Below are 115,343 nucleotides of genomic sequence, written 5' to 3' on the forward strand. Positions count from 1 at the left end.
TCCAGTTTATTGAAAATAACTTCAGCCATGATAAATCCTCTATTAACCTTTAATTCCGCTGCTGGTCACGCCTTGTACGAAGTAACGCTGTGCCAGGAAGAAAACAATAATGGATGGCAGAATGGAGATGCTGGACATTGCCAGGATTTCATTCCACGGAGCGCCTTCAGTAACGTCGATAGACATTTTCAGCGCCAGCGCAATCGGATATTTATCCACGCTATAGACATAAATCAGCGGACCGATGAAGTCGTTCATTGACCACATGAACTGGAACAGCGCAACAGAGATGATGGCTGGTTTCAAAATCGGCACGACCACATACCACAGAACCTGGAAGGAGTTACAGCCATCGATCTGGGCGGCTTCTTCCATATCACGTGGTACACCACGCAGGAACTGGATCAGCATGAACACAAAGAACCCTTGTGTTGCAAACGCCATCGGCAAGTACAGTGGCAGATAGCTGTTCAGCATGCCCATTTCACGGAACATGATGTACTGCGGAATCAGCAACACGGTGCTTGGTAACAGCATGGTGGTGATCAGCGTCCCGAACCAGAAGCCCTTCCATGGAATCTCGAAACGGGCAAAGCCGTAAGCGACAATGGTGGAAGAGATAATGGTCAGTAGCACTTTCGGAATCACGAACTTGAGCGTATTGATCATGTAGTGACCGAAATTGTATTCCGTACCGGTTTTCCAACCGTTAACGAAACCGTCCCATGTGGCGTGTTCCGGCCACAGGCCCAGTGTCGTGAAGATCTCTTGGTTCGGTTTGAACGACGCTGAGAACATCCACGCTAGTGGGTAAAGCATCAGTAAGCCAACGAACAGCAGTATCACGTAACGGATGGAGGCACTGAGTTTCTCTTTACGCAGCGTGCGGCGTACTTCTGCAGCAGCAATTTCTTGTGCTGTAGTCAGGTTTGAATGCATGTCAGCCATTTTTTCCTCCTTTATCAGCGGAGTAGAACACCCAGTATTTCGACGACTTAAAGGAGATTGCCGCAAATACCGCAACAACCAGGAACAGAACCCATGCCAGCGCAGCACCATAGCCCATATCGAAATACTTGAACGCGGTATCATAGATATAGAGCGAGAACAGATAGGTGTAGTGCGTTGGACCGCCGCCAGTGATGACGTAAGGTGCCGTAAACTCCTGGAATGCCTGAGTGGTCTGCATGATAAAGTTAAAGAAAATAACCGGCGTAATCAGTGGAACCGTTACTTTCAGGAACATTTGCCATTTGGATGCACCGTCGATCATGGCTGCTTCATACTGTGATTGCGGGACGTTCTGCAATGCAGCAAGGAAGATAACCATGGCGGAACCAAACTGCCATACGCGCAGCAGGGTTACCGACATCAGTGCCAGCGAAGGTTCGCCCAGCCAGTTGATGGCATCAAAGCCAAATACGCCGAGGAAGCTGTTCAGCAAGCCATCGATGGCGAATAGGGCACGCCACAGAACGGCAATGGCCACGCTGCTGCCCAGAATAGAAGGCACATAGTAAGCAGTACGGAAGAAACCGATACCACGTAATTTGAAATTAAGTACAAACGCAATTAACAGTGCGAAGATTAATTTCAATGGAATGGTCAGAAATACATAGGCAAAGGTGACGCCCATTGATTTCCAAAAAAGATCATCCTCCATGAACATACGGTGATAGTTCTCAAGACCCGTAAACTCAGGCGGACTCATCAAATCATACTCAGTAAAACTGAGGATAAATGACGAAATAAAGGGGAAAGCGGTAAAAACTATCAGCCCTATAATATAGGGGGAGATATAGGCTAACCCCAGCATTCTGTTTTCATTCATAATGCTTACCTATTGATTAATTGTGAATCATTAAAAAAAACATAAAATTAAGCTGTTAATAACTCTGGATAAATTAATTCCACGTCATAAACAATTCTATTTTCCCCGTTAACGTGAAAATCGCCGTGAACATATCCACCTTGTGTCAGATACGGCGGGATATCGTTTAATTTGTTGCGACAGGCGGCAACGAAAGTCAGTAAAGCCAGCGGATAGGTATCATCCAGACGAACATAACGATGCTGTGCAGAGCGAACAAACAAACCACGATGGAAATGTTGTTCAAACATAACGCCCGCCAGTTGTGCGGCGTAATGTGCCCAGGATTCTGATTGCTTGTGATCGGCCAGTTCGATAACGGTCAACAAAAGTAGCGGACTGGCGATGTGCTGAATATCTTCTTTATTCAGCCGTGTCAGCATGGTGTTAACCAGTGCGTACAGGTCTTCATCACCGCTCAGACGATAAGCACGAACCAGAGGTAATAAATAATCACCTTCTAATGCGAACGGTTTTAATTCCGTTCCCGCTTTGCCGTAATAGCCATCGCGTTTAAAACGGTAGCCTGTCATGTCCTGCCCGTTGTTCCACATCGGGCGCAACGTATTGCTGGTGACATCGTAGGCGTACTGGTAATAATTTTTTAATCCAGAGATTACCCAATTCAGCATTTCTGCATCAGGCTGTGTGCGGAGGATATCCAGCATTGCCAGCGGGTTATCAATCAGCAGTGGACGCATATCGCGGAACAGCACATTGGCTTCACGTGCGATTTCACCGAACTCTGGGCCAAACTGGCGTTGAGCGCGATCGCCAAACCAGGACTGCGTCTGGTTATCGTCTTCCGGCACTGGCTGGCGCTGCTGTGGTGAACTGAATTGATACACCGGCATACCGGTTTCTGGGTTGCGAGCCAGAACGTATTGGCGATAAAGGTGTTTACCCCATGCCGCGGCATGGCTATCGCCCGTATATTCTGCATATTTGAATGCGGCGTAAATCAGATCCGTGCCGGCATTAACAAACGTCAGGCCTTTCGTTAATGGCAGAACGGGCCACTGTGCCGGATCGACGACATCATGACGGTTATGCAGGAAAACATCAGGATCGCGTTTTTTGCTGTAATCGCCATGACGACCCAGATCCAGTGAATTCCAATCTTCAACGTGTGCGTTCCAGAACCCCTGAAAGAAGTTCAGCGTCTTTTCCGCGTTAACACGATGTAACAGCGCGTAATAGGGCAGGTGGTGCTTTAATTCATGCACCTGAGCTTTGGATTCTGGCCCTTCGCCTTCCAGCGTATCCAGATTAATAAAGCGATGGCCGCCCCAGTAGAACAGGCCGCTATTATCATCAACGAAATGATCCAGGAAATATTCGCTTTGTGCGATAGCGTGCTGTTGGTAACTATCATTACCCGTAACGACGCTCATGGCGCACAGCGTTCTTAGCCAATTCTGCTGGCTGGCAAAATTAGAAATAGGCGCGCTGTGCCCATCCGGAAATTGCCATACCGCAGGCGCATAATTTTCCACATCAAAACCATCGGCCAGTAATAGCGTCGGTTGGCTTTGGCTGCGGCCTTTTTCCTGAACGCAGGATATGTGGCTATCAAGTGCAGCAACCCATTCGTCGAGCTGCGATTTCCTGCTGGTGTATAAGTTTTCAAAAATACTCATGGAGTACCTTCTTATGGAACTGCGTGAACAGTTCCTTATAAATAGAAACACTGTTTTGATTGATTATATTGCGCTATTAACCTTGTCGTCATGCACGCAATATCGAAAGTGTGATCAAAGTCGGAACGTTGTTTTGATTTTTTTTTAAGAAAGGATTTAGGCAGAAAAGAGAATTATAAAAAACGAAATAACAACTTGAAAAATAAATAAAAAGCACAACCTAAATTGTGCTTTTTATCGTGGATTAGCGAAATGCCGCTAAGAAAAATTACACTTAGCGAGCCAGCCAGCCACCATCAACGGCAATCGTGTAGCCATTGATGTAATCAGATGCGCTGGATGCCAGGAAGACGGATGGGCCCATCAGATCCTGTGGTAAACCCCAACGGCCAGCCGGGATACGGTCCAGAATCTCTTTGCTGCGGTCTTCATCGGCGCGCAGTTGCTGAGTATTGTTGGTTGCCATGTACCCTGGAGCAATGGCGTTAACGTTGATGCCGTGTTTTGCCCACTCGTTAGCCAGCAGACGGGTTACACCCATAACGGCGCTTTTTGACGCAGTGTAAGAAGGCACGCGGATACCGCCTTGGAAGGACAGCATAGAGGCGATGTTGATGATCTTGCCGCCTTTACCTTGTTTGATAAACTGGCGTGCAACAGCCTGAGACATAAAGAAAACGCTCTTAATGTTCAGATTCATGACGTCGTCCCAGTTTTTCTCGCTGAACTCGATAGCATCTTCACGACGGATGATACCGGCGTTGTTGACCAGAATGTCAACGTGACCAAATTCAGCAACGGCTTTCTCTACCAGCTCGGCATGACCCGCTACGTTGCTCATGTCAGCGGTCAGGCTGAGGAAACGGCGTCCCAGTGCGGTAACTTTTTCGATGGTATCTTTTGGTTCAACGATGTTGACGCCAACGATATCACAGCCAGCTTGTGCCAGACCGATAGCCATACCCTGACCTAAACCCGTATCACAACCCGTGATAAGAGCAACTTTACCTTGCAAATCAAAAGAATTTAAAATCATATCAATAATCTCTCTATAAGCGACAATACTTAGTCGTTAGCTGTTACTGTAGGGAACACCGGTAATTCCGGTTGAAAGCGATTAACGTAACTCGCTAACCTTGACGTGATCCATGTCACCGAAAACTTGATTCTCGCCAACCATGCCCCAGATAAAGGTGTAGCGTCTGGTGCCAACACCGGAATGAATCGACCAGCTCGGTGAAATCACCGCCTGCTCGTTTTTAATAACTATGTGACGGGTTTCCTGCGGTTGCCCCATCATGTGGAAAACGGCCGTTTCCTCATCCATATCAAAATAGAAATAGACTTCCATCCGGCGCTCATGCGTATGACAAGGCATGGTGTTCCACAGGCTGCCTTCAGCTAACTTGGTTAATCCCATGGTGAGCTGGCAGGTTGGCAATACATCGGGAACAATGTATTTGTTAATTGTGCGACGATTACAGCTTGCATCTTCTCCCACGGTTTGTGGTGAAGCGTCAGCTTGGGTAATCTTGCGGGTAGGATATGTCGTATGTGCAGGCGCGCTGTTGTAGTAGAACTTGGCCGGGTTAGTGGCATCAGTGCTGGTAAACTGCACGTCTTTCACGCCCATGCCAACATAAATTGCTTCTTCATTACCCACGTCATAGCGCTCGCCATCGACAGTAACGGTACCCGCGCCGCCAATGTTGATGGCTCCGAGTTCGCGACGCTCAAGGAAATAGCTAACGCCGAGTTGTTTACCCACTTCACCGCCAATCGTTACGGCGCTGTGTACGGGCATGATGCCACCGACGATGATTCGGTCGATGTGGCTATAGGTCATAGTGTAGGCATCGGCAGAAAAAATCTGTTCGATCAGGAATTCACGACGCAGGCCTGCTGTATCTAGCTGCTTCGCGTGATCGCTGTGAATGCTTTGACGAACTTGCATTTCTTAGCCTCTCTTTCAGAGAAAAACAAAAATCAGGCGCCGTTCCAAGAAGAGGAATCGTTCCTGGCGAAAGCGCCGGGCGAAACAGATGATGTTGCGTGGCAGTGACAACGTCACCTGTTCCTCAACATGCCCGGTTCTTTCTTGTTATGCGGGATGATAGTTTGGATGAGATGCGAATTCAATAAAAATGAAATAATGTTTTATTTATTTCTTGAGGGCCGTCATGGTTTTGCTTATTTTATGTTTCTTCTGGTACTGATGTGGCTAAAATGTCGCAATCCATAGCCATGCATTCGTTGTCGTACACGGTTTGTTGACGCAATAGAAGGTATGGGCAAAAAGAGCGTTAGAGGAGAGAGATGATGAGAAGATACTTTATTGATGATGAAACGCCATGGGAAGAGCTGGGCGGTGGCATTAAACGTAAAATCATGACATGGAGCGATGAGCTGATGATGGTTTACGTGCACTTTGATAAAGGTGCGATTGGTACGCCGCACTTCCATGAGATTCACGACCAGATTGCTTATGTTGCCGCTGGCAGCTTTGAAGTCGTGATCGAAGGTGAAAAACGCACCCTGAAAACGGGCGACGCCTATCTGGCGGTGAAACACGAGATGCACGGCGTGGTTTCGCTGGAAGACGGTAGCGTACTGATCGATGCTTTCTCGCCTAAGCGAGCTGATTTCCTGTAATTCCTCAAAGCGTGGCCGGTATAGTCGTCGGCCACGCTTTCGTCATATCCTGCAACTTCTGCTTTTTTCTATTCTTCTACTTCTTTATTCCTACACCAAATGTTCAGCGGTCAGCTGATTCAGAGAATCCAACTTATAGTCGGCTAGCGCCCAGCGTGCGTCAGCGAGAAATTCAGCCTGTGGAATAACGATAGAGCGCATGCGCGCTGCTTTGGTTGCGATCATACCATTCACCGAATCTTCCAACGTAACGCACTGCGCAGGAGAAACGCCGAGTCCGTTTGCTGCATTCAAATACACTTCTGGATGAGGTTTACTGTACGGCAGCGTCTCGGCTGACATCAGGACATCAAAGTAGTGATCCAGATTAAACATACGCAGCACCTGCTGCTGCATGTGGAGCGGTGAAGCTGAAGCAAGTCCGATCTTGAGATTCTGTTCACGACATAGTTGCAGCGCATGTTCGACGCCAGGCAGAAGAGGGCGCTGTTCGGCAACGAGTTCGATGGCACGCTTGATAATACGGCGGACAACCTCATCCCGGCTTGGGGTAGCCCAGGGAGAGTGCTGATACCAAAGCTCGACAACCATATCGATGCGTAAACCCAGGGTATCTTTCATTGCGTGTCGTAGCGAAATATCTACGCCCAGTGAGGCGATCACCTCCAGCTCGGCCTTATCCCACAATGGTTCTGAGTCGATCAGCAGCCCATCCATATCGAAAATAGCCGCTCGTATAGAGGAATCAAAGGACATACCACTGTCTCCGTCAGCAAAGAAAAAGAAAATTTAATGGTAAACTATACCCTAAATAAGTCGAGTTGCTGGACAAAACGCTAGCGTTTTGAACAACTCGGAGCGTTGGCTCGTCAGAGCGACGCTATGAAGGACTACGTAACGCGTGGCTTGAAGTATGACGGGTATAACGTTGCTATTGTGGCTTATCAGGCGGTGCGGGAGATAAAGTGTTGACTGCACGTAAACTTACAGTAGGCTACCCGTCGTACTAAAACGATACATTACCAATGTTGCGTCGCTAAGAAGGGGTTCTCATGACGTATCAACAGGCTGGCCGTATTGCCGTAGTTAAACGTATTGCCGGATGGATCCTTTTTATTCCTGCGCTGCTTTCGACTTTCGTCTCGCTGGCTAACTATCTCTACGCTTACACCCAGAAGAAACAGGGTATTGACGCGGTTCTTCTGGATTTTTTGCATCTAATGGTCGACATGGTGCGCTTTAATACGTCTTTCCTGAACATTTTTTGGTACAACTCGCCAGTACCGGATTTTACGCGTTTTTTCAGTGCGGCGACGCTGATGTTTTGGCTGATCTACATCCTGATTTTCATTGGCCTGGCGTTGCAGGTTTCGGGCGCTCGGATGTCTCGTCAGGCGAAGGCAATTCGGGAAGGTATTGAAGATCAAATGATTTTGGAAAAAATGAAAGGTGAAACAGGAAACACACGTGAGACCTTGGAGTCACGGGTCGTTGTTCCCGGACACACGATTTTTGTGCAATTCTTTCCGCTTTACATCCTGCCAGTGATTATCGCTGGTGCTGGCTACATGGTATTACGCCTACTAGGATTGCCAGTCTGAATGACGGTCTGGCGCAACTTTTGCGCCAGACGCTAAAACTCCCTACCTGCCTTACATCAAACATCTCACATTAGCTTAAAAGCTGTCGCTCGATGAGCTGTTGCGCCTCAACAATATTCTTGCCGCCGAAAAGATTGGCACGGTTAAGCAGATAGTAAATCTGGTAAATGGGTTGGCGATCGATAAAGTCTTTATCCAGCGGCCATACGCTCTGGTAACCATCATAAATCTGTGCGGGTAGGGCCGGATAGCGTGGCAGCATTGCCAAATCGCACTCTCTGTCTCCCCAATAGCAGGCCGGGTCGAACAGATACCCTCCATCCTGACTATTCGCACAATTATCCGGCCACAGGTCACCGTGCAAGAGCGACGGCTGAGGCTGATGCCCGGCGAGACGTTCATCGACGCGTGCGATCAGTGTTTCAATGTGGCCAAAATGCATCCCTTTTTCTGCCGCTAGCTGCAATTGCCACCCGATTCGCTGTTCGGCAAAAAAGGTCGCCCAGCGTCGCTGCCAGCTGTTTGGCTGCGGCGTTGTCGAGAGATCGTTATCGAAATCTAGCCCAAACTGTGGCTGATCGCTCCACTGATGTAGACGTGCTAATTGTTCGCCCAAACACCAGGCACTGTGGGCATCTAACGGTTTGACGGGCAGATATTGCAGAAGCAGGAAGCTATAATCACGTGAACTACCGACACCATACACCTTAGGCACACGAACCGCATTACTGCGGCTCAGTAGGTGAAGCTGATCGGCTTCAGCTGTGAATTTAGCCAGCATTTCACGACTATCGCATTTTACGAAGACGTCATGCTCACCGTAGCGGACGTACCAGGCTGGGTGTATTTCACCGCCGGGTAATTCGCGGTGTTCCTGAATATCCGCAGTACCGTGATGCTCTTCCAAAAGTCGGCTGATAGCTTGCCACATAAGGTCATCCTCCCGTTGATGTTGCCCGATACAATGCTGTTCACTGGGGTGATTCGTTTACGGTAACTCATTGAGCGCAATAAAAATGGAATCTATACCTCAAATAATTCGAGTTGCAGGAAGGCGGCAAGAGAAAGAATCCCGATGAGCTTACTCATGTAAGTGATTCGGGTGAGTGAACGCAGCCAACGCACATGCAGCTTGAAGTATTACAGGTATACAGCACAGTGATACCGATAGGTTGAGATAGCGAGAAACAAGTATAGTCGGAATTAACAATAGCGGAGTTAGGATGACGCTCAATCCGGCAGATAAGGCAGTGAAATAAAGCATTTAATGACGTAACCGACGGCTATTTCCGGTTACGTCATGCTAAAAGGCTGAGGATATTACAGCGCGTCGGTGACAGCCTGAGATGCCGCCTGACGACGCTGTTTAAGCTGGTGGTAAGTCAACGCCAGCGTGAAGAACAGCGCCTGAACGATGACGATGCAAGGGCCGGTTGCGCCATCAATATAGAAACTGATCAGGGTGCCAGCAATACAAGAAATGACGGAAACCAGCGTGGCGACAAGCACCATGCGCTCGAAACGTTTACAGATCATGAAGGCAATAATGCCCGGTGCAATCAGCATCGCGATCACTAAAATAACGCCGACGGCCTGTAAGGACGCGACGATGGTCATCGCCAGCAGGCTCAGCAACCCGTAGTGCAGCAGCTTAACGGGCAGACCAATGACGCGGGCATGATTGGGATCGAAGCAGTACAGCATGAAGTCTCGACGTTTTAACAAGATTATAGCCAGCGTCACCCCTGCAATCAGTAATATTTGCGTCAGTTCTTGCTGAGTGATGCCCAGCACGTTGCCAAACAGAATGTGGTTCAGATGCTGATCGGTATCGATGCGCGCAAACATAACGAGCCCCAGCGCAAACATGCCGGAAAAGATAATTCCCATTACGGTATCTTCTTTGACCCGACTGTGTTCTTTCACGTACCCCGTTGCTACCGCACAAAAAATACCGGAAACGAAAGCCCCTATAACCAGAGGGATCCCCAGCAAGAACGCAACAACGATACCAGGCAAGACGGCATGAGAGATGGCATCGCCCATTAGCGACCAGCCTTTCAGCACCAGATAACAGGACAGGACTGCACAAACGGTTCCGGTTACCACCGCGGCGAGTAGCGCACGCTGCATGAACGGATAGGATAGGGGATCAATTAGCCAGCTAATGAGCGTCATAATGCATCTCCTGATTGATCGCGTAACCGCAGGCGGCGCGATGCGAGTAACCCATGCTTGGGTGCAAAGACAAACGCCAACAGAAATACGACGGTTTGCAATGTGACAATCACGCCGCCGGTTGCACCATCAAGGAAGAAGCTCAGATACGCGCCTACCGCGCTGGTGATCGCGCCGAGTGCAATAGAAATCACAACCAGACGACCAAAGCGGTCGGTGAGCAGATAAGCCGTAGCACCCGGCGTAATCACCATCGCGATGACCAAAATTGCCCCGACGGTTTGCAGCGCCGCAACAGTACAGGCACTCAGCAGCGTAAAAAACAGAATTTTTAGCTTCAGAGGGGAAAGACCAATCGAGCGGGCATGGTTCTCATCAAAGAACACAGCCAGCAAATCCTTCCACAGCAGGCAGAGAATCACGAACGTCACGCCGATAATGATTTCAACCTGCAGGACATCTTCGTCGGCGATGCCCAAAATATTGCCGAAAATGATGGACTGCACGTTAACCGATGTCGGATTGAGCGAAATAATCAGCAGACCGACGGCGAAAAACGTTGAGAAAATAAAGCCGATAATCGCATCTTCGCGTAATCGGGTAATGTGACGGATTAGGGTCATTGCCAGTGCAGCGAGCATACCGGTAAAAAATGCACCAGCCGCGTAGGGCAGGCCCAAGGCATAGGCACCGGCAACGCCGGGGACGACGGAGTGGGAGAGCGCATCACCCATCAACGACCAGCCTTTCAGCATCAGGTAGGCAGAAAGAAACGCGCACACGCCGCCGACTATCGCGCTGACCCAGATCGCTTTGACCATGTAGTTATAGCTGAATGGCTGCAACAGGATATCGATCATCAGGGCTTTTTCTCCTCCGGTATCACGCGTGATGCAGGAGGATCGCTCTTAGTCGAACCATAGAACACAGCCGGACGCTCATCATCTGTCAACACCGTCACCGAGCGGACATCGTCGTCATCATGAAGATGAGATCCCCCGAGGTTGATGTGCCGTAGAACGCCGCCGAACGTTTTCTCCAAATTGCTTTGGGTAAAGGTACTGTGCGTCGGTCCTGCGGCTAAAACGGTGCGATTGACCAAAATAACGTTGTCGCAAAACTCGGGAACGCTGCCGAGGTTATGCGTTGCCACCAGAATCAAATGCCCTTCGTCGCGCAAGGTGCGAAGCAGATCGATAATCGCATTCTCTGTTTTGACGTCTACACCGGTAAAGGGCTCATCCAGCAGCAAAACACTGCCTTGCTGAGCCAGTGCTCGCGCCAGGAAAACGCGCTTTTTCTGCCCACCAGACAGTTCACCGATCTGACGATGTTGTAGCGATGAAAGCCCAACACGCTCCAGCGATTCCGCCACAATCGCGCGGTCTTGTTTACTGGGGATGCGCAGGAAATTCATTCTTCCATAACGTCCCATCATGACCACGTCGGAGACCAAAACGGGGAAATTCCAGTCCACGTCTTCTGTTTGTGGAACATAGGCAACCAGATTCTGTTTCAGCGCCTGGTAGATCGGTTGCTGATTGAGCAGTACCTGCCCTGAGGTTGGCTTGACCAACCCCATGATGCTTTTGAACAACGTCGATTTTCCGCTACCGTTTACGCCAACCAAGGCGCAGATCGTACCGCCAGCCAGAGAAAATGAGGCGTGGCGAATGGCCTGATGCCCGTTGCTGTAAGTAACCGAAACATCATTGACTTCTAATGACTGTACTGCTCGATCACTACTCATTGATTAAATCCTTTAGCGATAGTTTCCACCGTCACTTGTAACAGGTCGATATAGGTCGGCACTGGGCCTTTTTCTGTAGACAGCGAATCAACATACAGCACGCCGCCATATCTCGCCCCCGTTTCTTTGCTGACCTGTTTCGCTGGTTTATCGGAAATAGTGCTCTCGCTGAATACCACAGGGATAGCCTTTTCACGCACGGTGTCAATCACTCGGCGCACCTGCTGCGGCGAACCTTGCTCATCGGCATTGATTGGCCAGAGGTAAACTTCATTGAACTGATAATCCTTCGCCAGATAGCTAAATGCGCCTTCACTGGTGACTAACCAACGCTGCTGTTCTGGGATGCGGGCGAGACGTTCACGCAACGGTGCGTCGAGAGCCTTAATCTTTTCAGCATAGGCTTTCGCGTTACGGTTGTATGTCTCTGCATTGGCCGGATCGGCTTGAATCAGACCTTTGCGGATATTTTCAATATAAATTAATGCATTGGAGGGAGACATCCAGGCATGCGGGTTCGGGTTGCCATTATAGGCACCTTCACGAATAGGAAGCGGTGTGATGCCTTCCGTTACCACAACGGCGGGTACATTTTTCACATTCTCGAAAAAGCGCGTAAACCAGCGTTCGAGATTCATACCGTTCCACAGCACCAGCTGTGCAGACTGTGTCTTCACGATATCACGTGGTGTCGGTTGATAATCGTGAATTTCTGCCCCGGGTTTGGTGATGGATTCAACTGTCGCGGCATCACCTGCAATATTCTGTGCGATATCCTGAATGATGGTAAAGGTGGTGATGACTTTAAGCTTTTCAGCCGCCTGAGCGGATGTGTTGGCTAAAAGCAGCAATGCGCACGGCAGCGCGACACGGCGAAATAGGGCAGGCAAAGGGATGTGAAAGCCAATCATGCGGATATCCTTACAAACCGTGAAAATGTCATTTGAGAATAATTATCAATATCATTTAAGTCAAGCGGCAGAGAAAAGCGGGGAGTTAATCTTGGAGGGTGTCTCATGACACAAAAAATCACTGTTCGCAGGCACGTAGCACGCGCTTGCGTGAATAAGGAACGCATCATGCTCCTTTGGTAACAGAAATACTGCTTCAATTTAATGAATCGTACTTAAGGTTACAACAAAAGTCTAACGGTAACGGTGGTGAACTGTCTTGCAGCTATACATAGCTATGTACATGGTGAAATTTACGCCAAAAAACGAGAGAAATCCTCTGTAACCTTAAGAAAGTTCCGATGTTTGCCGATAAACCATAAAGAATGTGAGAGATGTCTCTATTTTATACAAAAGGATTGTCAGTGATATGAGCACAAAATCGGAACGACGTTGGAAGTTGGCAAGTTTGGCCTTATTGACTTTTTTGATGGCACTAATAGTGCTGCTGGTTCAAACAAGTTAATTTCCAGCGTAATGAAAGGTTAGGCTATAAATAATTTCTATTATGTAATGTATTAATGCAAAAGATATAGATAGCATAAAAATGACAATCGTTTTTAAACATTGATATAAGCGTGGCCGATATCTGGCACGCTTTTCGTTAATGGTCAATCTCTCTTCATATAAGAACGCGAATTATAGCTTTTTGTTATGATTACATGCGTGTTTTTGCTTGAATTGCGACAGCTATCGCGTATTTTTTTACATAATAGAATCTGATATCTGCTTATTGCTTAGCGTCAGACGGTGCTTGTGAATATAGGTGTCAGACTGCGTTATCGTGTATTAATGAACCAGTGGTGATGTGAATTTGTGCGGCACATCCATGACTGATAAAAAAGCCCTTGCCATCGTTTTCATAGTGTGTAATAACCCTTCTGGGTAAAACGAGGTACAGTTCTGTATATGAATGGCATTTTCAGTAAAGAAGACTTAAGTACAACCTTTAGCGTTGCATGTTGCTTCTCTGCCGATCCTTATCTTAGTGCCTCAAGCAGTAACGACTTTGGTTTGTCTGTATAACGCCTTTTTGGCGGTTTAAACAATTAAAGGAAATATTTGAAATGGCAAAGATTAAAGGTCAGGTTAAGTGGTTCAACGAGTCTAAAGGCTTTGGTTTCATCACTCCTGCTGACGGCAGCAAAGATGTATTCGTACATTTCTCTGCAATTCAAGGCAACGGCTTCAAAACTCTGGCTGAAGGCCAGAACGTAGAATTCGAAATTCAGGATGGCCAGAAAGGTCCTTCCGCAGTAAACGTCACTGCGCTGTAATTTTACAGCTCTGTTGCAAAACCCGCCATGGTGCGGGTTTTTTGTTGTCTGCGTTTATCTGCATCCGTGATGCAATAAAGACGTTTTTAATGAGGAAAATGTGCCGATGAGTTATCAGTGTCCGCTATGCCAGTTACCTCTGGAGCGACACCCGCGGCAATGGACGTGTGGTAAACATAGTTTTGACTGTGCGAAAGAAGGGTACGTCAACCTGTTGCCAGTGCAGTTTAAACGTTCGAAACAACCCGGCGATAGTGCGGAAATGATGCAAGCCCGGCGCAGCTTTCTTGAGGCTGGTCATTATCAACCGCTACGCGATGCTGTTGCTCAACAGCTTGATAATATTGTGGCGGATGACGCCGCAGCGTTGCTGGATATTGGCTGTGGGGAAGGGTATTACACCGCAGAGCTTGCACATCGTCTTACATCGCGCAGGGCGATGACGATATATGGGTTGGATGTGTCTAAAGCGGCGATTCAACGTGCGGCAAAGCGGTATGACAACGTTGAGTTCTGTGTTGCTTCCAGCCAGAGGTTACCTTTTCGCGATCAATCCCTTGATGCTGTGGTAAAGATTTATGCGCCGTGTAATGACGCGGAGTTACAGCGTACTATTAAGATTGGCGGCTGGGTGGTGACGGTGTCTCCGGGGCCTCGACATCTTTATCAGCTGAAGTCGGAAGTTTACGATGAGGTGTTATTGCACCCGAGCAAAGATGAAGTGCTCGCAGGTTTTCAGCTTATGGATCGGCAGACACTCGCGTATCCCATGCAGTTATCTGGAAGTGAGGCTGCTGCGCTATTGCAAATGACGCCTTTCGCCTGGCGAGCAACGCCAGAAGTCAGCCAGCGGTTACAGACAACCACTCAGTTTAGTTGTGAAACGGATTTTATTATCCGCCTCCATCAGCGTGTTGATAGTGATGCTGGCGTGTGATCGGCAAGAATAAAAACGGGCAGCACGATAGTGGACTGCCCGTTGCTTTTATACCCTAAATAATTCGCGTTGCGTGAAGGCGGCAACTGCGCGAATCCCCAGGAGCTTACATAAGTAAGTGACTGGGGTGAGTAAGGGCTGCCAACGCACAAGCAACGTGAAGTATGACGGGTATATCTGGCCGCCTAGCCGAGATGTTCGTACAGGATATTACAGCCGATACCAATCAGAACCAGCCCACCTATAATTTCTGCTTTTTTACCGAGAATCGGACCGATGTAGCGGCCAATCATCATCCCAAGCGTAACCATAATCATTGTGGCACAACCAATAACCATTGCAGTATGGAAAATATTGACCTGAAGGAAAGCCAAACCAACGCCAATAGCCATTGCATCCAGGCTGGTGGCAATGGCTGTGCAGACCAACAGCGCCAGACTATGATTTTTGACTTTTTCACAGCGGCAGTCGGGAGAGTCTTTAAGCCCTTCAATGACCATGCGGCCACCGAGAATCAATAGCAGCGTAAATGCAACCCAATGATCCCATTCGAGAATATATTGACTGGCAAAAAAACCAAGCGCCCAGCCGATGAGCGGGGTGATCGCTTCGATAACGCCAAAAATGAGACCAGTACGGATCGCATCACGGAAACGGGGATTATGCAGGACGGCACCTTTACCGATTGACGCGGCGAAGGCATCCATTGACATAGCAAATGCTAGGATAAGTGTTGCTGACATATTCATTGTAAACTATAGCCTCGGCTGGACGATTAACCATATACACGCAGATCATCCCCAACCCGAATGATGATGCTACGTGTCTATGGTCTCGCCTGCCAATCACGCTTGGCCGCCCGCACCACGCTTTATGCTCCGATAATATGGAGATAGAACGAGTATGTTGATACGAGCATTTCTGACGAGTTACTATGAATAGTAATTAATCAGAAATCGGCTACTCCCCAATGACGGCGCAACCTTACCATATTATTTATGATGCAAACAACACTAAAAGTTTTAGGTGTTAACAATGCAATTGATAATTATTTTCATTTGGCGGATGGTAACGAAAAATTGTATAAAATAACGTCAAGGTTATTGAGGTTAAAATACCATCAAAACATGAGGGGCATATTTCAGGCTATTTAAATGATTTTAACGAAAACTTACCTTATTGATTATCAATCATAAATTTATATATTTTTTCTAAATCATCGAGCTGAGTAACCTGTATCAATAAACGGCGTTTCTCAAGGTCGATAACTAATATCCCATCCTCAGATAAATTCATATTTTTAATTCTGCTATAAGGAATGAATATATTCGCATAAAAGAAACCGGTTGATTTAAACAGCAGTTTGGGGCGGCGAATATAGGCCAGATAGCACGCCATGAAGGCCAGGGAAATCAAAAGATAGGTTGTGATGATGGCACCATTACTCATCACATTCTGATAAATAAGAATGCCCACTAAACCGATGAAAATCAGCGTATCGAGCCGGTTCATTCTCTTTAAAGGCACGAGGAGCCGTGTTTTTCCTTTGAGTTTATCCATGATGAACTCGTCATAGATGGCATAAGCCAGTGCTAAAGCAATCAACACCACCAGCGCGATATCTGTCATCGTCATCCGTATTTTCCTTGTCCGTTAGGTGTCCGTGAATAAAAAAACAGCCGGACGCGTTTACGCCCGGCTATTGAGTATTACACGCCGAGCAGGCCGATCCAGTATCCGAAGATACCAATGGCGAAGAAACCCATAATCAGCCACAGCGCATTCACCTTGCGCCGTAACAGCCACATACAGCCGAACGTCAGCAGTAGGGGAACGAGCCCCGGCATGAGCTGGTCAAGGATGGATTGAACCGTGGTTACCGTGGTTTCCCCGTTTTGGTTTGTCACCGTCGACACCACCATCGGAATGTTGACGTGCGTCCATTTATTAACCAATGCCCCCATAACGAACAAACCGAGGATAGAGGCCGCTTCGGTCATTTTTTGCAGGAAGCCGCCGCCCATATCACTAACGATATCGATCCCTTTGCGGTAGCCGTAGGCGACGCCATAGTAACGTACCAGCAGGCGAATCAGGTTAAACAGGACAAAGAAGAGGACCGGTCCTAGCAGGCTGCCGCTCATGGCAATCCCCGCGCCTAGCGCAGCGAATACCGGACGTGCGGTGCCCCAGAATATCGGGTCGCCGACGCCAGCCAATGGCCCCATCAGACCGACTTTTAGGCCGTTTATCGCTGCGTCATCAATGGGGGCACCGTTAGCTCGTTGCTCTTCCATTGCCATGGTTACGCCGAGTATCGGAGCGGCAACAAAAGGCTGTGTATTGAAGAATTCCAGATGGCGCTTTATCGCTTGCTTACGCTCTTCTGAATTTTCAGGATAAAGACGACGAATCACTGGCACCATGGAAAAACAGAAACCGAGTGCCTGCATACGCTCAAAGTTCCAGGAACCTTGAAACAGGTTGGAACGGATAAACACCGCGCGGATATCGCCGTCAGTGAGTTTTTTGACATTCGTATTTTCGACCATTTTTCTCACTCCTGTTAATCCAGTTCGTTATCAAGACCGTTATTGCCTGATGTAACAGACTGGCCTTGAACCTTGTTATATTTCGGGCTGAGTTGGATATACAGCACCGCCATCACAATACCGATTACGCCCAGAGCGACCAGATTGAACTCAGTGAACGCGGCGGTAACGAAGCCAAGATAGAAGAACGGCATCAGGTAGCCCGCCCGCATCATGTTGATGACCATCGCGTAACCGACGACAACAATCATCCCACCGGCGATATTCAAACCGTTGGTGACGACGTCTGGGATGGAGTTCAGCAGGGCGTGAACGGCGTCAGTACCAACAGAGACTGCGACAATAACGGCAGGAATCGCGATACGCATCGCTTGAAGCAGCAGGGCGGAAACGTGAATCCAACTGATGGCCGTCAGGTTACCTCGCTCTGCCGCACTGTCTGCTGCATGCTGGAACGCAACCGTGATGGTACGAACAATGATGGTTAATACTTGCCCCGCAGCGGCGAGTGGAATCGCCAGAGCAATCCCGGCGCCGATCCCTTGGCCACCAGCAATAACCAGAATGGTTGAGATAATGGAAGCCAGCGCCGCATCCGGTGCGACTGCCGCACCGATGTTCATCCAGCCTAGCGCGATCATTTCTAGCGTACCGCCAATAATGATCCCGGTTTTTAAATCACCTAATACTGCGCCAATCAGCGTACAAGCGACGAGTGGACGGTGGAACTGGAATTCATCGAGAATCGAACCCATCCCCGAAACACACGCGACGATAAATATCAGCACAATTTGAAGTGTGGTAATCTCCATCGTACTTCTCCTATAAAATGCGTCTGAGTAAAAATAAATCGCCATCCCTATTGATTTTCTATGTCGACATAAAGCTTTTCAATACCGACATAAATGCATACTTTGAAAATCGTCAGGTCTATAAAACTATTATTGATGGTGATGTTAGCGTTAATAACCTTCGTATCGCGACAGGCATCAACGCGGCATTTTGTTAATCAAGTCCATCATTTTAATCCGAGAATCGGTTGATACTTTCCGAACCTCCAATTCAATACCGCGTTTATCTAATTCACGGAATGCCACAATATCCTTCTCATCGATAGAGACGGCATTATTTACCTGCGTTTTCCCCTGTTTGAATGCCATCCCACCAATATTGACCGAGGTGATTTTTACGCCATTTTCGATCAACGTTAATACATCCGTCGGATTGGTGAATAGTAGCATCACGCGATCGGCAGCATATTTTGGGTTGTCATAAACACGAACGGCTTTTGCCACATCCACCACGTGCGCGGTAACGCCCGGTGGCGCAACCTGAGTCAGCAACGTTTTACGCACGTGATCGGCAGCGACTTCATCGCTGATAACAATAATGCGCGAAACATTGGTTTCTTTCGTCCAGCGGGTGGCGACCTGGCCATGAATAAGACGGTCGTCGATACGTGCCAACCCAATCTTCATATGTTCGCCGGGACCTGCCGGTATAGGTACAGCGTTGGATTTGGGGGGCGGTGGGGGAAAAAGAGGAGCTGCTTTGAGTTTTTCCTGATGCTTCAGGGCTTTTACGCCATCTCTGCCGGCTTCCAGTGCGATAGAAACCAGATCGGAGAAGGACGGATTATCATCCCGAGCCATAAAGGTTTCCGCTAGCATGGGGATATTCACACCGGCGATAACATCATGGTTTTCTTTGTCAGTGACGAGGCGACTGGCGGCGTTAAACGGGCTGCCGCCCCAGGTATCAACGAGAAACAGCACGCCTTGCGATGTGTCTAAGTGCGTGAGTTTTTCCTGATATTTTTCTATCAATGTTTCGGCGTTTTCTCCGGGAACGAAATCGATCCAGGCGACATTACTTTGTTCGCCAAGAATCATTTCTGCTGTCTTTAACAGCGGTCCCGCAGTGGCGCCGTGAGTGCATAACATGATTGCAATACTCACTTGCTACCTCCTCACGTTCACGATCAAAAGAGTCAATGTGTCAGGAAACAGGGTTAACGCTGAGCTACTGAATGTTAACCGTCGCGGTATTAGTATGGCTGCAAGAAAAAATTTTACCGTGGATTCATGACATTCACTGTGTTCCTCCAGGTTGTCAGGCGAGAAATCGTGACTGACGGATTTATTTTACTTATCGAAAAAATAAATAGTGTGATGATGCTCTAATGCTGACCAGTTAAGCAGGGGGCTAAAATGGGGCGAAATAGGAAAATTTGAACGCGTTATCAATGCGAAGCTGGTCTACGAAATTCTTTGTGAAAAATGGTAACAACCTGTTAGAGTAAACATCCCATAAATTGCTTAGGAGCACCGGGCATCAGCCCTTCCCATGGACTGTCACCGACAAACTGTTCTCTGTTTTCCCGCTAATGCTGGCGGTTTTCTGTACACAGCTGGTCACTCAGACCACATTCAGAATCTCTCTGATTCACATCAACTCTTTTTATTACCATTCAATGCGGTTCATGCATTGATGTCATCTGCTCGTTCATTTTCTGGAGTCTGACATGGAATTTTTGCTAGATCCTTCAATCTGGGCAGGCCTATTGACGCTGGTGGTACTTGAAATTGTTCTGGGTATCGACAATTTGGTGTTTATCGCCATTTTGGCGGATAAATTACCCCCCAAGCAGCGAGATAAAGCCCGCATTATCGGTTTAAGCCTGGCGTTGTTCATGCGTCTGGGCCTGTTGTCTTTGATTTCCTGGATGGTCACACTGACGCGTCCATTGTTTAGCGTTGGCGATTTCAGTTTCTCGGGTCGTGACCTGATTCTGCTGTTCGGCGGGGTATTCCTGCTGTTTAAAGCCACAGTGGAGTTGCATGAACGGCTAGAGAATAAAACGCACGATGGCAACGGCAATCGCGCTCATGCCAGTTTCTGGGCGGTGGTTGCGCAGATCGTCGTGCTGGATGCCGTATTCTCGCTGGATGCCGTCATTACCGCGGTGGGGATGGTCGATCACTTGGGCGTCATGATGACGGCGGTGATCATTGCAATGGGCGTCATGCTGATTGCTTCTAAGCCACTGACCAATTTCGTCAACGAGCACCCAACGGTGGTTGTCCTGTGTCTCAGCTTCTTGCTGATGATTGGTCTGAGCCTGATGGCGGAAGGTTTCGGTTTCCACATTCCGAAAGGTTATCTGTATGCAGCGATTGGTTTCTCTATCTTGATCGAACTGTTTAACCAAATTGCCCGTCATAACTTTATGAAACATCAGTCGCACCGACCTTTGCGTGAACGTACCGCCGAGGCCATTCTGCGCCTGATGGGCGCACGTAAAAACACGGACGACGTAGATGCGGATGAACCGCAGAAGAAACTCACGACAGAGGAATTCGCCGAAGAAGAGCGCAATATGATCAGCGGTGTGCTGACATTAGCCTCGCGTTCGCTGCGTAGCGTGATGACGCCGCGTACTGAAATTTCCTGGGTGGATAGTGGCAGTTCTGTCGAACAGATCCGGATGCAATTGCTGGACACGCCTCACAGCCTGTTCCCAATATGTCGCGGCTCTCTGGATGAAATTATCGGTGTCGTCCGTGCTAAAGATCTGCTGGTGGCGTTGGAAACACAGACCGATGTGGAAAGCTATGCCGCCGCCAATCCGCCAATTGTGGTGCCGGAAACGCTGGATGTGATAAACCTGCTGCCCGTTCTGCGTCGTGCGAAAGGTAGTCTGGTTATCATCGCCAACGAGTTTGGTGTGGTGCAAGGGTTGGTGACGCCGTTGGACGTGCTGGAAGCGATTGCGGGTGAATTCCCGGATGAAGACGAAACGTTGGATATCATCCCAGACGGCGAAGGTTGGTTGGTGAAAGGCGGAACGGACCTCCACGCTTTACAACAGGTAGTGGATAGCAGCGTTCTGGTTGATCCGAAGGAAGAGTATGCTTCACTGGCGGGGATGCTGCTGGCACATAGCGATGAGTTCCCGAAAGTCGGTGCCATCATCGAGTTGTACAACCTGCGCTTCCATATCATTGAGGTTTCCGAATACCGTATTGAACTGGTGCGTGTAGAACGTATCGTCGATCGGGAAGAGGATGAATCCGCGTAATTAGCGCTTTGCGAGTCATAAATAATCTGGAATCAGGTCTCTGATTCCAGATGAACGAAGTGATATGACACCCTGTGAGCGGTGCGCTGACAGGGTGTTTACTTGTTTGGTTCGGATGTATATTACTTCACCACTTTGAACGGGTCTGGAACGGTATGTTGGTTAGCATTGTTCCAATAGTTCTGTAATACCCAGCCATATTCTGGCAATCCATTAATAAATGGTGGAAGCATCGCGTCAGCGGTTGGGTTTTTCCAGTCTGCCTGTAACTCAGCACCCAGCGCAAACACACTTTCAAGCTCAGCGCCTGCTGCGGTCATTCTCTGCATCGCGGCATCTGCTTCGTATTTGCTCCATGCACCAGATGCATCAACAACAGGATATACTTGGTACCCATCATTGATCATTGCTAACGTCGGTAAGGTTACACACGTTCCCAATGTGACACCGGAAATGATAATGTGCCGACGCCCAGTTTTAGCCACTAAATCTTCTAAAGCTTTACGGAACGTCGGATCTTCATAAGCATTGATAATACCCGTACGACGGTAAATCGGCTGATCTTTGAATATTTCTTTCAATTCCGGCAGTGTATCGCCATTTTGCCATTGTGCATTGGAACTTGTAATTAATACGGGAATATTCAATGCCTTCGCCATCTGCGCCAAGGCAATAACATTATTTTTATAGCCTGATGCCTGTTGAAAGTCTCGAACACTTGCCATCAAACCCACTTGGTGATCGACAAACAGCATAATGCTGTTTTCAGGCGTTGGCTTATCATAAGCTACGCGACCCGCTTTACGTGCTTCTGAAGGACTCGCCTTATATGGCAAAACTTTGTTCGTAATAGGACTAACAATATCTGTTGATTTCTGTTCCGCAAAAGAAAATGAAGAAACACAAAGTATGGTTAAAGCGAGAGAGAGTTGAGTCAATTTTGTACGTGGCATAGTTATCTCGAAAAAATAATAAATAGTGATTTAAATACGACTAATCCAAGTCGGCGCAATTTGAGTGCCTTTATTTGCTCCGTACCCAAAATAAATATTGAGTCCGCCAAGCGGCTCCAGATAACGTGAATTTTTTAGGCCACCCGAATATATTGGAGAGAACCCTATACTTTCGATTAATTCACGGACAGATTCTTTTGCGGATTCGCTATCTGTGGCATAAAAAGCAGGGACAGTGGCATTTTGGGCGAATTTTGCTCCTTCTGACAAAACTTGAGCAAAAATGGTGTTAAATGCTTTAACAACAATAGCCTCCGGAACCATTTTTGCGATTTCTTCTCCCGCTGAGGTGCTATGCCCAAGGGTTAGTCCCATGTAGTCGGCTGTGAGTGGGTTGGTTATATCAACAATCACTTTCCCTTTTAGATCGCCAAGCGAGCGTAATGCGGAGTGCGCATCGTTGTAACCTACCGCCAAAATCGCTATGTCTGAATCCTGCAACGCGCCACCAGACTCGACTGCCACAGCCCCCGGATATTGAGCGGCAAGCGCTCTGGCTTTTGTGAGATCGCGAGCGGTTACACGTACTTCATGCCCAGCTAACGTAAGTTGCTTGACGAACCCTTGTCCCATATTTCCAGTACCTATAACGGCAATTCTCATTGTGTAATCCTCGTGTAATAAAAGTATCAACGACACTTTATTAGTAATGCTGATAATGATAAATAAGGGGTAAATAGATATATTGTCTCTTTGGAGGAGACTATGGATAAATTGCAGGCGATGACGACCTTTGTTGCGGTAGTTAAGGCAGGAAGTTTTGTCAAAGCGATGGAAAGTACCGGGTTTTCTAAACCGGCAGTGTCACGACAAGTTATTGAACTTGAAAAGTTTTTGGGTGTGAGGTTACTCCACCGCACCACTCGACGCATTTCTTTGACGAGTGAAGGCGAGACTTATTACCAGCGCTGTAAAGAGGTGTTATCGGTTATCGAGGAGGCTGAAAATCAAGTTTGTGCACGCGCCAATCAAGCTCATGGGCGTTTGCGAATCGGTGTACCGCAGGATTTCGGTGTACTTCAATTGACTCCACTATGGGCACAGTTTATGGATAGAAACCCGAAAGTTGAGTTTGATATTGTTCTTTCTGATCGTAACGTCGATCCAGTGGAAGAAGGCTACGATTTAGTGGTTCGCATCGGCAATTTACCTGATTCAACGCTGGTATCCTCTCTGTTGGCAACAACGCGTCTGATATTGTGCGCCTCACCCGAATACCTTCGCTTACGGGGGACACCAACACACCCGACAGACTTAGATAAACATGTAGTCATTGCTTATAGTTATAACGCCAGTGGCAACGAATGGTTATTCTGCAAGGAAAAAAGAGAACAGGTAAAGGTTAGCACCCATCCGCGTCTCAATGTTAATAGCGGCGCAACATGCCGACTTCTCGCGATTGAAAGCCAAGGGATAATCTTGCAACCAGATTTTCTGGTACACAGTGATATTATAAAAGGGAAATTAGTCGAAATTATCCCAGAATGGCAAGCGCAAACACTGGAAATACATGCCCTTTACCCCACACGCATCCTATTGCCCCTTAAAGTGCAACTTTTACGTGACTTTCTATCTGATTCTTTACGTCCCAAGCCATGGTTATCGCCCGCTTATGACCCGTGGGAAAAATTGTTAACAGGAAACTGAATGTTTAATCATTGAATATCTGCCTATTACGACAAATAGCGCTTAGCTCTTTAAGATTAAGACGGCTTTATTAAATAAATTGAATTTTCAGAGATAGCCAGAAGATGTGGGAAAGGATGGCGGGGATACCCCGCCTCCTGTTCGATCGCCGAGTACTTTTAATCACACTGCACTTTGATCGCCAATCCGCCCCGTGAGGTTTCACGGTATTTGGCATTCATGTCTTTACCTGTCTCATACATGGTTTCAATCACCTTATCCAGCGATACGCGTGCTTCACTGGTACGGCGGATGGCCATCCTAGCAGCATTAATTGCCTTAACGGAAGCAATCGCGTTACGTTCAATACACGGAACCTGTACTTGACCCGCAACCGGATCGCAGGTTAAGCCCAGATTGTGTTCCATACCGATCTCGGCGGCGACGCAAACTTGTTCCGGGCTAGCACCCATTAGCTCTGCCAGTCCCGCTGCTGCCATGGAGCAGGCTACGCCCACTTCACCCTGACAGCCCACTTCGGCACCGGAGATGGAGGCGTTCATTTTATACAGAATGCCCACTGCGCCCGCGGCGAGGAAATAACGAATATAAATGGTCGGACTAACCGGCTCGATGAAGTGATCATAATAGGCGAGGACAGCTGGGACGATGCCGCACGCGCCGTTTGTTGGTGCCGTCACCACTCGGCCCCCAGCGGCGTTTTCTTCATTTACCGCTAGCGCGAACATATTAACCCAGTCCACTACGTTCATCGGGTCGTTGGACAGCTTATCGGAAGACACCAGTATACGACGCAGCGCAGAGGCACGGCGTGGAACGCGCAGCGGGCCGGGCAAAACGCCTTCGGTATTTATACCGCGATCGATACAGGCACGCATCGTCTGCCAGATATCAGCAAAATAGGCGTCAATATCCTGACGACTGTGTAGCGCCAGCTCGTTCCGCATGACCATCCCGGAAAGTGACAGACCACTCTGCTTGCAGTGATCCAATATCTCTTTGGCGGAATTGAATGTATAGGGAACGGAGACATCGGTAGTGGCATCTTTGCCAAAATTCTCTGCATCAACGATGAAGCCACCGCCGATGGAGTAATAGGTTTTACTATAAATTTCTTTATTGCTGGCAAAGGCGGTGATCGTCATGCCGTTTTCGTGCAGTGGCAGATTCTCGCTGCGGAAAACCATGCCGCCTTCGCGTGGGAAATCGACCTCATGCTGCCCGTTAGCCAGCAGCAGGCGTTGGCGTTGCTCAACATCACGGATAAATCCGGGAATCGCATCAATATCAACGGTATCCGGCATGTTGCCCGCCAGACCCATGATGATAGCGATATCCGTATGGTGGCCTTTACCCGTCAGCGACAGAGAGCCATAAACATCGACGGCAATACGCGTGGTCGCAGTCAGTAAATTCTGATTGATCAATTCATCGACAAATTGCTTACCGGCTTTCATCGGTCCAACCGTATGAGAGCTAGAGGGGCCAATACCGATCTTAAACATGTCGAAAACGCTTATCACGCGAAACTCCTCAAAGACTCAGGATCGTACCCACTACTCTCTGGCTGCCTGCTTCCAGCGTCTTCATCACCATCAGATAGTTATACTCGTCGCACTTCAAGATGAGCCTCGCCCTAAAGAGCCAACGCTAACGTATTGCCCTGAAACTCGAATTATGTAGAGTCATTGCTGCAAACTACCTGGCGATTCTGATTCTGGCGAGACATGGCCTGAATTGTAGTGGGTATATACCCAAAGATTAGAATAAAACTCGTCAAATCGCGCTATTTTAGTGTGGAATATGTTGTAAGACTTTCTTTTTCGCATGAAATAAACTTATGCCAATGCATAATTTAACTTATCTCAAATATGACCTAAGTCATTGTAAATTATCTATCTGAATGGTTTTTGTTCGGCAAGGCTGCATTGAAGGTGATGATAATTAGTGAGAGAAAAGAAGTGCCGAGCAAAAGCCGCAGAGTGCGGCTTTGTACTTAGGGCCTGTCGGAAATCTGTAAAGCAAGCTGGTGGATGATGGCGGCAGTCAGTCCCCAGACAAACTGCTGCTGATACCAGGAGAGATAAACCCGGTGCCGTTGCTGTTTACGCTCAATATCCAGCGGATAATAGCGCGTCAATGCGAAAGCCTCATCCAGCGGCATTTCAAACAGTTCGGCGACTTCATCTTCATTGGGGTGAAAGCGTGTCTGTGCGGCGATCAGCCCGACGACGGGCGTGACTTGAAAGCCGCTAACGCTATCCAACGGCGGTAGCACGCCCAACACCTGTACATTCTCCGGTGGGATAGCCACTTCCTCCTGCGCTTCACGCAGCGCCGTTTCTATGATTGAACGATCCGTTTTGTCTGCCGCGCCGCCGGGGAACGCGACTTGTCCGGCATGCTTACGGAGATCGGCAGAACGTCGGGTCAATAATAGCGTGGGCGTAGGATGACAAATAATCGGCACCAGAACCGCAGCCTGACGTTGTTGATGAACCGGCCGTAGCGACGGTGGAAGCTGTAACTGAAAGCGCGTAATAAAGTCGTTCAGCGCAAACGCCGTTGGCGGCAAGGCGATCTCACTCATTTACTCGGTACCTGAGTTATTTGGGAATCCTCCAGTAGGGGGAGAATGCGGCCCACTTTATCAAACGTTTCCTGATATTCAGCCTGTTCCTGGCTATCGGCGACGATGCCGCCACCCGCCCAGCAGTAAATTCTGCCGTGTTCGGTTAATAACGTCCTGATGGTGATGTTAGTGTCCATGGTTCCACACAGGCTAATGTAACCGAGGCTGCCGCAGTAAGCATTGCGGCGCTGAGGCTCTAGTTCTTCAATAATCTGCATAGCACGGATTTTTGGTGCGCCGGTAATCGATCCTCCGGGGAAACAGGCGCGTAGCAGTGTGGTGGCAGGGCAATCTTCCGGTAGCTGTGCTTCAATCGTACTGACTAGATGATGTACCGCGGGAAAAGGTTCGACGACGAACAACTCAGGTACACGAACGCTGCCCGGAACCGCGACGCGGCCAATATCGTTGCGCAGTAGATCGACAATCATCAGGTTTTCAGAGCGATCTTTCTCGGAACTTGCGAGCCGTACTGCCTGCTGTTTATCAGCATCCGGGTCTGCGAGGCGCGGTAATGTCCCTTTAATCGGGCGCGTTTGAATGTGATTGTTTTCCAGCCAGAGAAAGCGTTCCGGCGACACGCTGATTACCGTATTTTCCGGCAGGCGCAGGAAGGCAGAAAAGGGCGCTTTATTTCCTGCGGACAGTTGTACAAACGCCTGCCATTCATCGCCCGCATAAGCGGCAGAAAAACGCTGCGCCAGATTGACCTGATAGCAATCGCCCGCCAGAAGATAGTCCTGTATTTTGCAGAATTTTTCACCGTATGCGTCGCGTGACATATTCGGTTGCCAGTCGCTGGTGAGGTTGAAACCGACTTTCGTCGTGTTAACGGGCGGGTTGGCTAACCAGTCAAGTCGCGCCTGAAGAGAATGATGTACGATCAGCGTTAGTGTTTGCCGGTGATGATCGGCAATCAGCGCCCAGTCGTATAATCCAATCGCCATGTCTGGCAGGTCGATATCCTGTTCTGCCTGTGTGGGCAACGTTTCAATCTGACGCCCCAAATCGTAGCCGAACAGGCCAAGTGCGCCCCCCTGAAAAGGGAAATCAAGGTGGGTTTCGGTGGGTAGCGCCAATGCATCCAACTGTTGCTGCAGCAGAGTAAATGGATCGCTCTCTACTGTATTCGTTACGCCGTCACTTGTGATTTCCGTCTTGCCCCCCCGCGTGCATAGCGTGACTCGCGGGTCAGCGACCATGACATCGAAGCGATTGTGCGGATGATCGGCAAACCCCGAATGCAGCAACATAGCCCACGGCTGTTGAGAAAAGGGCGCAAAGCGATCGAGCAATACGTTCGGGTAGTAAGGCAGCGCGTGATAGAGAACGGCGGAGCCTGTCGCGGTGGCCGAATCGTTTGCAGAATCTCTTGTATGAGTGACGTGAGTCGTATTGGCGGCAGTCATGTTTTTCGTGTTGTGTCTACTATGGCAGCAATTTTACTGACCACAGCGTACCACAAAGCAGAAATGCTGGTGTATGCCGAAGCGGGCATGCGATGATACGGCGAATTGATCAAACAGGAAATTATCATGATTGCAGGTATGCCCGCGCTGACACACAAACAGCAGCAAGATGCCGTAGAGCGCATTCAGGAGTTGATGTCTGAGGGCATGAGCAGTGGACAGGCTATCGCGCTCGTCGCGGCGGAAATTCGCGAAAACCATACGGGTGGCAACGTCGCGATGATGTTTGACGATGACGACATGATTAATGACAGCGATGATGAATATCATTTTGACGATGGTGAGGAAGAGGAAGAGCAGTAAGCGCGCTTCCTCTATACCTGTGTAACTTCAAGTTGCATGGGCGTTGGTCGCACTTAAATGCTCGCCCTAACGGGCCAACGCTTTGCGTTGTTCAAGCCGTTAACGTTTTGTCCTGAAACTCGAATTATTTAGGGCATAGGCAGGTATATGTACATAAGGGGTTATGGTTTATACCGCCGCTATTGCTTTTATTTCGACTTTAAATTTCGGATGCATCAACTTCGCCTGCACGGTACAGCGTACGGGCGCGCTGCCAGCCACGACCCAAGCATCCCACGCGGCGTTCATCGCAGCAAAATCATCGGCGTCGGCGAGAAAAATCGTCACGTCCAGCAGCGTGCTCTTATCCGTTCCCGCCTGTTTTAGGACTGCATCTATCGTGCTCAGCGCGTTTTCCGTCTGCGATTGAGCGTCGTCATCCAAATTCTCCGGCACGCTGGTGTAATAGAGCGTGTTGTTGTGGATGACAGCGTCTGACCAGCGTGCTTCAGGATTAATGCGTGTGATCGCCATGGGTGAAATTTCTCCTAACGTAATAAAAGCGAATCGCCAAGCCTAACACAGTAGCTGTCGGCACGGGTTCCTGATTTAGGGTGGTAGCGGCGAGTGACTCTTGGCATAATCAGCGCGATATTTTTGCCGCGGCCTGAAACGGCTAGAGGCTTATAGATTTACTCTAAATAATTCCTTTGATAAAGAGAGCTGGCGTGACGAACGATCGGGTAATCGATGATTTTGCTAATGACGGCGCGCTGGCGAAAGCGATCACGGGCTTCAAGCCTCGTGAACCACAGCGGCAGATGGCGCAGGCCGTCATGCGGGCCATTGACGACAAAACGGCGCTGGTGGTGGAAGCAGGAACCGGAACGGGTAAAACCTATGCTTACCTTGCGCCTGCTTTGCGTTCAGATAAAAAAGTCATCATTTCAACTGGGTCGAAAGCGCTACAGGATCAGCTCTATAGTCGTGACTTACCGACGATTGCGCAGGCGTTGAAGTACAAAGGCAAATTAGCGCTGTTGAAAGGCCGCTCGAACTATCTCTGTCTGGAACGGCTTGAACAGCAGTCGCTAGGAGGCGGTGATTTGCCCGGTGAAACGCTGAGCGAACTGGTCAGGCTGCGCGGCTGGTCGTCGGAAACAACGGAAGGCGATGTCACGACCTGTGCAGGCGTGGCCGAAGATAGCGCGATCTGGCCATTAGTGACCAGCACCAACGATAACTGTCTGGGCAGCGACTGTCCGCATTATAAAGAATGCTTCGTAGTGAAGGCGCGGCGCAAAGCGATGGATGCCGATATCGTGGTGGTCAATCATCATCTTTATCTGGCGGACATGGTGGTGAAGGAGACGGGGTTCGCCGAGCTGATCCCGGAAAGTGATGTCGTTATTTTCGATGAAGCCCACCAGATTCCCGATATCGCCAGCCAATATTTTGGCCAACAGCTTTCCAGCCGCCAACTGCTGGATTTGGCAAAAGATATCATCATTGCCTACCGCACCGAAGTACGTGATGCCTCTCAACTACAAAAAAGTGCCGATCGTCTGACGCAGAGTACGCAGGACTTCCGGCTGGCGCTGGGCGACCCGGGGTTTCGCGGCAATCTCCGCGATGTGCTTGAACAGCCGTCGCTTCAACGTGCGCTGCTGCTGCTGGATGATGCTCTGGAGCTGTGTTACGACGTCGCGAAACTGTCACTCGGCCGTTCTGCGCTGCTGGATATTGCCTTTGAACGTGCAACACTTTATCGCAACCGGCTGAAACGACTGAAAGAGGTTCAACAGCCGGGCTACAGCTACTGGTACGAATGCAATTCGCGTCATTTCGTATTGGCACTGACGCCATTGTCCGTCGCCGATCGCTTTCGCGAACTGATCAAGGAGAAGCCCGCGGCCTGGGTGTTTACCTCCGCAACGCTGTCTGTTAACGATCAACTCTTCCACTTCACCGATAGGCTGGGGTTGGATAACGCAAAGACGCTCCTCTTGCCGAGCCCGTTTGACTATGCCAATCAGGCACTGCTCTGCGTCCCTCGTAACCTGCCGGAAACTAATCGTCCCGGTGCGGCGAAAAAGCTGGCGGCGATGCTGCGACCGTTGATTGAAGCGAATCAGGGACGCTGTTTTATGCTGTGTACCTCGAATCAGATGATGCGCGATTTAGCTGCAGAGTTCCGCGCCACGCTGACGCTACCGGTGCTGTTACAAGGGGAAACCGGCAAGGCGCAACTGTTGTCACAGTTTGTCTCGGCGGGTAATGCCTTGCTGGTGGCGACCAGCAGCTTCTGGGAAGGCGTGGATGTGCGCGGTGATACGCTCTCCTGCGTCATTATCGATAAACTGCCGTTTACCTCACCGGACGATCCGCTGCTGAAGGCACGCATTGAGGATTGTCGTCTGCGCGGCGGTGAGCCGTTCGACGATGTGCAGGTTCCCGATGCGGTGATTACCCTGAAACAAGGCGTGGGTCGCCTCATTCGTGATGTCGACGATCGCGGTGTGATTGTGATTTGCGATAATCGACTGGTGATGCGTCCGTACGGTGCCGTGTTCCTTAACAGCTTGCCGCCGACACCGCGTACCCGCGATATTCAGCAAGCGATTACTTTCCTGACGCGTAACACCTAATCTCCGTTGACGATTGCCGTATGGCCTAACCGATGGTGGGAAGGGCTGCGGCACGACAGGGGCTTATGCTATGATACGGGTTATTAAGATTTATTTATCCTGCCTGAGGTTGGCATGTCTACGCGAATTCTAGCGCTTGATACCGCAACGGAAGCCTGTTCCGTTGCACTCTGGAATGAAGGTGAAATTCATTCTCTGTTCGAAATTTGTCCCCGTGAACACACGCAACGTATCCTGCCGATGGTTCAGCAGGTGCTGGCCGACAGCGGCCTGACGCTCAAGGATCTTGATGCGTTGGCCTTTGGTCAGGGGCCAGGAAGTTTTACCGGTGTGCGGATTGGTATTGGTATTGCGCAAGGGCTGGCGCTGGGTGCGGATCTACCGCTACTCGGCGTATCGTCACTGGCGACCATGGCGCAGGGCGCTTTCCGCCTGATGCAGGCGACGCAAGTGCTGGCTGCCATTGATGCGCGGATGGGAGAAGTGTACTGGGGTTGTTATCAGCGTGATGCTAACGGCGGCTGGCAGGGGGAATCCGAAGAAGCCGTATTGAAACCTGAACAGGTGCAGGCGTTAACTGCCGCGCTGTCAGGCGAATGGGCCACGGTAGGAACCGGGTGGGAAACCTACCCTGAACTGGTCAATCATTCCTCCCTGATTTTAGCGAAGGGGGGCGTGCTGTTGCCACAGGCGCAGGACATGTTACCGCTGGCCTGTCAGCTATGGCAGGCAGGGAAAGCGGTCAGCGTCGAGAATGCGCAACCGCGTTATCTGCGTAATGAAGTGACCTGGAAAAAACTGCCCGGCCGCGAATAGGTAAAACGCACATTTTGCGTGATGTATACCGGTAATACTTCAAGCTGCATGTGCGTTGGCTGCGTTTACTCACCCGAATCACTTACCTGAGTAAGCTCATCGGGATTCCCTCTCTTGCCGCCTTCCTGCAACTCGAATTATTTGGGGTATATAACGGCAATAAACAGCAACTTATTCGATACTGAGCAGTCTAACGATCAGATATCTGAAGAGGGGGGTGTGCCATGCTTGTACAGATAAAAAGCGTACAGATGAAAAGTATGCACATGAAAAATCTGAGACAGAAAAAAGCCCGCCTCTGTATGGTGGCTGCGACAGTGCTGCTACTTTCAGGCTGTGTCACGGTGCCGGATGCCATCAAAGGCACATCGCCAATGCCGCAGGACGATCTCGTTCGTGTAATGAATGCGCCGCAAATTTATGTCGGTCAGGAATCCCGCTTTGGCGGACGGGTGGTTAGCATCCGTAATGAAGCGAATAAAACGCGCCTTGAGATAGCCAGCATGCCGCTGGATAGCGGTGCGAAACCGCGGCTGGATATGCCGTCAGAAGGGCGCTTTATTGCCTATGTAAATCGCTTTCTGGAACCTGTCGATTTTAAAGACCAACTGGTGACGGTTGTAGGGCCCATTGTCGGCACTGAACAGGGTGCTATTGGTGATAAACCTTATCGCTATGTCGTGATCGACGCACAAGGCTACAAACGCTGGAATGTCGTGCAGCGTCTGATGGTGCCGCCCGGTGGTTATGGCTATGGTCCGTGGGGATGGCGCGCGGGTTACGGTTACGGCTGGGGCCCTGGATGGGGATTTGACGGCGGTTGGCCTAGTCCTGCACGGATTGAGAATATCGTGACAGAATAAGAATAGGGCTATTTTACTTGTCATTTTGAACTAGGGCAGTGCTCAAACAAACGCAATTGCGTTTGAACGCCACTTGGGGCGGCCCGCAGGGTGAGCGTAGCGAATAATCCTCACGTACTACGTGTACGCTCCGGTTTTTCCGCGCTGTCCGTGTCCAAACTGACTGCGCCAATAACGCCCTATGGGGTAGGCTCTAAAATTATTTTGTTCGACATAAAGAGATCAGGCGACGCAGGTCGCCTGATTTTTTTTGAATAAAGAATAAATTAGTGATCGTTCTCGCAACCTTCACATTGTTTGTTAGCTAACTGGTAAGCTGAGTTAAAATAATGTTAATAACAATATGCCTTTGAGGGCGACGACGATGCCACTAAAAAAATATCTCGGGAGTGACGTCTTGGAAAAAATTTGGTTATCTCGCTATCCGGCGGACGTACCGGCGGAAATTGACCCGGATCGCTATTCGTCGTTGATTGACATGTTTGAAAATAACGTAAAGCGTTACGCCGATCGACCTGCATTCATCAACATGGGTGAGGTGATGACGTTTCGCAAGTTGGAAGAGCGGAGCCGGGCGTTTGCGGCCTATTTGCAAAATCAGCTTAAATTGCAGAAAGGCGATCGCGTGGCGCTGATGATGCCCAATCTGCTGCAATACCCTGTTGCGCTGTTTGGTGTGCTGCGTGCGGGTATGGTGGTCGTCAACGTTAACCCGCTGTATACGCCACGGGAACTGGAACACCAGCTAAAAGATAGCGGAGCCAGCACCATTGTTATTGTGTCTAACTTTGCACATACGCTGGAAAAAGTCGTTCATAACACGGCGGTGGAGCACGTTATCTTGACCCGCATGGGCGACCAGCTATCCACGGCAAAAGGCACTCTGGTTAACTTCGTCGTGAAATACATTAAGCGACTGGTGCCCAAATATCATTTGCCTGATGCAATCTCGTTTCGTCGCGTGTTACAGGAAGGGCGACGTCAGCAGTACGTTCGGCCTGATATCATCAATAGCGATCTCGCCTTTCTGCAATATACCGGCGGCACGACGGGCGTGGCGAAAGGCGCCATGCTCACGCACCGCAATATGCAGGCGAATGTGGCACAGTGTCTTGCGGCTTATGGCCCGGTGTTGAAGGAAGGGAATGAATGGGTGGTAACGGCGTTGCCGCTGTACCATATTTTTGCTTTGACGGCTAACTGTCTGCTGTTCTTTGAACTGGGCGGGCAGAATCTGTTGATCACCAATCCTCGAGATATTCCTGCGGTGGTAAAAGAACTGAAACAGTATCCTTTTACTGCGATTACGGGCGTCAATACGCTGTTTAATGCGTTGTTAAATAATAAAGAATTCCATGAGCTTGATTTCTCGACACTGCGATTATCCGTTGGCGGAGGCGCGTCGGTGCAACGGGCAGTCGCGGAACGTTGGGAGAAGCTAACGGGTAAACATCTGCTTGAGGGATACGGGTTAACAGAAAGCTCCCCCTTGGTGGCCGTGAATCCCTACGATCTCAAACATTACAGCGGCAGTATCGGGCTGCCAGTGGCCTCAACGGATGTCAGAATCATTGACGATAACGGCAACGACGTTGGGCCGGGCGAATCCGGTGAACTGTGGGTACGCGGACCGCAGGTGATGTTAGGGTACTGGCAGCAGCCTGCCGCCACGGATGACGTGTTAAAAGACGGTTGGTTGGCGACAGGTGACATTGTCACGGCTGATGATGAAGGATTCCTGCGAGTGATCGACCGTAAGAAAGATATGATTCTGGTTTCCGGTTTTAACGTCTACCCGACGGAGATTGAAGACGTGATCAGCCGTCATCCCAAGGTATCCGAGTCGGCGGTGATTGGGGTCGAAAATGAGGTTTCCGGTGAGGCGGTAAAAGCCTTTGTGGTCAGGCGTGATAACTCGTTAACAAAAGAGGAACTCATTACGCACTGTCGTCGTAATCTTACGGGCTATAAAGTGCCGAAAGAGATCGAATTCTGTGAGGATCTGCCAAAATCCAACGTCGGAAAAATTCTGCGTCGTGAATTACGTGACGATAAGAAGGCAAAGAAAGACGCTGCTGCCTGACGATTTTCCGCGAAAAACGACTGCCAGAGAGAGGCAGGACGCGATATGATGTTTTCACGCCGGTTTATCCGGCGTTCTTTTTTATAGCGATACGGATTTTACTCAGAACCGTAAAGTAAAAACAACCAAGAGAATGACGTTTTGAATTATCAGTTGATCACTTCCGACATCGGGTTACAACAGGTTTGCTCTCAGGCGCGACGCTTTCCGCAGGTGGCATTGGACACGGAGTTCGTCAGAACCCGTACTTATTACCCGCAATTAGGGTTGATTCAATTGTATGACGGCGAACAGCTTTCACTTATCGACCCGTTAACGATTACAGATTGGGCACCTTTTCAGGCGTTACTGCGTGACGAAGAGGTCACTAAATTCCTGCATGCAGGCAGCGAAGATCTGGAAGTGTTTCTCAATACGTTTGGAACATTGCCGACGCCTTTCATTGACACACAGATTCTGGCCGCATTTTTAGGCAAACCGCTTTCTTATGGTTTCGCTGCGCTGGTGGCCGACTACATGGGCGTGTCGCTGGATAAAAGCGAGTCGAGAACGGACTGGCTTGCCCGACCGCTAAGCGAAAAGCAGTGTGACTACGCGGCCGCCGATGTGTTCTACCTGCTGCCGATGGCCATTCAACTGGTGGCGGATACGGAAACCGCAGGGTGGATGAACGCCGCGCTGGACGAATGTCTCCTGCTTTGTCAGCGTAAACAGGATATTTTAGCACCGGCGCTGGCCTATCGTGAATTTGGCAATGCCTGGCAGCTACGTGGCCGAAATCTGGCTTGTCTTCAGCGCCTGGCTGAGTGGCGCTTGCGCAAAGCGCGTGAGCGGGACAGTGCGGTGAATTTTGTCGTACGTGAAGAGAACCTCTTGCAGGTAGCGCGCTGTCTGCCTTCTTCGCTGGGAGAACTGGGTTCACTGGGGCTGAGTGGCCCGGAGATCCGCTATCACGGCAAAACGCTGCTGGACTGTGTTGCACAGACGGACGGTATTACTGACGCAGATTGCCCACCGCCAGTGATTAATTTGATCGACCATCCGGGCTATAAGAAAGCGTTTAAAGACATCAAAGCGCTGGTACAGCGTGCGAGTGAACAGAGTGGATTATCCGCCGAGTTATTGGCATCTCGTCGCCAAATTAATCGCCTGCTGAACTGGCACTGGAAATTAAGCAGGCAAGATGCTGGTATGCCGGAAATGTTGTCCGGCTGGCGCGGCCAGTTATATGGCGACGAACTGCGTGAAATTGTGCAGGGCTATTAATCACCGGTAAACGAGTGCTCTCCATTCACCTTATTTGTTGCGATGATTCAATTATAAAAGCAGCAAATAGGGTGACGAGAATACGGCGAAAAAACAAAGCAAGAAAAAATAACTGGCTAAATATACAGTTATATTGTGAAGTGAAACGCACGCAATTTGAAGTATGACGAATATACCCTAAATAATTCGAGTTTCAGGAAGGCGGCAAGAGAAGGAATCCCGATGAGCTTACACAAGTAAGTGATTCGGGTGAGTGAACGCAGCCAACGCACATGCAACTTGAAGTATGACGGGAATAGATATCCCCTGCGTAAAAGCAGGGGATACTAAAGCAGAAAAATCATTTAGGCGTTTCTTCCGCTTCCGGTAATGTAACGTTCAACTCAAGCACGGAAATATCATCTCCTTTTTGCTCAAGTTGAACCGTTACCATCTCAGGATCAATCTGTACATATCTACAGATAACCTCAAGAATGTCTCGCTTTAATTGCGGCAGATAATGGGGTTCGTTATCACCCCGGCGTCGCTCCGCGACAATAATTTGCAGCCGTTCCTTGGCAATATTGGCTGTCGTTTTTTTGCGGGACAGAAAGAAGTCCAGTAAAGCCATAATTTATCCCCCAAAAAGTCGTTTAAGGAAACCCTTCTTCTCTTCTTCAATAAAACGGAAAGGACGCTCTTCGCCAAGCAAGCGTTCAACGGTATCCGAGTAGGCTTTACCCGCGTCGGCTTCAGCATCCAGAATCACTGGTTCGCCTTGGTTAGAGGCGCGGAGTACGGATTGATCTTCAGGAATAACGCCAATCAGCGGGATCCGCAGGATCTCAAGAACGTCTTCCATACTCAGCATGTCGCCACGGTTCACCCTGCCTGGGTTGTAACGCGTCAACAGCAAATGCTCTTTGATTGGATCTTCAGAACGCTCCGCGCGACGTGATTTTGAGGACAAAATGCCCAGAATACGGTCGGAGTCGCGAACGGAAGAGACTTCCGGGTTGGTGGTGATAATCGCTTCGTCAGCAAAATAGAGCGCCATCAACGCACCCGTTTCAATCCCGGCTGGTGAATCACACACGATAAAATCGAAGTTCATATCGCCCAGGTCGTTGAGTATTTTTTCAACGCCTTCATACGTTAACGCATCTTTATCACGCGTTTGTGATGCTGGCAGAATGTAGAGATTATCCGTTCTCTTATCTTTGATCAGCGCCTGATTTAGCGTGGCATCACCCTGAATAACGTTCACGAAGTCATAGACCACGCGACGCTCACACCCCATGATCAAGTCAAGGTTACGCAGACCAATGTCAAAATCGATGACAACGGTCTTTTTTCCTTTCTGGGCTAAACCGGTAGCAATGGCCGCGCTTGATGTGGTCTTGCCAACGCCCCCTTTACCCGATGTAACAACAATGATGCGTGCCATAAATGTTTCCTTGGGAGATTCTAGTCTAGAGGTTTTATCGTTAAAACATTGTCCAGCTGGTTCAGGTTGATCCGTGCTGGCTGCCCAAAATACGCTTCCGGTACCTGATCGCTTAGCCAGTAACGACCTGCGATAGAGACCAGTTCTGCGGCCAGATGCGTACAGAATATCTGGCTCTGAACATCACCAGAAACGCCTGCAAGGGCTCGGCCGCGCATCATGCCGTAAATATGAATATTGCCATCGGCAATCACCTCTGCCCCTGCGCTGACGTTGCTTGTGACGATTAAGTCACAGTTCCGGGCGTAAATCTGTTGGCCGGAGCGAACGGGGGTGTCGATGATTTGCGTTTTCACCGCAGCAGGAACGGCGGCGACGGGCTCGACTACCCGGCGTTGTGCTTTACCTTCGCTCAGGAGGGGAAGCCCTGCCTGCGCAATGATTTTCTTTAATGCGTCATCGGTACATCCGCTGACACCGACGACATGCAGGCCGGTAGACGAAATGGCCTGCTGCAATTTTATCCAGTCGGTTTCCGCTGTTAATGCAGCAACATTAATGACAACGGGGGCATTTTTCAGGAAAGCAGGCGCTTGCTCTATTTTTTCCTGTAGTGCCTGGTAAATTACCTCGGGTTGGGAATCATGCAAATGAACAACCGATAAGGTAAAGCTGCTGCCTTTTAGCTCTATTGGCATTTGTGACATCTATCCGGACTCAGTTTCAGCATCTTTTAATCCCTAGAGTAACATCTAAGGCATGATATTCCAGAGCGCTATAAGCATGTTATAGTCACAATTATATACAGGCAAGATGGCATTCCCATCAAATAGAGTAAAAAAAATGTTTTGTGTGATCTATCGAAGTGTGAAACGCGATCAGACCTATCTTTATGTTGAAAAAAAAGACGATTTCTCACGCGTGCCTGAAGAATTAATGAAAAGTTTTGGCGCGCCGCAGTTAGCCATGGTTTTACCGTTGAATGGACGTAAAAAACTGGCGAATGCCGATATAGAAAAAGTGAAACTGGCGCTTCAGGAACAGGGTTTTTATCTGCAAGTTCCACCTCCGGTTGAGAGCTTATTAACCACGCCGATGTAAGTGTAAAAAAATAATACCAAGACGTACTTTCAGATAAAGCCGCAAACATAATTTGGTGTGGAATATCTCGACCGTTTACATGATATTCCGCGCGATAAATATTCATCTTTCGAGTTTTAGCCCGTCGTAATTTAATTGTTTCCATTTTTGATAGGTTATGGCGTCTTCTTCAGATCGCACGATCGCTAGCCTGGCTCTCCTGAAATCTGTTGGGATAACCCCTGTTGCGATGATATAACGATGGTTTTGCACCATCGTGTTTTTATATAGCTGTTTTCCATTTTGGCGAGTTCTGTGCCATGAAAGCAGTGATAATCCAACAGACAGGGCAGGAGAATACCCATGTATCAACACAGAGACTGGCAGGGCGCGCTGCTTGATTTCCCAGTAAATAAAGTCGTTTGCGTCGGGAGCAACTACTCAGAACACATCAAAGAAATGGGAAGTGCGACCCCGAGCGAGCCAGTTTTATTCATCAAGCCTGAAACCGCACTGTGTGATTTACGTCAACCCGTCGCTATTCCTAAAAATCTGGGCTCGGTTCACCACGAAGTCGAGCTGGCGGTGCTGATCGGTACGCCATTAAAGCAGGCGAATGAAGAACGCGTTGCCCGAGCCATCGCGGGTTATGGCGTGGCGTTGGATTTGACGCTGCGTGATTTGCAGTCCGAATTCAAAAAAGCAGGCCAGCCGTGGGAAAAAGCCAAAGCCTTTGACGGTTCCTGCCCGATCTCCGGTTTTATTCCGGTTGCTGAGTTTGGCGATCCGCAGCAAACCGAACTGGGTGTAAAAGTGAATGATGAAGTACGCCAGCAGGGCAACACGCGTGATATGATTACGTCGATTCTGCCGCTGATTGCCTACATGAGCCGTTTCTTTACGCTGCGCGCGGGCGATATTATTTTAACGGGTACGCCAAAAGGAGTCGGTCCGATCCTGTCAGGCGATATGCTGACGATTACGGTAAATGACCGGACGCTGAGCACCCGTATTATCTAACGCTCTGGCTGCCCGTATTGAACGACGGGCAGCAAAACATCCCCGCAGTGCCTGCCAGAATCACGCATCTTTTTTTACAACGCTATCGATCTACAACAGGAATAAACATGACTGAACGCCCTTTTTGGCAGCAAAAAACGTTGTCTGAGATGTCTGACGATGAATGGGAGTCGCTGTGCGATGGCTGCGGTCAGTGCTGTTTGCATAAACTGATTGATGAGGATACGGAGGAGATCTACTTTACCAACGTCGCCTGTAATCAACTCAATATTAAAAGCTGTCAGTGCCGTAACTATGAGAAACGTTTCGAATACGAACCGGACTGCATCAAGCTGACGCGTGAAAATCTGCTGACGTTTAACTGGCTGCCGGCGACCTGTGCTTATCGTCTGGTTCATGAACGTGAGGATTTACCGCAGTGGCATCCGCTGGTTTGCGGAACCAAAACAGAAATGCACCGTGAGCGTATCTCAGTCCGTCATATCGCCGTGCGCGAAAGTGAGGTGATGGACTGGCAGGATCACATACTGAACAAACCGGGATGGGCTAGGTAAGGCTGTAAATTAAAGATAGGTCACCGTGATGTGGGGGTAGACGCCACGGTGACGTGCTGCTGTTGTGCTGTATTTAGTCGTAGCCTTACTGTGCGGCGATTTTATAGTTTATGATTTTTGCTCTGTCTATAGACTGCTGATTCCTGTCAATCTCTTGTTGTACCAACTGATTTTTTTGTGACTGTTGATAGCGAGCTTCGTCAGCCTCAGCTTCTTGTTGTTTGTATGCGATGTACTGATTCTGCAATTCAATCCTCGCCTCCAGATCCTTTAGTTCCCCCTTGTCCACTTTCTGCCCCAGCAATTTTGCGTTTAAGACATAAAGCTTCAGCCAAGGTGTTGAAGAGAGTATGGGCTCTTCTTTTATTGAGTAATCCAGACAGGTAGCCATATCGCTGAGGCGAACGTACCGCTTTTCGCATTCAGATTGGAGCTCGCTTGCTGTTGTACACGATGTCAACATCAGTGGAATAATGGCAAAGAGATATTTCATTACAGACTTCTTCCTTGTGAAAAACCACAGTAATTTTAAGTGATTATACTGTAATGAATGGAGTATTTCTTCTTCATATCTTTAGGTTCTGGTCGTGAATTTACACTATTGATAGCGATAAATCGGTAGGGATTGCAGGCATTGAATTGTAAAACTGTAACCAGTATCACAATGTTTCATTAATGATGTTAATTTATTGTTTTTTAAGTCCATATCCCATATTTCATTCGAAATTTTGCTAGAAATTAATGTGTTTTTCTTCTTTTCGGCAGAAGTCGAGTGGCTGCGGCGGAGGGCTTCCCTGTGTTATTGCTAGCGTGTTGTATAATTTTAGAGCAGTCAAACCAGCAGGAGGGAGAGCATGTGATTAACTTTGAGAAAATCATTCTTGAGTACAGCGAGCAGTACACCGACTTTGCTGCCTCCACAATTGCTTTTATGGAAAGTCAGGAAAAAAAGATCGACGCAGATGAAATATCACGAAGAATTCCGCAGGAAAAGAGACCTTTTTTCAACGAACGATTAGGCCATTATCGCGATATCTACAGACCACAGCAGTGAGGGTTGGCACAAGCCTGTGAAGCGTAGAAACAGTCACCAGAAGCCCGACGACGTTATCGTCGGGCTTTTAGGTCTATTCTTTAGCGGCTGAAGAGGTCGCGTCGCTTCGGACGGAAAGGTTGAGCGATCAACACCAGCACAGCAATCAACAGATAAGCGGCGAAGATGCCAAGCAGCCATTGTGGCATTTCCATCGAGAGGAATGACCACTGACGCTCTGAACAATCACCGGTCGCATTGAAAATGGCCGGGAGCCATTTGTCTAAAGGCAGCCATGATGGGAAGCTGACAAAGAAATCGCAGGTGGTAAAAGGCGACGGATTCAACAAAATATCGGTGTGTTTCCAAGCCAGTCTAATCCCTTCATAGGAACTGTATATCCACAGTGCGATGGCTGGATAACGCAGTAGACTTGACGGCGCAATGGCACCGACAATACCTGCCGCGAATACTCCCCATAGAGCACTGCGCTGATAGATACACAGTACGCAGGGTTTTAATAACATAACGTGCTGAAAATAGAGTGCAGTCAATTCCAATGCTAAAGCAGTAAACGCCAGCAGCAGCCACGCACCACGTCCGCGTGAGCAACGATTAAGAAATCGCAACATAAAAATATTCCATGCTAAACATGATAAAAGCAGCAGTGTAAACCGTTCTGGCTTCACTGCCATCATTTCACTGTGCAAAACGTAACGATATGTTTATTTGATGCTTTTCTATCATTTTACGGCGGCGAAATATGTGTTGATAAAGCCATCAAGACAGAAATTGTCGCCACCGAGATTACTATACACGATCGTGATTATGCGTGACTGCCCGATATGGTCAAATTTGGCAAAGAAATCCAGTGATTATTCATCAAAAAATCGGTGAACGGCACCAGCGTGAACTCAACGCAAAGCAACCCGACCAGCGTCATCACAATGGTGTAAGGCAGTGCCATGATCACCATGCGCCCATAAGACAGACGGATAAGCGGAGCTAGCGAGGATGTCAGCAGAAATAGAAACGCGGCTTGCCCATTTGGTGTGGCCACGGAAGGCAGATTAGTGCCAGTATTAATCGCCACGGCGAGTAGCTCAAATTGGGGTAAGGATATTTTGCCGCTCTCAAACGCATTACGCGCTTCGTTGATATACACCGATCCAACAAATACGTTATCTGATATCGACGATAGCAGGCCATTGAACAGATAAAATTGTGTCAGTTGGGCACTATCAGAAGATTGCAGGACGTAATGGATAATCGGTGAGAACAGTTGCTGATCGATAATGACGGCGACGATGGCAAAAAAGACCGTCAGCAGTGCGGTAAACGGCATAGCATCTTGAAATGCTTTACCGATAGCGTGTTCTTCGGTCACGCCGCAGAACGTTGTGGCCATAATAATCACGGAGAGGCCAATCAATCCGACCTCAGCCAAATGAAACGCCAGCGCGATAATGAGCCAGACGCCAATCACTGCCTGCACGAGTAAACGCACTTTATCCTGCTGCGTGCGTTTTTCTGTCATGTCCCGATCGTAATCCTCAAGTACGCGGCGCACGTTGTCCGGCAGGTTTACCCCATAACCGAATAGCTTGAAGCGTTCGACCAGCACGCAGGTCAGGATGCCGCAAATAAAGACGGGCACGGTTACCGGTGACATGCGTAGAAAAAAGTCGACGAAATCCCAGCCTGCGCTTTTCGCAATAATCAGATTCTGAGGTTCGCCGACCATCGTCATCACCCCGCCCAGTGCCGTACCGACGCCTGCATGCATCATCAGACTACGTAGAAATGCACGGAATTGGTCCAGCGTACGATGATGCTCCTCGCCGTTTAACGTGCTGTCATCGCTGATATCGGCCTCGTCTTCACCTTGCTGAGAGGCGAAACGGTGGTAAATACCATAAAACCCGATAGCGACGCTGATGATGACTGCAATCACAGTCAATGCGTCTAAAAAGGCGGAGAGAAACGCAGCCGCCATGCAAAAGGCGAGTGAGAGCAGGGATTTAGAATGGATGCGCAGCAGCAGTTTGGTAAACACAAAAAGCAGCAGTTGCTTCATGAAGTAGATGCCTGCCACCATAAACACCAACAGCATGAGAACTTCAATATTCCCTGTGACTTCATGCCACACCTGCTGTGGGCTGGTCATGCCGATGAGTATTGCCTGTAACGCCAGTAGACCACCAGGCTGTAGCGGATAACATTTCAGCGCCATGCCGAGCGTAAAAATAAACTCCACGACCAATAACCAACCAGCCCAAAACGGACTGACAAAATAAAACAGCAGCGGATTAATCAGCAAGAAACCAAAAATAGTCAGTTTGTACCAGTCTGGCGCGTATCCCAGGAAATTTTTTAACAGCGCACGGTGGAGGGGCATGGCGATCATATGGGCGCGGGATCCTTATTCGTTATAATAGCTTGATGGTTTTTATCATATAGTAAAAACTTTACAAACAGTCATAAGTCTACCGTTCTACGCTGTGACAGGGCGGTTTGCAGTCACAATTTTTCATTGAAATGGTTCGGTGCCTGAGTACGGCGCTATATCATGATTCTTTCGTCTGGTATTATGATTCGGCTTTTTTCGGCAATCACCGCTACGGATTATCAAACACATGGTTATAAAGGCGCAAAGTCCGGCTGGATTCGCGGAAGAATACATTATCGAAAGTATATGGAATAACCGTTTTCCTCCTGGCTCTATTTTGCCCGCGGAAAGAGAGCTTTCCGAACTGATCGGCGTGACCCGTACTACGCTGCGCGAAGTGCTTCAGCGTTTAGCCCGTGATGGCTGGCTGACGATACAGCACGGGAAACCGACAAAGATTAACAACTTTTGGGAAACCTCCGGTCTCAATATTCTGGAAACGCTGGCTCGGCTCGATCACGATAGCGTGCCGCAATTGATTGATAACCTGCTGGCTGTGCGCACCAACATTGCCGCGATCTTTATTCGGACGGCGTTACGACACAACCCGGAAAAGGTGCGTGATGTGTTGACCCAGTCAAGCGCGGTGGACGATAGCGCAGAAGCCTTTGCGCAACTTGACTACAACGTGTTCCGTGGTTTGGCTTTTGCCTCCGGTAATCCGATTTATGGCCTGATCCTGAACGGTCTGAAAGGGTTATATATTCGCGTAGGGCGATACTATTTCTCCAATCCGGAAGCCCGCAAACTGGCAGTGAATTTTTACGGTAGGTTGGAAGCGTTGCGTAGCGAAGAGCTATACGATCAGGTGATGGATGTCGTCAGACATTACGGTAAAGAAAGTGGAGCGATCTGGCACAGTATGCAGAGTGCCATCCCGCGGGATATCGCGGAAGTGCGACGCTAAGACGTCATACGCTTCATGGTGAACACGTGAAAAGGGGACTCAGGTACTGCCTGAATCCCCTTTGTCTTTGTTGGCGAGACCTTTTACCTGTGTAACCGTGTTCTGCTATGTGGGTGCAGCTCCGTTACGTGGTGGGCAGCGCTCAATCAGTTCAATGCTGCCATCGGCGTTAGCCTGCTCCAGATAAACGTCAAACCCCCACAGGCGATGAACGTGTTTCAACACTTCCTGGCTACTTTTATCCAACGGTGCGCGGTTGTGTGGAACATAGCGCAGCGTCAGCGCCCGATTGCCGCGTAAATCCACGTTCCAGACCTGAATATTCGGCTCCAGATGGCTCAGGTTGTACTGTGCGGACAGCTCCTGTCGGATCAAACGATAACCTTCTTCGTCATGAATCGCGGCAATTTCCAGATAGTTGTTTCGGTCATCGTCCAGCACGGTAAATAGCCGGAAGTCGCGCATCAATTTAGGTGATAAGAACTGGCTGATAAAGCTCTCGTCCTTAAAGTTCTGCATCGCAAAATGCAGCGTATCAAGCCAGTCTTTACCTGCAATATCGGGGAACCAGTAGCGATCTTCATCCGTCGGCGACTGACAAATACGTTTAATGTCCTGAAACATCGCGAAGCCCAGTGCATACGGATTGATGCCGCTGTAATACGGACTGTTATACGGCGGCTGATAAATCACGTTGGTGTGGCTGTGCAGGAATTCCAGCATGAAGCGCTCAGACACACTGCCTTCATCATAGAGATGGTTGAGAATGGTGTAGTGCCAGAAGGTGGCCCAGCCTTCATTCATCACCTGAGTCTGCTTCTGCGGATAGAAATACTGGCTGACTTTCCGCACGATGCGTAAAACCTCTCGCTGCCAGGGTTCCAGCAGCGGGGCGTTTTTCTCCATGAAGTAGAGCAAGTTTTCCTGCGGCTCTTGCGGAAAGCGTCTTGCTTGTTCCGGGGCGGCACCTTGTTCACGACGCGGTAAGGTTTTCCAGAGATCGTTCACCTGGCTTTGCAGATAGGCCTCACGACTTTTCTGGCGAGATTTTTCCTCTTCGAGCGAGATTTTCTGCGGGCGCTTGTAGCGGTCAACGCCGTAGTTCATCAGCGCGTGGCAGGAGTCTAGCAGGCGCTCTACCTCCTCTACGCCATAACGCTCTTCGCATTGCGCGATATATTGTCGTGCAAACAGCAGGTAATCGACGATGGAGCTGGCATCGGTCCAACTGCGGAACAGATAATTACCCTTGAAGAACGAGTTGTGTCCGTAGCAGGCGTGCGCCATGACGAGCGCTTGCATTGGCAGCGTATTCTCTTCCATCAAGTACGCGATACAAGGATCGGAGTTAATAACGATTTCGTATGCTAATCCCTGCTGCCCGTGTTTGTAACGCTGTTCGGTTTCAATAAATTTCTTCCCGAACGACCAGTGGGAATAGTTGATCGGCATGCCTATGCTGGAATAGGCGTCCATCATTTGTTCTGAGGTGATTACTTCAATCTGGTGAGGATAGGTCGCCAGCCGGTACAGCTTGGCTACCCGATCAATCTCATCGAGATAAACCCGCAATAACTCAAATGTCCAGTCCGGTCCATCACTCAGGCGAAGTGTTTTTTTTACCTGATTATCCGTCGATATAGCCATCAGCGCGCCCCCTAACATAACAAGCCTGTACGTGAGATCCCGTTTACTGCTTTCCCGCTGGCTCCTGTCAAAAAATCATCGTGGTTCATTTAGTTATAGCTGAGCTTTGGACACGCGGCAATTGACGAATTGGCCGGATTCGATGGATAAAGATCGCTGATGGGATAAAAAAGACGTGTGTTTGCGCTGTCTATCAATTGAGAAGTGCGCTCCCCTGAGAGAGCGCAACATAGCGTCTGAACTAGGGGCGCTGGTACCGTTTTAACAGCGCCTGAATATCGTTAAGGCGTGAGACGGCAACCGTGGATAGCTTCTCTTTAGAAACGTTGCGATCGAGCGAGATGCAATCCTTCCACAGAGAACGACCGGCAATCACGCCAGAAGCGCCATTTTTTAACGCGCTCTCCACCTGAGGGAGAAAGGTAGCGTGATCGACGCCCGCAGACAGAACGGCCCAGGGTATTTCACCGCAGAGTGTGGTCACGCGCGCGCAGGCTTCATCCGACCCAGGATAAGGAATCTTCAAGACTTTTGCGCCTTGATCGATACAGGCCTGACAGCCCGCCGGAATGAGCTCAGGCAGAAGGCGGGTATAGGCATCACGAGATTCATTTTCCAGAGAATAGGTCAGAAATTCGACGACGAGCAGTAAATCCTCCTGCGCAAAATCCTGAATCACGGTACGGAGTGTTTCAAGATTACGCGTATTGGCGTCTGGGATATCCGGGCGAAGGTAGATCATGATTTTTCCACCGGTGGCCCCCCATTCGCGGACTTTGCGTGCCGTCACGCCCTCAACCATAGTGGAGATCCGATAGCCTTCTGGGGTCGTTTCCCAACCTGAAGCATCAAGCCCGATGAGCAGACCGGTATCGCGAGGCAAAATGTTTTCGTCTATAAGACCCGGTATGGCACAGATCGGATCGACCAGTACACAGCCCGCCTCAGCCGCCAGATAGCGAGTGATGTCGTATTTTGTTTTTCCTAATGTTTCATTGGTAATCGCAGCCTGCGCATCAGAGGTCGGTGCTAATAACGTTCGCATGCCGCCACGTTGATCGCAGGCAATAACCATCATAGCGCCCGTCGCGTTACAAATTAATTGATATCCTCGGTGCTCAGCTGTTGTCATGGTGTTCATGATAATTACCCTCATAAAATTAATATAAATAAGCGATTAATCCAGGTGTGTTTTGATCCATTGAATTAATTCCTGATGATTAATTTCCTTATCCTGATCAACCGTGTAACACTTTCCAATACGCATTGGCTGTGCTTGATGCGCGAGTGAAATTAATTCCGGGAGATACTCATCGCCGGGATGGCCCTTTATTCTTGCATTCATTCTGGCTTGATATCGTTCGGCCACCCGTTCGGATGAAATAGCATTCCATATTTCAAGTGGACGCTCGACGTCACACGATGTCAGATATTCTTGTAATATGGATTTTTCGCGAAAACCGAACCAGGCATCAAGAATCAGAATGCTATTATCAGGAGCCTGTCTAACGATATTAAACATGGCCTGATATGCGGCGCATCCCAGTTTTCTGTTTAACGTTCTATCAATGGTGTCGCAGAACTGCATCATGAACGGCTCTTTTATTTCATCCAGGCTTAACTGTGGGAGATGCAATTCATCAGCAATAATACGCGCCACCGTGCTTTTCCCTGATGCGGGTATACCATTTACTAAAATAAGTTTTTTCATAATACTCCGACAATATCATCTGATGTGGTGGCACATCGAATCCGAGAGAGCATGTCGTCCTGTTCCAATAGATTGACGATGGAGGCGATGCCTTCTGTAATATGTTCATCGCTGTTAACGCCACCGAACATAATTAAAATATCTACCGGTTCACTTCCCTGAATAGAGAGCGGTGTGTGTAACGTTAGTAAACTGAAGCAATTCTCAATAACGCCGCACTCAGGACGGGCATGTGGAATAGCGACTCCTTCATCAAAAACATAATAAGGACCGTATTCCTTTGTGCTTTCTATCACCGCAACGGGATAGTCTATCGTAATACACCCCGCACTGATTAATGGTTGCGCGGCACAATAAATAGCCTCTTCCCATGTTTTACATATCACGCCGAGTTGAATGCAATTGTGCTGCAAAAGGAAATTTTTTATGCTCATAAAACCTCATATATTTTTCCGAATAGTGTTTCTGAGTTCATCGATCTGAATGAAAATAGTATCAACCCGATCCCGATAATCAGGATGGGAAGAAAATAATTGAATGGCCTGGTTGTATTTAATCATTAGCGTTTTTTGCGTTTCACTATGCGTCGGATCTTGAGCTAAACGACATTCAAGCTCCGCTAGTTCTTCCTCAATCTCCTTGACGCGTTTGTCATCCGTATTACCGCTGTGGCCGGAAGAGAGACGAGGAGATAAAAAACGTTTGAGTAGAGAAAACATGGCGACCCCTTAGCAATTTGCATAATGACATTAATAACGACAGGCCATACAACATGCTTATGCGCTATTGCGATAGTTTACGATTCGCAATAAAGGCAATAGCTGCAACGAACGCGACAAATACGGCGACAAATAACCAGTCTTGCTGGAAGGCGTGTCCTAATATCAGCCCTGTACCGATGACATCAGAATCACTGAAGGTGACGCCGGTAAATCCGAAGACTTCCAGTAATGGCACCAAAATAGCGGGCAATAAGGTAATGAAAAGACCATGAACCACGCCGCCGATAATTGCACCACGCCGTCCTCCCATTGCGTTACCGAAAATACCCGCCGTTCCGCCCGCAAAGAAGTTGGTCAATAAACCCGGCAAAATCATTGCCAATCCAAACATCGGGAAGATCAGCATTCCCAGAATGGAACCGACGGTGGTGGCGAGGAAGCCAACAATCACGGCGTTGGGCGCATAAGGGAAGAGCACAGGACAATCCAGCGCGGGTTTAGCGTTAGGCACCAGGCGCATGGCGATACCTCGAAATGCAGGAACCAGCTCATTAAGCAGCAGACGGACACCGCTGTAGAGCACGAAAACGCCCGCCACAAACTGCATGGACTGCATGAACGAATACATCAGATAGTTGACGCCGTTGGCATATTGCGCGATGTATTCCGGTCCCGCAGCCACGGCGGGGATAAGGTACATCGGCACCATAACGACGGCCATCGACAGGTAGGTATCCTGCAAGAATTTGAAGTTATCGGGCAGCGTTAAATCTTCTGTGGATTTGGAGTTTTTACCGACTAATCGAGCGACGGCGGCCTGTACCAGATACCCGATAGTACAAAAATGCCCGAGCGCGACATCATCGGAGTTCGTGATTTTACGGACAATCGGCTGCGCCAGAGCAGGCATCAGCACCGCCATAATACCGCCAAATATGCCTCCGGTTAGGATCAGTGTCGCACCGGTCAAACCCGACTTATAGCCGATCACGGTACCGATTGTTGCCATCCACAGCAGAGCCTGTCCCGTCAGGAAGATATATTTAAAGGGGGTAATTCGTGCAATAATAATGTTGACGGCAAAGATCACCATGAGCGTCAACGCGACTTCTGAGCCGAGTTCGCGGTTTGCCAATCCGGCGATGGCGGCGACGTCGGTGATGTAGCCTTTCATGCCGAAACCGTGGGTAAAGATGCTGTTTAAATACGTCAGGGCATCGACGATGATGTTAATCCCCGCCATCATGATGAGGAAACCAAGCAGTGTTTTGAACGTGCCTTCTGCAATTTTCCCTACCGATTTCTTCTGCAAAATCAATCCGATCATGGCGATCAGTGCGATTAATATGGATGCCTGGCCTAATAAATCTTTCACAATGAAATTGACAATGGTGTTCATTTTTCACCTCATGCTATTTATGAGCCTGGATATACGCTAAAATTTTTTCTTCTATTTCGTCTTTGTCGGTAAGTTTATTAAGAATGATGACTCTTTTTTTCTCATCTTCACTGGCATCGCTATTCAGGATATCAGCAAATATCTTCTGGGTTAGAATGACGTCATAATTGAAGGCTGAGGCTTCTGAAATCGTGGTGTGATTGATTTCTGCATCAATACCCAATTTTTTTAGTACGGATTTCGCGCTCATTTCAATAGCGAAACTGGAACCTAATCCACAACCGCAAACGCAAAGTACTTTCAACATAATAATTACCTCATATAAGATGATGAGATTTCGCGAGCTTATAAAAATGACTTTCGATATCAACCAAACGTCGTTCGGAGTCCTCCAAGTCGATAGGAATCGCTTTGTTGTTATTATTGATAATGATGATCTTATTAGTCAGTCCGGCATTAATACACCGAACCACTTCTTCTGCTAACAGGGTGCCCTGAATAATTTCTTCCCCAGTGGGCGCGCCATTTCGTAAGCCATATCCTAAAATTGTTTTTCGGATACGGATTCCAATCTTATGTTCGAGTTTCTTGATAATAGTGTCGATAGCGCCCTGAAAGCCGGGAGTATATTCATGGGTGTAGCCTTCAGAACATAAAATGATCACGCTGTTTTGTTCTGCGATTTTATCCAGAACACATTGTGATAACGCATCAATATCCCACGGTGACTCCGGAATGAGTGCGATGTCTGCATTGCTCTTTAATGCCGCCTGTAATGTTAACTCGCCGCAATAACCACCGAGTAATTCAATCATGAATACCCGACCTTGCAATCCACGGCCCGTATTGCGCAATTTTTCCACCTCACTCATTACCTGTTCGCAGGCGGTAGAAAAACCAATAGTGTAACTATTTCCTGAGATGTCATTATCAATCGTCATTCCTACACCGTAGCAATGAATACCATAGCAACTTAATTTTTTTAGAAATTGGAACGAGCCATCTCCACCGGCCATAATGAGCGAGTCGAGCTTTTGTTTTTGGATATTTTTGACGATTTTCTCGTAGTCTGTTTTTCTACATTTCCCGGTTTTTCTCCCTGATGTAACCAAGGGCATTGATGAGAGTGAATAATCCACCAGATCGCGGCGGGTGAGAACTTTGCAGCAGTTATCGATAAGGCCATTAATTCCACCATCGAAAATGACGATGTCAGAGGCAGTCATTCTATTCACCTGAAAGATGAAGTTATTTATTCCGCTAACGTCGCCGCCGCTAATAACTAGTCCAATTTTCATCATCGCCTCTACAATATGAATAACCATCTTGTGAACACAATGTTATTAAACTGATAAGGCGTTTTTTTGATGAATGTCTCAAATTTGTATTTAACTATGGAAGGGTATGTCTTGACAGTGATGTTATTGACTTTATTGTTGTGATGATTATCACAATTTAAAAATAAGCAACCTGACTAACTTGTTAATTAATTTAGGATTTAACATCTTCATCTTTTTTATTTCCCCTGACCTTTTCTGCTAAAAAACGAATACGTATTTTGTGAATAGTTTCACAGTTATTTCGTTACGATCTCAATGATGAATCGAAGATATAAAAGACGACGATAGATAAATGTTATCGCTGAGACGAGTGACAATTCCCTCCCAAATGCTAGAGTAGTCTTCAGTTTTACCTTTTAACTAGTGTTTTATTCCATTAAATAAGCATTTTTCCAGCAGATTAGACGGTCTTTTACGGAAAGAAAGGGAGAGCGGTAGCATGCGGGTTGTGATTCTGGGAAGTGGTGTAGTTGGCGTCAGTACCGCCTGGTATCTTGCGCAGGCAGGGCATGATGTCACCGTTATCGACAGACAACCGGAGCCTGCGTTGGAAACCAGCGCCGGGAATGCCGGACAGATTTCCCCCGGCTATGCCGCGCCTTGGGCTGCACCGGGAATACCGCTGAAAGCGATAAAATGGATGTTCCAGCGCCATGCGCCGTTGGCCATTCGGCCTGACTTCACGACTGCACAGCTTTGTTGGATGTGGCAAATGCTGCTTAACTGCGATGCGCGCCACTATAAAACCAATAAAGCGCGGATGGTGCGTCTGGCTGAATACAGCCGTGACTGCTTGCAACAGCTGCGGCGAGATACGGGTATCCAGTACGAAGGTCGACAAGGTGGAACGCTGCAACTGTTCCGCACCGAACAGCAATATGACAATGCGACACGGGATATCGCCGTGCTGGAAGAGGCTGGCGTACCGTATCAATTGTTGGCTCGCCATGAGCTGGCCTCGATTGAACCCGCGTTGGCGAATGTAGTCGGGACACTGACTGGCGGGCTGCGTTTACCACACGATGAGACGGGCGATTGCCAACTGTTCACCCGCCAACTGGCAGCGATGGCCGCTGAGGCTGGTGTCACGTTTAAACTGGGGCGTAACGTCCGTCAACTGCGGGTTGAAGGGCAGAGCGTCACGGGCGTGCAGTGCGACGACGAGATGATTGTGGCAGATGCCTATGTGATGGCCTGCGGTTCCTATTCAACGGGACTACTGCGCCAGTGGTTCGATATTCCGGTTTATCCGCTGAAAGGTTATTCACTGACGATCCCGCTGGCGGATGACGCCTCAGCACCGGTTTCTACCGTGCTGGATGAAACGTACAAAGTGGCAATTACGCGTTTTGACAATCGTATTCGCGTTGGTGGAATGGCAGAAGTTGTGGGCTTCAACACTGATTTGAACCCCAAGCGCCGGGAAACGCTGGAAATGGTGGTACGCGATTTGTATCCCCATTGTGGCCCGATTGAGCAAGCGACATTCTGGACGGGATTGCGTCCGATGACACCGGACGGTACGCCGCTGGTGGGACGTTCACCGCTGAAAAACCTGTATCTGAATACCGGTCACGGCACATTAGGCTGGACGATGGCCTGCGGGTCGGGGAAATTGCTAGCGGATATTCTGTCGGATAAATCACCGGAGATTGAGGCCGATGATTTATCCGTATCTCGCTATACGCGTTAGCGTATCTGTCTTCTGTATGCGGTGTTTTGAACTAGGCGCGGGGCAGCGATGTAATGCTGCTCTTGTGGTGACGCGTGAGCAGGCGGGCGCGTATCGCCAGCAGGGCGGCACAAAGCATAACCAGCGCCAGTGATATTTTTGACGGCAGAGGAATTGCCATCGCACCCAGCCCCAACACCGCACCGCCGGCCATCTGCACAAATCCTACCATTGCCGACGCAATACCCGCCTCATTGGGATAAGGCTCCAGCGCATAGCTGGTGGATGGGCCGATCAAAAATGCCAGACCCGCACAGGCCAGCGCGACGGGCAACATGTAGGTTGGCCAAGTGTCTTGCATCGCTTCGGGTAAGAGCGCGACACCACCAAGCAGCGAAAGAAAACCCGCTCCCATCAGCAGGCTACCGATAGCCAGACAGCGCGGCCGACCGACTTTGCGGATAATACGATTCACGAAGAAGCTGACCAGCATGATCCAAAAACCGTTCGCGCCGAAGGCAATCGAAAACTCAAGCGGTGTGAGTTGCGCCTGATTCATCAACACCACAGGAGAAAAGGTGACATAGGTTAACGCCATCCCCATTGCGCCCGCATTGACTGATGCGAACCCCAGAAAGTGGCGGTCGGATAGCAGGCGGGCATATTGGCGCAGCGGCAAAGCGTGCACAGGTAAGGTTGAGTCTGGGCGTGTTTCTGGTAGAAAGCGGATAATGAGAGCCAGTACCAGAATGCTGTAACCTGCCAGGAACCAGAAGGGTGCACGCCAGCCAAAGGCTTCGGCCAAAAGTCCGCCTAATAGCGGTGCCAGCGCCGGTACAATGTTCAGCGTGCCGTTAAGAAAACCATAGGTTCTCGCGGCATCATCGCCGTTTAGTTTGTCACGCACGCTGCTGAAAATGGCAACGGCGGTACAGCAGACGGCCATGCCCTGAAAAATGCGTGAGAGAATGAAGAGTGTGGCGCTGGTGGCTAGTGCCGCAATGATCGCACCGATGATGTAAATAACCACGCCAGCTAACGCCATTGGACGCCGACCATATTTATCAACCAGCGGTCCGGCCAGAAGCTGACCTAATCCCATGACCAGAATAAAGAGGGCGACGGTAGACTGAATCAGCGATTCTGGGCTGTTCAGCGCCACGGCGATGGCGGGGATAAGCGGTAAATAGATGTCAATGCCCAGAGGGCCGAGTAGAACCAGAGTCAGTAAAATCAGAACAAATCGTTGCATAACAAAACAGAAATCTACGTTTTATGGGTTCGACAGGGTAATGCGCACATTGGCGGAAAGGAAGTGTTATCTTTGTGACAACGTCACTATGATGTCGTTGGGAAAGGAAATCGGCCAGTTTACTGGCCGATTAAGATGTGCTCAATGTCCTACGGTTTGTTTACGGAAGAGTTCACGGAAGACAGGGTAGATATCATCTTGATCGCGAATATGCTGCATGGCGAAATTGTCGAACGTATCGCGCAGCGTTTCATATTCACGCCAGAGCGTCTGGTGTGAACGCCGGGTGATTTCAATGTAGCTGTAGTAACGCACCATCGGCAGAAGTTTACTCGCCAGAATCTGGTGACACAGCGGTGAATCATCAGCCCAGTTATCGCCATCCGATGCTTGTGCGGCGTAGATATTCCATTGTGACGGGTCGTAACGCTCGCGCACGACTTCCTCCATCAGCTTTAGCGCACTGGAGACAATGGTCCCGCCAGTTTCCTGAGAGTAGAAGAACTCCTGTTCATCGACTTCTTTAGCCTGCGTGTGGTGGCGAATGTAGACAACGTCGACGTTTTTGTAATTTCTGCTGAGGAACAGGTACAGCAGAATATAAAAGCGTTTCGCCATGTCTTTTGTCGCCTGATCCATGGATCCAGACACATCCATCAAACAGAACATCACGGCCTGACTCGATGGCTCGGCCCGGCGCTCGTAGTTCTTGTAGCGCAGGTCAAACGTATCGATAAAAGGCACGCGCGCGATTTTCTTGCGTAGTTCGGCGATGTCCTCCCGTAGCCGTTCCTCTTCCAGCAATTGTGCCGGTTCGGTGTATGCCAGCTGTTCTAACGACTCTTCCAACTCATGCAGCGTGCGACGTTTACCCGCTGTCATCGCCATACGGCGTGCCAGCGAGTTTTGCAACGAACGTACCACGCTGATATTGGCAGGAACGCCGTTAGCGGTGTACCCGGCGCGATGCATTTTGTACTCGGTCATCTGTCGGTGCTGGGTCTTCTTCAGATTCGGCAGCGCCAGATCTTCAAACAGCAGGTCCAGATATTCATCTTTGGAGATCTGAAAGACAAATTCATCATCGCCTTCGCCGTCTTTACTGGCGTCACCCTGACCGGAACCACTGCCGCCACCTCCTTGTGGCCGCTCGATTTTGTCGTTCTGTACGAAGTGATCGTTACCTGGGTGGACGCGGTGGCGGTGTCCTCCGCGCCCCTGATGGAACATCGGTTCGTTGATGTCTGCATTGGGGATCGATACTGACTCCCCGCTTTCGATGTCGGTCACCGAACGCTTATTAATGGCCTCGGAAATCGACTGTTTTATTTGCGACTTATAGCGGCGCAGAAAGCGTTGGCGGTTCACCGTGCTTTTGTTTTTGCCGTTCAGCCGTCGATCAATAAAATAGGCCATGTTTCCCCCAAACGCTGTTGCCAGCATCGTGCGTCATTATGATGACTTCCTCACCCGCAGATACCATTCGCACAGCAAACGAACCTGCTTCCGGGTGTAGCCTTTCTCCATCATGCGATCGACGAAGTCATCATGTTTTTTCTGTTCATCCGTTGAGGTTTTGGTGTTAAACGAAATCACAGGCAGCAGCTCTTCCGTGTTGGAGAACATCTTCTTCTCGATAACCGTGCGCAGTTTTTCGTAACTGGTCCAGTTTGGATTCCGGCTGCTATTGCTGGCACGGGCGCGCAGGACAAAGTTGACGATCTCGTTACGGAAGTCTTTGGGATTACTGATCCCTGCGGGCTTCTCGATCTTTTCCAGCTCGGCGTTCAGCGATTCACGGTCAAACAGCTGACCGGTATCTGGATCACGGTACTCCTGATCCTGAATCCAGAAATCCGCATAGGTAACATAACGGTCAAAAATGTTCTGCCCGTATTCGGAATAGGATTCGAGATAGGCGGTCTGGATCTCTTTACCGATAAACTCCGCGTACTTCGGCGTCAGATACCCTTTCAGGTGCTCCAGATATTTCTCTGCCAGCTCCTGCGGGAACTGCTCGCGTTCGATCTGCTGTTCCAGTACGTAGAACAGGTGTACCGGGTTGGCGGCGACTTCGCTGTGATCGAAGTTGAAGACGCGTGACAGAATCTTAAACGCAAAGCGGGTCGACAGACCGTTCATCCCTTCATCCACGCCCGCGTAGTCACGATACTCCTGATAGGATTTGGCCTTCGGATCGGTATCTTTCAGGCTTTCCCCGTCGTAAACCCGCATTTTGGAGTAGAGGCTGGAGTTTTCGGGATCTTTCAGTCGCGACAGAATGGAGAAGCGAGCCAGCGTTTCCAGCGTGCCGGGTGCGCAAGGGGCATGTGTCAGCTCGCTGTGATCCAGCAGCTTGTCGTAGATCTTGACCTCTTCGGACACGCGCAGGCAGTAGGGCACCTTCACGATATACACGCGGTCGAGGAACGCTTCATTGTTCTTGTTGTTACGGAACTGCACCCACTCGGATTCGTTGGAGTGCGCCAGAATAATCCCGTTGAACGGCAGGGCAGCAATGCCTTCCGTCCCGTTATAGTTGCCTTCCTGTGTGGCGGTCAGCAGCGGATGGAGCACCTTGATAGGGGCTTTGAACATCTCAACGAATTCCATAATGCCTTGGTTCGCGCGGCACAATGCACCGGAGTAGCCGTAGGCATCGGGATCGTTCTGGGCAAAATGTTCGAGCTTGCGGATATCGACTTTACCGACCAGCGCTGAAATGTCCTGATTGTTTTCATCGCCGGGTTCGGTTTTCGCGATCCCGATTTGCGCCAGAATTGATGGCCACACTTTGACGACTCTGAATTTGGAAATATCGCCGCCGAATTCCTGGAGGCGTTTGGCCGCCCATGGCGACATAATGGTGCCGAGGTAGCGCCGTGGAATCGTGTACTCTTTCTCGAGTATCCCAGCATCTTCCTGCGGATTGAATAGGCAGAGCGGATGATCATTTACTGGGCTGTGCTCGCCGTTGGCGCTGAGGATGTAAATAGGCACGCGCTGCATCAGTGCTTTCAGGCGTTCGGCTAGAGAGGATTTCCCGCCGCCGACTGGCCCCAACAAATACAGAATCTGTTTCTTCTCTTCCAATCCCTGCGCGGCATGCTTCAGGTAAGAGACAATCTGTTCGATAGCCTCTTCCATACCATAGAATTCTTCAAAAGCAGGATAGCGGGCAATCACCCGGTTAGAGAATAGGCGCGACATTCGTGATTCTTGGGCGGTATCCACCATTACAGGCTCACCGATAGCCGTTAACAATCGTTCAGCCGCATTTACATAAGCATTGCGATCTTGCTGACAGATGGTAAGGAATTCCTGCAGAGTGAACTCTTCGTCCTTGGCAGCGTCGTAGCGCTGGCGGTAGTGATCAAATATGTTCATAGCGATGCCCGTCCTTCGTCGATTAGCACAGATTAAGAGAGCGTGTGGAATATATGTCTATTAATGTATTGCCCTCCGAAAGAAGAAGTCTTTTTAGTCCAGCAACCCTTATGCCAACTTGTCGCGTCAGGGCGTCGTAATTTTATTCATACCTGCTGGTCAGGAAGACGTCACCTTCTGTATTAAAGCGTAGTTTGCATCCGTAAAATTTCCTCTAGTCCACGGACGTATTTTTAAGATATTTCAATGACTCACTTTCAGGAAAATCCGTGTAACATTACAGTTAATAGGCTCTCAGCCTTAAGAACACTGCCTATTACAGACGTTAGCGCACGTAAAACCTATCGAATATATCGGTTATTCGTTAATGTTATTTTTATATAACCTGAACGCGAACGGGTGTAATTGGCTTATCATGTTTCATGATGTTTATCTGTAATAGGAAATAGAAAACTGTGAAAAAACCTCAACTATGTGTGCTGGCCGCGCTGATTTCTGGTGCTGTGGTCCTGCCTTCAGCCTATGCCGCAGATGTTTCTCTGGGCCTTGGCGCTGTGGGCTCAACGTCCGTGTATCGTGGTGTTGATAATGATGTTTATCCGCTTCCTGTACTGAATTATGAAAGTGATAGTTTTTATTTCCGCGGGCTGGGTGGTGGATACTACCTGTGGAATGACGGCGTAAATCGTTTCTCTTTAACGGCCTACTACCTGCCTTTAGGTTTTAAACCGGGAGATAGCGACGATCAGCGTATGAAACAGTTGAATAAACGCCGTGGGACGCTAATGGCCGGTGCGGCTTATCGTCATACCGCTGACTGGGGTGAAATTCGTACCGTGCTGGCAGGCGATACGCTGGATTACAGCAACGGCTTCGCGTGGGATACCGCCTACCTTTACCGTTTCTCAATGGGCGATCTGAGCATCACCCCCGGTATCGGTGCGACTTGGTTTAGTGAAAACATGAACCAGTATTACTACGGTGTGAGTGCGCAAGAATCTTCGCGTTCTGGCTTTAACCAGTACAGCCCTGGTGATGGCTGGGCTCCGTATCTTGAACTAAGCGCGGGCTATCAGATTAACGAAAGCTGGAGCGCTTGGGCCGTCGGTCGTTACACGCGCTTGTCTGACGAAATGAAAGACAGCCCTATCGTCGATAGTAACCACAGCATCTTAATGAGCGCGGGCGTCAGCTATCGCTTCTAACGCTTTTCGTTAGCATGGTGCATCTGCCGTACAATAATGGGGTGATATCACCCCATTTGCACGTTTATAGTGCGCCGAATGCCATGTTAGGTTGACGGTAAACACGTTACGTTGACGGAAAACAAGGGAGAGATTCATGACAAAAGCGATTCATTTTCCAGATGATACCCGCGTACCGGCAATCGGTCAGGGAACGTGGTACATGGGCGAAAATGCTCGAATGAAAGCACAGGAAGTGACCGCGCTGCAAACGGGTATCGACCTCGGTTTAACGTTGATTGATACCGCTGAAATGTACGCGGAAGGTAGGGCGGAAGACGTAGTCGGGGAAGCGATTCGTGGCCGTCGCGATAGCGTTTATTTGGTATCGAAAGTCTACCCGCACAATGCGGGAGGCGAAAAAGCGATACAGGCGTGTGAACGTAGTCTGAAGCGACTGAAAACCGAGCGTATTGATTTGTATCTGCTGCACTGGCGCGACGGTATCCCACTCGTCGATACGATTGCGGCGATGGAACGGTTGCAGCAGGCAGGTAAAATTGGTCAATGGGGCGTATCCAATCTCGACCTTGAGGATATACAAGAGTTGTGGTCGCTAAGCGGCGGGCAGCGCTGTATGACCAATCAGGTGCTTTACCATTTGGCATCGCGCGGCATTGAGTTTGATTTGTTGCCGTGGTGTCAGCAACAACAGCTTCCCGTGATGGCGTATTGCCCGCTGGCGCAGGCAGGGCGATTGCGTGATGGATTATTCTCACACCCAGTGGTGAATCAAATTGCACGCGAACATAGCATCACACCTGCTCAACTTTTATTGGCGTGGGCCATTCGTCAGCCGGGGGTGATCGCGATTCCAAAAGCAAGTTCTGTAACGCATGTTCAGGAAAATGCGAAAGCGCTGGACGTGCTGTTGTCTGCGGAGCATATCGCGCAGCTAGATCAGGCGTTTCCACCGCCAACGCGCAAACAGCATCTGGATGTGGTGTAGCGGAAACGAAAGGATTTGCAGAAGAGGGTGTATGGCATAAGCAGCCATACACCCTATAGCTAAGGGTATATATAGCAGTGGTTATTTCTTGATGCGGATAACCGTCGTCAGACGAGCCGGAGCGTTGTCGGACGCTACAAACGGTTGGTTAATTCGCGCTGTTTCCACGCACACGAACGTTTTATATCCCTCATCCGGCATATCGCTAATCGTACGAGAAAGCTCTGCACCGGGGTTCCATGACACTACATCGCTATGGTGTGTATGGTGGACTTCAATGGCGCGTTTCAGTACTGCATCATGCACCACGCTAGTGTCCTGCGGCTTGGTATAGATACGGTCTGTACGATCGGTAAAGACCAGATCGCCTTGCTGCGTTGCCAGCTTGCCTTGATCGACCTTATCAATGAATGGTTCACCCAGACCGGCAATGCGAATATCGCTGATGTTGCCGATGTTGAAATAGGTGTGCAGCGCGCTGGTAATGCTGTAATCGCCATGCGCTTCCAGTTCAATACCGCACTCCTTGCCCAGCTTGAAGCGGGCGATGAGTGTGAATTCATGCGGCCAGCTCTTACGCGTTTCTTCGTTATCGCGCAGCGTGAACGTGAGCTGTACGCCGTGCTCATCTTCGCTGTGAGCGGTAAATTCCCACGGCAGCAGACGGGCAAAACCGTGGTTAGGTTCGGCGAAAGGCCCAAACCAAGGGAAACAGATAGGGACACCGCCACGGATAGCAACGTGATGAGTAAACGGTGTATTGTCGCTCAGCCAAAGCACTGGCTCTTCGTTTGTCGGCTGCCAACTGAGCAGGTGCGCGCCTTGTAGTGCTACTGCTGCGCGAACTTCAGGATGATCAACGACGATGATGGGTAATTGGTCCAACTGACGCTGGCTGAGGGTTGCGCTAATTTGCTTAGTGACGGGGAGTGAGAAAATTGTGTTATGCATGATAGAGCCTTTTTTTGATTGTTTTTCGTTGTAAAAAGAAATCTGCAATTAACAATAAAAAAGGGCGACATCACGTCGCCCTTTTTTCACCGAATCATCGCTGACGCTTATTTAGAAATGTGAGCGATCAGATCCAGAACCTTGTTTGAATAACCTGTTTCGTTGTCGTACCAGGAAACCAGTTTCACAAAGTTGTCGTTCAGTGCGATACCGGCTTTGGCATCGAACACAGAAGTCAGTTTTTCACCGTTGAAATCGGTAGAAACAACGTCATCTTCGGTGTAGCCCAGAACGCCTTTCAGTTCGCCTTCAGCAGCGGCTTTAATTGCTGCACAAACTTCTTTGTAAGACGCTGGTTTTTCCAGACGAGCAGTCAAGTCAACAACAGAAACGTTCGGGGTAGGGACGCGGAACGCCATACCAGTCAGTTTGCCGTTCAGCTCAGGGATAACTTTACCTACTGCTTTAGCCGCACCGGTAGAAGATGGGATGATGTTCTGAGATGCGCCGCGGCCGCCGCGCCAGTCTTTGTGAGACGGGCCATCAACCGTTTTCTGCGTTGCAGTCGTTGCGTGAACGGTGGTCATCAGTGCTTCAACGATACCGAAGTTGTCGTTGATGACTTTTGCCAGCGGAGCCAGGCAGTTAGTGGTGCAAGATGCGTTAGAAACGATTTCCTGACCTGCGTAAGTTTTGTGGTTTACGCCCATAACGAACATTGGGGTGTCATCTTTAGATGGACCAGTCAGAACGACTTTCTTCGCACCAGCAGCGATGTGTTTACGTGCAGTTTCGTCAGTCAGGAACAGGCCAGTTGCTTCAGCAACAACATCAACGTTAACTTCGTTCCACTTCAGGTTTGAAGGGTCGCGCTCTGCGGTAACACGAATGGTTTTACCGTTAACAACCAGGTGGCCATCTTTAACTTCAACGGTGCCGTTGAAACGACCATGAGTAGAGTCGTACTTCAGCATATACGCCATGTACTCAGCGTCTAACAGGTCGTTGATTGCAACGATCTCGATGTCAGAACGCTCTTGTGCAGCGCGGAAAACAATACGGCCGATACGGCCAAAACCGTTGATACCTACTTTGATAGTCATATATTCCACCAGCTATTGGTTTGTGAATAAAAATTTGTGAATAAAAAGGTTGGTTGTAAAATTACAAAAACCTTGCTGAGCGTCAAGCGGAATCGTGTCAATAGTTGCTGTAAGTCAAACCTATGACCAAACTTTGTGCGAAAACCGCTCGACCCTGTAACTAAGTAACATCTAAGACTGATATGAGGGCGGAATGCATCATATAAAGCCTGCATTACCTCATTATGTGATACACATCACAATTAAATATTCGTGCTAATAACATTCCTAATATTAGGCCAGAACAGCCTGTTAGGTTGTTAATTTTTTGTTATAATCAATGATTAATTGAATTGCTAACACCGCTGTGAGACTCCCATGACTAACGACTCTGCTTCGCATACCCCGTCCGATAATACTGAAATGACAGAGATGCAGCGCTATGTCACCCAGCAACGCGGTACCGAGCCTGCGTTTTCAGGCAAATTGCTGCATAACAAGCGCACAGGCGCTTATCACTGCTTGTGCTGTCAGGCTCCGCTGTTTTATTCCGACAGTAAATATGATTCCGGCTGTGGCTGGCCGAGCTTCGATCAGCCCGTTTCCTCAGAGGCGGTTCGTTATCTGGAGGATGAATCACACAATATGCGCCGTATCGAGATCCGCTGTGGGCAGTGTGATGCGCACCTGGGGCACGTTTTCCCTGATGGCCCGAAAACCACTGGCGAACGCTACTGCGTGAATTCCGCCTCACTGAGCTTTATCGACGACGTTGATGGCGAACGTGTTGACGGATAATCTGTCTGCGATAGGTGTGGCAGTGACAGGCTGATAATCTTAGCTTTAAACGATTCAGCTAATATGGCGCGCTGTCAGCAACAGGAATCCAGTAATAATAAACTGATCTTTCTCGGAGCAGAAACCGGATATGGAACTCAATGATCTGATCGACGTCATGACGCCAGAAATTTATCAACGGCTAGTCACGGCGGTAGAGTTGGGCAAATGGCCAGACGGTGTCGCGTTGACGGCTGAACAGAAAGAAAACTGCCTGCAAATGGTGATGATGTGGCAAGCTCGCCATAACGAACAGGCTGAGCACATGACGATTGGTACTGATGGCGAAATCGTGATGAAGAGCAAGCAGGAGCTGAAACGCCAGTTTAACGGTTCTGATGCGATTGTTACGCTTAAACCCTAGTTACTCTTGGCTTTAGAAACGCAACGCGTAACGTGTAAGCAGGCAGCCTTATCGGCTGCCGCTATGTTCGGTTGTGAGTGACGTTAGCGAACAGACGACAGTGTGGTAAGAAACTGCGTCATATCCGTAAGCGTTGCTCCACGCTGTGCCATTTCCTGTAATGCGGATTCACTGTCGTCGGGCGAAAGATTAACGCCACGACAGCCATCCACCAATACTTCGGTGTGATAGCCCAGAGCAATAGCATCCAACACACTGAATTTTATGCAATAATCTGTCGCCAGCCCCAGAATGGTCAAATGGGTGATGTGATTGGCGCGTAGCCACGCATCCAATTCGGTTTTAACTCGATGCCCGTTATCGAAAAAAGCGCTATAGCTGTCGATCTCCGGCTGGGTTCCTTTTTGTACGATCCACTGAATGGCCGACTGATTAAGCGCTGGATGAAAATCAGCTCCGGTTGTTCCCTGCACGCAGTGAACGGGCCACCAGATCTGCGGCCACCCGTTTAGCTCGCCGATTTCTCCGACCTTGGTATTCGCATTCACGGCAAAGCTGCCGTGGTTCGTCGGGTGCCAATCTTGACTGGCAATCACTGCGACGCCAGCGGCCAGGCAGGCATCAATAGCACGGTTGGCAACCTCAATGACGCGGTCACCTTCGTTAACGGCTAAGGCACCTTCGGGACAAAAATCATTTTGTAAATCAACTAATAGCAATGCTTTTTTCATTATCTACTCCGTGATTAACTCAATCTTTATCGCTCAATTCCCCATGCAGGTTTTGCTGCATCAAATGGCGGATTTCATCGGCGCTTAAATCTTGCTGGCTCAATAAATAATGCAGTTTGGTCAATGCTGCCTCAACGGTCATGTCAAAGCCACTAATTACCCCAGCATTCGCCAGCGCATTGCCTGTTGCATAGCCACCCATATTCACACGCCCGGAAATACACTGAGTCAGGTTGACGACCACAATGCCGCGTGCGGAGGCTTCTCGTAACTCGTGTAGCAGCCCGGGGCTTTGCGGCGCGTTGCCAACACCGTAGGATCGCAAGATAAGCGCCTTCACTGGCTGACGGAGGAAATTGCTGATGACATCGGCAGAAATACCGGGGTAAATCGTAATCACCCCAATAGGCTGCGGCGTAATGTGATGCACTTTCAGTGGCGGACAGTTGCTGCATTCCACTGTGGGTGCCAGCCGGCGAATATGGATACCGGCTTCCAGCAGCGGTGGATAGTTGGGGGAAGCAAAGGCATCAAAACCATCCGCATGGGCCTTGGTGGTGCGGTTGCCGCGTAACAGTTTGTTATTGAAGAAGAGTGCGACTTCATTAATCGGATGATTAGCGGCAACGTATAGGGCGTTTAGCAGGTTTGTCTGGCCGTCCGAGCGCAATTCCGCTAGCGGAATTTGTGACCCTGTCACGATGACTGGTTTAGCAAGATTTTCCAGCATAAACGAGAGCGCAGATGCGGTGAACGCCATTGTGTCAGTACCATGCAGGATTACGAAGCCGTCATAATCATCGTAGTGGGCTTGAATATCGTCCGCGATGGATTGCCAATCTGCTGGTGTCATATCAGACGAATCGATCAGTGGGTCATATTCATTAATCGTGAACGAAGGCATCTCTTCGCGGTGGAATTCGGGCATTTTTGCCAGTTGCTGCTGTAAATGACCGGATACCGGCACATAGCCATTGGCAGATCGCTGCATGCCTATGGTGCCGCCCGTATAGGCGACATAAATGGATTTCTTTTGCATGGTGGTGTGAGTCAGGATTAAAAATCAAGTATAGAGGGAAAAACAGCCCAGCAATATCATCATAAGCAATGACTATTACCGGGCTATCCCCGTCATACTTCAAGTTGCTGGTGCGTTGGCTTCGCTTAAATACTCGGCCCATCGTGGGCCTCACCCTAAAGGGCCGCTGCTAGCAGCGTTCAAATCTGCTCCCGGCAGATTTGTCACCCCAGTCACTTACTTGAGTAAGCTCCTGGGGATTAATGAGCCTCATAAATGAGATTCACCCTTCGGGCCAGCGCTAGCGCTGTTCAAATCGGTATAAAACCGATTTGTCGCTCGGTTGCCGCGTTATTCGGCCTTATGGCCTCACCCCTTCAGGGTTAGCGCAAGCGCTGTTCAAAAACGGCTTGCCGTTTTTGTCCTGCAACTCGAATTATTTAGGGTACATATGAACAGCCGATATAAATCTTACCGGACTTCTCCGCAGGTGAGACAAAATGCGTATCGGTTCTGCGGGTCGTTCAGGTTATTCATGATGGACGGCTGTGAACGCACAACTTCCGCCAACTGTGCGACCGGAGCTGGCAGCATAGACTGAACAGCAACGGGCAGCAGGGCGTAAACAGACGCGTTCACCTGATTCAACATTGTGTCGAGCAGACCCGGTTGTTCGGCATACCAGTTCAATTGATATTGTCCCAGTTTTGCCAGTTCAGCGGCCTTCTTCACGGCATCATCAAAATCACCGATCTGATCGACCAGACCATTTTCTTTCGCGTCGCTACCGACCCAGACGTGTCCTTGTGCGATCTCATTGATTTGCTCTGGCGTTTTCTTACGTGCCTGAGCCACGATATCGATGAAGTTCTTATAACCGCGTTCGATACTCAACTGCATCATCTGCGAGAATTCAGGTGGCAGCGATTTCGTGATCGACAGATCGGCCAGCGGGGAGGTTGCAACGCCATCCGTGTGGACGCCAAGGCTTTCCAGCGAATCTTCGAACGTGGTAATCACGCCAAAAATACCGATAGAGCCTGTTAACGTACTGGCGCTGGAGATGATTGCGTTCGCCGGCGTTGAGATCCAGTAGCCGCCTGATGCCGCCATGCCGCCCATGGATACCACGATCGGTTTACCCGCCATACGGAGCGACATCAGTTCTGAGCGAATCAGTTCCGATGCCGTGACGCTACCGCCAGGGCTATTGACGCGCAGTACCAGCGCTTTGACTTTAGGATCGAGGCGCGCGGCACGAATTTGTGCAGCTGTGGTATCACCACCGACCATTCCCGGCGTTTCCGGTCCGTCAATGATTGCACCATTGGCAAAGACAACCGCTATCTGGTTGTTATTTTGTACCGGCGGTTTGACGACATAGTCGTAGATGCTGATGGAATTAAAGTTGTTCTTCTGGTTATTCCAGCCGAACGTTTTCACCAGCGATTGTTCGGTCACGGAACGTGATGCCACTTCATCGACCAGCTTGTTATCCAGCGCATAGCGTGCGGTGTCACCCTGAACGGCCTGCAAACCCGCAATAATGCTGGTTGCACCAGGGAAGAGCTGCTGAGGCGTAATCTGACGATTAGCGGAAACCGTATTTAAATACTGCTGCCACAGAGCGTTGATCCAGCGGCCATCGGCATCGCGAGCAGCAGGTGACATGTCATCACGCAGATACGGCTCAACGGCTGATTTGTACGTTCCCACTCGGAAGATATTGGTGGTCACTTTCAGCTTGTCGAGCATGGATTTGAAGTAGAGGTTGTTGGTCGCAAAACCGTGCAGATCAACACTGCCTTGTGGCGTCAATGACACCGTATTGGCAAAACTGGCCAAATAGTATTGAGACTGGTTGTAGCTGTCACCAACGGCATAAATGGGTTTACCACTATCGCGAAATTCGCGCAGCGCCTTGCCAATATATTGCAGAGACGGCTGATCGGCACCGGTAAAATCGCTGAGGTCCAGTACCATTCCGGTAATATTGTCGTCGCCTTTTGCCTGACGAATGCTGTCGACGATATCAAACAGTGAGTTTTCCTGACGGCGGTTGCTCGATGCGCCAAAGAATTCACGCCCTAATTGACGCAGCTTATTATTGACGGTTGGTTGATCAACCACCACGCCCGTCAGATCGACCAGCAGAGCTCCCTTCGTGGCCGCTTCCGGCGTCGTTTTTACCTGTGAGTAGATCCCAACGCCAGCTAAAATCAGCGCGATAAGGAAAATATTGAGAATAAATTCTCTGATAAAATTAAGCAGACGCCATGTCCACTTAAAAAAGCCGCTAAAAATTCGCCACAATGTGCGCATGATATCTCCATGAACGGGTAAACAGCGTGTGCCCTACGTCCTTCAACTCGCCCTCTGGCAAGTGGTGAAGCACAAGGAGTGATAGTATCCTAATGAGCAGACAGTAAAAAGTCAGCATTAAATCACCGTGGCAGCGCACCCTTTCGGGGTTATCTTGTAACAAAACTTCTACTTGTGCTAACGTGGCGCGCAACGTTGTCGTACCGCTGTTTCTTCCTGAGAAATCGGTTGTACCGCAGAAATTATATTGCCAGACAGGAGATGTGCGATGGATGCTCTTGAGTTGCTATTGAATCGTCGTTCGGCCTCGCGCCTGACCACGCCAGCACCGACGGGTGACGCATTGAATAACATTATCCACGCCGGTATGCGTGCGCCGGATCATGGTGCGATGCAGCCGTGGCGCTTTTTTATGATCGAAAATAATGGTCTGGATCGTTTTAGTACATTACTGACTCGTGCTGCGCAGCACGAGGGGCTGGACGAAGCTGGCATCGATAAAGCACGTCAGGCTCCTTATCGTGCCCCGCTGATTATCACCGTTGTCGCGCATTGTGAAGATAGCCCGAAAGTCCCGCTCTGGGAGCAAATTGTCTCCGCCGGTTGTGCGGTTCAGGCGATGCAGATGGCGGCATTGGCACAAGGCTTTAATGGCATCTGGCGTAGCGGTGCCTGGACGCACAATACGCTGGTCCGTGAGGCGTTTAACTGTCGCGAACAGGATGAAATTGTCGGTTTCCTTTATCTGGGGACACCACAGCTGAAAGCATCGACCACGGTCACGCCGCTTGATACCGACGCGTTTGTTCACTACTTCTGATCGCGTCTTTTGAATAATATCGATTTCCCACTCGTTTTACAGCGTGCTTTCCCGCGAGTTACGCGGGAAATGCCCAGTCTGCTTGATGGTGAATAATGCGACTTTTTATTGCCGAAAAGCCTAGCCTTGCGCGGGCGATTGCAGACGTGTTACCCAAACCGCATCGACGCGGCGATGGTTTTATTGCCTGTGGCCAGAATGATGTTGTGACGTGGTGCGTGGGGCACCTGCTGGAGCAGGCGCAACCGGATGTTTATGATGCGCGCTACGCACGGTGGTCTCTCGCCGACTTACCGATCATTCCTCAGAAATGGCTGTTGCAACCGCGCCCCTCGGTCAGCAAGCAGTTGAGCGCCATAAAAAAACTCCTGAATGATGCCAGCGAAGTGATTCACGCGGGAGACCCCGATCGTGAAGGGCAACTGCTGGTTGATGAAGTACTGGACTATCTTTCCCTACCGGAAGAGAAGCGTCAGCAGGTACGTCGTTGTCTGATCAACGATCTCAATCCACAGGCGGTAGAGCGCGCCGTTTCTCGCTTGCGTGAGAACAGAGAGTTCATTCCCTTGTGCGTTTCGGCATTGGCGCGTTCCCGTGCTGATTGGCTCTACGGCATTAACATGACCCGTGCCTATACGATATTGGGGCGTAATGCCGGTTATGATGGCGTGCTGTCGGTTGGCCGCGTACAAACGCCAGTGCTGGGGCTGGTGGTGCGGCGAGATGAAGAGATAGAAAACTTCGTTTCCAAAGATTACTTTGAAGTTAAAGCCCATATCGTGACCCCGGCCGATGAACGTTTTGTCGCTATCTGGCAGCCCAGCGAATCCTGCGAGCCTTATCAGGATGAAGAAGGGCGCCTGCTGCATCGTTCTCTGGCGGATCACGTCGTTAAACGCATCGACGGTCAGCCCGCGTTCGTCACCAGCTATAATGATAAGCGGGAATCGGAAACCGCACCGCTACCTTATTCGCTCTCGACGCTTCAGATTGAGGCTGCGAAGCGTTTCGGGCTTAGCGCACAGCAGGTACTGGACGTGTGTCAGAAGCTGTATGAAACCCATAAGCTGATTACGTACCCACGTTCTGACAGTCGCTATCTGCCAGAAGAACATTTTACCGGACGTCATGCCGTCTTGAATGCGATAGCCGTACACCAACCTGACCTCTTGCCACAGCCGGTTATGGATATCGATCGGCGCAACCGCTGCTGGGACGATGGTAAGGTTGACGCTCACCACGCGATTATTCCTACTGCTCGCAGTGCCAGTGCCTCGCTGACTGAGAATGAACGCAAGGTGTATGGTTTAGTCGCGCGGCAGTACATCATGCAGTTCTGCCCGGACGCCGTGTTTCGCAAATGTGTTATTGAATTGGATATTGCGGGCGGTAAATTTATTGCCAAAGCACGATTCCTGGCCGAGGCCGGTTGGCGAACGTTGCTAGGCGGCAAAGAGCGAAACGAAGAAAACGAAGGCATGCCGTTGCCCGTGGTGGCAAAGGGTGATGAATTACTGTGTGAACGCGGTGAGGTGGTTGAGCGTCAAACTCAGCCGCCGCGACCTTTTACCGATGCGACGCTGTTATCGGCGATGACGGGTATCGCACGTTTTGTGCAGGATAAAGAGTTAAAGAAAATCCTGCGGGCGACCGATGGTTTAGGCACAGAGGCGACGCGTGCAGGTATCATCGAGCTCTTGTTTAAGCGGACATTTCTTTTTAAAAAAGCGCGCTATATTCACGCGAGTGAAGCGGGGCGAGCATTAATTCACTCGCTGCCTGCTAGTGCGGCGCATCCTGATATGACCGCACATTGGGAAGCCACGTTGACGCAGATCAGCGAGAAGAAATGTCGCTATCAGGATTTTATGCAACCGCTGACGAACTCCTTACAGGAGCTGATTCAGCAAGCGAAACAAAACGGTGCAGTGAGAGCATTCAAAGGGTTTTCTGCACCGCCGTCGGGTGCCTCAAAGCGGCGCAAGCCTCAGGCTAAAAAAGCGAAGGAGCAGGATCAATGAAATCGTTAGTGTCTTTGTGTTTCGCCAGTGTGATGCTGGTGCTGCCCACGCTGGCGCAGGCTAATCGCGGCGGAACGGATATTGTCGTTCCCGTTCCACCGGAAGTGTGGGGAGCAGGGACGACGGTTCGAGAGCAAAGCAATAACTGCCTGCGCTGCTGTGTGTATGAAAACCGTAATTATTCTGAAGGCGCGGTGGTAAAGGTCGAAGGGGTGATTCTGCAATGCGTGCGGGACAAGCAAACGCTGGGAACGAACAACCTGATATGGCAGTTGATTAAGCAGTAACCATGAATTCAGACGATATTATATTCGGCACGACTGTTGATGTTAATCACCGCTGTGGCTTTGATGCCCAGCGGTGATGTCATTTTTACCACTCACTCTTTTTAAAGCGTAAATTCCGCCCAGATCGGCGCATGGTCGGAAGGTTTTTCCATTCCACGAATATCGTAATCAATCCCGGTGGCGACACAGCGTTCGGCCAGGAAGGTACTGGCGAGAATGAGATCGATGCGCAAACCGCGGTTGTCATCAAATCCAGAAGAGCGATAGTCGAACCACGAGAAACGATCGTTACTTTCTGGATTGGCTGCACGGAAGGTGTCGATGAGCCCCCAACCTTGCAAACGCGCCATCCACTCACGCTCTTCCGGTAGGAAAGAACATTTACCGGTGCGTAGCCAGCGCTTGCGGCTTTCTTCGCCGATACCGATATCCAAGTCGGTAGCGCTGATATTGACATCACCCATCACAATCAGCGGCTGTGTCGCGCTGTGGTGCTGTTCCAGATAGGTTTGTAGATCCTGATAGAAGCGCGTCTTGGCGGGGAATTTCACCGGATGGTCGCGGCTTTCTCCTTGCGGAAAATACCCGTTTACTACTGTAAGCGTACCGTGCTCGGTGGCGAAGTCCGCCATGATGATCCGACGTTGCGCATCCTCTTCATCTGTTGGGAAACCGCGACGGACTGCAAGGGGTTTCTCTTTACATAGCAGCGCGACGCCGTAGTGACCCTTCTGTCCGTGATAATAAACGTGGTAGCCGTACTGGCTGACATCCTCTAACGGAAACATGTCATCGTGGACTTTCGTTTCCTGCAACCCAATTACATCCGGCTGGTGTTGTTCGATAATGGCGGCCAACTGATGAGGGCGCGCCCGCAGGCCATTGATATTAAAAGATACAACTTTCATGTTCGCTGCCATTCGCTAAAAAATGTGACCAGATGGTAGCAGAAAATGGCGCGTGGCGTCACGGCGAGGCTGCGCTTTCGGATTGAGTTGATAGGCTTATTGCTATGGCTTTAGTGACGGGTGAGGCAGATGAAAATCGTTGAAAATAAGATTCACTTATATTCAGTTGAACACGAGGCTTATCGACCGTTATACTCCGCACCTCGCAGGAGAGAGGGCGTGTACTTCAGCATACTTCAAGCTACATGTACGTTGGCATAAAGTATAACGCTCCGCCGAAGGCGCAAACTCCCATAATCGCTCAGGCTACCCTAACTGCGAATTCCATTGAAGCCAACTGGAGAGAGGTTGCGATGCAACCCACCGAAGGGGCAAGCAGCTCTGCTGCGTAAACTCTCAGGTAAAGCGGACAGAGGGAGTGGCACATTTCACAGGATAACTTGTGTGCTGACTTACATCTATCTGATCGCAATTACAGCCGAAGGGATGTCCGGGGCGCTAGCCGCCGGGCGTCGTAATATGGATATTTTTGGCGTAGGCATGATTGCCTTTATCACCGCGCTTGGCGGTGGTACCGTTCGCGATATTCTTCTCGGTAATTACCCCATCGGCTGGACGCAGCATCCCGGCTATACCTACCTCACCATTGGTGCAGGTCTTTTCACGATTATCATTGCGCGTTTTATGCACCATTTGCATCGTCTCTTTCTGGTACTGGATGCGATGGGGCTAATTGCTTTTACCATTATTGGGTGCAATGTGGCGCTGAAGCTGAATTATTCGATGACAGTAGTTGTCATGGCGGGGATTGTGACCGGGATTTTCGGTGGCATATTACGTGATATTTTCTGTAACCGTACGCCAATGGTGTTGAAGAAAGAGCTGTATGCCAGCGTCTCGCTTCTCGTCGCACTTTTATATCTGGGTCTGAAATCGCTTAATATCAATCACGATATTAACCTGCTGGCGTCATTCACTATCGGTCTGGCTGTGCGATTGGCAGCAATTCGCTGGTCATGGCAGCTTCCCGTGTTCTCTTATGTTCCTGGACGCTGGAAAGGGAAGGCGTAAGGGTAACTTTTCCCCATCCATAATATTGTGCTGATTAGTGGTGCAAGTGGTGGTGGGGGAAGGATAATTCGGCGCTTCGCACCTCACGCTGCGGGTCAACGCTAAGCGTTGCTCAAAACCGTACCGGTTTTGTCGAACCTTGGTCGAAGGTTCTCACCTTCCCCTGATGGGAATTTGATGCTTTGGTGTTGGGATGTAATTCAGAAGTGTTGCTTTGAAATGGTGGTGGGGGAAGGATAATTCGGTGCTTCGCACCTCACGCTGCGGGTCAACGCTAAGCGTTGCTCAAAACCGTACCGGTTTTGTCGAACCTTGGTCGAAGGTTCTCACCTTCCCCTGATGGGAATTTGATGCTTTGGTGTTGGGATGTAGTTCAGAAGTGTTGCTTTGAAATGGTGGTGGGGGAAGGATTCGAACCTTCGAAGTCTGTGACGGCAGATTTACAGTCTGCTCCCTTTGGCCGCTCGGGAACCCCACCACTGGCCTTGCTGCAAGAAGCTTTCACTTCAAGCGGGGCGCATCATATCAAATGACACGCCCCTGTAAAGCGGTATATATCAAAAATAAATGTGCCTGCCGTTTTTTTATTCCGTTCGGCGCATCCTTATACAAAAAGATGTCCGATCAACCAATTACAGAATAATGGTACGGTTCCCGTAGACAAAAACACGCTGTGCCAGCACGCGATACAGCGCCCGGCTTAGGACATTTTTCTCAACGTCGCGGCCTGCACGCATCATGTCGTCACCCGAGTACGTATGGTCGACGTGAATGACGTCCTGCATGATGATTGGGCCTTCATCCAGATTATCGTTGACGTAGTGGGCTGTCGCGCCAATGATTTTCACTCCACGCTCATATGCCTGATGGTACGGGCGGGCACCGATAAAGGCGGGTAAGAATGAATGGTGGATGTTGATCACTTGGTTTGGATAGTGCTGAACAAACGCCGGAGTCAGAACTCGCATGTATTTCGCCAGCACGACGTAATCAGGTTTGTATTGATCGATCTGCGCGATCATCTGTTGATCGTGCTCTTCGCGAGTCAGCCCTTCATGGCTAACCAAATGGAAAGGAATATCAAACCGCTCGACCAGCGTCTGTAACGTATCGTGGTTGCCGATGACGGCAGAGATTTCGACATCCAGACCGCCATACGCGCTCTTCATCAACAGATCGCCCAGGCAGTGAGCTTCTTTCGTTACCAGAACGACGATGCGACGACGGCCTGCTGCGGTTAATTCGCGAGACGATCCTTCTGGAAGTGCGCTATCTAGATCGGCTAACAGCGTGGTGTCGTTGAAAATCCCTTCCAACTCGGTCCGCATGAAAAAGCGTCCAGTGCGATGATCGACAAACTCATTGTTTTGCACGATGTTCAGTTCGTGCTTATAACAAATATTCGTAATTTTCGCGATGAGCCCTTTTGCGTCGGGGCAAATGGTTCGTAATACTTTTCTTTGTATATTTTGGGATTGCATGAGCGTGTAGATCCTGTCGAAAAACTAGAATAACGATCTTATGGTAACGCAGCGGTAAGGCCGCGTGGGCGACTGCCTGTGTTCTATTGTCCGCAACACTTTTTGTATTTTTTGCCGGAACCACACGGGCAAGGTTCATTTCTGCCTGTCTGCAAATGAACGCCGTCTATATAGTACCAGCGATTATGCTGGCGAAGGAAGCGTGAGCGCTCTCGCATCACTTCTGTGCGCTGGCTGTCGATTTCCGATATATAACGCGCGGCAAATTCCACATAACCTTCATCGGGCATTTTCCCGGGAGATGTTGCCAGTATAGTGAGGCCAAGCCACTGTGAATTCTGGCAGCTTTCAGTGAGAGACTCGCGCCATTTCTCGGGGTGAAGGTCGGGATGCCAGGTAGCGATAAGGTAATCGACATCGTGCTTGACGTAGGCGGTATAGCGCGACCTCATTAATATGGCAGGTTCGGCCGCTGTGGCGGCGTGCGTGAGGTAGGGTTGACAGCATGCGTTATACTGCAACCCACTGCAACAGGGGCAAGATTCAGACACGATGTCTCCTGAAGAAAATTTAAGATAAAAATTGATAGATAATAAACAGATCCCTATGCAGGATGCCGATATGTTACCTAAGAAACTCTACGTGTAGCAATGTGCGCTAAAATGAAGACAGGTGGATCAATCATGCAACGGAAAAAAATTGGAGTAGCCTTGGGGTCCGGGGCCGCGAAAGGATGGGCGCATATTGGTGTATTGAATGCGTTAACTGAAATGGGGATCGAGGTCGATGTTGTAGCCGGTTGTTCTATCGGCGCGTTGGTTGGTGCAGCGTATGCCACAAACAATTTATCCTCAATGGATCGCTGGGTGAGAAGTTTTGGTTACTGGGATGTGATTCGACTGATGGATCTCTCTTGGCAGCGCGGCAGTTTATTGCGTGGTGATCGCGTCTTTAACAGTGTGAAACATTTGTTACATACAACACAGATTGAAGACTGTGATATCAAGTATGGCGTGGTGACGACAAATCTTAGTACTGGTCGTGAACTCTGGCTGACAGAAGGCGATTTACATCAGGCTATGCGAGCGTCTTGCAGTATGCCAGGTCTGCTATCCCCGGTTAGATTTAACGATTACTGGTTGGTGGATGGGGCGGTGGTTAATCCCGTTCCCGTTTCTCTGGCGCGGGCAATGGGAGCTGACATCGTGATTGCGGTTGATCTCCAGCACGACGCGAGTCTTAATCATCAGGATTTGCTATCGATCAAACCGACGGCGTCGGACATTGATGTGGAGAATGTTCCACAAGATTGGCGTAGTAGGATTCGGGAACGTTTACTGCGTGGTCGACGTCATCCAGCAGAAAGTTCGCCAACGGCAATGGAGATAATGAGCACATCGATCCAGATTCTTGAAAATCGATTGAAGATGACGCGGATGGCGGGCGATCCGCCCGACGTACTGCTGCAACCGCATTGTCCCCAGATTGCTACGTTAGATTTTCATCGGGCGCAGGAGGCGATCGATGCGGGCTATAAGGCGGTGGAAAAGATGCGTGATGAATTGTTGCCGCTAGCGAAAGAGGCATAGTGAAGAGCGTATACGTGTAGCTAAGCACACACGTGGTAAAGAAAACATGGTGTGAAGAAGACATACGTGTGAAGAAAATATAGTGTGCCGTCTATCCGGCGCATTGACGCTAAAGCAGATGTGATTATTCGGTGTTTGAAGTAAGGGGTACTGATGGAACAACCACTGGCGGGTAAGCATATTTTAGTCATTGATGACGAGGCCGTTTTTCGATCTGTGCTCGCTGGTTATCTGACTTCTCTTGGCGCTTTAGTTCAGGAGGCGGTTAATGGATTAGATGCGCTAAGTATTCTTGAACATTACCAACCCGATTTAATGATTTGCGATCTGAAGATGCCGACCATGGGAGGCATTGAATTCCTTGAATGTCTGCGCTTGAAGGATAACGACACGCCAATACTTGTCATTTCTGCGACCAGCCAGATGGCGGATATCGCCAAAGTCTTGCGCCTTGGTGTCCAGGATGTATTGCTGAAACCGATTCGTGATTACACACGTTTGCGTGAGGCTGTTATGTCCTGCCTCTATCCCGACATGTTCACCTCACAGTTGAATGAGATGGATCAGCTGATGCAGGATATGGATTCCCTTAATCAATCTCCTGAAGCGGTAACTAAACTGCTCGCTCAGTTGCAACCGCCCGTTCAGCAAACGCTTGCTCGCTGCCGTGTTAACTACCGTCAGTTGACGACCGCCGAACAACCGGGGCTGGTGCTGGATATTGCCGCGCTTTCGGAGACAGAGCTAGCGTTCTATTGCCTGGATGTCACTCAGGGCGTCAATAATAATGGGACGCTGGCGGCGCTACTGCTTCGAACCTTGTTTAACGGGTTACTTCAGGAGCATTTGGCCGATCAGCAACATCGTTTACCGTATCTGCCGACGTTATTAAAGCAGGTAAACCAGCTGCTGCGACAGGCGAGCCTAGACGGTCGTTTTCCTTTGCTTGTGGGATATTACCATCGGCAATTAAAACAGCTGATACTGATTTCCGCTGGGTTAAACGCGACGTTGAATGTTAACGAGCAGCAAATAGCATTGAATAGCGGTATCCCTTTAGGAACGCTTGAAGGCGCTTATCTCAACCAGCTAAATTATCAATGCGAAGCGTGGCAGTGTCAGATATGGGGGGGCGGCGGTCGTTTACGGCTCATGTTGGCTACAGAATAATCTTATAGAACGAGGTGGGCGCTGGTTTCGGGTAATACCTCTCTTTCGGTACTATTCTTTATTTCCTACTATGTAGGGAGTTATCTTATTTTTATTGAACGCTAACGTTGGGACAAGCGTGCCCTTGTTAAAGAAGTTATACTCTTCCGGTTATCTTGATTAGATAAATAAAGTTCATTATTTGAACGGTATATAAGAGGCTGTTTATGTCTATTGTGAATAAAAAAGTAAAAAAAGCGGTCATACCGGTTGCTGGATTAGGTACGCGTATGCTGCCTGCCACCAAAGCCATTCCTAAAGAAATGCTGCCGTTGGTAGATAAACCGCTGATCCAATATGTCGTTAATGAGTGTATCGCCGCAGGGATTAATGAAATTATCCTGGTTACGCACTCCTCTAAGAATTCCATCGAAAACCATTTCGATACCAGTTTTGAACTCGAAGCCATACTGGAAAAGCGTGTTAAACGTCAGCTGTTGGAAGAAATTCAATCCATCTGCCCTAAACACGTCACCATTATGCAAGTCCGTCAGGGATTAGCGAAAGGGTTGGGCCATGCCGTATTGTGCGCGCACCCGCTAGTCGGGGATGAGCCAGTCGCGGTTATTCTGCCGGATGTGATTATTGATGAATATGAATCCGATCTGAAGAAAGATAACCTGAGCGAAATGCTACAGCGTTTTTCTACTACAGGTCACAGTCAGATTATGGTTGAGCCGGTTGAGAATGTAAGTAGCTACGGCGTGGTTGATTGCAAAGGCGTGGAATTAAAAGCAGGGGATAGCGCACCTATGGTTGGTGTGGTTGAAAAACCGAAAGCTTCCGAAGCGCCGTCTAATTTAGCTGTTGTTGGCCGTTATGTACTCTCAGCGGATATTTGGTCTCTGCTGGAGAAAACACCACCAGGCGCTGGTAATGAAATTCAGTTAACCGATGCTATTGCGATGCTGATGGAAAAAGAAACAGTAGAAGCGTATCACCTGAAAGGTGTGAGCCATGACTGTGGTAACAAATTAGGCTATATGCAGGCATTTGTGGAATATGGCTTACGTCATGATGGTTTAGGCGAAGAGTTCGCGCAATGGTTGCAGGAAGCGATTGACGCAGAAGAAAAATAACAGGATGTAATAATTGCCCTCTGTTTACAGAAACAGAGGGCAGCCTAAAACGGCGACATATCTGTTTTCTCTTTGCAAGACGCGTTATAAAGAAAAACCCCCGATAGCTAGCTATCGGGGGTTTTCAATATTCAGTACTTATAAACAATTACAGCAGGAAATCATCTAAAGATTTACCTTGCTCTTCGATTGCTTTCTTGATTACTGCTGGAGTACGACCCTGACCAGTCCAGGTTTTAGCTTCACCGTTCTCGTCAATGTATTGATATTTTGCCGGACGGGCAGCGCGTTTGCTTTTACCTGCAACTTTCACTGAACCTAAAGATTGCAATAATTCGTTAGGGTCAATGCCATCTGCAATCAGCATATCGCGATATTGTTGCAATTTACGCGCACGTTCTTCAACTTCAGCCTGAACCTGGCTATCTTCTTCGCGGCGTTCATTAACCACGACTTCCAGTTTTTCCAGCATTTCTTCCAACGTATCGAGGGTACATTCTCTTGCCTGGGCACGCAGAGTACGGATGTTGTTAAGAATCTTTAGTGCTTCGCTCATTGTGATAATCTCAAATTAATATTATTGGTGGCGTGTAGTGTGATAATAGAGTGCTATTTTCCTTTCTGCAATAGTCAAATTTGTAAGTTTGTTAAAAAACATCATTTTTAAAACAGATATCACATCGTATGTTACATAAATATAAATACTTTCCTATTATCAAAAAAATACATTTTGTATGCCGTTTTTCTACCTCAAACGACAGTGAATGGTTTATTGACGCGCGTCGTTGTTATAAGGAATTTTTATATCTTTTATCGTAATGGGCAGCCAGGGGCGGCCGAGTGGACAAGATGTGGTCGGGGAATAGCCCATTGCACAGCGTGAAGGCGAGTTGTTACAATAAGTTTTTACGACACGACGATCATATAGCCTGTGTTTGGAGTAGTTAAGTGGCCCAACTTTATTTTTATTATTCTGCAATGAATGCAGGGAAGTCGACGGCACTATTGCAGTCGTCATATAACTACCAGGAACGCGGGATGCGCACGCTGGTGTTCACCGCAGAAATAGATAATCGGCATGGTGTAGGGATAGTCAGTTCACGGATCGGTCTTTCTTCCCCAGCATTATTGTTTAATCGGCAGACATCCTTATTTGAACTGCTGGAGAAAGAGCACCGTACTCAGCCCGTAGATTGTGTATTAATTGACGAATGTCAATTTTTAACCCGCGAGCAGGTGAACGAGCTTTCCGATGTCGTGGACCAATTAGATATCCCGGTATTGTGTTACGGGCTGCGTACTGATTTTCGTGGTGATTTGTTTTCCGGAAGTCACTATTTATTAGCGTGGGCAGATAAGCTGATTGAGTTAAAAACGGTCTGTCATTGCGGCCGTAAAGCCAACTGTGTATTGCGGTTAGATGCTCAGGGTAATGCCGTCCATGAAGGGGAACAGGTCGTTATTGGTGGCAATGAGAGTTATGTTTCCGTGTGTCGTAAACATTATAAAATTGCGCTGGGATTAACCCGTAAGGAAAGCGTGTAAGGCGGTTAAATATCCGGCTGGCGGGATGATTAATAAACGGCGCATTGATGCCTGTGCGTGTAATAAAAATGCCCAACCTTAAAAGGGTTGGGCATTGTAGTGAACTAAACTATAAGGCAGTAACAGCTGACGCGTTAATGTGCGGCTTTCTTGCCGGTTTTGGCGGCTTTTGCTACAGGTTCAACGGTTTCCGTTTTTACCTCTTCAGAGAACTTACGACCATAGTAAGTGTCCAGCAGAATCTGTTTCAATTCAGAAATCAGCGGGTAGCGTGGGTTAGCACCAGTACACTGATCGTCGAACGCATCTTCTGACAGTTTATCGACCTTAGCCAGGAAATCGGCCTCCTGTACGCCCGCTTCACGAATGGACGCTGGGATCCCCAGTTCGGTCTTTATTTCTTCCAGCCAGTTCAGTAATTTCTCGATTTTCTGTGCAGTACGGTCGCTAGGCGCAGTCAAACGTAGGTGGTCGGCTATTTCAGCGTAACGACGACGAGCTTGCGGACGGTCATATTGGCTGAACGTTGTTTGTTTGGTCGGGTTATCGTTCGCGTTATAGCGAATCACGTTCGAGATCAGCATGGCATTAGCCAGACCGTGCGGAATATGGAACTCCGAGCCCAGTTTATGCGCCATTGAGTGACAGACGCCGAGGAAGGCGTTGGCAAACGCGATACCCGCAATCGTCGCGGCGTTGTGCACGCGCTCACGGGCAACCGGGTTTTTCGCACCGTCACGGTAGCTGTCCGGCAGATTTTCCTTCAGCAGTTTCAGCGCTTGTAACGCCTGTCCGTCTGAATATTCATTTGCCAGCACGGAAACATAGGCTTCCAGCGAGTGGGTTACGGCATCGAGCCCACCAAAGGCACACAGCGATTTCGGCATGTTCATCACCAGATTGGCATCAACAATGGCCATATCTGGGGTCAGCGCATAGTCCGCCAACGGATATTTCTGTCCAGTTGCATCGTCGGTCACCACGGCAAATGGCGTGACTTCGGAACCAGTACCGGATGTAGTGGTAATCGCCACCATCTTGGCTTTGACACCCATTTTCGGGAACTTATAGATACGTTTACGGATATCCATAAAGCGCAGCGCCAGCTCTTCGAAGTGTGTAGTAGGGTGCTCATACATCACCCACATGATCTTCGCAGCATCCATCGGAGAACCGCCACCCAGTGCAATAATCACATCGGGCTTGAAGGAGTGCATTTGTTCCGCGCCTTTGCGCACGATGCTCAGTGTCGGGTCAGCTTCAACTTCAAAGAAAACTTCGGTTTCCAGTCCGTGTTGTTTCAGTACGGAAGTTACCTGATCAACGTAGCCATTATTGAACAGGAAGCGGTCAGTCACGATAAATGCGCGTTTTGCACCATCGGATGCGACTTCTTCAAGTGCGATAGGCAGTGAGCCACGACGGAAGTAAATGGATTTAGGAAGTTTATGCCACAACATATTCTCTGCTCGCTTGGCTACCGTTTTTTTGTTGATCAAGTGCTTCGGACCGACGTTTTCGGAGATGGAGTTTCCGCCCCATGAGCCACAGCCCAGTGTCAGAGACGGAGCGAGTTTGAAGTTGTAGAGATCGCCGATACCACCCTGAGAAGCCGGCGTGTTAATCAGGATACGTGCCGTTTTCATCATATTCCCGAAATGATTTACACGCTCTGGCTGATTGTCCTGATCGGTATACAGGCAGGATGTGTGACCGATGCCACCCATTGCCACCAGTTTTTCCGCTTTAATGACGGCGTCATTGAAGTCTTTCGCCCGGTACATCGCCAGCGTCGGAGACAGTTTTTCATGGGCAAACGGTTCGGATTCATCAACGGCCGTCACTTCACCGATCAGCACTTTGGTGTTCGCAGGGACGGTGATACCCGCCATTTCAGCGATCTTTGGTGCTGGCTGGCCCACAATGTCGGCATTCAGTGAGCCGTTTTTCAGCAGAATGCCTTGTACGGCATGAAGTTCTTTGCCTTTCAGCATGTAGCCGCCGTGGGTGGCGAAACGCTCACGTACGGCATCATAGGCGCTGTCTACCACGATGACTGACTGTTCTGACGCACAAATGACGCCGTTATCGAAGGTTTTCGACATCAGGATAGAGGCAACGGCACGCTTAATATCCGCCGTTTCGTCAATAACAACGGGGGTGTTACCTGCACCTACGCCGATCGCCGGTTTACCTGAGCTGTATGCCGCTTTCACCATACCCGGCCCGCCGGTAGCCAGAATCAGGTTGATATCTGGGTGGTGCATCAGTTGGTTGGATAAATCGACGGACGGTTGATCAATCCAGCCGATGATATCTTTCGGGGCGCCAGCGGCAATCGCAGCTTGCAGTACAATGTCTGCGGCTTTATTGGTCGCATTTTTTGCACGTGGATGGGGAGAGAAGATAATCCCGTTACGAGTCTTCAGGCTGATCAGCGCTTTAAAAATCGCGGTAGAAGTGGGGTTGGTGGTGGGAACAATACCGCAAATCAGGCCAATAGGCTCTGCAATGGTAATAGTACCGAAAGTGTCATCAGTAGAGAGGACGCCACAGGTTTTTTCATCCTGATAGGCGTTATAAATGTATTCGGATGCGAAGTGGTTTTTGATGACTTTATCTTCCACGATCCCCATACCGGATTCAGCAACCGCCATTTTTGCCAGCGGGATACGGGCATCCGATGCAGCGAGTGCGGCAGCGCGGAAGATCTTGTCCACTTGTTCCTGAGTGTAAGTGGCAAATTCCTGCTGTGCCTTTTTAACTCTTTCGACCAGTGCGTTAAGTTCAGCAACGTTGGTTACGGCCATAATGCTCTCCTGATAAATGTTAAACTCTTTCAGTCAATTGTTCGCCGGATAGAACAGTATAGATAAACAAGCGGGGTACGTTTCCGCTACCAGGCTATTCTTTCCTATCTATCTCACGTTAATTGACTCAAAGAGCTTGTCAGACGCCGTTATGGCGCGATTGCAGCTTTTTAAAATACTGTAACCGTCGATACCGTAAATTTTTGAAATATTGTTTTGAAAATAAGCCAAAATTAAGAGGATTTACGTGTTCACTACGGTATGGAATGAGCATACCTATTTGTGGGTGCCTTTTTTGTGATCAACATCGAACTTTCTTTAAGCTGACACCATTCAGCAATGTGATATTGATAATCAATATCATTAGGAAGGTAAAGGTAGGGGCTTTTCTACCTAAAATGGAGTGGTAGGGGGGCAGAATTGACGGCGGTGATACAGATAGTTATCGGAATCACTGACGAGTTCGACTTGTTTGTAGAATAGGGTCTATCCGTTCGAGTAAAACGTATTCGTATAAATATTGCTTATATCTTAATCGGGTTAGTTATTTTACGTGCCGTCTATAGCAGAGAAGCAGAACGCTATCGGCGCGTATGGTTAGTAATAAAATTGTTAAAATAATAACATTCCGATCAGATAATGACGCGGATAGGTAAGCATGCGTCATCATTTTTGTGCTGTGAAAATGATGAAACCCACTACGATGTTTTTTTGTTCAAAATCCATAAATTGCTGAATATTTAAAAAACATTTGCAAATAAAGATAAAAGGCATTGTTTATCATGGGGTTAATCATTGCGTCACTCTATTGCAATAAAACAGCTATCGGGCTGTATTAAAGAAAATTAAGCAACATCAATGTAAAAATATTGGCGAATGTGTCCGCTTTTGATAGCTTCGAGTTTCGACCTGTTATCCGCCATTCACCCATAAATTAATTTTATGATTTATTTGGATAATAGGCGTTCTTTTCTACTCTATGTGACGGCAATTTTTACGCATAGAGTCCGGTATGGCGTTGTATCAGACAGGGGCGTTTATAAAGTGAAAATTTGCAAAACAAAACGATGCTTTGTTACCAGTATGATTGCCGCGGCAGTGATGGCGTCATGCGTGAATGTTCAGGCTGCTAATGTACCTGCCGGTATTGAGCTGGCAAAAGAACAGGTTCTGGTGAGAAACAATGGCGCCGAGGTGTCATCACTGGATCCGCATAAAATAGAAGGCGTACCGGAATCCAACGTCGCGCGCGATTTATATGAAGGATTGGTAATTTCCGATCCGGATGGACACCCGATTCCCGGCGTGGCTGAGCGTTGGGAAAGCAGCGATTTTAAAGTCTGGACGTTCCATTTACGTAAAGATGCCAAGTGGTCAAATGGCGAACCGGTTACCGCACAGGATTTCGTTTATAGCTGGCAGCGTCTGGCCGATCCGAAAACCGTTTCCCCTTATGCCAGCTATTTGCAATATGGTCATCTGTTGAATATTGATGACATTATTGCCAGCAAGAAATCTCCCGATACGCTGGGCGTAAAAGCACTCGACGCCCATACGTTGGAAGTGACATTAAGCGAGCCGATCCCTTACTTTTATAAATTACTGAATCACTCGTCCATGTCCCCAGTAAATAAAACAGCGGTGGAGAAATTTGGTGATAAATGGACCCAGCCGGAAAACTGGGTGGGGAATGGTGCCTATCGCCTTAAATCCTGGGTAGTGAATGAACGGCTTGTGCTGGAGCGTAACCCCCAATATTGGGATAACGCCAAGACCGTGATTAATCAGGTCACCTATCTGCCGATTTCTTCAGAAGTCACGGATGTTAACCGTTACCGTGCGGGGGAAATTGATGTCACCAATAATAAATTACCCATCGAGCTATTTCAGAAGCTAAAAAAAGAAATCCCACAAGAAGTTAACATCAACCCTTATCTCTGCACCTATTATTACGAAATCAATAACCAGAAACCGCCATTTAACGATGTTCGGGTACGTACAGCTCTGCGCATGGGGCTCGATCAGGACATATTGACCAATAAAGTTAAAAATCAGGGCGACATTCCTGCCTATGGCTATATTCCACCCTTTACTGACGGCCTGAAAGCGCATACGCCAGAGTGGTTTACCTGGCCACAGGCGAAACGTAATGAAGAAGCGAAAAAATTACTGGCGGAAGCGGGTTATACCGCAGATAAGCCGTTGACGTTTAATTTGCTTTATAACTCGTCTGATTTGCATAAAAAGATGGCGATCGCAGCGGTATCGATCTGGAAACAGAATCTGGGCGTCGACGCGAAGTTGGAAAATCAGGAGTGGAAAACCTATCTCAGCACCCGTCATCAGGGCAATTATGACGTCGCGCGTGCTGGATGGTGTGCGGACTATAACGAACCGACATCGTTCCTGAATAGTATGCTGTCAGATAGCAGCAACAACACGGCGCATTATAAGAGCGCGGCGTTCGACAAGCTGATGGCTCAGGCTGTTCAGGCGAAAACGGACGATGAACGTGCACAAGTTTATCAGCAGGCAGAATCGCAGTTAGATAAAGATGCAGCCATTGTACCGGTCTATTACTACGCGAACGCCAGGCTGATAAAACCCTATGTCGGTGGCATTACCGGCAAGGATCCGTTGGATAATTTACGGGTGAAGGATCTCTATATCATTAAGCATTAATCTGCCGCTGTTTACGGTTTGATGCAAATGAAGTGAGCGAGCAGCGATTAATTTGGTGTTTAATCTCTGGTTACCCATTCCTACTCTGTGGGAATGGGTCGTGAGTCGAATCGATTAATCGTCTTCTCACAGGACTCTCATTCAGGAATCGTGCTGGGATAACTAACACGACAACATTACAGGAGAAAATAATGACACACATCACAACTAAAAAAAGAGTAGCTGCCGCTATTATCGCGGCATTAAGTAGCACGATGGCTGTTTCTGCCTTCGCCGCGACCGTTCCCGCAGGCGTTCAGTTAGCAGACAAACAGGAATTGATTCGTAACAACGGCGCTGAAGTTTCATCCCTTGACCCGCATAAAATCGAAGGTGTACCGGAATCTAACGTATCGCGCGATCTGCTGGAAGGGTTGGTGATTTCTGACGTTAACGGCAAAACCAGCCCCGGTGTAGCGGAAAGCTGGGATAACAAAGATTTTAAAGTGTGGACATTCCACCTGCGTAAAGATGCCAAATGGTCGAATGGTGAGCCGGTTACCGCACAGGATTTCGTCTACAGCTGGCAGCGTCTGGCCGATCCAAAGACGGCATCGCCTTATGCTAGCTACCTGCAATATGGTCATCTGCTGAATATCGATGACATCATTGCCGGTAAAAAATCCCCAGATACGCTAGGCGTGAAAGCGATCGACGACCATACGTTTGAGGTCACGCTTTCTGAAGCCGTACCTTACTTCTATAAGCTGCCTGTTTACGTCGCAATGTCCCCAATCAATAAAACCGTTGTTGAAAAATTCGGTGAAAAATGGACGCAGCCGCAAAACTGGGTTGGTAATGGTGCCTATAAGCTGAAAAGTTGGGTGGTGAATGAAAAAATGGTGCTGGAGCGTAACCCGCAATATTGGGACAACGCCCATACTGTGATTAACCAAGTGACGTATTTGCCGATTGCGTCTGAAGTGACGGACGTTAACCGCTACCGCAGCGGTGAAATCGACATGACGTACAATAATCTGCCAATCGAACTCTTCCAAAAACTGAAGAAAGAAATCCCGGATGAAGTGAAGGTTAACCCGTACCTGTGTACCTACTACTACGAAGTTAACAACCAGAAGCCACCGTTTAATGATGTGCGCGTACGTAACGCGCTGCGTCTGGGCCTGAGCCAGGATATTCTGACCAACAAGGTGAAGAATCAAGGCGACATTCCTGCCTATGGCTTTGTACCACCCTATATCGATGGCCTGAAAGCATCAGTACCTGAGTGGTTCACCTGGTCACAGACCAAACGTAATGAAGAAGCGAAAAAACTGTTGGCCGAAGCGGGTTATACCGCAGAAAAACCGCTGACGCTGAGCCTGCTGTACAACACTTCCGATCTGCATAAGAAAATGGCTATCGCGGCAGCTTCTATCTGGAAACAGAATATCGGTGTAGACGTTAAGCTGGAAAATCAGGAATGGAAAACCTTCCTCAGCCCCCGTCATCAGGGGACCTATGATGTTGCACGTGCCGGATGGTGTGCGGATTATAACGAACCGTCAACCTTCCTGAACAGCATGCTGTCCGACAGCAGCAGTAACACCTCGCACTATAAGAGCAAAGAGTTTGATGCACTGGTGGCGAAATCCTTGCAGGTGAAAACTGACGAGGAGCGCGCTGCGGTTTACCAGCAGGCGGAATCACAGCTGGATAAAGACGCTGTCACCATACCGGTCTATTACTATGCGAATACCCGACTGGTGAAACCTTATGTTGGTGGATTAACGGGCAAAGATCCCCAAGATAATGTTTACGTGAAAGATCTTTATATCATCAAGCACTAATAATAATGGCTGGCGCACGCAACTGTGCTGCCAGCCTTTTATAGGTACGAGCAATGTTAAAATTTATTCTTCGCCGCTGTTTAGAGGCGATTCCAACGCTACTTATCCTGATCACCATCTCGTTCTTCATGATGCGATTGGCACCCGGCAGCCCTTTTACCGGTGAACGTAATTTACCGCCGGAAGTGATGGCGAATATTGAAGCTAAATATCATCTGAACGACCCAATACTGACGCAGTACGGTAATTACTTGCTGCAATTGGTACAGGGTGATTTCGGTCCTTCTTTTAAATACAAAGACTATTCCGTGAACGATTTGGTCGCGACATCTTTCCCAGTTTCTGCGAAATTAGGGTTCGCGGCATTCATTCTTGCCATTGTTTTTGGTGTGAGTGCGGGTGTGATCGCCGCGCTGAATCAAAATACGAAATGGGATTATACCGTGATGGGCTTTGCCATGACGGGGGTGGTTATTCCCAGCTTTGTCGTCGCGCCGTTATTGGTGCTGATTTTTGCCATTACGCTACGTTGGCTACCTGGCGGTGGCTGGAACGGCGGGGCACCCAAATACATGATTTTACCGATGGTGGCACTGTCTTTGTCTTATATCGCCAGCATCGCGCGTATTACCCGAGGATCTATGATCGAGGTTTTGCACTCTAACTTTATCCGCACCGCGCGCGCCAAAGGGCTACCGATGCGTCGCATCGTTCTGCGCCACGCGTTAAAGCCTGCGTTGCTGCCCGTGCTTTCCTATATGGGGCCCGCGTTTGTGGGGATTATTACCGGCTCAATGGTTATTGAAACCATTTTTGGTTTACCCGGTATTGGGCAACTGTTCGTGAACGGTGCACTGAACCGCGACTATTCACTGGTATTGAGTTTGACGATTCTGGTCGGCGGCTTAACCATTTTATTTAATGCGATCATTGACGTGCTCTACGCTGTTATCGATCCGAAAATTCGCTATTAATTGGAGGCGTTATGTTTTGGAATCGAAAAAACGTTGAAGCGTTAGAGAACTTCACCGAGCAGGCTGAGATTGAAGGCCGTAGTTTGTGGCAGGATGCGCGCCTGCGCTTTATCCATAACCGTGCTGCGCTGGCCAGTCTGTTTGTTTTGGCTGTGATTACTGTGTTTGTGATTTTTGCACCTCTGCTGTCTGCATTTGACTACGCCGATACGGACTGGGGAATGATGTCAGCTGCGCCGGATATGACGTCCGGACACTATTTTGGTACAGACTCCTCCGGTCGTGATTTGTTGGTTCGCGTTGCCATCGGTGGACGCGTCTCGCTGATGGTGGGTGTCGCGGCGGCGCTGGTTGCCGTGGTCGTTGGAACGCTGTATGGCGCGATGTCCGGTTATTTGGGCGGAAAAGTAGATTCGGTGATGATGCGTCTGCTGGAGATCCTCAATTCGTTCCCGTTCATGTTCTTCGTCATTCTGCTGGTAACATTCTTTGGGCAAAACATGCTGCTGATCTTCGTGGCCATTGGCATGGTGTCTTGGCTGGATATGGCGCGTATCGTGCGCGGCCAGACACTGAGCCTGAAACGTAAAGAGTTCATTGAGGCGGCGATGGTTTCCGGTGTCTCTACGCGCGGTATCGTGCTGCGTCACATTGTTCCTAACGTGCTCGGTGTGGTGGTGGTTTATGCCTCTTTGCTGGTGCCAAGCATGATTCTGTTTGAGTCCTTCCTGAGCTTCCTGGGTTTGGGAACGCAGGAGCCGTTAAGCAGCTGGGGCGCTTTGCTGAATGATGGTGCGAACTCAATGGAAGTGTCGCCATGGTTACTGTTCTATCCGGCGGCGTTTCTTGTTGTCACGTTGTTTTGTTTTAACTTTATCGGCGATGGCCTGCGTGATGCCCTCGACCCGAAAGATCGCTGAGGAGCATTAACATGAGCAAAATTGAGTTAACTGGCGCGCAAGACGCGCTGCTACATGTTCAGGATCTACGGGTAACGTTTAAAACGCAGGATGGAGACGTGACGGCGGTTAACGACCTGAATTTCACGCTCAATGCTGGTGAAACGCTGGGGATTGTCGGTGAATCTGGGTCCGGTAAATCACAGACTGCGTTTGCGTTGATGGGGCTATTGGCCCGCAATGGCCGTATTGGTGGCTCGGCGCGTTTTCGTGGTAGAGAGATTCTCAATTTACCTGAAAACCAACTGAATAAGCTGCGTGCTGAAGAAATTAGCATGATCTTTCAGGATCCGATGACCTCGCTGAACCCTTACATGCGCGTCGGTGAACAGCTGATGGAAGTACTGATGCTGCACAAACGCCTGAGCAAAAGTGAAGCGTTTGAAGAGTCGGTCAAAATGCTGGATGCGGTCAAAATGCCGGAAGCGCGTAAGCGTATGAAGATGTATCCGCATGAATTTTCCGGTGGGATGCGTCAGCGCGTGATGATTGCGATGGCGCTGCTGTGTCGGCCGAAGTTGCTGATTGCCGATGAACCGACAACGGCACTGGATGTGACCGTTCAGGCGCAGATTATGACGCTGTTGAACGAGCTGAAGAGCGAGTTTAATACCGCCATCATCATGATCACGCATGATCTGGGTGTGGTTGCCGGTATTTGTGACAAAGTGCTGGTGATGTACGCGGGGCGCACCATGGAATACGGCGTTGCACGCGATGTCTTTTATCATCCGAGCCACCCATATTCTGTCGGCTTGCTCAATGCCGTGCCGCGTCTGGATGCAGAAGATGACGTGTTGGCGACCATTCCGGGTAATCCACCTAACTTATTACGCTTGCCGAAAGGGTGTCCGTTCCAACCGCGCTGCCCGTATTCAATGGATGTCTGCCATAGCGCACCTGCGCTAGAATCTTTTGGTGATGGCCGCTTGCGCGCCTGCTTTAGAGCGATTGAGGAGGTGGTATGAACAACGCGGACGAGAAAAAGGTGTTGTTAGAAGTGGACGATCTGAAAGTCCACTTTGATGTCAGAGATGATAAGCAGTGGTTCTGGCAGCCGCCGAAAAAACTGAAAGCCGTCGATGGTGTGACGCTGCGCTTGTATGAAGGTGAAACGCTGGGCGTGGTCGGGGAATCCGGCTGCGGCAAGTCTACGCTAGCGCGTGCTATTATCGGATTGGTAAAAGCGACGGACGGGCGGGTGACCTGGCTGGGGAAAGATCTGCTGGGGATGAGCGCAGCTGAATGGCGCGCAACGCGTAACGATATTCAGATGATATTTCAGGATCCGCTGGCATCGCTGAATCCGCGTATGAACATCGGCGAAATTATTGCTGAGCCGTTGAAAGTTTATCATCCAGAGCTTGATCGACAGACGGTGAAAGACCGCGTGAAAACCATGATGTTGAAGGTTGGACTGCTGCCGAGCCTGATCAACCGCTATCCGCATGAATTCTCCGGCGGGCAGTGCCAACGTATTGGGATCGCGCGGGCGCTGATTCTGGAGCCGAAGCTGATTATCTGTGATGAGCCAGTTTCCGCACTGGACGTATCTATTCAGGCTCAGGTCGTTAACCTACTGCGTCAGCTACAGCGTGAAATGCGCCTGTCGCTGATTTTCATCGCCCATGATTTATCGGTAGTGAAGCACATTTCCGATCGCGTGTTGGTGATGTATCTGGGTCATGCGGTAGAGCTGGGAACGTACGATCAGGTCTATCAAAACCCGCAGCACCCGTATACCCGTGCGCTGATGTCCGCTGTGCCGGTTCCCGATCCCGATAAGGAACGCAACAAGAAGATACAGTTGCTGGAAGGGGATCTACCTTCACCGATCAATCCGCCATCGGGCTGCGTATTCTGCACTCGTTGTCCCGTAGTCGGCCCTGAGTGCACGAAAACCCGGCCATTGCTGGAGGGGAGCTTTACACACGCCGTCTCGTGTCTGAAAGTCGATCCGCAGGCGCTACTACCGGCCTCGGAAGCGGAAGCACAGTAGCTTGTTTTATCCGTTACCAATGTAAAAAGGCGTCTCCTGTGGGAGACGCCTTACGTTTAGGCGAGATGACTTATTCTTTCCACAGGGCTTATTCTTTCCACAGAATGTGGCAAAGTTTGTGGTCTTTTTCTCGGCAAATCAGTACGCGGGCAAAAATATCGGTAATTTCTTCACCTTCCTGTTCGGCCAGCCCAATCACGACTTCAGCGAAGAAATCTGGGTTCAGGTCGAAATCAACGTGCTCAGCCCAATCTTCCGCGGGGTCGAATAACTCAGCACCGCCGCGTTCTTCGAATTGCAGGTTGAACAGCAGAATATCTGCTGGATCGAGGTTGTCAGCAGCAAGTTCCAAGAAAATGTCGTAGGCCTGTTCCAATGCTTCGTCTTCGGTCAGGCGATTATTCAAATCCATAAAGCGATTCCTGTAAATTCCCAATGATCTTATTAAAACACGGCAAAACGCGTATGCCCTAAATAATTTGATTCATAGCAGGGGGCTGAAAAAGTAGAACAGCCGCTCGACAATGCGTTGCCAATAAGGACGGTTTTGCCACTGCGTCGCGTTTAACAGGCGTGAGCGGGCGATATAGTCTTCCTGCACGCAGGCTAAGTCGCTGCCGAATCCAGCATCGTCAATCACCAGCGTAATTTCAAAATTCAGCCACAGGCTGCGCATATCGAGATTCACCGTGCCGACCAAGCTGAGCTGTCCGTCGACCAGCACACTTTTGGTGTGCAGCAGTCCGTCTTTGAATTGGTAAATTTTTACGCCTGCGGCCAGCAGTTCCGTGAAGAACGCACGGCTGGCCCAGCCGACCAGTACGGAGTCGTTCTTGTGCGGAACAATAATGCTGACATCGACCCCGCGCTGGGCGGCGGTGCAGATGGCATGCAGCAGATCGTCGCTGGGCACGAAGTAGGGGGTCGTCATGATCAATTGCTTACGCGCCGAATAGACGGACGTCAGCAGCGCCTGATGAATCATTTCTTCCGGGTAACCAGGGCCGGAAGCTATAACCTGAATGGTGTGGCCGCTCTCCTGTTCGAACGGCATGACGTTAACATCAGGCGGCGGCGGGAGCAGGCGTTTGCCCGTTTCCATCTCCCAGTCACAGCAGTAAATGATGCCCAGGGTAGTCGCTACCGGGCCTTCAATACGCGCCATGAGGTCAATCCATTGCCCAACGCCAGCATCCTGCTTGAAGAGACGTGGATCGACCATATTCATGCTGCCGGTATAAGCAATGCGGCTGTCGATCAGAATAATTTTACGGTGCTGTCGTAAATCCATGCGGCGCAGGAAAGCACGGAACAGATTCACTTTCAGCGCTTCGACCACTTCTATTCCAGCGGTGCGCATCAGTTCGGGATGATGTTGGCGGAAAAATTGAACGCTGCCGGCCGAGTCCAGCAGGATGCGGCAATGTACGCCGCGTCGTGCGGCCGAGATAAGGGAAGACGTGACTTGCTCGACCAGACCACCGGGTTGCCAGATATAGAACACCATTTCGATGTTATTACGCGCGAGTTCAATATCACGTAATAACGCCTTAATGGTGTCATCAAATGTGGTCATCAATTGCAACTGGTTGCCTTTGACGCCGCCAACCCCTTGTCGGCGTTCACAGAGCTGAAATAGTGCGCTGGCGACTTCACTGTTTTCCGTCGCGAAAATACGGCGATATTCCTTTAATTCGCGCAGCCATTTTGCCGTTGATGGCCACATTTTGCTCGCGCGTTCAGCCCGACGTTTACCGAGATGGAGTTCGCCAAATGAAAGATAAGCGACAATACCGACAAGTGGCAGAATATAAATCACCAGTAGCCAGGCCATCGCTGAAGGCACTGCCCGACGTTTCATCAGAATACGCAAGGTCACACCTGCGATCAGCAACCAGTAGCTAAAAACCAGTAACCAACTTATTACGGTATAAAATGTCGACATAAAAGCAGCATAGTCCCTTCTGCAAAGAATTAACAAAGTGTACGCATAGATTTATAAAAGGGGAAATGCCTTTCCTCTGAATATCCCCTTCATACTTCAAGCTGCATACGCGTTGGCTGCATTCACTCACCCGAATCACTTACCTGAGTAAGCTCATCGGGATTCCCTCTCTTGCCGCCTTCATGCAACTCGAATTATTTAGGGTATAAACGTTATGGGTAAGAAGAGAATGACGGAGAGGGTGATTCACCGATTGTCGTCACGTATTAGGGGTATATAATGCCCAGCGCGAGTGGATTAATAAGAGTTGCATAATGAAACGCAGTCGGAATGAAGTGGGCCGCTGGCGGATGTTACGTCAGGTTCAGCGTAGAAGAAGCCGCTGGTTGGAGGCGCAATCGCGTACTTACCGCCATATTCGCTCTGCCCGTTATTTGCAGCAGAAGCATCAACGGCGGGCATTACTCTATGCGGTAGCCTACGAGTGGTAAACCAGCGAGGAAAATAGCGACCCGAAGTATGGTCGCTATTTTTTTATCACAAAACGGCTCTTATTCCCTTATCCGTTCATCCCATCATGGGAATGCGCTGTGTCATCTCTCTCTGATCAATCATCGGGTTCACATCAGCTTCTGTCGAGGGCAGGATAAACAGCGACACTGAAGTATTTAAGCGTTCCGTTTGCTCCAGCAGTGAGGCGAAGGTGTGAGCGGAGGCTTCAACCTGTCCTGCATTTTCTCTGACGGTGTCGTTCAGCGTGCTGAGTCGCGCAGTCACTTCATGAATACTTTCGTTCTGCTGGTGTGATATCTCCGAGATCTCGCTCAGGAACGTGCCCGTGTCTTTCGCCGTCTGAATGATATTCTGTAGGCTGTCATTCAGTTTGTTCACCAGTCGTGTTCCTGCGGTTACGCTGTTGTCTGAATCACGAATCAGCACATTAATACTTTGTGCTGAGTGACTGCTTTGCGAAGCCAGGGTGCCAACTTCTCTGGCGACAACGGCAAACCCTCGACCCATCGTGCCAGCTCGCGCCGCTTCAATCGCTGCGTTCAATGACAAGATATGCGTCTGGAATGCTACATTTTCAATCATCCCAATGGCTTCTGTCATTTCTCGAGTTCTGCCTGCAATATCTGACATTGCCGCCTTGACGTCATTCATCATTGTCTCACCCTGCGTGGCGATTTTGCTGGTGTCTTCTGCGTGCAAATTAGCCTGCTGGGTATGCTGAGTGTTTTGCTCGAGATGTTGGCTAAGTTGAATGACGTGTTCAGTAGTCACTTTGAGTTCGTGGGACTGGCGATTCGCCTGCTCGGAAAGACGATGGTTATCCTCAGCCACGCGATCGACCTGTGTCACCATGTGATCAACACCCTGACGAACCTGATTAACCAAGGTCACCAGACCTTCCTGCATTAGGATGACGCTGGTATTGAGCTGTTCAACTTCCCGTGTTCCGCGTGTCTCTGTATTGACTGAATGAGAAAGATCGCCCGCCGCGATCAGTTTTAAATGGGCAATGATGTGCGCCAGTGGACGAATAATGACCCGGTTAACGCCAAACCAAACGGCAATGGCGATCGCCAGTAATAACCCCAACACCGTGATAAAGATTGTTTTCGCTTGATCGAGAGAGGATAAAAATTGTTGGCCATGCTGTTTTTGCAGCGCATCGGTATCTTGCAGATAGTGTGAGTACTTCTGGGTAAAATCGCTTTGATAGGCCTGAACCGGGACAGCAAAGAAAATATCGATCTGATTGGTGGTTTTTATTCCTTCGGCTAACTCGACAAGCCCGGAATAAAGCTGGTTGTAGCCCTTTTTCAGATCGACAAATGCTGTTGTGTCTGCTTCCGCCGTCGTGGTTGTTTCCAGTAACTGATAATGTTCTTTTGCCTGTTTCAGAGACACTTCAGCCTCATCCATCAGGCTGTGCCAGCTGCCTTCAGACCCGGTTTCTTTGTCTACCAACAGATAAATGCCTGCGCGGTTAAGTTTGTCGCTGGCATTCATGACTTCCATCCGCGCTTTATCCATTAACGCTTGTTGCTGGCGCAGACTCTCGTTAGCAGAAATATCCTGTTGAACCTGGGTCATTGTTTGAGAAATGACGCCGACGGAAACCAATTGCAATAAAGAAAATAACCCAATGATCAATAACAATCCAGAGAGAATACTGAGGCGATGACGGCGGCGGATAGTAGCAACTCCGTTTCGCAAAATCGCAGGCATTAACATGATTGTTGACCCTCTATAGATGAATAGCGGCCAAACTATCACGGTTAAATGACTAAAATATTTCAGCTTTTGACGGAGGGGTAGGAGGCCATGGTTTTTGCGTGTAACCATGACCTGTATCAATTGAACCTTTAAAACACTTTTTTGAAGGGTTTCACACTGACGCGTTGATAGACACCGGCTGCGATGTAGGGGTCGGCGTTGGCCCATGCTGTTGCCTCATCCAGCGATGCGAATTCAGCGATGATCACGGAACCGCTAAAACCAGCCTGACCGGGATCTTCGCTGTCGATAGCAGGTAACGGGCCAGCGGTAATCAGTCGGCCCTGATCGCGTAATGCCTGTAAACGGGCAAGATGGTCTGGTCTTACCGACAGGCGTTTTGCTAATGAATCAACATTATCTTCAGCATAAATGACATAGAGCATAGCGACCTCACTGGTTAGGAAGGTACCCTTTCTCGTTTGGGATACCGGGTAGGGATCCCAGTGGCCAAACGCTATCGGGTAAGAGAAACGTGTTTTTATCATCATACGTGATGTTGTTCGAGGACAATAGGTTGATTTGCCAGACTAATCCCCCCACGATTTCTGTTTTTTTTACAATTCCACGCGTTGTTATTGAATATGATTGCTATTTGCATTTAAACTTGGGCGGCATAAGAGGATAAAGACAGACTATGCCGCAAAAAAAGTTTTTTTTGACCCGCCGTTACTCATGGCCATTCATACTTTCAGTTGGTTTTCATGGTTCACTGATTGCAGGTTTGCTGTACGCATCGTTTAATAATTCAATCGAATTACCGCAGGAATCTAAGCCTATCAGCGTTGTGATGGTGAACCCTGCGGCCTATGAAGCTGCGCCTGCTGCCAAATCTGCGCCCGAACCTGAGCCAGTTAAGCAACCAGAACCTGAGCCGGAACCGATTCCAGAACCGGAGCCATTGCCGCAGCCGGTTCCTATGCCATTACCCGAGCCAAAGCCCAAACCTAAACCGGAACCTAAGCCCGTAAAGAAGGTTGAGCAGCCGAAGCCGGTTAAACGTGAGCCGACCGTTGAAAAACAGCCGCCTTCACCGTTTACCAGCGAAGAGCCGACGCGCAATGTCAATAATGCGCCAGTGAAGCAGGCGCCCGCGCCCGCAGCAAGTTCGCAGTCAAGTGGGCCGCGCCCGTTGAGCCGCGCACAGCCACAGTATCCGGCGCGTGCGTTCTCTCTGCGTGTTGAAGGGCGAGTGAAAATGCAGTTTGATGTGGATGAGTCTGGACGCGTTGATAACGTTCGCGTGCTTTCTGCCGAACCGCGCAATATGTTCGAGCGTGACATCAAGCAGGCGATGCGCAAATGGCGTTACGAAGCGAGCAAGCCGGGTAAAGATCTGGTTGTGACCATCGTCTTTAAAATTGACGGCGGCGCGGCGGTCGAATAATTTACACCAATGCAGATAAAAAACGGGACGTCATCTTTGGCAGATGGCGCCCCGTTTTCGTTAATTATTCAGGATAGATGATGTCGCATCTACGCGAAAAGGTGTGTCAGAGGTTACTCGCTTGGTGTGAAGTTGCTTTTACCTGCTGGCAGCTCACGCGGCTGGCCTTCTTCATCGACTGCTACGTAGGTGAATAACGCTTCGGTGGCCCGATAGCGCTGACCAATCGGCTCAGACGACACTTTCTTTACCCAAACCTCAACATTGACGTTGATGGAGCTGCGACCAGTGCGTAAGCAACGCGCATAGCAGCAAACGACATCGCCCACGGCGACAGGTTTTAAGAACGACATTCCATCAACCCGTACAGTAACGACACGCCCCTCGGCGATTTCTTTCGCCAAAATCGCACCGCCCATGTCCATTTGCGACATCAGCCAGCCGCCAAAAATATCGCCATTCGCATTAGTATCGGCTGGCATGGCCAGCGTACGGAGAACCAGTTCACCCTGTGGTAACACGTTTTGTGTGCTCATTGTGTATGCCTCGGTTTAGCGATTACGGTTGCTCGCTTTTTTCTTCTTCTGATTTCTCTTGGTCGTTAGGCAAGTGGCGATAAATATAGACGCCACAAATCAGCGTAAACAGCAGCGTCACACCAGTTAGCCCAAAAACTTTGAAATTTACCCAAACGCTTTGCGGTAGCCAGAAAGCAATATAGATGTTAACCAATCCACACACCAGAAAGAACATGGCCCAGGCGAAATTCAATTTCCCCCAGACGGGCTGTGGCAAAGTGAGTTCTTTACCCAACATCTTCTGAATCAGGGTCTGTTTCATAACAAACTGGCTGACCAGCAGGGCAACGGCGAACAAGCCGTAGATGATGGTGACTTTCCACTTGATGAACAGGTCGTTATGGAACACCAGCGTTAGCGAACCAAAAATGACGACCATCGCAAAGGTGACCAGCGTCATTTTCTCTATTTTACGATACATCACCCAGGTGACCACGAGTGACAGCGCGGTTGCCGCAATCAGTGCACCCGATGCGATATAGATGTCATAAAGTTTATAGGCCGCAAAAAAAACGACCAACGGTATAAAATCAAGAAGTTGCTTCATTATGTCAATCCATCACTCAACAGTGTCGTAATCATAACCCGCGAGAGTTATCCGATAGCTCATGCCATTATCCTTTATTGTGGAACACCATTCCCGAGATATTGTAATAATTTGCAGAAAATTACAGTGAGAAACTAGAAGTGATAGAGCCTGAGGAAGCACTAGGATATCCCTTGGTGCGGCTTGCAGTCTATGTTTAAGCTCTCTGAGGTGTCAACCGTTTATGTCACCTTTGGGTCACTTCTTGTGTCACTCTGAGCTTCCACTAGCGGGCCTCAGGACCTTAAAGCCGGGAGCCTATAGGTTGGCCTTGTTGGAGCCGAAAGGTTTCCTTAGGTGTCTCTGGAGGGCATGCGGGGGAGTTTATTCACCTAAGAAGTGTTACATACCCACTCAGATTTTTGTGACAATTTCTTAGACCCCTTTCACGATGTGGTACACCAGAAGGAGGGCCAGATAGATGAGCACTAGGTTTGACATAGCGGCCTCCTTAATGTGATGTACTCATGAACTATTTCACTAGTACAATTTAAACCCTCAGAGTTTATCTCTAAGGGTCTATTAGTTGTGATGATGTGGGGCTAAAGGCTAGGCGTTAAGCGCTCTTGAATGTCAGACGGTGGACTACTGGAAACTCAGCGGTCGCCTCTACGTTGAACTCACCTTGCTTCACTTTGACTGAACCTGTTGCCATAACGTCGATTACTGTAATCAGTTCTACGTCATAGCCTGCACGATTAGGGTCTCGGGTTACGATAACCTTAACAGTATCGTCCTCTTTGGTGGACCGGAAGGACAACATAGCGAACCCTTTAGGCAGCAAATAGACGCCAGTGTCTTCACCTAAGTAGCCCATGATAGTACAGCCGAATAACTCACTCGCGTCTTCATGGCCTGCGCGTTGTGCTGCTCGCTCCAAGACGGCTTCCAGTTTCTCAGGGACCATCAGCGCATACGCATCAAGTGTAGCGCCTAGGTGAACCGGAAGGTTGATAGCCAGATAGTCTAAAAGGTCCTCAGCGGCGTCTTTAGGCTTAGAACTCAATGCATCGCATTCAATGGTCACAAGGTCAGGGGTCTTAGAAAGGACCTTAGCGACATTACCAGCCATGATACGGCAGAATTGAAGCTGCATGTTTGCAACGGTTTGATGCAGTGAACCATCAGTCCAGCCGCCCATCATATCGAAATCTGATACGTGGGTAGCGGTGGAGCACAGGATACCTGTTTGTGTATTGTCATCACCGTGCAAGACAGGGGCGACCATCACCGCAGACCCAGCAATAGCTTTCGCTGTAGGCAGGTTAGAACGGTCACGCTTGCCGCTAGGATTGAAGGTAACTGTACGGTCCTCCAAAAGCTGCACGTTAAGCGGTGTAGGCAGGGCTGCGAATGGTCGGAACTCAGATGGGAAGATGTGTTGTTGCATCGCATCAGCAAAATCGCCATCGTTAAAGGTGGCCTCAAGGGAAGCCTCTAGAGCTTGGATGTAATCATGAACATCATTACCGAATGGCTGTGGGCGTCCTGAGCGGTCCGTATAGCCAACATTAAGAATACCTCCAGTGCTATCAGGCATGCTGACAATTTCGGTACGGGTCGCATCGGTTCCCCATACGGAATTAGGGACCTTTTGGCCCTTGGCATCGACCATATGGGTCTTGAGGTCATCCAAGGTTTTAACTTTAGGCTGGGTCGTATCGATACGTTTAATTTGGTTGTTGCTGCGAGTGTTCATAAGGTAATTCCTCCTCAAAATAGTAATAAATGAATGCTGGGTGAGTGAGCTACAGGCCCCACTTAGGGAGGCTCTGTAGGCTCTTACAGGCGGCTAAATCACAGTCCGAAAGCGGCACCTTTATGCCCGAACTTACGTTGTGCGTCTTCAACTCTGCGTGCTTTCTCCGCTCTCTCAGCGGCAATCTCGGCTGGTGTCGCGTGCATAGCAGCCATACGTTCACGGTGCTGTTCAGCTTCAATACGCTTGCGTTCAGCTTCTTGACGAGCCTGTGCGTTACTCTCAGACCACCAGCGGGAGAACGTGGTGTAATCACCAGCATTCAGACCAGCGGCATGAACATCATTAAGGATTGAGTTGGTTTTACCTGCATCATTACCGCAGCCATTGAGCATGGTCGGAATGACAACTTCACAGAAATATTTGGTAGATAGCTCCTGACCGAATACCAGTACGGTTTCCTTGTCAGCAGATAGGGTGATATCAAGTTTACGGTATGCGATAGACATAATTTGGTTCTCCTTTGAATTGAGTGAATGAACTTATCGGTCGACCATAGGCGCAATGAGGCCTACGGCGTCTCCCCGCATCGGTCAGTTCAAAAGAGGTGATTGATTGTTGGAACTAGAAGCTAGAAGAAGTCTTTAGGGGACAATCCGGCGCTCACAGCCATGAGGCATAGCGCACCCTTCGAGTAATAATCTGCTCGGTCATGCTTTGGCGGTAGACCAAGTTTGCTCACAAGGGCTGATGTTTTGATGGTCATTAGGTTGAGCGCTTGGCGACCTTCAGGCGTCCGAGGGTCAATCTGGGCGCTGTGATGGTGTTGAGTGGTCATTGGATTATTCCAGCCTTGCGCATACGGGCCTCATCTTGGAGGAGTCGCTGCTTATCAAGGTCTGAGCCATAACGGATGACTAGCTTTTGGTGAAACTTAATGAGTTTCTCTGGGGCGCTAAATGTCTCCAGACCCTTAGCGTTAAACCGGATGTTGATTCCTTTAGCGCTGAAGCGGTTGTCTGTGCGCTTAATCACCCGAAAGCAATCCTCGTAGTGAGGATTAACGGACCATTCGCCATTGTATGGGCTGACCCGAAAGAGTCGGCGCTCCTGCTTCAAGATATCCATAAGTCTCTGGGCGGGGAGGCCATGTGTCTTACAGAAGTCGCCCCAAGTTACACCGCGACGATTGGCTGACTGAATAGCGACACGTTTATGTTGGTCTTCAAGCCGGAGGATTTCTCGCTCAAGCTTATCGATGTGGTCAAAGCATTTGGCCCTGAGTTGGACTGAGTAGCCTGAGACCAAAATGAAGGTGTGCTTTCGGTCTAGCTTATAGTAAGGCTGCTGCCTGCCTTGATCATCCAGATAGACTTCTTCTTCTACCCCGGTACGTTGACTCAAATTTGAGTCGATCTCATTGAGAGTATTCAGGTCATCCAGCATACGCCGTATGTCACGCACAATATTACCATGTCGCTTACCCGTCAGGTCTGCAATTTCTAAAGAAGTCATGGAGACCATCTGGTCGAGGTTGATAATCAATGTATCCATAATTACGTGTACTCCTTATGCAATGCCCCTATGTCACACCCACGGTCAGCCAACCAGACCCCACGTAAAGGGAACTGACAGCGGCACAAGGGCATTGCATAAAGACTGGTTTGAGGTTGAACCGTGTGAGGGCTCGATGATTGGTGGAAAGGTGAAGCGTGGTGTTGCTCTAATAGTGAGTCGTTAATGCTGGAGACCAGTTAACGTTTTCAATTTGAAAAATAGCTCAACGAGGACGCCTCAAAGTTGAGGAGTCGTAGACCAAGTGGAGGTGAGTGACCATATGCAGATTTGCGGAAGGTGAGTGACCATGTTCGATATCTCTAGGCTTATCTTCAAGATGATTATTTAGTTATTGATTTTAATTATAATTAGCATCTCTAGGATGGGCTTTAAGAATCTCTAGGCTCTCTTTATGTATATCTGTGGGCTCTCTCTAATAGTGAGTCGTTATTGCTGGAGGTCGGCTATTAGGTTCTCCTTAAGCTGTCTTAGCGAGGGTCTCTAGGGTCAGTCATCTTTGTTAATATTGTCTATTGATGAACAATCCTTGAGGGAGCTTTAAGAATATCTCTGGGCCATCTTTAAGGTTTATCTCTAGGCTTAGCACTGGGCCTAATAGTGAGTCGTTAATACTTCATGGTCATAACGCCATGTTTTTATTGATGTTTTCTCTCAAGAGTAACTTCTCATGGACCCTTTTGATTCCTTGAAGCGCCTTGGTGTATTAAGTTATTGAATGTAAAGGTATTTTCGCTCTATAAGCATCTGCGGCATGCTTCCAGATGTGACGGTGTCACGCCTAACTCTGAGACCAATCGAGACACATTCAGACCCTCAGCGCACTCGTTGTACTGCTTAGCGCTCATCGCATGGAACACATTAGACTTAGCTTGGCCCTCGTATGGACTCTTAGCGATAACCTGCATAGGCGCTGGTATCTTCCATTTCAAGATAGTTTCCTTTAGGCCTGCCACCTCATCACGTAGGTCATTCAGCATCAGGCGCATAGCGGAGAACTCAGCAGCAAACTGGATGCCTTCAGGAGTCTCAGAGGTCTCAACGTTGTAGCTACCAGTCTTGCGGATAGTCGGTAAGACCTCCTCAGTGACCCACTTACGGAAGGGTTCAGCGGCTGGCGCATGACCACGTAGTAATAACTGGTAAACCGTAGGTTCATCTATCAGCTTGCTCTTATGCTGAACCCGTGGATAGTTGATGAGTGTCTCGACAATTTGTAGAGGCATATCCGAGAGACTCGTTAGGCCCTTAATGCGCCATAATGCGGTTGAACCATCCTTCAGGCCAGCTGCATCTAACACTTGCTTGCCGATGAAAAGCAACTCATGGTCTGGATGACCCGTGATAACGTCCAGCTTCAGGCCTGCGAATGTCATTACGTTCACGTTGATGGTGTTTTCGATGAAAGTGGTCATGCTCATAGTTCAGTGCTCCAATGGTTGGTTGATAGTTTCTTAACGATCGATGCGTGCTTCAAGTGCCTTCAGTTGTGCGCGATGGCATTTATCCTTAAAGCGTCTTTTAGACCTGCGCACAAAGCGGTTATTCTGGCTACGTTTCTGCTTCCAGTGCTCTGGCTGCTTGGCTACGTGGCGGGCTACACACTTAGCTATCAAGTTAATCTGCATGACCCTTGCGACCTCTTCAAGAAGCTCCTCAGGGTCCGTCAAGAATCCCTCATTGCCCTCTAAGAACGAGCGCTTACCTTTATGAGGCACACTGAAGCTCACAGGGTCCGTAATGATGAGGTTATCATTCTCGTCAAACATCAGGTTGCCATCGTTCAGGTCTAACCGAGCGATACCTTATATTTTATTGACCAGTACCACTCAACGCTAACCTCAACGCATCACTCAACCGCCCAATCGCGTGACCCTTCCCGTACAGGTCATAGGTGATGCTCTGTGAGCTATGCCCTAAGACTCCCTGAGCATCTGCAAGAGGCACACCAGCCGCTTTAAGCTTCCCTGTAAGAGAATGCCTGAGGCTATGCATACAGACGTTCTTAGTGTCTTTCAAGGCGTCTATGGAGCCTTTTATGCTTCGCCCAAAGTAAGCCGTATAGGTTCCCGCAGTCATCCCAAAGATAGCGGTCTTAGGTTCCCTTGTGTTGACGAACTTAAGGAACGCCTCAAGGTTGAAGCCATAAGCGCCATCAATTAGCGGTATAAGCCGGATGCTATGCTTGTTCTTCACCTTCTTACCTTCATCATCGTTGATATCGATACAGGTGATACCATCGACCACTACGATATTCTCCTTGGTCAACTGTGCTACTTCCGCAGACCTAGCGCCCGTGATGATTGAGACCAGTACAGCCCACCTACGGGCCTCTGGAGCGCTTTCGGCTGCCTTAAGCACCATCTGTATTTCTTCATCGGTCATCGCTCTACGTTTACTTTCAGCGTCCTTAGTGAGCTTCATCTTCTCGATTGGATTGCGACCTTGTAAATGACCATTCATCAAAGCGTAATCAATAGCCATGCGCACCTTAACAAACAGCTTATTCACTGTGATTGCTGCTTTGCCATTCGCTAACAATTCATCACGCGCTTTAAGCCACGCTGAGCGGTCCATAAGGTCCACTGGAGCGTAGCCCCTTACGGTACTAAATGATGACTGGAGGTCTCGATAGCTTGAAGTTGCCAGAGTGGTTATTTTCTCGGCTAATGTCATGCTGACAAGGTCGTCATAGGTGAAAACTGACGAGCTACCACCTTGCTGATTCTCCAGATTTGACGAGAGGACGCCAATAGTTGACCCTTGAGTGTGGTTATTGGCGCTATCAGTGTTATCGTCAGCAACGAAATCTAGTAGACCAGTCGCATCACCGTAATCAACACGCTTCTGGCCTGCCTCTAGGACCTTCAAGGATTCCACTATGTGGGTCTGCTGGACCGCGCTCAGTCTCTCAGTGGCGGCTATATTACGCAGATTAACCTTGGCATCTTCTAGCCACGCTATATCGAGACCATTCCAGTAATCATCGGTCGCTTCAGTCAGTAGCCATTCAGCCATAGCTTTCAGATGCTCTCTAAGCTCCTCTTTGCTCACCTCTGGGTTATCCAATAAGAAAGCCTTAGCGGTGGTAGCAAGTTCTTTCTGACGCATTACAGCGATGCTCCTGTTAGTGGTTCTGGTCGATACTGATATGAATGGCTTGGCGTGGCCCTTTAAGCGTAGACGGATAGTGTAACGTCCAGAGCGCCTACGGACTAGCTGAGGAGTCGCTAAGGTCCCCAGCTCTATGTGGGCTTTTTGTGTCACCTTTATGTCAGGGCATTGAGTGGTTCCTTTAGACCTAACAGATAGGGATACACATTCATGTGAATTGTTATGCAAATAATGTGAGTTAATATTCATTAAGTTGACCACGAGCTCTCTTAAAGTGAATAAAAGCTCAGGTCTCTAAGCAGTCCTTAGTAGGAATCTCACATAATTTGCAGAAAATTACGATTGGGTAGATAGCGAACGGGGATCTGGCGAAGCCTATGCCACCAAAGTAGTGGCATAGGCAGAGGACGGCAATTAAGCACGTAGCAGCATATAAAGGCGGAACAGATAAATAAGCAGGATAGCGGAGATCAGATTGCTTAACCCGTTCAGAACCACGCTCAGTACCGTGGGTGAGGAAATCGGTAACTTTGACACGATCAGCAAAATAGCGATTTTAGCCAGCAGCCACATCACGATGGCAGGTGCGGTTGCACGTAAGTTGCTATAGGCCAGTTTGGTGCTCGTTTTAATGGCACTGAAAATTCCGCTTTTTTCAGTGACGACAATCACAGGGGACAAACTCAGCGCAATAGCTAACAACACGCCAGGAATGACCAAAAGCATCATGCCAAGCTGGATGAGCAGGGTGCACAGCAGAATCAAGAAAAGCAGACGCAGTAAAAACGGTGCGGATGCGCCAATGGCTCGCAGGGCACTGGTGCGTTGTCCGTCAGAAACCAACTGGATCAGCATCAGAACCCCGCCCGTTAGCAGCACGTTGCCCACTAACGCAGCAAAAGTGCCTGCCGCCGACATTTTCAGCAACACGGTTTGTTGTTCCGGCGTCATTTGCTGAATCAAATCCATTAGGCCAGATTCGACAGAAGATGACAGATCGCTGCTGGAACTGCTCAGAATCTGTAACTCGTCTCCAGAAGGCGATAACGCATGATTCAGTATGACAGTAATGAATGCCGTCAACAGCGACATCATTAAGATGCTGATGAGCTGGTTACGGGTAAAATTCATTGTGTCACGGTACAACGTGTTAGCCGTGATAGGCATGCAGGCTCCTTGAAAAAGATAATCGACAGAAAGAACTTAACTCGCGATTGTAACCTGTTAATTCGCGCTGTGGCACCCCGTCAACGACACAATGCTGCTTTTCCCTTCACACCAGATCAATGCGGCATTGCTACTAATAGTGATTCTCCTTGTTATCGGTTACGTGTTTTATGATGTTGTGTTGTTTTTGATCTGGATCAATTCCATGAAATTTAATTGGTTAGTGATAAATGATTCAGTTCAATTTGGGGGTGAAATCTTTAAAGGATGTGATCTGGCTTAAAACAAGAATACCTACTTAGGGGTATATTTCGCTCGAAATTTAAACCCTATATAAGGAGTGGGTAATGAAAAAGGCATCTTTCTTATTGTTGGCGGCGGCATTAATGCCGGCATTGGCACAGGCTCATCAAGAGGGTGATTTCATTGTTCGTGCGGGATCGGCAACCGTACGCCCTTCTGAAAGCTCGGACAACGTGCTAGGTAGCCTGGGGTCGTTTCAGGTTAATAACAATACCCAGTTGGGTCTGACCTTCAGTTACATGGTGACGGATAACATTGGTGTCGAATTGCTGGCTGCAACCCCGTTTAACCACAATGTCGGTTTGCGAAGCACTGGGACAATCGCTGAAGTGAAACATTTGCCGCCGTCTCTAGTGGCACAATATTACTTTGGTGATAAGGAAGATACGCTACGCCCCTATCTCGGCGTAGGCGTGAACTACACCCTGTTCTTCGATGAGAAATTTAATGATACGGGGACAAATGCTGGGCTGAGCGATCTGAGCCTGAAAAATTCCTGGGGCATTGCGGCGCAGGCGGGGTTGGATTACAACCTGGATAAAAACTGGTTGCTCAATATGTCCGTGTGGTGGATGGATATTGATACCGATGTGAAATTTAAAGCCGGTAACGATCAGCAAAGCGTGCATACTCGTCTCGATCCGTGGGCCTTTATGTTTGGCGTAGGTTATCGTTTCTGATTGCGAACTTAATTTTATTCTTTGCGTCAGCAACGGCACGCCATAAAAAAACGGCGAAGTTAATAACTTCGCCGTTTTTATAGACAGGAAATAACAAACCAATAAAGAAAAACTATTTACTATTGAATCTATTCTCTAAATGGCGTTAGCCATTAGAAATTGTATTGTACACCAACGCGGTAGCGAGTTTGACGTTCGTCAGTATTTTTGCTGCCAACCACGTTGCCGACTTCAGCGTAAGGCGTCCAGTTTTTATCGTATTTATACGCTAATTTAAAGTTGTGAGTTAGGCCATAGTTGTCGTTGTCAGCAATGTAACCAGGAGATCCTGCTTTGGTTTTTTTATCGTATTCAAATTCGTATTCAACCACAAAGTTCGCTGGCAGTTTATAACCCAGAGTACTGGTGATAGTATAGCCTTTGATGTCACTAGGGTTCGCCGCGGTATTGGTGTTACCGATGTTGTTACTTTTGCGCAGGTAAGATGCACGGTAGCGCAGACCATAATACAGTGAATCGGTGATGTTAGCCGTGCCTTTGATATAAGGGCGATAGTTGTTGTCGTCTGAAGTAGAAACCATGTTCAGGCCGCCTTCCAGCCCAAAGGTTTTATCGAATTTGTACAGGTAGCTGGCGGTCACTTCAGTACCGTTGCTGACGGTTTCGTTATATGGCTTATTTGGGGTTGTATCACTTTTTGATTGACCCCACTTGCCTTCCAGTGACAGACCAAAACCATTGTCGAAACGGTGGGACATCAGCAGGCGATCTTTATGGTCGTTTTTTGCCGTATCCTGCATTTCATGACGATAGTCAATCGTAACAGCCATGGAGCTTAAGCTGATTAAGGAAGTTACCATCATCGTCAATATTTTAGCTTTCATTTTATTATCCCAAGTCAAAGAGAATTATTATTTAAAAACGCGCTGCCACTTTTGTTCAGCGGTTCCATTCTATTTATTATTTCTTACAGTAATGTGAACGAGATCGTTAAAAAGAGAAAATTTTAAATGATCTCAATTATGTGATTTTCTTCGTATTTTACTGATGGGATTTATGCGGTTTGGAAAATAATGGTTAATTAATTTATTTCTTTAAAGTGATGGTAAATAATTATTTCAATTTGAAAATAATTCTTACAATTATAACTAATTAGACATTAAATAATAATTGAATATATTAATCGTTAATTAAATAAGAAATAATTTGAAACATTATTGGGCGCGCGACATCGCTTGCGTTAAGCACAAATCGCGCGCCTGAAAAGTCTTATGAACGTGTAGCCGCTTTCATTTCACTCACAAAGGCGTGTAACTCTGACAGCATGACATCAGGCTGGTTCAGATTTTTTTCGATAATCCGGACGATGGCAGAGCCAGAAATGGCCCCCGCTGCACCTGACGCTACTGTTTCACGCACTTGGGCAGGATCAGAAATGCCAAATCCTTGTAGTGGCGGAGCAGCGTGATACTCGTTCAGTTTGGCAACCAGATGATTCAGCGGCAACTGAGCACGTTTTTCTGCCCCCGTCACGCCCGCGCGTGAAACCAGATAGGTATAGCCACGGCCATAAGAGGCGATCTCTCGCAGCAGTTCATCATCAGCATTGGGTGGACAGATAAATATAGGGGCAATACCGTGCCGCAGCGCTGCGGCACGGAAAGCGGCTGACTCGACCACCGGGACATCTGCCACTAAAACCGAATCGACGCCAACCTCTGCACAGCGCTGATAAAATTCATCAATGCCGTTGCTGAAAACCAGATTGGCATACATCAGCAGGCCGATTGGAATTTCCGGGTATTTCTGGCGTATGGCCGCCAGCATTTCGAAACATTGCCCTGACGTGACGCCTGCGGCAAAGGCGCGCAGGTTAGCATCCTGAATGGTTGGGCCGTCCGCTAGCGGGTCAGAGAAGGGGACCCCCAACTCTAGCGCATCGGCACCGGCGGCAATCAACGTATCGATAATCTTCAGTGACTGCTCGGGGGACGGATCGCCTAGCGTGACAAAGGGGACGAACGCGCCTTCTTTTTTCTCTGACAGGCGTGTAAACAACTGTTGATAGCGCTCCATTAGATTTCTCCCCGATCTTTCAAAATATCGTGCACGGTAAAGATGTCTTTATCACCACGTCCGGACAGGTTGACCACCAGCAGTTGCTCTTTCTCCGGCTCCGCTTTGATCATCTTCAAGGCGTGTGCCAGCGCATGGGAGGATTCCAGTGCAGGGATAATACCTTCACCGCGGCAGAGCGCTTTGAAGGCATCCAGCGCTTCATCATCGGTAATCGAGACATAGTCTGCACGGCCGATGCTGTTCAGGTAGGCGTGCTGCGGCCCTACGGATGGGAAATCCAGCCCAGCGGAAATAGAATAGGACTCTTCAATTTGTCCGTCAGATGTTTGCATCATCGGGGACTTCATACCGAAATAAATACCGACGCGGCCATGCTTTAACGGTGCACCGTGCTGCCCAGATTCAATGCCTAAGCCGCCCGGCTCAATGCCGATCAGGCGAACGTGAGTATCGTCGATGAAATCAGCGAACATGCCAATTGCGTTAGAGCCGCCGCCGACACAGGCCAGCACCGCATCCGGCAAGCGACCTTCTTTTTCCAGGATCTGCGCTTTCGTCTCTTCACCAATCATACGTTGGAATTCGCGTACGATAGTTGGGTAAGGGTGCGGACCTGCCGCCGTTCCCAGCAGATAGTGTGCCGTTTCATAGCTGCCAGACCAGTCACGCAGCGCTTCGTTACAGGCATCTTTCAGCGTGGAAGAACCGCTATGAACTGGAATCACTTCTGCACCCATCAAGCGCATGCGGAAGACGTTCGGCGACTGACGCTCAACGTCTTTTGCACCCATATAAACGCGGCATTTCAGGCCAAGCAGGGCGCAAGCCAGCGCCGTCGCGACGCCGTGTTGTCCCGCACCGGTTTCAGCGATGATTTCACTTTTACCCATGCGCTTAGCCAGCAATGCCTGTCCAAGCACCTGATTCGTTTTGTGCGCGCCGCCGTGCAGCAGATCTTCACGCTTCAGGTACAGCTTGGTTTTCGTCCCAGCCGTCAGGTTTTTGCATAGGGTTAATGCTGTCGGGCGACCCGCATAGTTTTTCAGCAGATCGGTAAATTCAGCCTGAAATTCAGGATCTTTTTGTGCGCTGACGAAAGCCTCTTCCAGCTGGCGCAACGCCGGGATGAGGATCTGCGGAACAAACTGTCCGCCGAATTCACCGAAATAAGGGTTGAGTAATGTCATAATTTTCCCGTCTGTTTTAGTGTTGCTGCTGACGTAACGTCGCAAAAACGGCAGCAATTTTATGTGAATCTTTTTTCCCCGGTTCGCTTTCCACCCCGGAATTGAAATCCAGTCCTGCGCAACCTTGCCGTGCCGCCAGTGCGCAGTTATCGCTATTCAGTCCACCGGCTAACAGCACGTTATCCAGTGACTGATTGTCCAGCAGCGACCAGTTGAAGGTTTTACCGCTGCCGCCCTGACCGTTGTCAAACACGTAGCGATCGACGTGAGTGAGATTACGCTCTGGCAGCACATCCGTGATGCTCAGTGCTTTCCAAATCTGGCACGTTGCAGGTAATTGCTGGCGTAGCTGGTCGATCGTCTGTTGATCCTCATCGCCATGTAGTTGAACAGCCGCTAACCCCAACTGCGTCGTGATAGCAACGATATGAGCGACGGGCGCATTGCGGAAAACGCCGACATAACGCAGTGGCGCACCCTCAATGACATCGGCCGCTTGTTTGGCGTCGATATAGCGTGGAGAACTGGCGACGAAGATTAAACCGCCGTAGAGCGCACCCGCATGATAGGCGGCCTGTGCATCAGCTGCGCGCGTCAGGCCGCAGACCTTGTTTTCACCCAGAATAACGCGGCGTACCGCGCCGTTCAGATCCGGTTCAGACATCAGTGAACTGCCGATCAGGAAGCCCTGAGCAAAAGCGCTGAGTTCACGAATCTGTGCCTGGCAGTTGATACCGGATTCGCTGATCACGGTGACGCCAGCAGGCAGACGCGGTGCGAGCGTCCGGGTACGGTTGAGGTCAATGGAGAGATCGCGCAGGTCGCGGTTGTTGATCCCAACGACGCGTGCTTCGAGCTGAATGGCCCGCAGCAGCTCTTCTTCATTACTAACTTCTGTCAACACGCCCAGCTTCAGGCTGTGCGCCACTTCGGCCAGTTGCTGATATTGCTCGTCGTCCAGCACGGATAGCATCAGCAGAATGGCATCGGCCTGATAGTAGCGTGCCAGATAGATCTGGTAGGGCGAAATAATAAAGTCTTTGCACAACACCGGCTGATGGACTGCCGCGCTAACCTGCGGCAGGAAGGCAAAATCGCCCTGAAAATACTTTTCGTCAGTCAAAACGGAAATAGCAGACGCGTAATCTTTATAGACCTGAGCTATCGCTACCGGGTCGAAATCATCGCGAATCAATCCCTTCGACGGTGACGCCTTTTTGCATTCAAGAATAAAGGCGGGCTTATCTTGTTTCAGCGCCTGATAAAAGTCGCGCTGGCTGGGAACGATCTCATGCTGAAAAGAGGCCAGCGGCTGTGCTTTTTCTCGTTCCGCAACCCAGAGCGCTTTATCACGCACAATTTTATGTAATACGGTTTCCTGCATGGTTCCATTATCCTCTGGCGGACAGGGCGATAACGCGCTGATAAGCCTGTCCACTATGAATGACTTCAAGCGCCTGTTGCGCATTTTGGCGCAGATCTTCTTGTCCGAATAATCTCAGGAGCAGCGCAACGTTGGCGGCAACCGCCGCGGCGTGCGCGCGTTCACCTTTACCTTGTAGCAGTGACGCGAGAATGTCACGATTTTCTTCTGGCGTACCGCCTTGTAATGCCGATAGCGGATGCGTATCCAGCCCGAAATCGCGGTGCGTCAGTTCGTAGGTTTCGATCTCGCCATGGTTCAACTCGGCAACCTGCGTCGGTGCATGAATCGCGACTTCATCCATTCCGCCACCGTGTACAACCGCGGCACGCTGGTAGCCCAGCACTTTCAGCGTTTCGGCGATAGGGCGAACCAATTCGGGGCTATACACGCCAATCAGCGCCAGCGGTGGACGAGCGGGGTTAACCAACGGCCCCAGCACGTTGAAGACGGTGCGTGTTTTGAGCTGCTGACGTACCGGCATGGCATGACGGAAGCCCAGATGGTATTGCGGAGCAAACAGGAAACACACGCCCAGGTCGTCCAGCGCCTGACGGGAATCCTGTGCGCTCATATCCAGCTTAATGCCGAAAGCGGAGAGTAAGTCAGAGGAACCGGAACGGCTGGATACGCTACGGTTGCCGTGCTTGGCGATTTTCAGACCACAGCTGGCAGCAACGAAGGCACTGGCCGTCGAAATATTGATGCTGTTGGTGCCGTCACCGCCTGTGCCGACGATATCGGCAAATAAATAGTCAGGGCGCGGGAACGGCTGCGCATCGGCCAGCAGAGCCGTGGCAGCACCGGCGATCTCATCGGGATGTTCGCCGCGCACTTTCATACTAATCAACGCCGCTGCCAGTTGGCTGGCTTCCAGTTCACCGCGAATAATGGCACCAAACAGCGCCTGACTTTCCTGACGGCTGATGCTGTTCGCGCCGTATAATTTTTCCAGTATGTGTTGCATGGTAATGACATCCTGAGCAGTAGACGGTTCCTGGGTCTTAGACGACGGTTGTGTAGAAGACAGTTGCATAATCGTATCCCTCGTTAAGCCAGCGCCCAGTCCAGCGTTTGTTCCAGCAGTCGAGCGCCGTGCGTGGTCAGGATCGACTCAGGATGGAATTGAAAACCGCAGACGCGATCGGCATCGTTCCGCACGGCCATGACCATCGTGTTGAAGTGTGCGTTGACGGTCAGCGTCGACGGAATGTTGCTGCCGACCAGCGAGTGGTAGCGAGCGACGGGCAATGGATGCGGTAAACCGCTAAACATGCCGCTGGCATCGTGGTCGATGGCAGACGCCTTGCCGTGCAGGATTTCACCCGCCTGACCGACATGGCCGCCGTAGGCTTCCACAATGGCCTGATGGCCGAGGCAAATGCCGATAATCGGCAACTGACCGCGCAAACGTTGCAGCAGCTCAGGCATACAACCCGCTTCGGCTGGCGTGCCGGGGCCGGGGGAGAGCATCAGGATCGGTTTTTCCATTTGCTGTAACCGCGCGATGATGACGTCGGCAGGCAGATGGTTACGGTAAATCACGACCTGATGACCGCTGGCACGCAGCTGATCCACCAGGTTGTAGGTGAATGAATCGATGTTATCGAGCAGCAGGATATCGGCCATCAGAAAATCTCCTTTGCATGGTGCGCGCTGGCAATGGCTCGCAGTACGGCCCGGGCTTTATTGCGTGTTTCGTCGGCTTCGGCTTGAGGGTTAGAATCCAGCACCACGCCCGCACCGGCCTGAACAGTGGCAATACCGTCTTCGACATAGGCGGAGCGAATGACGATGCAGGTGTCCAGGTCGCCGTGAGCGGTGAAGTAGCCCACCGCGCCGCCGTAGCTGCCGCGTCGGGTTTTCTCACTTTCGGCAATCAGCTGCATGGCCCGAACTTTCGGCGCGCCGCTTAGCGTGCCCATATTCATGCAGGCGCGGTAGGCGTGCAGCACATCTAAATCTTCACGCAATGTCCCCACAACGCGGGAGACCAGATGCATGACAAAGGAATAGCGGTCCACTTTGGTCAAGTCAGCAACGTAACGGCTACCCGGCTGACAGATGCGCGCCAGATCGTTACGGGCTAAATCTACCAGCATCAAATGCTCAGCCAGCTCTTTATGGTCGGTACGCATTTCCAGTTCAATACGGCTATCGAGATCGCGATCCAGCGAGCCATCGGCACGGCGACCGCGCGGGCGAGTACCGGCAATCGGATAGATTTCGATTTGACGGCTGTCTGCATCGTATTTCAGCGAGCTTTCCGGCGAGGCACCGAACAACGTGAAGTCTTGATCCTGCATGTAAAACATGTAAGGGCTGGGATTGCTATCCTTCAGCGTTTGGTAGGCGGCCAGCGGTGAAGGACACGGCAGAGAGAAACGACGTGACGGCACGACCTGGAAAATTTCACCGATGCGGATAGCTTCCTGCATCTGGCTGACGACTTCCCCGAAAGCCTCATCGCTCTGGTTGCAGCTCAGCGTCATGTCTTCGATGGACTGACGCGGCAGCGCGGGCGCGGGCTGAGTGAGCTGAAGTTGCAGCTGTTCCAGACGCTGTTGCAGACGCTGCTTTTCGCTATGGTTCGGTGTAAACAGGCTGGCTTGCAGAGCGGTCACACGTTTTTGGTGGTCAAGCACCAGCAGCGTTTCTGCCAGATAGAAGCAAAAATCCGGGCAACGCTGCTGCTGGTTCAGCGCAGGTAATTCTTCAAACCCGGCGACCAGATCGTAGGCGAACAGGCCGCCGAGAAACATAGCTTCACGCTCATCTATCGGGCAGGCGACCAGCGTCAGAATCTGACGTAAGGCGTCAAACACGGACAGCGAACGCAGGCGAGCATCTTCGTCCTGCATGGCGTCTGCCAGTGGGAACGTGAGTTCACGACCGTTCGGACGCGGCTGATTGATAATCTCCACTGGCAGCGCGGCATCCAGAAGCGGCAGAAGGCTGGCGCCGTTTGCCGTGAGTGCCTGAATGGAAACGTGCTGACCCAGTGCGGTGATGCGTAGTGCGCTATCTACGATCAACAGGCTTTTCAGGTTTTCCTTGCTGTCGATTTCAGCCGACTCTAACAGCAACGTTGCCGGTCTGGCACCGCAGAGCTGATGGAAGATGGCGCTGGGGTCGTTACGGTAAACGGCCTCAATACGCAGCAGTTCCAGTTTAGGTTGTGTTGTTTGCATTCTTGCTACCCGTTTAATGTTGTGACCATCAAATAAAAAGCCCGCTTAGTTAAGCGGGCCTGGGAATATCTGCATGTGTGATAACAGCGATGCGTGATTAGTCCACCCGCGAGAGGGAAGAGCGCCACCAACCATGCTTCATCATTTTCTGCGTTGCCATTATCATCATCTCACTGTTTGTATACTGATTACTGTCTGCGCACTGCGCTTGTGTACTAGTTAACTGGTTCGGGGATAAAATGTCAACACCTTCAATAGGATTATTTTATCGATGCTTTACATCATAAAAAGGCAGCAGTTATGTCATTTCATAGGCAAGCATGCCTTCTTACAACCTCTTTCACGAAAGAACCCAGGAGATGACCTGAACCAGCGTAGGCATGCACGGTGGAAACTACTGAGATCTTTATATCCAACCAATTCAGCAACTTGAGAAAGCGAATATTGGCTATATATGAGATAATATTCTGCAAGATTCATTTTAACGTCCTCAAGTATATCCTTGAAATAAGCCCCTTCTTCTTCCAGACGCCTCTGTAATGTCCGGGGAGTCATAAAAAGGTCAGATGCGACAGAATGAATATTGCACGAACCGGTTTCTAGTTTTTTGTTAATGCTGTCTCTTACTCGGCTCTTTATTGTTTTATTAAAAAGAATGTCGATCAAGCAGGTTGCGTGTTTTTCATGCAATTTGAAAAGTGACGCATTGGAAGTAACCAATGGCATTAACAGGATCTCTGCATTCAGATAAACACAATTTCGATGTGTGCCAAAGGTCATTGGGCAAGCAAATAGCGTTTCATATTTTCTTATGCCATAGGGTTGTGGATAACTAAATTCCATGGAAGAAAAATGAGTAAAATTAGCAGCAGTGAGCCACTGACAATAAGCCAGTAAACTGGCAACCGTTAATTCATGAAATTGACGAGTGATTTCTTTGTTTTTATCTTGTGGGTAAAGATAAGTAAATCCTATGCAGTATGTGTTTGTGTTTTTCTTATCTAACGTTAGCTGACAGCCGCTGTATAACAGTCTAGAAAAACGGCAAAGGCATTCAAGTGCATGTAATAAATTGTCACTACTCATCATAATATAATTAACGATATCATAATCACCAGGGTGAAAGTATTCATAAGATAGTAACCCAAAACTTTCTTTTCCCTGACTGGCATAGGCAATGTTAAGCAATTTTTGAATGTTATAAACACTGGTGAATTCATCACCGATTTCTTCACTCCTATAGCGTATTGTTGCATCGTTTGATAGCGCGTCTACGATTACCCCTTCCTTTTTTAATATATTCTCTAATGATGTTATATATTTTTTTCTTATTAAATACATGGTGGGTACACTCCTTGTTTTATTTTTTATCTCATCCAATAAGTAACTTTATGGGAACAGGTTTAATTTATCAAAAATGTCATTTAATGGCAAATAAGTGTCATCGTTAAACATTGTCAAATGTAGAATATTTTTTTTGGCATAGATAATCAAAATAATGTCATCATTTCCCTTAATAATAAATCGGCGAATAAGATATTAATATTGCGTTAATCATGATGATTATCATCATTCAGGG

General features: G+C 49.2%; 111 protein-coding genes, 1 tRNA gene, 2 other RNA genes, 1 riboswitch and 1 other annotated feature (1 of these 116 running past the window's edge). Of the genes, 40 read left to right on the forward strand and 74 right to left on the reverse strand.

Annotation, left to right across the window (positions count from 1 at the left end; genetic code table 11):
- The 6 genes from GZ59_RS10370 to kduI form a co-directional block, all read right to left on the reverse strand.
- Nucleotides 1-29 carry the 5' portion of an ABC transporter ATP-binding protein gene (locus GZ59_RS10370; RefSeq protein WP_011093960.1) on the reverse strand. The gene continues 1,099 nt to the left of window position 1, outside the view, so the window shows 29 of its 1,128 coding nt (coding positions 1-29); it begins with the start codon at nt 27-29; its stop codon lies off the left edge, out of view.
- Between the two features lie 13 nt (nt 30-42).
- Nucleotides 43-948, reverse strand: coding sequence for a carbohydrate ABC transporter permease (locus GZ59_RS10375; RefSeq protein ID WP_011093959.1), 906 nt, complete (start codon nt 946-948; stop codon nt 43-45).
- Nucleotides 941-1,831, reverse strand: a complete 891-nt coding sequence (locus GZ59_RS10380; RefSeq protein WP_011093958.1) for a carbohydrate ABC transporter permease — start codon at nt 1,829-1,831, stop codon at nt 941-943. The genes GZ59_RS10375 and GZ59_RS10380 overlap by 8 nt, the downstream gene beginning before the upstream one ends.
- Nucleotides 1,832-1,878: 47 nt before the next feature.
- Nucleotides 1,879-3,510, reverse strand: a complete 1,632-nt coding sequence (gene pelW / locus GZ59_RS10385; RefSeq protein ID WP_011093957.1) for a pectate disaccharide-lyase PelW — start codon at nt 3,508-3,510, stop codon at nt 1,879-1,881.
- Between the two features lie 274 nt (nt 3,511-3,784).
- Nucleotides 3,785-4,546 carry a 2-dehydro-3-deoxy-D-gluconate 5-dehydrogenase KduD gene (gene kduD, locus GZ59_RS10390; RefSeq protein WP_011093956.1) on the reverse strand — a complete coding sequence of 254 codons (762 nt, stop codon included), beginning with the start codon at nt 4,544-4,546 and terminating at the stop codon, nt 3,785-3,787.
- A gap of 81 nt (nt 4,547-4,627) precedes the next feature.
- Nucleotides 4,628-5,464, reverse strand: a complete 837-nt coding sequence (kduI, locus tag GZ59_RS10395; protein WP_011093955.1) for a 5-dehydro-4-deoxy-D-glucuronate isomerase — start codon at nt 5,462-5,464, stop codon at nt 4,628-4,630.
- Nucleotides 5,465-5,829: 365 nt separating this feature from the next.
- On the opposite strand from kduI, the gene GZ59_RS10400 reads away from it, so the two are divergent.
- Nucleotides 5,830-6,162, forward strand: a complete 333-nt coding sequence (locus GZ59_RS10400) for a cupin domain-containing protein (RefSeq protein ID WP_039291625.1) — start codon at nt 5,830-5,832, stop codon at nt 6,160-6,162.
- A gap of 90 nt (nt 6,163-6,252) precedes the next feature.
- On the opposite strand, the gene hxpB is transcribed toward GZ59_RS10400, so the two are convergent.
- Entirely contained in the window at nt 6,253-6,918 is a 666-nt protein-coding gene (hxpB, locus tag GZ59_RS10405; protein ID WP_039291627.1) for a hexitol phosphatase HxpB, read from the reverse strand.
- Between the two features lie 296 nt (nt 6,919-7,214).
- On the opposite strand from hxpB, the gene GZ59_RS10410 reads away from it, so the two are divergent.
- Nucleotides 7,215-7,763: a YniB family protein gene (locus tag GZ59_RS10410; protein ID WP_039291629.1), complete on the forward strand. Its 549-nt coding sequence runs from the start codon at nt 7,215-7,217 to the stop codon at nt 7,761-7,763.
- Nucleotides 7,764-7,833: 70 nt separating this feature from the next.
- Here GZ59_RS10410 and GZ59_RS10415 read toward each other — a convergent pair whose 3' ends face one another.
- The 5 genes from GZ59_RS10415 to GZ59_RS10435 form a co-directional block, all read right to left on the reverse strand.
- Nucleotides 7,834-8,694, reverse strand: a complete 861-nt coding sequence (locus GZ59_RS10415; RefSeq protein ID WP_039291632.1) for a fructosamine kinase family protein — start codon at nt 8,692-8,694, stop codon at nt 7,834-7,836.
- Nucleotides 8,695-9,083: 389 nt separating this feature from the next.
- The gene (locus GZ59_RS10420) at nt 9,084-9,941 is read right to left on the reverse strand and encodes a metal ABC transporter permease (RefSeq protein ID WP_011093950.1); all 858 of its coding nucleotides are present in this window, start codon (nt 9,939-9,941) and stop codon (nt 9,084-9,086) included.
- Nucleotides 9,938-10,801 carry a metal ABC transporter permease gene (locus GZ59_RS10425; protein WP_011093949.1) on the reverse strand — a complete coding sequence of 288 codons (864 nt, stop codon included), beginning with the start codon at nt 10,799-10,801 and terminating at the stop codon, nt 9,938-9,940. Before GZ59_RS10425 ends, GZ59_RS10420 begins: the two co-directional genes overlap by 4 nt.
- A complete protein-coding gene (locus tag GZ59_RS10430) occupies nt 10,801-11,691 on the reverse strand; it encodes a manganese/iron ABC transporter ATP-binding protein (protein WP_039291635.1) in 891 nt (296 codons plus the stop codon). Before GZ59_RS10430 ends, GZ59_RS10425 begins: the two co-directional genes overlap by 1 nt.
- The gene (locus tag GZ59_RS10435; RefSeq protein ID WP_039291638.1) at nt 11,688-12,602 is read right to left on the reverse strand and encodes a metal ABC transporter substrate-binding protein; all 915 of its coding nucleotides are present in this window, start codon (nt 12,600-12,602) and stop codon (nt 11,688-11,690) included. Before GZ59_RS10435 ends, GZ59_RS10430 begins: the two co-directional genes overlap by 4 nt.
- Before the next feature lie 948 nt (nt 12,603-13,550).
- On the opposite strand from GZ59_RS10435, the gene GZ59_RS23510 reads away from it, so the two are divergent.
- The 3 genes from GZ59_RS23510 (at nt 13,551) to rlmA (ending at nt 14,855) form a co-directional block, all read left to right on the forward strand.
- Nucleotides 13,551-13,667 (forward strand): DUF2627 domain-containing protein, encoded by a 117-nt coding sequence (locus GZ59_RS23510; protein WP_085996916.1) that lies wholly within the window; start codon nt 13,551-13,553, stop codon nt 13,665-13,667.
- Between the two features lie 41 nt (nt 13,668-13,708).
- Nucleotides 13,709-13,918: a transcription antiterminator/RNA stability regulator CspE gene (cspE, locus tag GZ59_RS10440; protein ID WP_005968829.1), complete on the forward strand. Its 210-nt coding sequence runs from the start codon at nt 13,709-13,711 to the stop codon at nt 13,916-13,918.
- Between the two features lie 106 nt (nt 13,919-14,024).
- Entirely contained in the window at nt 14,025-14,855 is an 831-nt protein-coding gene (rlmA, locus tag GZ59_RS10445; protein WP_039291641.1) for a 23S rRNA (guanine(745)-N(1))-methyltransferase, read from the forward strand.
- Between the two features lie 185 nt (nt 14,856-15,040).
- Here rlmA and mntP read toward each other — a convergent pair whose 3' ends face one another.
- From mntP to manX, 5 genes are all read right to left on the reverse strand, one after another.
- A complete protein-coding gene (gene mntP / locus GZ59_RS10450; protein ID WP_039291644.1) occupies nt 15,041-15,604 on the reverse strand; it encodes a manganese efflux pump MntP in 564 nt (187 codons plus the stop codon).
- Nucleotides 15,605-16,031: 427 nt separating this feature from the next.
- Nucleotides 16,032-16,490, reverse strand: coding sequence for a DUF986 family protein (locus GZ59_RS10455; RefSeq protein WP_011093944.1), 459 nt, complete (start codon nt 16,488-16,490; stop codon nt 16,032-16,034).
- A 74-nt stretch (nt 16,491-16,564) separates the two neighbouring features.
- Complete coding sequence (locus tag GZ59_RS10460; protein ID WP_011093943.1) at nt 16,565-17,407, reverse strand: PTS mannose transporter subunit IID; 843 nt, start codon at nt 17,405-17,407, stop codon at nt 16,565-16,567.
- A 14-nt stretch (nt 17,408-17,421) separates the two neighbouring features.
- A complete protein-coding gene (locus GZ59_RS10465; RefSeq protein WP_039291647.1) occupies nt 17,422-18,219 on the reverse strand; it encodes a PTS mannose/fructose/sorbose transporter subunit IIC in 798 nt (265 codons plus the stop codon).
- Between the two features lie 177 nt (nt 18,220-18,396).
- The gene (gene manX, locus GZ59_RS10470; RefSeq protein ID WP_039291652.1) at nt 18,397-19,365 is read right to left on the reverse strand and encodes a PTS mannose transporter subunit IIAB; all 969 of its coding nucleotides are present in this window, start codon (nt 19,363-19,365) and stop codon (nt 18,397-18,399) included.
- A gap of 566 nt (nt 19,366-19,931) precedes the next feature.
- On the opposite strand from manX, the gene GZ59_RS10475 reads away from it, so the two are divergent.
- Entirely contained in the window at nt 19,932-21,488 is a 1,557-nt protein-coding gene (locus GZ59_RS10475; RefSeq protein WP_011093940.1) for a TerC family protein, read from the forward strand.
- A gap of 122 nt (nt 21,489-21,610) precedes the next feature.
- Here the strand turns inward: GZ59_RS10475 and GZ59_RS10480 are convergent, their stop codons facing one another.
- Together GZ59_RS10480 and GZ59_RS10485 are read right to left on the reverse strand one after the other, a co-directional pair.
- A complete protein-coding gene (locus tag GZ59_RS10480; RefSeq protein ID WP_080641315.1) occupies nt 21,611-22,441 on the reverse strand; it encodes an isochorismatase family protein in 831 nt (276 codons plus the stop codon).
- A 30-nt stretch (nt 22,442-22,471) separates the two neighbouring features.
- Entirely contained in the window at nt 22,472-23,104 is a 633-nt protein-coding gene (locus tag GZ59_RS10485) for an NADPH-dependent F420 reductase (RefSeq protein ID WP_039291656.1), read from the reverse strand.
- Nucleotides 23,105-23,206: 102 nt separating this feature from the next.
- Between GZ59_RS10485 and GZ59_RS10490 the strand changes: the two genes are divergently transcribed.
- A complete protein-coding gene (locus GZ59_RS10490) occupies nt 23,207-24,148 on the forward strand; it encodes a LysR family transcriptional regulator (protein WP_039291659.1) in 942 nt (313 codons plus the stop codon).
- 158 nt (nt 24,149-24,306) lie between these two features.
- Here GZ59_RS10490 and GZ59_RS10495 read toward each other — a convergent pair whose 3' ends face one another.
- The 3 genes from GZ59_RS10495 to pabB form a co-directional block, all read right to left on the reverse strand.
- Nucleotides 24,307-25,671, reverse strand: a complete 1,365-nt coding sequence (locus tag GZ59_RS10495; protein ID WP_011093936.1) for an L-serine ammonia-lyase — start codon at nt 25,669-25,671, stop codon at nt 24,307-24,309.
- A gap of 473 nt (nt 25,672-26,144) precedes the next feature.
- Nucleotides 26,145-26,738, reverse strand: coding sequence for a CoA pyrophosphatase (locus GZ59_RS10500; protein ID WP_039291662.1), 594 nt, complete (start codon nt 26,736-26,738; stop codon nt 26,145-26,147).
- Nucleotides 26,735-28,189, reverse strand: a complete 1,455-nt coding sequence (gene pabB, locus GZ59_RS10505; RefSeq protein WP_011093934.1) for an aminodeoxychorismate synthase component 1 — start codon at nt 28,187-28,189, stop codon at nt 26,735-26,737. Before pabB ends, GZ59_RS10500 begins: the two co-directional genes overlap by 4 nt.
- Nucleotides 28,190-28,315: 126 nt before the next feature.
- Here pabB and GZ59_RS10510 point away from each other — a divergent pair, with 126 nt between their 5' ends.
- The gene (locus GZ59_RS10510) at nt 28,316-28,552 is read left to right on the forward strand and encodes a YoaH family protein (protein ID WP_011093933.1); all 237 of its coding nucleotides are present in this window, start codon (nt 28,316-28,318) and stop codon (nt 28,550-28,552) included.
- A gap of 168 nt (nt 28,553-28,720) precedes the next feature.
- Here GZ59_RS10510 and GZ59_RS10515 read toward each other — a convergent pair whose 3' ends face one another.
- The gene (locus tag GZ59_RS10515; RefSeq protein WP_011093932.1) at nt 28,721-29,065 is read right to left on the reverse strand and encodes a RidA family protein; all 345 of its coding nucleotides are present in this window, start codon (nt 29,063-29,065) and stop codon (nt 28,721-28,723) included.
- A gap of 194 nt (nt 29,066-29,259) precedes the next feature.
- On the opposite strand from GZ59_RS10515, the gene GZ59_RS10520 reads away from it, so the two are divergent.
- From GZ59_RS10520 to rnd, 5 genes are all read left to right on the forward strand, one after another.
- Nucleotides 29,260-31,179, forward strand: a complete 1,920-nt coding sequence (locus GZ59_RS10520; RefSeq protein WP_011093931.1) for a DNA repair helicase YoaA — start codon at nt 29,260-29,262, stop codon at nt 31,177-31,179.
- Nucleotides 31,180-31,293: 114 nt separating this feature from the next.
- The gene (gene tsaB, locus GZ59_RS10525) at nt 31,294-31,995 is read left to right on the forward strand and encodes a tRNA (adenosine(37)-N6)-threonylcarbamoyltransferase complex dimerization subunit type 1 TsaB (RefSeq protein ID WP_011093930.1); all 702 of its coding nucleotides are present in this window, start codon (nt 31,294-31,296) and stop codon (nt 31,993-31,995) included.
- A 224-nt stretch (nt 31,996-32,219) separates the two neighbouring features.
- Nucleotides 32,220-32,858: a Slp family lipoprotein gene (locus GZ59_RS10530; RefSeq protein WP_039291665.1), complete on the forward strand. Its 639-nt coding sequence runs from the start codon at nt 32,220-32,222 to the stop codon at nt 32,856-32,858.
- A gap of 397 nt (nt 32,859-33,255) precedes the next feature.
- A complete protein-coding gene (gene fadD / locus GZ59_RS10535) occupies nt 33,256-34,941 on the forward strand; it encodes a long-chain-fatty-acid--CoA ligase FadD (protein WP_039294951.1) in 1,686 nt (561 codons plus the stop codon).
- 141 nt (nt 34,942-35,082) lie between these two features.
- Nucleotides 35,083-36,207: a ribonuclease D gene (gene rnd, locus GZ59_RS10540; RefSeq protein WP_039291668.1), complete on the forward strand. Its 1,125-nt coding sequence runs from the start codon at nt 35,083-35,085 to the stop codon at nt 36,205-36,207.
- A gap of 340 nt (nt 36,208-36,547) precedes the next feature.
- On the opposite strand, the gene minE is transcribed toward rnd, so the two are convergent.
- From minE to minC, 3 genes are read right to left on the reverse strand one after another with little or no spacing between them, the layout of a single operon-like run.
- Nucleotides 36,548-36,817, reverse strand: a complete 270-nt coding sequence (gene minE / locus GZ59_RS10545; RefSeq protein ID WP_011093926.1) for a cell division topological specificity factor MinE — start codon at nt 36,815-36,817, stop codon at nt 36,548-36,550.
- A 3-nt stretch (nt 36,818-36,820) separates the two neighbouring features.
- Complete coding sequence (minD, locus tag GZ59_RS10550) at nt 36,821-37,633, reverse strand: septum site-determining protein MinD (RefSeq protein ID WP_011093925.1); 813 nt, start codon at nt 37,631-37,633, stop codon at nt 36,821-36,823.
- A gap of 20 nt (nt 37,634-37,653) precedes the next feature.
- Nucleotides 37,654-38,340: a septum site-determining protein MinC gene (gene minC / locus GZ59_RS10555; protein WP_011093924.1), complete on the reverse strand. Its 687-nt coding sequence runs from the start codon at nt 38,338-38,340 to the stop codon at nt 37,654-37,656.
- A gap of 136 nt (nt 38,341-38,476) precedes the next feature.
- Between minC and GZ59_RS10560 the strand changes: the two genes are divergently transcribed.
- From GZ59_RS10560 to GZ59_RS10570, 3 genes are all read left to right on the forward strand, one after another.
- Nucleotides 38,477-38,734 (forward strand): YcgL domain-containing protein, encoded by a 258-nt coding sequence (locus GZ59_RS10560; RefSeq protein WP_039291671.1) that lies wholly within the window; start codon nt 38,477-38,479, stop codon nt 38,732-38,734.
- A gap of 342 nt (nt 38,735-39,076) precedes the next feature.
- Complete coding sequence (locus tag GZ59_RS10565) at nt 39,077-39,733, forward strand: fumarylacetoacetate hydrolase family protein (protein ID WP_011093922.1); 657 nt, start codon at nt 39,077-39,079, stop codon at nt 39,731-39,733.
- A 107-nt stretch (nt 39,734-39,840) separates the two neighbouring features.
- Complete coding sequence (locus GZ59_RS10570; protein WP_039291674.1) at nt 39,841-40,287, forward strand: YcgN family cysteine cluster protein; 447 nt, start codon at nt 39,841-39,843, stop codon at nt 40,285-40,287.
- An 85-nt stretch (nt 40,288-40,372) separates the two neighbouring features.
- On the opposite strand, the gene GZ59_RS10575 is transcribed toward GZ59_RS10570, so the two are convergent.
- Nucleotides 40,373-40,780, reverse strand: a complete 408-nt coding sequence (locus GZ59_RS10575) for a hypothetical protein (protein ID WP_051122292.1) — start codon at nt 40,778-40,780, stop codon at nt 40,373-40,375.
- 363 nt (nt 40,781-41,143) lie between these two features.
- Here GZ59_RS10575 and GZ59_RS10580 point away from each other — a divergent pair, with 363 nt between their 5' ends.
- Nucleotides 41,144-41,341 (forward strand): DNA polymerase III subunit theta, encoded by a 198-nt coding sequence (locus tag GZ59_RS10580; RefSeq protein ID WP_010275471.1) that lies wholly within the window; start codon nt 41,144-41,146, stop codon nt 41,339-41,341.
- 80 nt (nt 41,342-41,421) lie between these two features.
- Here GZ59_RS10580 and dsbB read toward each other — a convergent pair whose 3' ends face one another.
- Together dsbB and nhaB are read right to left on the reverse strand one after the other, a co-directional pair.
- Nucleotides 41,422-41,952, reverse strand: a complete 531-nt coding sequence (gene dsbB / locus GZ59_RS10585; protein WP_039291677.1) for a disulfide bond formation protein DsbB — start codon at nt 41,950-41,952, stop codon at nt 41,422-41,424.
- Between the two features lie 194 nt (nt 41,953-42,146).
- The gene (gene nhaB, locus GZ59_RS10590) at nt 42,147-43,727 is read right to left on the reverse strand and encodes a sodium/proton antiporter NhaB (protein WP_039291680.1); all 1,581 of its coding nucleotides are present in this window, start codon (nt 43,725-43,727) and stop codon (nt 42,147-42,149) included.
- A gap of 229 nt (nt 43,728-43,956) precedes the next feature.
- On the opposite strand from nhaB, the gene fadR reads away from it, so the two are divergent.
- Nucleotides 43,957-44,676 (forward strand): fatty acid metabolism transcriptional regulator FadR, encoded by a 720-nt coding sequence (fadR, locus tag GZ59_RS10595; RefSeq protein WP_011093917.1) that lies wholly within the window; start codon nt 43,957-43,959, stop codon nt 44,674-44,676.
- A gap of 105 nt (nt 44,677-44,781) precedes the next feature.
- Here the strand turns inward: fadR and GZ59_RS10600 are convergent, their stop codons facing one another.
- From GZ59_RS10600 to GZ59_RS10635, 8 genes are all read right to left on the reverse strand, one after another.
- Entirely contained in the window at nt 44,782-46,323 is a 1,542-nt protein-coding gene (locus GZ59_RS10600) for a SpoVR family protein (RefSeq protein ID WP_039294959.1), read from the reverse strand.
- Nucleotides 46,324-46,564: 241 nt separating this feature from the next.
- Nucleotides 46,565-47,464: a tagatose-bisphosphate aldolase gene (locus GZ59_RS10605; RefSeq protein ID WP_039291684.1), complete on the reverse strand. Its 900-nt coding sequence runs from the start codon at nt 47,462-47,464 to the stop codon at nt 46,565-46,567.
- A 36-nt stretch (nt 47,465-47,500) separates the two neighbouring features.
- Nucleotides 47,501-48,034, reverse strand: a complete 534-nt coding sequence (locus GZ59_RS10610; protein WP_039291689.1) for an ATPase AAA — start codon at nt 48,032-48,034, stop codon at nt 47,501-47,503.
- The gene (locus GZ59_RS10615) at nt 48,031-48,468 is read right to left on the reverse strand and encodes a PTS sugar transporter subunit IIA (RefSeq protein WP_039291692.1); all 438 of its coding nucleotides are present in this window, start codon (nt 48,466-48,468) and stop codon (nt 48,031-48,033) included. The genes GZ59_RS10610 and GZ59_RS10615 overlap by 4 nt, the downstream gene beginning before the upstream one ends.
- A gap of 6 nt (nt 48,469-48,474) precedes the next feature.
- Nucleotides 48,475-48,753: a hypothetical protein gene (locus GZ59_RS10620; protein ID WP_039291695.1), complete on the reverse strand. Its 279-nt coding sequence runs from the start codon at nt 48,751-48,753 to the stop codon at nt 48,475-48,477.
- A 64-nt stretch (nt 48,754-48,817) separates the two neighbouring features.
- Complete coding sequence (locus GZ59_RS10625) at nt 48,818-50,155, reverse strand: PTS sugar transporter subunit IIC (RefSeq protein WP_039291698.1); 1,338 nt, start codon at nt 50,153-50,155, stop codon at nt 48,818-48,820.
- 13 nt (nt 50,156-50,168) lie between these two features.
- Nucleotides 50,169-50,462 carry a PTS sugar transporter subunit IIB gene (locus tag GZ59_RS10630; protein WP_011093910.1) on the reverse strand — a complete coding sequence of 98 codons (294 nt, stop codon included), beginning with the start codon at nt 50,460-50,462 and terminating at the stop codon, nt 50,169-50,171.
- A gap of 10 nt (nt 50,463-50,472) precedes the next feature.
- Entirely contained in the window at nt 50,473-51,453 is a 981-nt protein-coding gene (locus GZ59_RS10635; RefSeq protein ID WP_039294962.1) for a 6-phosphofructokinase, read from the reverse strand.
- Between the two features lie 412 nt (nt 51,454-51,865).
- On the opposite strand from GZ59_RS10635, the gene GZ59_RS10640 reads away from it, so the two are divergent.
- Complete coding sequence (locus GZ59_RS10640) at nt 51,866-53,188, forward strand: D-amino acid dehydrogenase (protein ID WP_336858657.1); 1,323 nt, start codon at nt 51,866-51,868, stop codon at nt 53,186-53,188.
- Nucleotides 53,189-53,219: 31 nt separating this feature from the next.
- On the opposite strand, the gene GZ59_RS10645 is transcribed toward GZ59_RS10640, so the two are convergent.
- From GZ59_RS10645 to yeaG, 3 genes are all read right to left on the reverse strand, one after another.
- Nucleotides 53,220-54,419 (reverse strand): multidrug effflux MFS transporter, encoded by a 1,200-nt coding sequence (locus GZ59_RS10645; protein ID WP_011093907.1) that lies wholly within the window; start codon nt 54,417-54,419, stop codon nt 53,220-53,222.
- A 141-nt stretch (nt 54,420-54,560) separates the two neighbouring features.
- A complete protein-coding gene (locus tag GZ59_RS10650; protein ID WP_011093906.1) occupies nt 54,561-55,835 on the reverse strand; it encodes a YeaH/YhbH family protein in 1,275 nt (424 codons plus the stop codon).
- A 36-nt stretch (nt 55,836-55,871) separates the two neighbouring features.
- Nucleotides 55,872-57,806: a protein kinase YeaG gene (yeaG, locus tag GZ59_RS10655; protein WP_011093905.1), complete on the reverse strand. Its 1,935-nt coding sequence runs from the start codon at nt 57,804-57,806 to the stop codon at nt 55,872-55,874.
- A gap of 455 nt (nt 57,807-58,261) precedes the next feature.
- On the opposite strand from yeaG, the gene GZ59_RS10660 reads away from it, so the two are divergent.
- Both GZ59_RS10660 and GZ59_RS10665 read left to right on the forward strand, forming a co-directional pair.
- Nucleotides 58,262-59,011 (forward strand): MipA/OmpV family protein, encoded by a 750-nt coding sequence (locus GZ59_RS10660; RefSeq protein WP_011093904.1) that lies wholly within the window; start codon nt 58,262-58,264, stop codon nt 59,009-59,011.
- 136 nt (nt 59,012-59,147) lie between these two features.
- Complete coding sequence (locus tag GZ59_RS10665) at nt 59,148-59,999, forward strand: aldo/keto reductase (protein WP_011093903.1); 852 nt, start codon at nt 59,148-59,150, stop codon at nt 59,997-59,999.
- An 81-nt stretch (nt 60,000-60,080) separates the two neighbouring features.
- Here GZ59_RS10665 and GZ59_RS10670 read toward each other — a convergent pair whose 3' ends face one another.
- Both GZ59_RS10670 and gapA read right to left on the reverse strand, forming a co-directional pair.
- The gene (locus GZ59_RS10670) at nt 60,081-60,950 is read right to left on the reverse strand and encodes a D-hexose-6-phosphate mutarotase (RefSeq protein WP_011093902.1); all 870 of its coding nucleotides are present in this window, start codon (nt 60,948-60,950) and stop codon (nt 60,081-60,083) included.
- A 107-nt stretch (nt 60,951-61,057) separates the two neighbouring features.
- On the reverse strand, nt 61,058-62,053 hold the full coding sequence (gene gapA / locus GZ59_RS10675) for a glyceraldehyde-3-phosphate dehydrogenase (RefSeq protein ID WP_039291706.1): 996 nt from the start codon (nt 62,051-62,053) through the stop codon (nt 61,058-61,060).
- Between the two features lie 357 nt (nt 62,054-62,410).
- Here gapA and msrB point away from each other — a divergent pair, with 357 nt between their 5' ends.
- Nucleotides 62,411-62,830 (forward strand): peptide-methionine (R)-S-oxide reductase MsrB, encoded by a 420-nt coding sequence (msrB, locus tag GZ59_RS10680; protein WP_011093900.1) that lies wholly within the window; start codon nt 62,411-62,413, stop codon nt 62,828-62,830.
- Between the two features lie 130 nt (nt 62,831-62,960).
- The gene (locus GZ59_RS10685) at nt 62,961-63,233 is read left to right on the forward strand and encodes a YeaC family protein (protein ID WP_011093899.1); all 273 of its coding nucleotides are present in this window, start codon (nt 62,961-62,963) and stop codon (nt 63,231-63,233) included.
- A gap of 83 nt (nt 63,234-63,316) precedes the next feature.
- Here GZ59_RS10685 and pncA read toward each other — a convergent pair whose 3' ends face one another.
- The 3 genes from pncA to sppA form a co-directional block, all read right to left on the reverse strand.
- On the reverse strand, nt 63,317-63,964 hold the full coding sequence (gene pncA / locus GZ59_RS10690; protein ID WP_011093898.1) for a bifunctional nicotinamidase/pyrazinamidase: 648 nt from the start codon (nt 63,962-63,964) through the stop codon (nt 63,317-63,319).
- A gap of 19 nt (nt 63,965-63,983) precedes the next feature.
- Nucleotides 63,984-65,003, reverse strand: coding sequence for an asparaginase (gene ansA / locus GZ59_RS10695; RefSeq protein WP_011093897.1), 1,020 nt, complete (start codon nt 65,001-65,003; stop codon nt 63,984-63,986).
- Between the two features lie 450 nt (nt 65,004-65,453).
- Entirely contained in the window at nt 65,454-67,304 is a 1,851-nt protein-coding gene (sppA, locus tag GZ59_RS10700; protein WP_011093896.1) for a signal peptide peptidase SppA, read from the reverse strand.
- Nucleotides 67,305-67,572: 268 nt separating this feature from the next.
- Between sppA and GZ59_RS10705 the strand changes: the two genes are divergently transcribed.
- From GZ59_RS10705 to GZ59_RS10715, 3 genes are all read left to right on the forward strand, one after another.
- A complete protein-coding gene (locus GZ59_RS10705) occupies nt 67,573-68,124 on the forward strand; it encodes an NAD(P)H nitroreductase (protein ID WP_011093895.1) in 552 nt (183 codons plus the stop codon).
- A gap of 95 nt (nt 68,125-68,219) precedes the next feature.
- Nucleotides 68,220-70,145 carry a DNA topoisomerase III gene (locus GZ59_RS10710; RefSeq protein ID WP_011093894.1) on the forward strand — a complete coding sequence of 642 codons (1,926 nt, stop codon included), beginning with the start codon at nt 68,220-68,222 and terminating at the stop codon, nt 70,143-70,145.
- Nucleotides 70,142-70,432: a YnjH family protein gene (locus GZ59_RS10715; protein ID WP_011093893.1), complete on the forward strand. Its 291-nt coding sequence runs from the start codon at nt 70,142-70,144 to the stop codon at nt 70,430-70,432. The genes GZ59_RS10710 and GZ59_RS10715 overlap by 4 nt, the downstream gene beginning before the upstream one ends.
- 101 nt (nt 70,433-70,533) lie before the next feature.
- Here the strand turns inward: GZ59_RS10715 and xthA are convergent, their stop codons facing one another.
- Nucleotides 70,534-71,340 (reverse strand): exodeoxyribonuclease III, encoded by an 807-nt coding sequence (xthA, locus tag GZ59_RS10720; protein WP_039291712.1) that lies wholly within the window; start codon nt 71,338-71,340, stop codon nt 70,534-70,536.
- Nucleotides 71,341-71,667: 327 nt separating this feature from the next.
- Nucleotides 71,668-71,763, forward strand: a riboswitch (glycine riboswitch).
- Nucleotides 71,764-71,784: 21 nt separating this feature from the next.
- Between xthA and GZ59_RS10725 the strand changes: the two genes are divergently transcribed.
- Nucleotides 71,785-72,411, forward strand: coding sequence for a trimeric intracellular cation channel family protein (locus GZ59_RS10725; RefSeq protein WP_039291715.1), 627 nt, complete (start codon nt 71,785-71,787; stop codon nt 72,409-72,411).
- A gap of 47 nt (nt 72,412-72,458) precedes the next feature.
- Here GZ59_RS10725 and GZ59_RS22905 read toward each other — a convergent pair.
- From GZ59_RS22905 to GZ59_RS22915, 5 genes are all read right to left on the reverse strand, one after another.
- A non-coding RNA gene (locus GZ59_RS22905) (RtT sRNA) lies at nt 72,459-72,588 on the reverse strand.
- 43 nt (nt 72,589-72,631) lie between these two features.
- Nucleotides 72,632-72,761: non-coding RNA, RtT sRNA (locus tag GZ59_RS22910), on the reverse strand.
- 43 nt (nt 72,762-72,804) lie between these two features.
- Nucleotides 72,805-72,889: transfer RNA gene (locus tag GZ59_RS10730), tRNA-Tyr, on the reverse strand.
- Nucleotides 72,890-73,043: 154 nt separating this feature from the next.
- A complete protein-coding gene (gene purU / locus GZ59_RS10735) occupies nt 73,044-73,892 on the reverse strand; it encodes a formyltetrahydrofolate deformylase (RefSeq protein WP_039291718.1) in 849 nt (282 codons plus the stop codon).
- Nucleotides 73,893-73,975: 83 nt separating this feature from the next.
- Nucleotides 73,976-74,443, reverse strand: coding sequence for a YchJ family protein (locus GZ59_RS22915; RefSeq protein WP_071598458.1), 468 nt, complete (start codon nt 74,441-74,443; stop codon nt 73,976-73,978).
- A gap of 132 nt (nt 74,444-74,575) precedes the next feature.
- Here GZ59_RS22915 and rssA point away from each other — a divergent pair, with 132 nt between their 5' ends.
- The 3 genes from rssA (at nt 74,576) to galU (ending at nt 77,769) form a co-directional block, all read left to right on the forward strand.
- Nucleotides 74,576-75,481: a patatin-like phospholipase RssA gene (gene rssA, locus GZ59_RS10740; RefSeq protein ID WP_039291721.1), complete on the forward strand. Its 906-nt coding sequence runs from the start codon at nt 74,576-74,578 to the stop codon at nt 75,479-75,481.
- Between the two features lie 153 nt (nt 75,482-75,634).
- The gene (gene rssB / locus GZ59_RS10745) at nt 75,635-76,651 is read left to right on the forward strand and encodes a two-component system response regulator RssB (RefSeq protein ID WP_011093887.1); all 1,017 of its coding nucleotides are present in this window, start codon (nt 75,635-75,637) and stop codon (nt 76,649-76,651) included.
- A gap of 206 nt (nt 76,652-76,857) precedes the next feature.
- Nucleotides 76,858-77,769, forward strand: a complete 912-nt coding sequence (gene galU / locus GZ59_RS10750) for a UTP--glucose-1-phosphate uridylyltransferase GalU (protein WP_011093886.1) — start codon at nt 76,858-76,860, stop codon at nt 77,767-77,769.
- 148 nt (nt 77,770-77,917) lie between these two features.
- Here the strand turns inward: galU and hns are convergent, their stop codons facing one another.
- Entirely contained in the window at nt 77,918-78,325 is a 408-nt protein-coding gene (gene hns, locus GZ59_RS10755; protein ID WP_011093885.1) for a histone-like nucleoid-structuring protein H-NS, read from the reverse strand.
- A gap of 392 nt (nt 78,326-78,717) precedes the next feature.
- Between hns and GZ59_RS10760 the strand changes: the two genes are divergently transcribed.
- On the forward strand, nt 78,718-79,314 hold the full coding sequence (locus GZ59_RS10760; RefSeq protein ID WP_011093884.1) for a thymidine kinase: 597 nt from the start codon (nt 78,718-78,720) through the stop codon (nt 79,312-79,314).
- 134 nt (nt 79,315-79,448) lie between these two features.
- On the opposite strand, the gene adhE is transcribed toward GZ59_RS10760, so the two are convergent.
- On the reverse strand, nt 79,449-82,124 hold the full coding sequence (gene adhE / locus GZ59_RS10765; protein WP_011093883.1) for a bifunctional acetaldehyde-CoA/alcohol dehydrogenase: 2,676 nt from the start codon (nt 82,122-82,124) through the stop codon (nt 79,449-79,451).
- Between the two features lie 1,044 nt (nt 82,125-83,168).
- On the opposite strand from adhE, the gene oppA (GZ59_RS10770) reads away from it, so the two are divergent.
- From oppA (GZ59_RS10770) to oppF, 6 genes are all read left to right on the forward strand, one after another.
- Nucleotides 83,169-84,806 carry an oligopeptide ABC transporter substrate-binding protein OppA gene (gene oppA / locus GZ59_RS10770; RefSeq protein ID WP_071598459.1) on the forward strand — a complete coding sequence of 546 codons (1,638 nt, stop codon included), beginning with the start codon at nt 83,169-83,171 and terminating at the stop codon, nt 84,804-84,806.
- Nucleotides 84,807-84,997: 191 nt separating this feature from the next.
- Nucleotides 84,998-86,635, forward strand: a complete 1,638-nt coding sequence (gene oppA / locus GZ59_RS10775) for an oligopeptide ABC transporter substrate-binding protein OppA (RefSeq protein WP_039291726.1) — start codon at nt 84,998-85,000, stop codon at nt 86,633-86,635.
- A 53-nt stretch (nt 86,636-86,688) separates the two neighbouring features.
- Nucleotides 86,689-87,609 (forward strand): oligopeptide ABC transporter permease OppB, encoded by a 921-nt coding sequence (gene oppB, locus GZ59_RS10780; protein WP_011093880.1) that lies wholly within the window; start codon nt 86,689-86,691, stop codon nt 87,607-87,609.
- Between the two features lie 11 nt (nt 87,610-87,620).
- On the forward strand, nt 87,621-88,529 hold the full coding sequence (gene oppC, locus GZ59_RS10785) for an oligopeptide ABC transporter permease OppC (RefSeq protein WP_011093879.1): 909 nt from the start codon (nt 87,621-87,623) through the stop codon (nt 88,527-88,529).
- 11 nt (nt 88,530-88,540) lie between these two features.
- Nucleotides 88,541-89,536 (forward strand): ABC transporter ATP-binding protein, encoded by a 996-nt coding sequence (oppD, locus tag GZ59_RS10790; RefSeq protein WP_011093878.1) that lies wholly within the window; start codon nt 88,541-88,543, stop codon nt 89,534-89,536.
- A complete protein-coding gene (gene oppF, locus GZ59_RS10795; protein WP_011093877.1) occupies nt 89,533-90,567 on the forward strand; it encodes a murein tripeptide/oligopeptide ABC transporter ATP binding protein OppF in 1,035 nt (344 codons plus the stop codon). The genes oppD and oppF overlap by 4 nt, the downstream gene beginning before the upstream one ends.
- A gap of 88 nt (nt 90,568-90,655) precedes the next feature.
- Here the strand turns inward: oppF and GZ59_RS10800 are convergent, their stop codons facing one another.
- Nucleotides 90,656-90,979, reverse strand: coding sequence for an HI1450 family dsDNA-mimic protein (locus GZ59_RS10800; protein WP_011093876.1), 324 nt, complete (start codon nt 90,977-90,979; stop codon nt 90,656-90,658).
- A 72-nt stretch (nt 90,980-91,051) separates the two neighbouring features.
- Nucleotides 91,052-92,512, reverse strand: a complete 1,461-nt coding sequence (cls, locus tag GZ59_RS10805) for a cardiolipin synthase (RefSeq protein ID WP_011093875.1) — start codon at nt 92,510-92,512, stop codon at nt 91,052-91,054.
- A gap of 314 nt (nt 92,513-92,826) precedes the next feature.
- Between cls and GZ59_RS23515 the strand changes: the two genes are divergently transcribed.
- Complete coding sequence (locus GZ59_RS23515; RefSeq protein ID WP_005968698.1) at nt 92,827-93,003, forward strand: YciY family protein; 177 nt, start codon at nt 92,827-92,829, stop codon at nt 93,001-93,003.
- 76 nt (nt 93,004-93,079) lie between these two features.
- Here GZ59_RS23515 and GZ59_RS10810 read toward each other — a convergent pair whose 3' ends face one another.
- Together GZ59_RS10810 and GZ59_RS10815 are read right to left on the reverse strand one after the other, a co-directional pair.
- Complete coding sequence (locus GZ59_RS10810) at nt 93,080-94,753, reverse strand: Tar ligand binding domain-containing protein (protein ID WP_039291729.1); 1,674 nt, start codon at nt 94,751-94,753, stop codon at nt 93,080-93,082.
- 131 nt (nt 94,754-94,884) lie between these two features.
- Nucleotides 94,885-95,181: a YciI family protein gene (locus tag GZ59_RS10815; protein WP_011093873.1), complete on the reverse strand. Its 297-nt coding sequence runs from the start codon at nt 95,179-95,181 to the stop codon at nt 94,885-94,887.
- Between the two features lie 251 nt (nt 95,182-95,432).
- Between GZ59_RS10815 and tonB the strand changes: the two genes are divergently transcribed.
- The gene (tonB, locus tag GZ59_RS10820) at nt 95,433-96,182 is read left to right on the forward strand and encodes a TonB system transport protein TonB (RefSeq protein WP_039291732.1); all 750 of its coding nucleotides are present in this window, start codon (nt 95,433-95,435) and stop codon (nt 96,180-96,182) included.
- Nucleotides 96,183-96,295: 113 nt separating this feature from the next.
- On the opposite strand, the gene yciA is transcribed toward tonB, so the two are convergent.
- The 9 genes from yciA to GZ59_RS10870 all read right to left on the reverse strand — a co-directional run bounded on the left by yciA (nt 96,296) and on the right by GZ59_RS10870 (nt 104,901).
- Nucleotides 96,296-96,718, reverse strand: a complete 423-nt coding sequence (gene yciA, locus GZ59_RS10825) for an acyl-CoA thioester hydrolase YciA (RefSeq protein ID WP_039291734.1) — start codon at nt 96,716-96,718, stop codon at nt 96,296-96,298.
- 22 nt (nt 96,719-96,740) lie between these two features.
- On the reverse strand, nt 96,741-97,307 hold the full coding sequence (locus GZ59_RS10830; protein WP_011093870.1) for a septation protein A: 567 nt from the start codon (nt 97,305-97,307) through the stop codon (nt 96,741-96,743).
- 595 nt (nt 97,308-97,902) lie between these two features.
- Nucleotides 97,903-99,045, reverse strand: coding sequence for a hypothetical protein (locus GZ59_RS10835; RefSeq protein ID WP_011093869.1), 1,143 nt, complete (start codon nt 99,043-99,045; stop codon nt 97,903-97,905).
- Between the two features lie 98 nt (nt 99,046-99,143).
- Nucleotides 99,144-99,554, reverse strand: coding sequence for a DUF6971 family protein (locus GZ59_RS10840; protein WP_011093868.1), 411 nt, complete (start codon nt 99,552-99,554; stop codon nt 99,144-99,146).
- A 325-nt stretch (nt 99,555-99,879) separates the two neighbouring features.
- A complete protein-coding gene (locus GZ59_RS10850; protein WP_011093866.1) occupies nt 99,880-100,599 on the reverse strand; it encodes a Rha family transcriptional regulator in 720 nt (239 codons plus the stop codon).
- A 758-nt stretch (nt 100,600-101,357) separates the two neighbouring features.
- Nucleotides 101,358-102,041: a BRO-N domain-containing protein gene (locus GZ59_RS22440; RefSeq protein ID WP_051623277.1), complete on the reverse strand. Its 684-nt coding sequence runs from the start codon at nt 102,039-102,041 to the stop codon at nt 101,358-101,360.
- A gap of 33 nt (nt 102,042-102,074) precedes the next feature.
- The gene (locus GZ59_RS10860) at nt 102,075-102,389 is read right to left on the reverse strand and encodes a hypothetical protein (RefSeq protein WP_039291740.1); all 315 of its coding nucleotides are present in this window, start codon (nt 102,387-102,389) and stop codon (nt 102,075-102,077) included.
- A gap of 43 nt (nt 102,390-102,432) precedes the next feature.
- On the reverse strand, nt 102,433-103,731 hold the full coding sequence (locus GZ59_RS10865; RefSeq protein WP_039291743.1) for a site-specific integrase: 1,299 nt from the start codon (nt 103,729-103,731) through the stop codon (nt 102,433-102,435).
- Nucleotides 103,732-104,148: 417 nt separating this feature from the next.
- Nucleotides 104,149-104,901: a YciC family protein gene (locus GZ59_RS10870; protein WP_011093862.1), complete on the reverse strand. Its 753-nt coding sequence runs from the start codon at nt 104,899-104,901 to the stop codon at nt 104,149-104,151.
- A 347-nt stretch (nt 104,902-105,248) separates the two neighbouring features.
- Here GZ59_RS10870 and ompW point away from each other — a divergent pair, with 347 nt between their 5' ends.
- On the forward strand, nt 105,249-105,884 hold the full coding sequence (gene ompW, locus GZ59_RS10880) for an outer membrane protein OmpW (RefSeq protein ID WP_011093860.1): 636 nt from the start codon (nt 105,249-105,251) through the stop codon (nt 105,882-105,884).
- A 152-nt stretch (nt 105,885-106,036) separates the two neighbouring features.
- Here the strand turns inward: ompW and GZ59_RS10885 are convergent, their stop codons facing one another.
- The 8 genes from GZ59_RS10885 to GZ59_RS10920 all read right to left on the reverse strand — a co-directional run bounded on the left by GZ59_RS10885 (nt 106,037) and on the right by GZ59_RS10920 (nt 115,105).
- Nucleotides 106,037-106,768 (reverse strand): oligogalacturonate-specific porin KdgM family protein, encoded by a 732-nt coding sequence (locus GZ59_RS10885; RefSeq protein ID WP_011093859.1) that lies wholly within the window; start codon nt 106,766-106,768, stop codon nt 106,037-106,039.
- Nucleotides 106,769-107,153: 385 nt separating this feature from the next.
- Nucleotides 107,154-107,960: a tryptophan synthase subunit alpha gene (gene trpA / locus GZ59_RS10890; RefSeq protein ID WP_011093858.1), complete on the reverse strand. Its 807-nt coding sequence runs from the start codon at nt 107,958-107,960 to the stop codon at nt 107,154-107,156.
- The gene (gene trpB, locus GZ59_RS10895; protein WP_173361630.1) at nt 107,960-109,153 is read right to left on the reverse strand and encodes a tryptophan synthase subunit beta; all 1,194 of its coding nucleotides are present in this window, start codon (nt 109,151-109,153) and stop codon (nt 107,960-107,962) included. Before trpB ends, trpA begins: the two co-directional genes overlap by 1 nt.
- A gap of 13 nt (nt 109,154-109,166) precedes the next feature.
- Nucleotides 109,167-110,534 carry a bifunctional indole-3-glycerol-phosphate synthase TrpC/phosphoribosylanthranilate isomerase TrpF gene (gene trpCF, locus GZ59_RS10900; protein WP_011093856.1) on the reverse strand — a complete coding sequence of 456 codons (1,368 nt, stop codon included), beginning with the start codon at nt 110,532-110,534 and terminating at the stop codon, nt 109,167-109,169.
- A gap of 7 nt (nt 110,535-110,541) precedes the next feature.
- Nucleotides 110,542-111,540 carry an anthranilate phosphoribosyltransferase gene (gene trpD, locus GZ59_RS10905; protein ID WP_011093855.1) on the reverse strand — a complete coding sequence of 333 codons (999 nt, stop codon included), beginning with the start codon at nt 111,538-111,540 and terminating at the stop codon, nt 110,542-110,544.
- An 83-nt stretch (nt 111,541-111,623) separates the two neighbouring features.
- The gene (locus tag GZ59_RS10910; protein ID WP_010275261.1) at nt 111,624-112,202 is read right to left on the reverse strand and encodes a glutamine amidotransferase-related protein; all 579 of its coding nucleotides are present in this window, start codon (nt 112,200-112,202) and stop codon (nt 111,624-111,626) included.
- Nucleotides 112,202-113,764: an anthranilate synthase component 1 gene (locus GZ59_RS10915; RefSeq protein ID WP_011093854.1), complete on the reverse strand. Its 1,563-nt coding sequence runs from the start codon at nt 113,762-113,764 to the stop codon at nt 112,202-112,204. The genes GZ59_RS10910 and GZ59_RS10915 overlap by 1 nt, the downstream gene beginning before the upstream one ends.
- 31 nt (nt 113,765-113,795) lie before the next feature.
- Nucleotides 113,796-113,900, reverse strand: a sequence feature (Trp leader region).
- Nucleotides 113,901-114,067: 167 nt separating this feature from the next.
- Complete coding sequence (locus GZ59_RS10920; protein ID WP_011093853.1) at nt 114,068-115,105, reverse strand: AraC family transcriptional regulator; 1,038 nt, start codon at nt 115,103-115,105, stop codon at nt 114,068-114,070.
- Nucleotides 115,106-115,343: the final 238 nt, after the last annotated feature.

The organism is Pectobacterium atrosepticum, assembly GCF_000740965.1.
Taxonomy (GTDB): Bacteria; Pseudomonadota; Gammaproteobacteria; order Enterobacterales; family Enterobacteriaceae; genus Pectobacterium; species Pectobacterium atrosepticum.

Excerpts from the sequence above, each read along its gene's own strand:
- GZ59_RS10375 (WP_011093959.1), bottom strand. The coding sequence starts at position 948 with ATGGCTGACATGCATTCAAACCTGACTACAGCACAAGAAATTGCTGCT.
- GZ59_RS10380 (WP_011093958.1), bottom strand. The coding sequence starts at position 1,831 with ATGAATGAAAACAGAATGCTGGGGTTAGCCTATATCTCCCCCTATATT.
- pelW (WP_011093957.1), bottom strand. The coding sequence starts at position 3,510 with ATGAGTATTTTTGAAAACTTATACACCAGCAGGAAATCGCAGCTCGAC.
- kduD (WP_011093956.1), bottom strand. The coding sequence starts at position 4,546 with ATGATTTTAAATTCTTTTGATTTGCAAGGTAAAGTTGCTCTTATCACG.
- kduI (WP_011093955.1), bottom strand. The coding sequence starts at position 5,464 with ATGCAAGTTCGTCAAAGCATTCACAGCGATCACGCGAAGCAGCTAGAT.
- GZ59_RS10400 (WP_039291625.1), top strand. The coding sequence starts at position 5,830 with ATGAGAAGATACTTTATTGATGATGAAACGCCATGGGAAGAGCTGGGC.
- hxpB (WP_039291627.1), bottom strand. The coding sequence starts at position 6,918 with ATGTCCTTTGATTCCTCTATACGAGCGGCTATTTTCGATATGGATGGG.
- GZ59_RS10410 (WP_039291629.1), top strand. The coding sequence starts at position 7,215 with ATGACGTATCAACAGGCTGGCCGTATTGCCGTAGTTAAACGTATTGCC.
- GZ59_RS10415 (WP_039291632.1), bottom strand. The coding sequence starts at position 8,694 with ATGTGGCAAGCTATCAGCCGACTTTTGGAAGAGCATCACGGTACTGCG.
- GZ59_RS10420 (WP_011093950.1), bottom strand. The coding sequence starts at position 9,941 with ATGACGCTCATTAGCTGGCTAATTGATCCCCTATCCTATCCGTTCATG.
- GZ59_RS10425 (WP_011093949.1), bottom strand. The coding sequence starts at position 10,801 with ATGATCGATATCCTGTTGCAGCCATTCAGCTATAACTACATGGTCAAA.
- GZ59_RS10430 (WP_039291635.1), bottom strand. The coding sequence starts at position 11,691 with ATGAGTAGTGATCGAGCAGTACAGTCATTAGAAGTCAATGATGTTTCG.
- GZ59_RS10435 (WP_039291638.1), bottom strand. The coding sequence starts at position 12,602 with ATGATTGGCTTTCACATCCCTTTGCCTGCCCTATTTCGCCGTGTCGCG.
- GZ59_RS23510 (WP_085996916.1), top strand. The coding sequence starts at position 13,551 with ATGAATGGCATTTTCAGTAAAGAAGACTTAAGTACAACCTTTAGCGTT.
- cspE (WP_005968829.1), top strand. The coding sequence starts at position 13,709 with ATGGCAAAGATTAAAGGTCAGGTTAAGTGGTTCAACGAGTCTAAAGGC.
- rlmA (WP_039291641.1), top strand. The coding sequence starts at position 14,025 with ATGAGTTATCAGTGTCCGCTATGCCAGTTACCTCTGGAGCGACACCCG.
- mntP (WP_039291644.1), bottom strand. The coding sequence starts at position 15,604 with ATGAATATGTCAGCAACACTTATCCTAGCATTTGCTATGTCAATGGAT.
- GZ59_RS10455 (WP_011093944.1), bottom strand. The coding sequence starts at position 16,490 with ATGACGATGACAGATATCGCGCTGGTGGTGTTGATTGCTTTAGCACTG.
- GZ59_RS10460 (WP_011093943.1), bottom strand. The coding sequence starts at position 17,407 with ATGGTCGAAAATACGAATGTCAAAAAACTCACTGACGGCGATATCCGC.
- GZ59_RS10465 (WP_039291647.1), bottom strand. The coding sequence starts at position 18,219 with ATGGAGATTACCACACTTCAAATTGTGCTGATATTTATCGTCGCGTGT.
- GZ59_RS10475 (WP_011093940.1), top strand. The coding sequence starts at position 19,932 with ATGGAATTTTTGCTAGATCCTTCAATCTGGGCAGGCCTATTGACGCTG.
- GZ59_RS10480 (WP_080641315.1), bottom strand. The coding sequence starts at position 22,441 with ATGCCACGTACAAAATTGACTCAACTCTCTCTCGCTTTAACCATACTT.
- GZ59_RS10485 (WP_039291656.1), bottom strand. The coding sequence starts at position 23,104 with ATGAGAATTGCCGTTATAGGTACTGGAAATATGGGACAAGGGTTCGTC.
- GZ59_RS10490 (WP_039291659.1), top strand. The coding sequence starts at position 23,207 with ATGGATAAATTGCAGGCGATGACGACCTTTGTTGCGGTAGTTAAGGCA.
- GZ59_RS10500 (WP_039291662.1), bottom strand. The coding sequence starts at position 26,738 with ATGAGTGAGATCGCCTTGCCGCCAACGGCGTTTGCGCTGAACGACTTT.
- pabB (WP_011093934.1), bottom strand. The coding sequence starts at position 28,189 with ATGACTGCCGCCAATACGACTCACGTCACTCATACAAGAGATTCTGCA.
- GZ59_RS10510 (WP_011093933.1), top strand. The coding sequence starts at position 28,316 with ATGATTGCAGGTATGCCCGCGCTGACACACAAACAGCAGCAAGATGCC.
- GZ59_RS10515 (WP_011093932.1), bottom strand. The coding sequence starts at position 29,065 with ATGGCGATCACACGCATTAATCCTGAAGCACGCTGGTCAGACGCTGTC.
- tsaB (WP_011093930.1), top strand. The coding sequence starts at position 31,294 with ATGTCTACGCGAATTCTAGCGCTTGATACCGCAACGGAAGCCTGTTCC.
- GZ59_RS10530 (WP_039291665.1), top strand. The coding sequence starts at position 32,220 with ATGCTTGTACAGATAAAAAGCGTACAGATGAAAAGTATGCACATGAAA.
- minE (WP_011093926.1), bottom strand. The coding sequence starts at position 36,817 with ATGGCTTTACTGGACTTCTTTCTGTCCCGCAAAAAAACGACAGCCAAT.
- minD (WP_011093925.1), bottom strand. The coding sequence starts at position 37,633 with ATGGCACGCATCATTGTTGTTACATCGGGTAAAGGGGGCGTTGGCAAG.
- minC (WP_011093924.1), bottom strand. The coding sequence starts at position 38,340 with ATGTCACAAATGCCAATAGAGCTAAAAGGCAGCAGCTTTACCTTATCG.
- GZ59_RS10560 (WP_039291671.1), top strand. The coding sequence starts at position 38,477 with ATGTTTTGTGTGATCTATCGAAGTGTGAAACGCGATCAGACCTATCTT.
- GZ59_RS10565 (WP_011093922.1), top strand. The coding sequence starts at position 39,077 with ATGTATCAACACAGAGACTGGCAGGGCGCGCTGCTTGATTTCCCAGTA.
- GZ59_RS10570 (WP_039291674.1), top strand. The coding sequence starts at position 39,841 with ATGACTGAACGCCCTTTTTGGCAGCAAAAAACGTTGTCTGAGATGTCT.
- GZ59_RS10575 (WP_051122292.1), bottom strand. The coding sequence starts at position 40,780 with ATGAAATATCTCTTTGCCATTATTCCACTGATGTTGACATCGTGTACA.
- dsbB (WP_039291677.1), bottom strand. The coding sequence starts at position 41,952 with ATGTTGCGATTTCTTAATCGTTGCTCACGCGGACGTGGTGCGTGGCTG.
- nhaB (WP_039291680.1), bottom strand. The coding sequence starts at position 43,727 with ATGATCGCCATGCCCCTCCACCGTGCGCTGTTAAAAAATTTCCTGGGA.
- fadR (WP_011093917.1), top strand. The coding sequence starts at position 43,957 with ATGGTTATAAAGGCGCAAAGTCCGGCTGGATTCGCGGAAGAATACATT.
- GZ59_RS10600 (WP_039294959.1), bottom strand. The coding sequence starts at position 46,323 with ATGGCTATATCGACGGATAATCAGGTAAAAAAAACACTTCGCCTGAGT.
- GZ59_RS10605 (WP_039291684.1), bottom strand. The coding sequence starts at position 47,464 with ATGAACACCATGACAACAGCTGAGCACCGAGGATATCAATTAATTTGT.
- GZ59_RS10610 (WP_039291689.1), bottom strand. The coding sequence starts at position 48,034 with ATGAAAAAACTTATTTTAGTAAATGGTATACCCGCATCAGGGAAAAGC.
- GZ59_RS10615 (WP_039291692.1), bottom strand. The coding sequence starts at position 48,468 with ATGAGCATAAAAAATTTCCTTTTGCAGCACAATTGCATTCAACTCGGC.
- GZ59_RS10620 (WP_039291695.1), bottom strand. The coding sequence starts at position 48,753 with ATGTTTTCTCTACTCAAACGTTTTTTATCTCCTCGTCTCTCTTCCGGC.
- GZ59_RS10625 (WP_039291698.1), bottom strand. The coding sequence starts at position 50,155 with ATGAACACCATTGTCAATTTCATTGTGAAAGATTTATTAGGCCAGGCA.
- GZ59_RS10630 (WP_011093910.1), bottom strand. The coding sequence starts at position 50,462 with ATGTTGAAAGTACTTTGCGTTTGCGGTTGTGGATTAGGTTCCAGTTTC.
- GZ59_RS10635 (WP_039294962.1), bottom strand. The coding sequence starts at position 51,453 with ATGAAAATTGGACTAGTTATTAGCGGCGGCGACGTTAGCGGAATAAAT.
- GZ59_RS10645 (WP_011093907.1), bottom strand. The coding sequence starts at position 54,419 with ATGCAACGATTTGTTCTGATTTTACTGACTCTGGTTCTACTCGGCCCT.
- GZ59_RS10650 (WP_011093906.1), bottom strand. The coding sequence starts at position 55,835 with ATGGCCTATTTTATTGATCGACGGCTGAACGGCAAAAACAAAAGCACG.
- yeaG (WP_011093905.1), bottom strand. The coding sequence starts at position 57,806 with ATGAACATATTTGATCACTACCGCCAGCGCTACGACGCTGCCAAGGAC.
- GZ59_RS10665 (WP_011093903.1), top strand. The coding sequence starts at position 59,148 with ATGACAAAAGCGATTCATTTTCCAGATGATACCCGCGTACCGGCAATC.
- GZ59_RS10670 (WP_011093902.1), bottom strand. The coding sequence starts at position 60,950 with ATGCATAACACAATTTTCTCACTCCCCGTCACTAAGCAAATTAGCGCA.
- gapA (WP_039291706.1), bottom strand. The coding sequence starts at position 62,053 with ATGACTATCAAAGTAGGTATCAACGGTTTTGGCCGTATCGGCCGTATT.
- msrB (WP_011093900.1), top strand. The coding sequence starts at position 62,411 with ATGACTAACGACTCTGCTTCGCATACCCCGTCCGATAATACTGAAATG.
- GZ59_RS10685 (WP_011093899.1), top strand. The coding sequence starts at position 62,961 with ATGGAACTCAATGATCTGATCGACGTCATGACGCCAGAAATTTATCAA.
- pncA (WP_011093898.1), bottom strand. The coding sequence starts at position 63,964 with ATGAAAAAAGCATTGCTATTAGTTGATTTACAAAATGATTTTTGTCCC.
- ansA (WP_011093897.1), bottom strand. The coding sequence starts at position 65,003 with ATGCAAAAGAAATCCATTTATGTCGCCTATACGGGCGGCACCATAGGC.
- sppA (WP_011093896.1), bottom strand. The coding sequence starts at position 67,304 with ATGCGCACATTGTGGCGAATTTTTAGCGGCTTTTTTAAGTGGACATGG.
- GZ59_RS10705 (WP_011093895.1), top strand. The coding sequence starts at position 67,573 with ATGGATGCTCTTGAGTTGCTATTGAATCGTCGTTCGGCCTCGCGCCTG.
- GZ59_RS10710 (WP_011093894.1), top strand. The coding sequence starts at position 68,220 with ATGCGACTTTTTATTGCCGAAAAGCCTAGCCTTGCGCGGGCGATTGCA.
- GZ59_RS10715 (WP_011093893.1), top strand. The coding sequence starts at position 70,142 with ATGAAATCGTTAGTGTCTTTGTGTTTCGCCAGTGTGATGCTGGTGCTG.
- xthA (WP_039291712.1), bottom strand. The coding sequence starts at position 71,340 with ATGAAAGTTGTATCTTTTAATATCAATGGCCTGCGGGCGCGCCCTCAT.
- purU (WP_039291718.1), bottom strand. The coding sequence starts at position 73,892 with ATGCAATCCCAAAATATACAAAGAAAAGTATTACGAACCATTTGCCCC.
- rssA (WP_039291721.1), top strand. The coding sequence starts at position 74,576 with ATGCAACGGAAAAAAATTGGAGTAGCCTTGGGGTCCGGGGCCGCGAAA.
- rssB (WP_011093887.1), top strand. The coding sequence starts at position 75,635 with ATGGAACAACCACTGGCGGGTAAGCATATTTTAGTCATTGATGACGAG.
- galU (WP_011093886.1), top strand. The coding sequence starts at position 76,858 with ATGTCTATTGTGAATAAAAAAGTAAAAAAAGCGGTCATACCGGTTGCT.
- hns (WP_011093885.1), bottom strand. The coding sequence starts at position 78,325 with ATGAGCGAAGCACTAAAGATTCTTAACAACATCCGTACTCTGCGTGCC.
- adhE (WP_011093883.1), bottom strand. The coding sequence starts at position 82,124 with ATGGCCGTAACCAACGTTGCTGAACTTAACGCACTGGTCGAAAGAGTT.
- oppA (WP_039291726.1), top strand. The coding sequence starts at position 84,998 with ATGACACACATCACAACTAAAAAAAGAGTAGCTGCCGCTATTATCGCG.
- oppB (WP_011093880.1), top strand. The coding sequence starts at position 86,689 with ATGTTAAAATTTATTCTTCGCCGCTGTTTAGAGGCGATTCCAACGCTA.
- oppC (WP_011093879.1), top strand. The coding sequence starts at position 87,621 with ATGTTTTGGAATCGAAAAAACGTTGAAGCGTTAGAGAACTTCACCGAG.
- oppD (WP_011093878.1), top strand. The coding sequence starts at position 88,541 with ATGAGCAAAATTGAGTTAACTGGCGCGCAAGACGCGCTGCTACATGTT.
- oppF (WP_011093877.1), top strand. The coding sequence starts at position 89,533 with ATGAACAACGCGGACGAGAAAAAGGTGTTGTTAGAAGTGGACGATCTG.
- GZ59_RS10800 (WP_011093876.1), bottom strand. The coding sequence starts at position 90,979 with ATGGATTTGAATAATCGCCTGACCGAAGACGAAGCATTGGAACAGGCC.
- cls (WP_011093875.1), bottom strand. The coding sequence starts at position 92,512 with ATGTCGACATTTTATACCGTAATAAGTTGGTTACTGGTTTTTAGCTAC.
- GZ59_RS23515 (WP_005968698.1), top strand. The coding sequence starts at position 92,827 with ATGAAACGCAGTCGGAATGAAGTGGGCCGCTGGCGGATGTTACGTCAG.
- GZ59_RS10810 (WP_039291729.1), bottom strand. The coding sequence starts at position 94,753 with ATGTTAATGCCTGCGATTTTGCGAAACGGAGTTGCTACTATCCGCCGC.
- GZ59_RS10815 (WP_011093873.1), bottom strand. The coding sequence starts at position 95,181 with ATGCTCTATGTCATTTATGCTGAAGATAATGTTGATTCATTAGCAAAA.
- tonB (WP_039291732.1), top strand. The coding sequence starts at position 95,433 with ATGCCGCAAAAAAAGTTTTTTTTGACCCGCCGTTACTCATGGCCATTC.
- yciA (WP_039291734.1), bottom strand. The coding sequence starts at position 96,718 with ATGAGCACACAAAACGTGTTACCACAGGGTGAACTGGTTCTCCGTACG.
- GZ59_RS10830 (WP_011093870.1), bottom strand. The coding sequence starts at position 97,307 with ATGAAGCAACTTCTTGATTTTATACCGTTGGTCGTTTTTTTTGCGGCC.
- GZ59_RS10835 (WP_011093869.1), bottom strand. The coding sequence starts at position 99,045 with ATGAACACTCGCAGCAACAACCAAATTAAACGTATCGATACGACCCAG.
- GZ59_RS10840 (WP_011093868.1), bottom strand. The coding sequence starts at position 99,554 with ATGTCTATCGCATACCGTAAACTTGATATCACCCTATCTGCTGACAAG.
- GZ59_RS10850 (WP_011093866.1), bottom strand. The coding sequence starts at position 100,599 with ATGGATACATTGATTATCAACCTCGACCAGATGGTCTCCATGACTTCT.
- GZ59_RS22440 (WP_051623277.1), bottom strand. The coding sequence starts at position 102,041 with ATGAGCATGACCACTTTCATCGAAAACACCATCAACGTGAACGTAATG.
- GZ59_RS10860 (WP_039291740.1), bottom strand. The coding sequence starts at position 102,389 with ATGTTTGACGAGAATGATAACCTCATCATTACGGACCCTGTGAGCTTC.
- GZ59_RS10865 (WP_039291743.1), bottom strand. The coding sequence starts at position 103,731 with ATGCGTCAGAAAGAACTTGCTACCACCGCTAAGGCTTTCTTATTGGAT.
- GZ59_RS10870 (WP_011093862.1), bottom strand. The coding sequence starts at position 104,901 with ATGCCTATCACGGCTAACACGTTGTACCGTGACACAATGAATTTTACC.
- ompW (WP_011093860.1), top strand. The coding sequence starts at position 105,249 with ATGAAAAAGGCATCTTTCTTATTGTTGGCGGCGGCATTAATGCCGGCA.
- GZ59_RS10885 (WP_011093859.1), bottom strand. The coding sequence starts at position 106,768 with ATGAAAGCTAAAATATTGACGATGATGGTAACTTCCTTAATCAGCTTA.
- trpA (WP_011093858.1), bottom strand. The coding sequence starts at position 107,960 with ATGGAGCGCTATCAACAGTTGTTTACACGCCTGTCAGAGAAAAAAGAA.
- trpCF (WP_011093856.1), bottom strand. The coding sequence starts at position 110,534 with ATGCAGGAAACCGTATTACATAAAATTGTGCGTGATAAAGCGCTCTGG.
- trpD (WP_011093855.1), bottom strand. The coding sequence starts at position 111,540 with ATGCAACACATACTGGAAAAATTATACGGCGCGAACAGCATCAGCCGT.
- GZ59_RS10910 (WP_010275261.1), bottom strand. The coding sequence starts at position 112,202 with ATGGCCGATATCCTGCTGCTCGATAACATCGATTCATTCACCTACAAC.
- GZ59_RS10915 (WP_011093854.1), bottom strand. The coding sequence starts at position 113,764 with ATGCAAACAACACAACCTAAACTGGAACTGCTGCGTATTGAGGCCGTT.
- GZ59_RS10920 (WP_011093853.1), bottom strand. The coding sequence starts at position 115,105 with ATGTATTTAATAAGAAAAAAATATATAACATCATTAGAGAATATATTA.